The sequence below is a fragment of the Rhodococcus sp. 4CII genome (assembly GCF_014256275.1).
In the GTDB taxonomy this organism is placed as follows: domain Bacteria; phylum Actinomycetota; class Actinomycetes; order Mycobacteriales; family Mycobacteriaceae; genus Rhodococcus_F; species Rhodococcus_F wratislaviensis_A.
In genome coordinates this window covers 1-115,343 of record NZ_JACCFE010000002.1, presented here as the reverse complement: position 1 = coordinate 115,343, position 115,343 = coordinate 1, and the positions used below count along the sequence as shown (strand labels likewise).

98 protein-coding genes and 12 pseudogenes (1 of these 110 running past the window's edge) are annotated in these 115,343 nt (G+C 64.3%); 60 read left to right on the top strand and 50 right to left on the bottom strand.

From position 1 onward, the window contains the following. Nucleotides 1-410 carry the 3' portion of a helix-turn-helix domain-containing protein gene (locus H0B43_RS01380; RefSeq protein ID WP_252189881.1) on the top strand. 61 nt of this gene lie to the left of the window's left edge, so the window shows 410 of its 471 coding nt (coding positions 62-471); its start codon lies off the left edge, out of view; its stop codon occupies nt 408-410. Between the two features lie 1,144 nt (nt 411-1,554). Here H0B43_RS01380 and H0B43_RS01375 read toward each other — a convergent pair. From H0B43_RS01375 to H0B43_RS01350, 6 genes and pseudogenes are all read right to left on the bottom strand, one after another. After that, nucleotides 1,555-2,541, bottom strand: a complete 987-nt coding sequence (locus H0B43_RS01375) for an MDR family oxidoreductase (protein ID WP_312033980.1) — start codon at nt 2,539-2,541, stop codon at nt 1,555-1,557. A gap of 55 nt (nt 2,542-2,596) precedes the next feature. After that, a complete protein-coding gene (locus H0B43_RS01370; RefSeq protein WP_185729630.1) occupies nt 2,597-3,430 on the bottom strand; it encodes a mycofactocin-coupled SDR family oxidoreductase in 834 nt (277 codons plus the stop codon). A 10-nt stretch (nt 3,431-3,440) separates the two neighbouring features. Next, on the bottom strand, nt 3,441-4,256 hold the full coding sequence (locus tag H0B43_RS01365; RefSeq protein WP_185729631.1) for a mycofactocin-coupled SDR family oxidoreductase: 816 nt from the start codon (nt 4,254-4,256) through the stop codon (nt 3,441-3,443). Nucleotides 4,257-4,372: 116 nt separating this feature from the next. After that, nucleotides 4,373-6,271, bottom strand: a complete 1,899-nt coding sequence (locus tag H0B43_RS01360) for an AMP-binding protein (protein WP_185729632.1) — start codon at nt 6,269-6,271, stop codon at nt 4,373-4,375. Then, nucleotides 6,268-7,161: an alpha/beta fold hydrolase gene (locus H0B43_RS01355; protein WP_185729633.1), complete on the bottom strand. Its 894-nt coding sequence runs from the start codon at nt 7,159-7,161 to the stop codon at nt 6,268-6,270. Before H0B43_RS01355 ends, H0B43_RS01360 begins: the two co-directional genes overlap by 4 nt. Nucleotides 7,162-7,696: 535 nt before the next feature. Then, nucleotides 7,697-8,655: pseudogene (locus H0B43_RS01350) on the bottom strand (AMP-binding protein); the annotation flags it as partial. A 45-nt stretch (nt 8,656-8,700) separates the two neighbouring features. Between H0B43_RS01350 and H0B43_RS01345 the strand changes: the two are divergent. Then, nucleotides 8,701-9,138 (top strand): IS6 family transposase, encoded by a 438-nt coding sequence (locus H0B43_RS01345; protein WP_185729634.1) that lies wholly within the window; start codon nt 8,701-8,703, stop codon nt 9,136-9,138. A 464-nt stretch (nt 9,139-9,602) separates the two neighbouring features. Here H0B43_RS01345 and H0B43_RS41220 read toward each other — a convergent pair whose 3' ends face one another. The 4 genes from H0B43_RS41220 to H0B43_RS01325 all read right to left on the bottom strand — a co-directional run bounded on the left by H0B43_RS41220 (nt 9,603) and on the right by H0B43_RS01325 (nt 15,039). Continuing rightward, nucleotides 9,603-9,902 carry a phosphoadenosine phosphosulfate reductase family protein gene (locus H0B43_RS41220; protein WP_252189882.1) on the bottom strand — a complete coding sequence of 100 codons (300 nt, stop codon included), beginning with the start codon at nt 9,900-9,902 and terminating at the stop codon, nt 9,603-9,605. Nucleotides 9,903-10,189: 287 nt separating this feature from the next. Further along, complete coding sequence (locus H0B43_RS01335; protein ID WP_185729635.1) at nt 10,190-11,776, bottom strand: AMP-binding protein; 1,587 nt, start codon at nt 11,774-11,776, stop codon at nt 10,190-10,192. A 134-nt stretch (nt 11,777-11,910) separates the two neighbouring features. Further along, the gene (locus tag H0B43_RS01330; RefSeq protein ID WP_252189883.1) at nt 11,911-12,795 is read right to left on the bottom strand and encodes a class II aldolase/adducin family protein; all 885 of its coding nucleotides are present in this window, start codon (nt 12,793-12,795) and stop codon (nt 11,911-11,913) included. A 1,398-nt stretch (nt 12,796-14,193) separates the two neighbouring features. Next, nucleotides 14,194-15,039, bottom strand: a complete 846-nt coding sequence (locus H0B43_RS01325; protein ID WP_185729636.1) for an alpha/beta fold hydrolase — start codon at nt 15,037-15,039, stop codon at nt 14,194-14,196. Nucleotides 15,040-15,175: 136 nt separating this feature from the next. On the opposite strand from H0B43_RS01325, the gene H0B43_RS01320 reads away from it, so the two are divergent. The 3 genes and pseudogenes from H0B43_RS01320 (at nt 15,176) to H0B43_RS01310 (ending at nt 18,163) form a co-directional block, all read left to right on the top strand. Further along, complete coding sequence (locus tag H0B43_RS01320) at nt 15,176-15,733, top strand: TetR/AcrR family transcriptional regulator (RefSeq protein ID WP_185729637.1); 558 nt, start codon at nt 15,176-15,178, stop codon at nt 15,731-15,733. A 261-nt stretch (nt 15,734-15,994) separates the two neighbouring features. Further along, nucleotides 15,995-17,121: pseudogene (locus H0B43_RS01315) on the top strand (IS630 family transposase). A 217-nt stretch (nt 17,122-17,338) separates the two neighbouring features. Then, a complete protein-coding gene (locus H0B43_RS01310; protein ID WP_185723612.1) occupies nt 17,339-18,163 on the top strand; it encodes a mycofactocin-coupled SDR family oxidoreductase in 825 nt (274 codons plus the stop codon). 1,452 nt (nt 18,164-19,615) lie between these two features. Here H0B43_RS01310 and H0B43_RS01305 read toward each other — a convergent pair. Next, a complete protein-coding gene (locus H0B43_RS01305) occupies nt 19,616-20,410 on the bottom strand; it encodes a TetR/AcrR family transcriptional regulator (RefSeq protein ID WP_185723611.1) in 795 nt (264 codons plus the stop codon). A gap of 190 nt (nt 20,411-20,600) precedes the next feature. Here H0B43_RS01305 and H0B43_RS01300 point away from each other — a divergent pair. The 12 genes and pseudogenes from H0B43_RS01300 to H0B43_RS01240 all read left to right on the top strand — a co-directional run. Then, a pseudogene (locus H0B43_RS01300) lies at nt 20,601-21,447 on the top strand (SDR family NAD(P)-dependent oxidoreductase). 234 nt (nt 21,448-21,681) lie between these two features. After that, nucleotides 21,682-23,781 carry a hydantoinase/oxoprolinase family protein gene (locus tag H0B43_RS01295; RefSeq protein ID WP_185723610.1) on the top strand — a complete coding sequence of 700 codons (2,100 nt, stop codon included), beginning with the start codon at nt 21,682-21,684 and terminating at the stop codon, nt 23,779-23,781. 9 nt (nt 23,782-23,790) lie between these two features. After that, on the top strand, nt 23,791-26,109 hold the full coding sequence (locus H0B43_RS01290) for a hydantoinase B/oxoprolinase family protein (RefSeq protein WP_185723609.1): 2,319 nt from the start codon (nt 23,791-23,793) through the stop codon (nt 26,107-26,109). Between the two features lie 227 nt (nt 26,110-26,336). Continuing rightward, entirely contained in the window at nt 26,337-27,896 is a 1,560-nt protein-coding gene (locus tag H0B43_RS01285; protein ID WP_185723608.1) for an FAD-dependent monooxygenase, read from the top strand. Between the two features lie 2 nt (nt 27,897-27,898). Continuing rightward, the gene (locus H0B43_RS01280) at nt 27,899-29,596 is read left to right on the top strand and encodes a (2,3-dihydroxybenzoyl)adenylate synthase (RefSeq protein WP_185723607.1); all 1,698 of its coding nucleotides are present in this window, start codon (nt 27,899-27,901) and stop codon (nt 29,594-29,596) included. Between the two features lie 45 nt (nt 29,597-29,641). Then, complete coding sequence (locus H0B43_RS01275; RefSeq protein WP_185723606.1) at nt 29,642-30,253, top strand: VOC family protein; 612 nt, start codon at nt 29,642-29,644, stop codon at nt 30,251-30,253. Beyond that, a complete protein-coding gene (locus H0B43_RS01270) occupies nt 30,250-30,519 on the top strand; it encodes a hypothetical protein (protein ID WP_185723605.1) in 270 nt (89 codons plus the stop codon). The genes H0B43_RS01275 and H0B43_RS01270 overlap by 4 nt, the downstream gene beginning before the upstream one ends. After that, a complete protein-coding gene (locus H0B43_RS01265) occupies nt 30,516-31,754 on the top strand; it encodes a S9 family peptidase (protein ID WP_185723604.1) in 1,239 nt (412 codons plus the stop codon). The genes H0B43_RS01270 and H0B43_RS01265 overlap by 4 nt, the downstream gene beginning before the upstream one ends. 1 nt (nt 31,755) lies before the next feature. Next, on the top strand, nt 31,756-32,220 hold the full coding sequence (locus H0B43_RS01260; RefSeq protein ID WP_185723603.1) for a MaoC/PaaZ C-terminal domain-containing protein: 465 nt from the start codon (nt 31,756-31,758) through the stop codon (nt 32,218-32,220). Between the two features lie 80 nt (nt 32,221-32,300). Further along, nucleotides 32,301-33,008 (top strand): TetR/AcrR family transcriptional regulator, encoded by a 708-nt coding sequence (locus H0B43_RS01255; protein ID WP_185723602.1) that lies wholly within the window; start codon nt 32,301-32,303, stop codon nt 33,006-33,008. 168 nt (nt 33,009-33,176) lie between these two features. Beyond that, nucleotides 33,177-34,608 (top strand): annotated as a pseudogene (locus H0B43_RS01245) (MFS transporter). Nucleotides 34,609-34,663: 55 nt separating this feature from the next. Next, a pseudogene (locus H0B43_RS01240) lies at nt 34,664-35,223 on the top strand (acetyl-CoA C-acyltransferase); the annotation flags it as partial. Between the two features lie 100 nt (nt 35,224-35,323). Here the strand turns inward: H0B43_RS01240 and H0B43_RS01235 are convergent. Further along, a complete protein-coding gene (locus tag H0B43_RS01235) occupies nt 35,324-37,012 on the bottom strand; it encodes an IS1634 family transposase (RefSeq protein WP_185723599.1) in 1,689 nt (562 codons plus the stop codon). Nucleotides 37,013-37,101: 89 nt separating this feature from the next. Here H0B43_RS01235 and H0B43_RS01230 point away from each other — a divergent pair. Then, nucleotides 37,102-37,734, top strand: a pseudogene (locus H0B43_RS01230) (acetyl-CoA C-acyltransferase); the annotation flags it as partial. Between the two features lie 364 nt (nt 37,735-38,098). Here the strand turns inward: H0B43_RS01230 and H0B43_RS01225 are convergent. Further along, nucleotides 38,099-39,304 (bottom strand): IS4 family transposase, encoded by a 1,206-nt coding sequence (locus tag H0B43_RS01225; protein ID WP_185723598.1) that lies wholly within the window; start codon nt 39,302-39,304, stop codon nt 38,099-38,101. A 639-nt stretch (nt 39,305-39,943) separates the two neighbouring features. Here H0B43_RS01225 and H0B43_RS01220 point away from each other — a divergent pair. From H0B43_RS01220 to H0B43_RS42760, 3 genes are all read left to right on the top strand, one after another. Then, nucleotides 39,944-40,729, top strand: a complete 786-nt coding sequence (locus H0B43_RS01220) for a reverse transcriptase domain-containing protein (RefSeq protein ID WP_185729641.1) — start codon at nt 39,944-39,946, stop codon at nt 40,727-40,729. Next, complete coding sequence (locus H0B43_RS01215; protein WP_252189618.1) at nt 40,726-41,685, top strand: tyrosine-type recombinase/integrase; 960 nt, start codon at nt 40,726-40,728, stop codon at nt 41,683-41,685. Before H0B43_RS01220 ends, H0B43_RS01215 begins: the two co-directional genes overlap by 4 nt. Before the next feature lie 154 nt (nt 41,686-41,839). Then, nucleotides 41,840-42,379: a group II intron maturase-specific domain-containing protein gene (locus H0B43_RS42760; protein ID WP_213015025.1), complete on the top strand. Its 540-nt coding sequence runs from the start codon at nt 41,840-41,842 to the stop codon at nt 42,377-42,379. Nucleotides 42,380-42,503: 124 nt separating this feature from the next. Here H0B43_RS42760 and H0B43_RS41205 read toward each other — a convergent pair whose 3' ends face one another. The 3 genes from H0B43_RS41205 to H0B43_RS41195 all read right to left on the bottom strand — a co-directional run bounded on the left by H0B43_RS41205 (nt 42,504) and on the right by H0B43_RS41195 (nt 43,380). After that, a complete protein-coding gene (locus tag H0B43_RS41205) occupies nt 42,504-42,662 on the bottom strand; it encodes a hypothetical protein (RefSeq protein WP_252189617.1) in 159 nt (52 codons plus the stop codon). A gap of 164 nt (nt 42,663-42,826) precedes the next feature. Next, a complete protein-coding gene (locus H0B43_RS41200; RefSeq protein ID WP_252189616.1) occupies nt 42,827-43,030 on the bottom strand; it encodes a hypothetical protein in 204 nt (67 codons plus the stop codon). Continuing rightward, on the bottom strand, nt 43,012-43,380 hold the full coding sequence (locus H0B43_RS41195) for a helix-turn-helix domain-containing protein (RefSeq protein WP_252189887.1): 369 nt from the start codon (nt 43,378-43,380) through the stop codon (nt 43,012-43,014). Before H0B43_RS41195 ends, H0B43_RS41200 begins: the two co-directional genes overlap by 19 nt. Before the next feature lie 109 nt (nt 43,381-43,489). Here H0B43_RS41195 and H0B43_RS01200 point away from each other — a divergent pair, with 109 nt between their 5' ends. Together H0B43_RS01200 and H0B43_RS40860 are read left to right on the top strand one after the other, a co-directional pair. Then, entirely contained in the window at nt 43,490-43,837 is a 348-nt protein-coding gene (locus H0B43_RS01200) for a hypothetical protein (RefSeq protein WP_312033604.1), read from the top strand. 896 nt (nt 43,838-44,733) lie between these two features. Then, the gene (locus H0B43_RS40860; protein ID WP_185723596.1) at nt 44,734-45,234 is read left to right on the top strand and encodes a DDE-type integrase/transposase/recombinase; all 501 of its coding nucleotides are present in this window, start codon (nt 44,734-44,736) and stop codon (nt 45,232-45,234) included. On the opposite strand, the gene H0B43_RS40855 is transcribed toward H0B43_RS40860, so the two are convergent. From H0B43_RS40855 to H0B43_RS40840, 9 genes and pseudogenes are all read right to left on the bottom strand, one after another. Next, nucleotides 45,219-45,401 (bottom strand): hypothetical protein, encoded by a 183-nt coding sequence (locus tag H0B43_RS40855; protein ID WP_213015024.1) that lies wholly within the window; start codon nt 45,399-45,401, stop codon nt 45,219-45,221. The two genes, H0B43_RS40860 and H0B43_RS40855, sit on opposite strands and share 16 nt — an antisense overlap. A 283-nt stretch (nt 45,402-45,684) precedes the next feature. Next, nucleotides 45,685-45,921, bottom strand: a pseudogene (locus H0B43_RS43055) (SDR family NAD(P)-dependent oxidoreductase); the annotation flags it as partial. Between the two features lie 210 nt (nt 45,922-46,131). Further along, nucleotides 46,132-46,383 (bottom strand): hypothetical protein, encoded by a 252-nt coding sequence (locus H0B43_RS40845; RefSeq protein WP_213015022.1) that lies wholly within the window; start codon nt 46,381-46,383, stop codon nt 46,132-46,134. 133 nt (nt 46,384-46,516) lie between these two features. Next, nucleotides 46,517-47,044, bottom strand: a complete 528-nt coding sequence (locus tag H0B43_RS01180) for a winged helix-turn-helix domain-containing protein (protein ID WP_185723595.1) — start codon at nt 47,042-47,044, stop codon at nt 46,517-46,519. Nucleotides 47,045-47,558: 514 nt separating this feature from the next. Next, nucleotides 47,559-49,172: an NAD(P)/FAD-dependent oxidoreductase gene (locus tag H0B43_RS01175; RefSeq protein WP_185723594.1), complete on the bottom strand. Its 1,614-nt coding sequence runs from the start codon at nt 49,170-49,172 to the stop codon at nt 47,559-47,561. A gap of 56 nt (nt 49,173-49,228) precedes the next feature. Then, the gene (locus tag H0B43_RS01170) at nt 49,229-50,146 is read right to left on the bottom strand and encodes an alpha/beta hydrolase (protein ID WP_185729639.1); all 918 of its coding nucleotides are present in this window, start codon (nt 50,144-50,146) and stop codon (nt 49,229-49,231) included. Between the two features lie 290 nt (nt 50,147-50,436). Beyond that, the gene (locus H0B43_RS01165) at nt 50,437-51,873 is read right to left on the bottom strand and encodes an aldehyde dehydrogenase family protein (RefSeq protein WP_185723593.1); all 1,437 of its coding nucleotides are present in this window, start codon (nt 51,871-51,873) and stop codon (nt 50,437-50,439) included. 73 nt (nt 51,874-51,946) lie between these two features. Further along, complete coding sequence (locus H0B43_RS01160; protein WP_185729638.1) at nt 51,947-53,065, bottom strand: NDMA-dependent alcohol dehydrogenase; 1,119 nt, start codon at nt 53,063-53,065, stop codon at nt 51,947-51,949. A gap of 745 nt (nt 53,066-53,810) precedes the next feature. After that, nucleotides 53,811-54,050 (bottom strand): hypothetical protein, encoded by a 240-nt coding sequence (locus H0B43_RS40840; RefSeq protein WP_213015021.1) that lies wholly within the window; start codon nt 54,048-54,050, stop codon nt 53,811-53,813. A 390-nt stretch (nt 54,051-54,440) separates the two neighbouring features. Between H0B43_RS40840 and H0B43_RS01155 the strand changes: the two genes are divergently transcribed. The 10 genes from H0B43_RS01155 to H0B43_RS01110 all read left to right on the top strand — a co-directional run bounded on the left by H0B43_RS01155 (nt 54,441) and on the right by H0B43_RS01110 (nt 66,582). Next, nucleotides 54,441-55,391: a LysR family transcriptional regulator gene (locus H0B43_RS01155; RefSeq protein WP_185723592.1), complete on the top strand. Its 951-nt coding sequence runs from the start codon at nt 54,441-54,443 to the stop codon at nt 55,389-55,391. Nucleotides 55,392-55,594: 203 nt separating this feature from the next. Next, entirely contained in the window at nt 55,595-56,974 is a 1,380-nt protein-coding gene (locus tag H0B43_RS01150) for an MFS transporter (protein WP_185723591.1), read from the top strand. Between the two features lie 266 nt (nt 56,975-57,240). Beyond that, a complete protein-coding gene (locus H0B43_RS01145; protein WP_185723590.1) occupies nt 57,241-59,082 on the top strand; it encodes an NAD(P)/FAD-dependent oxidoreductase in 1,842 nt (613 codons plus the stop codon). After that, nucleotides 59,082-60,008, top strand: a complete 927-nt coding sequence (locus H0B43_RS01140; protein ID WP_185723589.1) for a CoA-binding protein — start codon at nt 59,082-59,084, stop codon at nt 60,006-60,008. The genes H0B43_RS01145 and H0B43_RS01140 overlap by 1 nt, the downstream gene beginning before the upstream one ends. After that, nucleotides 60,005-61,141 (top strand): acetate--CoA ligase family protein, encoded by a 1,137-nt coding sequence (locus H0B43_RS01135; RefSeq protein ID WP_185723588.1) that lies wholly within the window; start codon nt 60,005-60,007, stop codon nt 61,139-61,141. The genes H0B43_RS01140 and H0B43_RS01135 overlap by 4 nt, the downstream gene beginning before the upstream one ends. Nucleotides 61,142-61,191: 50 nt before the next feature. Next, the gene (locus H0B43_RS41190; protein ID WP_185723587.1) at nt 61,192-61,575 is read left to right on the top strand and encodes a carboxymuconolactone decarboxylase family protein; all 384 of its coding nucleotides are present in this window, start codon (nt 61,192-61,194) and stop codon (nt 61,573-61,575) included. A gap of 33 nt (nt 61,576-61,608) precedes the next feature. Then, nucleotides 61,609-62,445: an enoyl-CoA hydratase/isomerase family protein gene (locus H0B43_RS01125; RefSeq protein ID WP_185723586.1), complete on the top strand. Its 837-nt coding sequence runs from the start codon at nt 61,609-61,611 to the stop codon at nt 62,443-62,445. Nucleotides 62,446-63,156: 711 nt separating this feature from the next. Beyond that, the gene (locus H0B43_RS01120) at nt 63,157-64,737 is read left to right on the top strand and encodes an acyl--CoA ligase family protein (RefSeq protein WP_185723585.1); all 1,581 of its coding nucleotides are present in this window, start codon (nt 63,157-63,159) and stop codon (nt 64,735-64,737) included. Between the two features lie 172 nt (nt 64,738-64,909). Beyond that, nucleotides 64,910-65,842 carry a cyclase family protein gene (locus H0B43_RS01115; RefSeq protein ID WP_185723584.1) on the top strand — a complete coding sequence of 311 codons (933 nt, stop codon included), beginning with the start codon at nt 64,910-64,912 and terminating at the stop codon, nt 65,840-65,842. 215 nt (nt 65,843-66,057) lie between these two features. Further along, nucleotides 66,058-66,582 (top strand): nuclear transport factor 2 family protein, encoded by a 525-nt coding sequence (locus H0B43_RS01110; protein ID WP_185723583.1) that lies wholly within the window; start codon nt 66,058-66,060, stop codon nt 66,580-66,582. A gap of 291 nt (nt 66,583-66,873) precedes the next feature. On the opposite strand, the gene H0B43_RS01105 is transcribed toward H0B43_RS01110, so the two are convergent. Further along, nucleotides 66,874-67,634 (bottom strand): IS5 family transposase gene (locus H0B43_RS01105; RefSeq protein WP_252189884.1). Its coding sequence is split into 2 segments (ribosomal slippage): nt 66,874-67,332 and nt 67,335-67,634, totalling 759 coding nucleotides; the frame shifts between segments, so codons are not numbered across the junction. A gap of 1,210 nt (nt 67,635-68,844) precedes the next feature. On the opposite strand from H0B43_RS01105, the gene H0B43_RS01100 reads away from it, so the two are divergent. The 3 genes and pseudogenes from H0B43_RS01100 to H0B43_RS01090 form a co-directional block, all read left to right on the top strand. Then, complete coding sequence (locus H0B43_RS01100; RefSeq protein ID WP_185723581.1) at nt 68,845-69,978, top strand: IS701 family transposase; 1,134 nt, start codon at nt 68,845-68,847, stop codon at nt 69,976-69,978. Further along, nucleotides 69,975-70,136 (top strand): hypothetical protein, encoded by a 162-nt coding sequence (locus tag H0B43_RS01095; RefSeq protein WP_185723580.1) that lies wholly within the window; start codon nt 69,975-69,977, stop codon nt 70,134-70,136. The genes H0B43_RS01100 and H0B43_RS01095 overlap by 4 nt, the downstream gene beginning before the upstream one ends. Nucleotides 70,137-70,199: 63 nt before the next feature. Then, nucleotides 70,200-70,546, top strand: a pseudogene (locus H0B43_RS01090) (transposase); the annotation flags it as partial. A 19-nt stretch (nt 70,547-70,565) separates the two neighbouring features. Here the strand turns inward: H0B43_RS01090 and H0B43_RS40835 are convergent. Continuing rightward, a complete protein-coding gene (locus tag H0B43_RS40835; protein WP_213015020.1) occupies nt 70,566-70,949 on the bottom strand; it encodes a transposase in 384 nt (127 codons plus the stop codon). Between the two features lie 63 nt (nt 70,950-71,012). After that, nucleotides 71,013-71,291 (bottom strand): transposase, encoded by a 279-nt coding sequence (locus H0B43_RS40830; protein ID WP_213015019.1) that lies wholly within the window; start codon nt 71,289-71,291, stop codon nt 71,013-71,015. Between the two features lie 38 nt (nt 71,292-71,329). Here H0B43_RS40830 and H0B43_RS01080 point away from each other — a divergent pair. Further along, nucleotides 71,330-71,464: pseudogene (locus tag H0B43_RS01080) on the top strand (IS5/IS1182 family transposase); the annotation flags it as partial. 337 nt (nt 71,465-71,801) lie between these two features. Here H0B43_RS01080 and H0B43_RS01075 read toward each other — a convergent pair. Together H0B43_RS01075 and H0B43_RS01070 are read right to left on the bottom strand one after the other, a co-directional pair. After that, complete coding sequence (locus tag H0B43_RS01075; protein ID WP_185723579.1) at nt 71,802-72,689, bottom strand: SDR family NAD(P)-dependent oxidoreductase; 888 nt, start codon at nt 72,687-72,689, stop codon at nt 71,802-71,804. A 111-nt stretch (nt 72,690-72,800) separates the two neighbouring features. Further along, nucleotides 72,801-73,205: a putative quinol monooxygenase gene (locus tag H0B43_RS01070; protein ID WP_185950054.1), complete on the bottom strand. Its 405-nt coding sequence runs from the start codon at nt 73,203-73,205 to the stop codon at nt 72,801-72,803. Between the two features lie 358 nt (nt 73,206-73,563). Between H0B43_RS01070 and H0B43_RS40825 the strand changes: the two genes are divergently transcribed. The 3 genes from H0B43_RS40825 to H0B43_RS40815 are packed head-to-tail and all read left to right on the top strand — an operon-like array spanning nt 73,564 to nt 74,704. Continuing rightward, nucleotides 73,564-74,034, top strand: a complete 471-nt coding sequence (locus tag H0B43_RS40825) for a helix-turn-helix domain-containing protein (protein ID WP_213015018.1) — start codon at nt 73,564-73,566, stop codon at nt 74,032-74,034. Beyond that, a complete protein-coding gene (locus H0B43_RS40820) occupies nt 73,923-74,543 on the top strand; it encodes an IS630 family transposase (protein WP_213015017.1) in 621 nt (206 codons plus the stop codon). Before H0B43_RS40825 ends, H0B43_RS40820 begins: the two co-directional genes overlap by 112 nt. Next, nucleotides 74,507-74,704: a hypothetical protein gene (locus H0B43_RS40815; RefSeq protein ID WP_213015016.1), complete on the top strand. Its 198-nt coding sequence runs from the start codon at nt 74,507-74,509 to the stop codon at nt 74,702-74,704. The genes H0B43_RS40820 and H0B43_RS40815 overlap by 37 nt, the downstream gene beginning before the upstream one ends. A 254-nt stretch (nt 74,705-74,958) precedes the next feature. Here H0B43_RS40815 and H0B43_RS01060 read toward each other — a convergent pair whose 3' ends face one another. Beyond that, entirely contained in the window at nt 74,959-75,555 is a 597-nt protein-coding gene (locus H0B43_RS01060) for a TetR/AcrR family transcriptional regulator (RefSeq protein WP_185730451.1), read from the bottom strand. Between the two features lie 37 nt (nt 75,556-75,592). Between H0B43_RS01060 and H0B43_RS01055 the strand changes: the two genes are divergently transcribed. The 6 genes from H0B43_RS01055 to H0B43_RS01030 are packed head-to-tail and all read left to right on the top strand — an operon-like array spanning nt 75,593 to nt 80,789. Continuing rightward, nucleotides 75,593-76,951, top strand: coding sequence for a CoA transferase (locus H0B43_RS01055; protein ID WP_312037610.1), 1,359 nt, complete (start codon nt 75,593-75,595; stop codon nt 76,949-76,951). Continuing rightward, nucleotides 76,948-78,180, top strand: coding sequence for a CaiB/BaiF CoA-transferase family protein (locus tag H0B43_RS01050; protein WP_185730453.1), 1,233 nt, complete (start codon nt 76,948-76,950; stop codon nt 78,178-78,180). The genes H0B43_RS01055 and H0B43_RS01050 overlap by 4 nt, the downstream gene beginning before the upstream one ends. After that, nucleotides 78,177-78,785, top strand: a complete 609-nt coding sequence (locus tag H0B43_RS01045; protein WP_185730454.1) for a MaoC family dehydratase N-terminal domain-containing protein — start codon at nt 78,177-78,179, stop codon at nt 78,783-78,785. The genes H0B43_RS01050 and H0B43_RS01045 overlap by 4 nt, the downstream gene beginning before the upstream one ends. After that, a complete protein-coding gene (locus H0B43_RS01040; RefSeq protein WP_312034128.1) occupies nt 78,782-79,216 on the top strand; it encodes an acyl dehydratase in 435 nt (144 codons plus the stop codon). Before H0B43_RS01045 ends, H0B43_RS01040 begins: the two co-directional genes overlap by 4 nt. Then, complete coding sequence (locus tag H0B43_RS01035; RefSeq protein ID WP_185730455.1) at nt 79,213-80,376, top strand: thiolase family protein; 1,164 nt, start codon at nt 79,213-79,215, stop codon at nt 80,374-80,376. Before H0B43_RS01040 ends, H0B43_RS01035 begins: the two co-directional genes overlap by 4 nt. Nucleotides 80,377-80,387: 11 nt before the next feature. Next, entirely contained in the window at nt 80,388-80,789 is a 402-nt protein-coding gene (locus tag H0B43_RS01030) for a Zn-ribbon domain-containing OB-fold protein (RefSeq protein WP_185730456.1), read from the top strand. Nucleotides 80,790-82,461: 1,672 nt separating this feature from the next. Here H0B43_RS01030 and H0B43_RS01025 read toward each other — a convergent pair. The 4 genes from H0B43_RS01025 to H0B43_RS01010 all read right to left on the bottom strand — a co-directional run bounded on the left by H0B43_RS01025 (nt 82,462) and on the right by H0B43_RS01010 (nt 87,743). After that, nucleotides 82,462-84,129 carry a CocE/NonD family hydrolase gene (locus H0B43_RS01025; RefSeq protein ID WP_185730457.1) on the bottom strand — a complete coding sequence of 556 codons (1,668 nt, stop codon included), beginning with the start codon at nt 84,127-84,129 and terminating at the stop codon, nt 82,462-82,464. A gap of 424 nt (nt 84,130-84,553) precedes the next feature. Beyond that, nucleotides 84,554-85,312 (bottom strand): SDR family NAD(P)-dependent oxidoreductase, encoded by a 759-nt coding sequence (locus tag H0B43_RS01020; RefSeq protein ID WP_185730458.1) that lies wholly within the window; start codon nt 85,310-85,312, stop codon nt 84,554-84,556. Next, nucleotides 85,309-86,121 carry an enoyl-CoA hydratase/isomerase family protein gene (locus H0B43_RS01015; protein ID WP_185730459.1) on the bottom strand — a complete coding sequence of 271 codons (813 nt, stop codon included), beginning with the start codon at nt 86,119-86,121 and terminating at the stop codon, nt 85,309-85,311. Before H0B43_RS01015 ends, H0B43_RS01020 begins: the two co-directional genes overlap by 4 nt. Continuing rightward, nucleotides 86,118-87,743, bottom strand: coding sequence for an AMP-binding protein (locus H0B43_RS01010; protein WP_185730460.1), 1,626 nt, complete (start codon nt 87,741-87,743; stop codon nt 86,118-86,120). The genes H0B43_RS01015 and H0B43_RS01010 overlap by 4 nt, the downstream gene beginning before the upstream one ends. Before the next feature lie 118 nt (nt 87,744-87,861). Here H0B43_RS01010 and H0B43_RS01005 point away from each other — a divergent pair, with 118 nt between their 5' ends. Continuing rightward, entirely contained in the window at nt 87,862-88,488 is a 627-nt protein-coding gene (locus H0B43_RS01005) for a TetR/AcrR family transcriptional regulator (RefSeq protein WP_185730461.1), read from the top strand. 99 nt (nt 88,489-88,587) lie between these two features. Here the strand turns inward: H0B43_RS01005 and H0B43_RS01000 are convergent, their stop codons facing one another. The 6 genes and pseudogenes from H0B43_RS01000 to H0B43_RS00975 form a co-directional block, all read right to left on the bottom strand. Then, nucleotides 88,588-88,866: an AMP-binding enzyme gene (locus tag H0B43_RS01000; RefSeq protein WP_185730462.1), complete on the bottom strand. Its 279-nt coding sequence runs from the start codon at nt 88,864-88,866 to the stop codon at nt 88,588-88,590. A gap of 261 nt (nt 88,867-89,127) precedes the next feature. After that, a pseudogene (locus H0B43_RS42755) lies at nt 89,128-89,683 on the bottom strand (ANTAR domain-containing protein); the annotation flags it as partial. A gap of 245 nt (nt 89,684-89,928) precedes the next feature. Further along, nucleotides 89,929-90,747 (bottom strand): SDR family oxidoreductase, encoded by an 819-nt coding sequence (locus tag H0B43_RS00990; protein WP_185730463.1) that lies wholly within the window; start codon nt 90,745-90,747, stop codon nt 89,929-89,931. 43 nt (nt 90,748-90,790) lie between these two features. After that, nucleotides 90,791-91,003 (bottom strand): annotated as a pseudogene (locus H0B43_RS00985) (alpha/beta fold hydrolase); the annotation flags it as partial. A 71-nt stretch (nt 91,004-91,074) separates the two neighbouring features. Beyond that, a complete protein-coding gene (locus H0B43_RS00980; protein ID WP_185730464.1) occupies nt 91,075-92,076 on the bottom strand; it encodes an NADP-dependent oxidoreductase in 1,002 nt (333 codons plus the stop codon). Next, nucleotides 92,073-92,987, bottom strand: coding sequence for an alpha/beta fold hydrolase (locus H0B43_RS00975; RefSeq protein WP_185730465.1), 915 nt, complete (start codon nt 92,985-92,987; stop codon nt 92,073-92,075). The genes H0B43_RS00980 and H0B43_RS00975 overlap by 4 nt, the downstream gene beginning before the upstream one ends. 134 nt (nt 92,988-93,121) lie before the next feature. Here H0B43_RS00975 and H0B43_RS00970 point away from each other — a divergent pair, with 134 nt between their 5' ends. Continuing rightward, entirely contained in the window at nt 93,122-93,697 is a 576-nt protein-coding gene (locus H0B43_RS00970; RefSeq protein WP_185730466.1) for a TetR/AcrR family transcriptional regulator, read from the top strand. 26 nt (nt 93,698-93,723) lie between these two features. After that, nucleotides 93,724-94,140 carry a DUF4345 family protein gene (locus H0B43_RS00965; RefSeq protein ID WP_252190381.1) on the top strand — a complete coding sequence of 139 codons (417 nt, stop codon included), beginning with the start codon at nt 93,724-93,726 and terminating at the stop codon, nt 94,138-94,140. Between the two features lie 682 nt (nt 94,141-94,822). On the opposite strand, the gene H0B43_RS00960 is transcribed toward H0B43_RS00965, so the two are convergent. The 7 genes and pseudogenes from H0B43_RS00960 to H0B43_RS00935 form a co-directional block, all read right to left on the bottom strand. Then, on the bottom strand, nt 94,823-96,007 hold the full coding sequence (locus H0B43_RS00960) for a thiolase family protein (RefSeq protein ID WP_185730467.1): 1,185 nt from the start codon (nt 96,005-96,007) through the stop codon (nt 94,823-94,825). 102 nt (nt 96,008-96,109) lie between these two features. Then, nucleotides 96,110-96,367 carry a DUF3263 domain-containing protein gene (locus H0B43_RS00955; RefSeq protein WP_397517532.1) on the bottom strand — a complete coding sequence of 86 codons (258 nt, stop codon included), beginning with the start codon at nt 96,365-96,367 and terminating at the stop codon, nt 96,110-96,112. Beyond that, nucleotides 96,364-96,543 carry a hypothetical protein gene (locus H0B43_RS00950; protein ID WP_185730469.1) on the bottom strand — a complete coding sequence of 60 codons (180 nt, stop codon included), beginning with the start codon at nt 96,541-96,543 and terminating at the stop codon, nt 96,364-96,366. Before H0B43_RS00950 ends, H0B43_RS00955 begins: the two co-directional genes overlap by 4 nt. 27 nt (nt 96,544-96,570) lie before the next feature. After that, nucleotides 96,571-97,365 carry an enoyl-CoA hydratase/isomerase family protein gene (locus H0B43_RS00945; protein ID WP_185730470.1) on the bottom strand — a complete coding sequence of 265 codons (795 nt, stop codon included), beginning with the start codon at nt 97,363-97,365 and terminating at the stop codon, nt 96,571-96,573. Further along, nucleotides 97,365-99,350, bottom strand: a complete 1,986-nt coding sequence (locus H0B43_RS00940) for an acetoacetate--CoA ligase (protein WP_312034155.1) — start codon at nt 99,348-99,350, stop codon at nt 97,365-97,367. Before H0B43_RS00940 ends, H0B43_RS00945 begins: the two co-directional genes overlap by 1 nt. A 72-nt stretch (nt 99,351-99,422) precedes the next feature. Beyond that, nucleotides 99,423-100,136 (bottom strand): annotated as a pseudogene (locus H0B43_RS41175) (HpcH/HpaI aldolase/citrate lyase family protein); the annotation flags it as partial. Further along, the gene (locus H0B43_RS00935; RefSeq protein WP_185730472.1) at nt 100,133-101,032 is read right to left on the bottom strand and encodes a hypothetical protein; all 900 of its coding nucleotides are present in this window, start codon (nt 101,030-101,032) and stop codon (nt 100,133-100,135) included. The pseudogene H0B43_RS41175 and the gene H0B43_RS00935, both read right to left, overlap by 4 nt. 160 nt (nt 101,033-101,192) lie before the next feature. Between H0B43_RS00935 and H0B43_RS00930 the strand changes: the two genes are divergently transcribed. The 4 genes from H0B43_RS00930 to H0B43_RS00915 all read left to right on the top strand — a co-directional run bounded on the left by H0B43_RS00930 (nt 101,193) and on the right by H0B43_RS00915 (nt 104,244). Then, nucleotides 101,193-102,113, top strand: coding sequence for a VOC family protein (locus H0B43_RS00930; RefSeq protein WP_185730473.1), 921 nt, complete (start codon nt 101,193-101,195; stop codon nt 102,111-102,113). A gap of 33 nt (nt 102,114-102,146) precedes the next feature. Beyond that, nucleotides 102,147-102,620, top strand: a complete 474-nt coding sequence (locus H0B43_RS00925) for a nuclear transport factor 2 family protein (RefSeq protein WP_185730474.1) — start codon at nt 102,147-102,149, stop codon at nt 102,618-102,620. After that, entirely contained in the window at nt 102,621-103,373 is a 753-nt protein-coding gene (locus H0B43_RS00920) for an alpha/beta fold hydrolase (RefSeq protein ID WP_185730475.1), read from the top strand. It abuts the gene before it with no gap. A gap of 136 nt (nt 103,374-103,509) precedes the next feature. Then, a complete protein-coding gene (locus H0B43_RS00915) occupies nt 103,510-104,244 on the top strand; it encodes a GntR family transcriptional regulator (protein WP_185730476.1) in 735 nt (244 codons plus the stop codon). Between the two features lie 68 nt (nt 104,245-104,312). Here the strand turns inward: H0B43_RS00915 and folD are convergent, their stop codons facing one another. Both folD and purU read right to left on the bottom strand, forming a co-directional pair. Beyond that, a complete protein-coding gene (gene folD, locus H0B43_RS00910) occupies nt 104,313-105,242 on the bottom strand; it encodes a bifunctional methylenetetrahydrofolate dehydrogenase/methenyltetrahydrofolate cyclohydrolase FolD (RefSeq protein WP_185730477.1) in 930 nt (309 codons plus the stop codon). Further along, entirely contained in the window at nt 105,242-106,195 is a 954-nt protein-coding gene (gene purU, locus H0B43_RS00905) for a formyltetrahydrofolate deformylase (RefSeq protein ID WP_133987540.1), read from the bottom strand. The genes folD and purU overlap by 1 nt, the downstream gene beginning before the upstream one ends. Before the next feature lie 417 nt (nt 106,196-106,612). On the opposite strand from purU, the gene folP reads away from it, so the two are divergent. From folP to H0B43_RS00870, 7 genes are all read left to right on the top strand, one after another. Further along, nucleotides 106,613-107,413: a dihydropteroate synthase gene (gene folP / locus H0B43_RS00900; protein WP_213015348.1), complete on the top strand. Its 801-nt coding sequence runs from the start codon at nt 106,613-106,615 to the stop codon at nt 107,411-107,413. Nucleotides 107,414-107,437: 24 nt separating this feature from the next. After that, nucleotides 107,438-108,733, top strand: a complete 1,296-nt coding sequence (locus tag H0B43_RS00895) for an aminodeoxychorismate synthase component I (protein WP_213015347.1) — start codon at nt 107,438-107,440, stop codon at nt 108,731-108,733. Between the two features lie 228 nt (nt 108,734-108,961). Then, complete coding sequence (locus tag H0B43_RS00890) at nt 108,962-110,299, top strand: aminomethyl transferase family protein (RefSeq protein WP_185730480.1); 1,338 nt, start codon at nt 108,962-108,964, stop codon at nt 110,297-110,299. 284 nt (nt 110,300-110,583) lie between these two features. Continuing rightward, nucleotides 110,584-111,633 (top strand): porin PorA family protein, encoded by a 1,050-nt coding sequence (locus tag H0B43_RS00885; RefSeq protein ID WP_185730481.1) that lies wholly within the window; start codon nt 110,584-110,586, stop codon nt 111,631-111,633. Between the two features lie 10 nt (nt 111,634-111,643). Beyond that, complete coding sequence (locus H0B43_RS00880) at nt 111,644-114,652, top strand: AAA family ATPase (RefSeq protein WP_185730482.1); 3,009 nt, start codon at nt 111,644-111,646, stop codon at nt 114,650-114,652. 80 nt (nt 114,653-114,732) lie between these two features. After that, nucleotides 114,733-114,897, top strand: a complete 165-nt coding sequence (locus H0B43_RS00875) for a hypothetical protein (RefSeq protein ID WP_185730483.1) — start codon at nt 114,733-114,735, stop codon at nt 114,895-114,897. A gap of 75 nt (nt 114,898-114,972) precedes the next feature. Beyond that, nucleotides 114,973-115,227 carry a DUF3263 domain-containing protein gene (locus tag H0B43_RS00870; protein ID WP_312034135.1) on the top strand — a complete coding sequence of 85 codons (255 nt, stop codon included), beginning with the start codon at nt 114,973-114,975 and terminating at the stop codon, nt 115,225-115,227. Nucleotides 115,228-115,343 lie beyond the last annotated feature (116 nt).

Sequence of the window (115,343 nt, the reverse complement as noted above, 5' to 3'; positions counted from 1 at the left end):
TGCGCGACGCCACGCACGGCATCACCCGTTTCGATCAGTTCCAGAAAAGCCTCGGGATTTCGACCAACTCCCTGTCTCGTCGGCTCGGGGTCCTCGTCGAGGCGGGCCTGCTCGAGCGTCGTCGCTACAGCGAACGCCCTCCGAGACACGAGTACGTCCTGACCGAGTCCGGACGAACGTTCCGACCCGTGCTGATAGCACTCTATGCCTGGGGCAACGAGAACTTCCCGCCCGAAGCGCCCAACGTCCGTCTGGTGCACAAAGAGTCGGGTGCCGACGTTGAACCGCTGCTGATTGACCGATCCACGGGCGATCCGCTCGATGACGAGCACACGAGCTTTCAGCCCGGCCCCTCCGCCGATGATCGGTTGCGGGCCGTGCTCGCTCGACGCAACGAGGTCACGGCCTGAACGCGCCACGCGTGACGTCGCTGTTGCGGTAGCCCGTTCGGGGTTGCCTCTGCCGCGGCACGTTGAGGATGGTCCCGGATGGCCATGGACGACGGACGGGCGTTCGGAGCGCGTATAGCCAGAGTCTGCCGACAGAGCCCAGGGAGCCTGCCGACGCAACATCGGGCAGGGAGTGGCGACAGATCTGGCTGGTGCGCCGCGGGACAAGCAATTTGACAGTCGAGTTGTCAACGAGCAACGAGCAGACCCAGTCAGGTCCGATGACAGGCTCTTACGGAGATCTGGAACGCTGAAATGGCGGACGGCCCATAGATGCGCTCGGGTGAGGTGATCCCTTGCTGCAGTCGGGTCAACTGGGATCTCGCACCACCTCCGAGCCTGTGGTTGTACTCCCGTATATCGATTGCGAAGGCGGCCGCAACATTTTCCGGAGCAGGTCCCCCAATCGGCTCCCAGAGAAGCGCAAAGTCGAGAATGTCATTGTCGTTATGTCTGTTCCACATCCTTCCTTGCTCCGACCTATCCGCAAGGTCTTTGGACATGTCGAGCCGTCAGTTGCCTGGGCCGCGTACGTGACGGATCGCCGACGGACTCACGGATCGGGTGAGTAGTCTCTCGTTCGCACGGTTGCGCGGATATGCGCTCGATAAGCTTCGTATCTCGTCTTGGCGACAGTTCGATTCGGGGACGACCTGCCACAATCGTTCGATGAAACGGCGAGTGGTCATTCCGAAGTGCACAAGGATTTCCCCCTCGGTAGCGCCCCCGTAGGGTGCCCACATACTGGCGAACACGATGAGACGCTCCGTCTCGGCGTCAAGATGTTTGCGCGCACGGGTGGCATCGGTCCACGCGGCGCGACGCTGTCCTTGGCGATACCTATGGGGATTCACGGGATTTCACACTTCTGTTCGGGACTGAGGAGGATTGCGGAACTATCCGCGTTCTCGCCACAGTGAGGGCTACGAAAGCCGGCCGTTCTTGCGCTGCCCGTCAAGACGCTTATCCCACGCCTGGAATAGGGGCCCTCGACGGTGGAAACACGCTGTCGGAGGGGAGCATCGGTGGCGGAACTGTTGAACGGGACGGCGAGTGGAACGTACCCCGAGACCACTCGCCGTCCCGTTGGATATTTCGGACAGGTTTAGGCGTTGACGTCCACCACGGTTCGTCCGCGGATGGTTCCGGAGAGCACCTGTTGTGCCACCGCCGCGGCCTGGTCGAGCGGGATCGTGGTGGTCATCTTCTCGAGCTGCGCGTCGTCGAGATGCTTGTCCAGCAGAGTCCATGCTTCGTCTCGGCTGCCTGCGGGGGCGTTGACGGAGTCGATCCCGACGAGCGTGACGGATCGCAGGATGAACGGCGCGACCGAGCCGGGGAGGTCGAGTCCCTGGGCGAGTCCGCAGTTCGCCACCGTGCCGCCGTAGTGGATCTGCGCCAGGACATTCACCAGCGTGTGGCTGCCGACGGTGTCGACCGCCGCTGCCCACCGCTCGGCGCCGAGTGCGGCCTCGGAAGGTTCGCTCAATTCGGATCGGGCGAGGATCTCCTGGGCTCCCAGGTTACGTAGGTAGGCCTCTTCATTCGGTCGCCCGGTCGAGGCGTGCACCTCGTGCCCGAGTGCGGCCAGCAGGGCGATGGCCACCGAGCCGACACCGCCGGCGGCGCCGGTCACCAGGACCGGTCCTTGACTCGGGGTGACTCCGCGGCGCTGGAGCGCGGCGACACTGAGGGCCGCTGTGTACCCGGCTGTCCCGATCGCCATGGCCTGCCAAGTGGTGAACCGGGCGGGGATCCTGGTCAGCCAGGCCGACGGCACTCGTGCACGCGTGGCGAACCCGCCGTTGTGGTCGACCGCGAGACCCCAGCCGTTCACCGCGACGGCGTCGCCCGGCGCGAAGCCCGACCCGGTGGGGGCTTCCACGACGGTGCCGGCCAGGTCGATGCCGGCGACGATGGGGAACCGCTGGACGACCGGAACGATACCCGTCACGCCGAGGCCGTCTTTGAAGTTCACCGCCGAGTAGTCGACCGCGATGGTTACGTCGCCCTCGCCGATGTCGTCGTCGGCGATCTCGGTCAGTTCTGCGCGTTGTCCGGATTCGTCTTTCACGATCTGTACTGCTCGCACCACAGATTTCCTTTCACATACTGGTCATACATTGATGGGATGGTGTCGCCCGGAGTCAGGCCAGGCAGAATCCGGCGTCGATTTTCATCTCGAGCCCGGTCACGTACCGTGCCTCGTCCGATGCGAGGAACAGCACCGCGTTCGCGACGTCCTCGGCATCGACCCAGGGCGTCGGCATCGGGTTGAGGGTGGCGAACGCCTCCGCGGCCTGCTCGCGGGTCGGATCTTCGACGTCGGGGACGAAGAGCCGATGTACGGCGCTGTTCTGCACCATGAGCGTGTCCGCGATGCTGGGGTTGACGGTGTTGACGCGGATCCACTCGGCGGCGAGCTCGAGCGACATGGCCCGCATCAGCCCGATCACGCCGGCCTTCGCGGCAACGTAGTGCGGGAGATTGGGCATGGCCCGGATGCCCACGGCGGAGCTGGTGAGGATGATCGCCCCACCTCCGCCGCCCGCTCGGATGTGCGGGATCGCGGCCTTGGCTGCGTGGTAGACCCCGGTGAGATTCACATCGATCATGTCCTGCCAGCTTTTCTCCGCCAGAGCCTCGGTGGACGCCGCCGACAGGATGCCGGCGTTAGCCACCGCGATGTCGAGGCGCCCGAACTCGGCGACGCCGGCGGCGACCACCGCCTCGAGTGCGGCGAGGTCGCGCACATCGGCACGGGTTGCGAGAATCCGTCGGCCGAGGCTCTCGACCAGGCGCACCGTCTCCTTGAGGTCGGTGTCGGTGGCCAGCGGGTAGGGCACCGAATCGATGTCCCCGCACAGGTCTACGGCGATGATGTCGGCGCCTTCCGACGCCAGCCGCGCGGCGTGCGCGCGGCCCTGTCCACGAGCGGCGCCGGTGATGAAGGCAACCTTGCCCTCGACACGTCCGGTCATATTTATCTCCTCAGTTCTTGTTGTTGAAGCCCGCGTCGACGGACAAGGTCGTGCCGGTGATGTAGCGGCCGTCGTCCGAGACCAGGTAGAGGACGGCGTTGCTGACGTCCTGGCAGGGGAGCAACTCGACTGGCATGGGGTTGGTTATGTCGGCTGCGAGGTGCTGGTTCGCTTCGACGAAGCCGATCATCGAGGCGGCGGTGATCATCGGCGTCTCCACACCGGACGGGTTCACCGTGTTCACACGAATCGAATGTGCGGCAAGGTTATTGGCGTACGAGCGCATCAACCCGACCAGGCCGTGCTTGGAGGCGACATAGCCGAGCGCGGCCCGGGACGGACCGAGAATGCCGCGCAGGCCGGCGGTGGAGCTGGTCAGCACGATGGCTCCGCCCCGACCCCGCGCGATCATGGAGGGCACCACAGCCTCCAACGTGTTGAAGATGCCTGTGAGGTTGATGTCGATCGTGTCTTGCCAGGCCTCGTGCGCCTCGTCGACGGCGAAGAGGGCGACGCCGGCGTTCGCGATCACGATGTCGATCGGGCCGAGCTCCGCTACGCCCTCGCGGATTGCTTCCGCGAGTTGGTCCTCGTCACGCACGTCGGCCTCGACGCTGATGCAACGCCGGCCGAGGGCCTCGACCGATTTGCGGGTATCGGCGAGGTCGTTCGGCGACGCCAGTTCGTAGCGAGCCGACGCGAGCGGTTTGCACATGTCCAACGCGATGATGTCGGCGCCCTGCTCGGCGAGCAGCAGGGCGTGGCTGCGGCCCTGACCGCGGGCTGCGCCGGTGATGAAGGCGACTTTCCCGTCGACTCGTCCCATTTTGCAGTCTCCTTATGGTTGGGACGACACGGCACGGTGACGTTGACAAAGATCCGTGGGTTCGTCCGGGGTGAGCGGACCCGGGGCTCGGGGCCGTCTTGGGGGGTTGTCAGGCGTTAGCGGACCGACGCGGGCCGGGATGCCGGGAAGGTGTCGCGGAGCCGATCCAGCACACTCGCGTCCTCGATCGTCGGCGGCACCTGAACGGGTTCGCCATTCGCCAGGTTGCGCAGCGTCCGGCGCAGGATTTTCCCGGACCGCGTCTTGGGAAGTTGGTCGACCACCACTGCGGTGCGGAAGGCGGCCACAGCCCCGATCTGGCTGCGGACCATGTCGACCAGCTCGCTGACGACGGTCTCCGGATCGCGACTCACCCCGGTCTTGAGCACGACCAGGCCCACCGGCGACTCCCCTTTGAGCGGGTCGGAGACACCGATCACCGCGCATTCGGCCACATCGGGATGCGCGGCGAGAACCTCTTCCATCGCGCCGGTCGAAAGCCGATGCCCCGCAACGTTGATGATGTCGTCGGTGCGGCCCAGGACCCACACGTCCCCGTCCGTGTCGAGATGTCCGGCGTCGCCGGTGCGGTACCAACCGGGAAAGTCGTCCAGGTACGACGCGCGGTACCCGTCGTCGTCGCCCCACAGGGTCGGGGCGCACCCGGGGGGCAGCGGTAGCCGCAGTGCGAGGTTGCCGGTCTCACCAGCCGACAGCGGTACGCCGTCGTCGTCGAGCGCCCGGATCTCGAAACCCGGACTCGGTCGGCCTCCCGAGCCGGGCTTGAACGGCGTCAGTTCGCCCCCGCGGAAGCGCGCGGTGATCGGCCAGCCTGTTTCGGTCTGCCACCAGTTGTCGATGACGGGCCGGTCGATCCGGGTCTGCAGCCATGTCGCGGTCGGTGGGTCGCACCGCTCGCCGGCCAGGAAGACCGCACGGAGAGAGGAGATGTCGTACCGGTCCATCAGCTCGAGCTCCGGGTCCTGCCGCCTGATCGCGCGAATCGCCGTCGGCGCGGTGAACAGGACATTCACTTGGTGCCGGGCGATCACGTTCCAGAACGCGCCGGCGTCCGGGGTGCCGATCGGTTTGCCCTCGTACATGACCGTCGTCAGACCCGCCAGCAGAGGCGCATAGACGATATACGAGTGACCGACCACCCAGCCGACATCCGATGCCGCCCACAAGACGTCGCCGGCCTGCAACCCGAAGATCGTCGGGATTGACGCCGCGAGCGCCACGGCGTGCCCGCCGTTGTCCCGCACGACGCCCTTCGGACGTCCTGTCGTGCCCGACGTGTGCAGGATGTACAGCGGGTCCGTGGCCGCGACCGGCACCGGTGGGTGTGGGCGGGCCGCTGCCGCTGCGGCCAGCAGATCGTGGTCGCGGCCCGGGTGGAGCTCGGCGATCGCCTGCGGGCGCTGCAGCACGAAACAGGCCTCGGGGCGGTGTCGCGCCTGGAGCAATGCGGCATCGAGTACCGGCTTGTAGGCGACCACTCGGCCCGGCTCCAAACCGCATGACGCGGCGATGATCACGCGTGGCTCGGTGGCATCGATCCGCGCGGCGAGTTCGGACGCGGCGAAGCCGCCGAACACAACCGAATGGACTGCCCCCAGCCTGGCGCACGCCAGCATGGCAATCGCCGCGTCGGGCACCATCGGCATATAGATCACGACGCGATCGCCGCGGACGACGCCCACGGCCGCCAGCGCACCAGCCACTTTCGCGACACGGTCACGCATTTCACGGTAGGTGTAACTTGCGCTCTCGCCGGTCATCGCACTGTCCCAGACGAGGGCGAGCCGGTCGCCGGCGCCCGCCTCGACGTGACGATCGAGACAGTTGTAGCTCGTGTTCAACCGGCCGCCGGGGAACCACCGGCCGTACGGACCGGTGTCCCCGTCGAATACCGCGGTCCACGGGGTGTCCCAGTCGATACTTGCCGCCTGCTTGCCCCAGAAACCCAGCGGATCCGCACGCCAACTCTCGTACAGGCTGCTGTAGCTCGTCATCGAGATGCTGCCGTGTCCCGCACGTGCAGGAACCGTGTGACTTGCGCCGCGACGGCATCGGGGTGCTGCTGGTGTGGTGCGTGTCCGGCCTGGGGGTAGACCGCCAGCTGAGCGTCGGGCAGCTCCCGGTAGAGCAGCCACTGGTTCTTGACGGGGAAGAAGTGGTCGTCGTCCCCGGAGACGATGAGCGTCGGTTGGTGCAGCGTGCCGAGTCGGGCGTAATGGTCGGTCTTGCCGCCCATGAAGTCCATGATCAGCCCGGCCATCGCCTGGATGGTCGCCGGTGCGACGAGCGGTTCGCGGTCGGTCCGCAGGGCGTGGCGGTCGATGTAGGCCTGGGTTTCGGTATCGCGACCGTCGGCGAAGAACAGGTAGCGGATGTCTTCGAAGGAGTATTCGGGTTTGAGGGCGATGTCGAAGACAATGTCGGTGTGCGGGTCGGTCTCGGCGTTGCCGCCCGGACCGGTGCCGACGAGGACGACGCTGCGGACCAGTGTGGGTTCGCGCATCGCGAAAGCCTGCGCCACGAAGCCGCCCATGGAGAATCCGAGCACGTCCACGACGTCATGCCCGAGCGCCCGAACGAAAGACGCAGCGTTCGCGGCCTTCTCGTCCACGCTGGTGGCCGCAGACCCGGTGGACGAACCCACCGCGGCATCACTGAACAGAATGACGTGCCGGTGCTCGGCCACGGCGTCGACGAACGCCGGATCCCAGTCGTCGAGCGTTCCCCGGAAGCGGTGCAGGAAAACCAACGGCGCCGTGTCCCGGTGCTGGTCCTGTCCCACCTCCCGATAGGCGTAGCGGACGCCGTCGACCTCGACGTACTGGGTCGGTATCTGGACCGAAAGGTACTGCTGGACAGCTCGATCGCTCACGGAAGAACTCATGTTGCACCTCATCGATTGACAGCGAGTAGTCGGCCGCCCTGATGGCGGCCGTCGGCGCCCTGTCCGCCGGCGGTCAGGGCGATCCGCGCGGTGATCCTCGCCTGCGGTTCGGAAGTCAAATGTAACCCTAGTCACTTCCATCATGCAAGTGACTTCTCGGGAATTTGGCAGCCGACACCATCTATCCCAGCTAAATGCGCATGAGGGCAAGGGTTTCCGCGGTGTCGTGAAGATCTACGGTGGCGGTCATCGCGCTGCATCCGTGTCTCGATGCTGGAGAGCATGGAAAGGTAAAGGCATAGCGCTCACCCGTCCCGCAGCGGGTGGCCGTGTTTGGCTGGCGGTTTCCGTCGGGTCTGCGGTACACGGCCGCAGCGCTGGCCGGGCGGGACGGTGACACGCGTACGCCGGTGCTCCTGCACCGCAGTGGGTCCGCGTCGACCTCGACGCGACAGGTGTCACCGCAATGGCCGTGACCGCGTCACGGTGCGCGTCGCACAACCGGCCCGGCCCTGCTGACCCGTCGGGAAGTGGACTATTCGGAAACGCTATCGGGGAAGGCCGTCTGCGTGTATCCGCCGCGCAGGGTGCCCTCGATGTAGCTCGCCTTGCACGCGCGGCGGGCGATCTTGCCGCTCGACGTACGAGGAATCGAGCCCGCGGGCACCAGCAGGATGTCGCGCGCGGTGACCCCGTGCCTGGTCGACAACGCGGCCCGCACGGTGTCGGCGACGGGCTGCGGGTCGGCCTTGCCCGCACCCGGTGCGCGCTCGGCCACGATCACGAGTTGCTCGGCCGAATCGTCCGCGTCGTAGTTCAGACCCGACTGCGTGTTCTCGAACACGACGGCGGGCAGCTGGTTGGCCGGGACCGCGAACGCGGCGACGAAGCCGGACGCAGCGCGGTGCTGGCCTCCTGCGCCGAGAACTCGAGGTCCTGCGGGTAGTGGTTGCGGCCGTCGACGATCACGAGGTCCTTGACGCGGCCCGTGATGAACAGCTCGCCGTCGATGTACACGCCGTAGTCGCCGGTGCGCATCCAGTTGGCGTCCTCGGGCGTGCCCTCCGCGTGGCTGCCCTCGGCGAGCCGGTTGGTGAGCTTGTTGTGGAACGTCTCGGCGGTCTCGTCGGTACGACCCCAGTACCCGATGCCGATGTTCTCGCCGTGCAACCAGATCTCCCCGACCCGGTCGTCGGGCTGCTCGATGCGCGACTCCGGGTCGACGATGGCAGCCCACTGGCTGCGCGCGACGTACCCGCAGGACACCTGCGGAATGGCGTTCTCGGCGTCCTGGTCCACCTTCACGACGCGGCCGGCGTTGAGCTCGTCACGATCGACGTAGATGACGCGGGCCTCGTCCGAGTGCCGGGTGGAGGACACGAACAGGGTGGCCTCGGCCATGCCGTACGACGGCTTGATCGCCGTCTTCGGCAGCCCGTACGGTGCGAACGCCTCGTTGAACTTGCGCATCGACGACGTGGTGACCGGCTCGCTCGTACAAAGCGTCACCACTTCCCGGTCGACATTATCCAGCGCTGCGTGTGGTTGTACTTACGCTTCAGCCTCAGCTTCCGCGATGTGGAGGAGATGATGCTCGAACACGGTGTCCTACGAAATGATCTGGCGCTGGTGCGCGAAAGTCGGGCAGGACTGGGCGTGCCCGGCTGCGGCACCGCCGGGCACGACCCGGCGACAAGTGGCACGTCGACGAGGTCCTTTTTGACGATCGACGGCGAGCAACGCTACTTGTGGTGCGCGGTCGACCAGCACGGCAACGTGCTCGACGTGCTGGTGCATGCCCAGGCGCAATGCCAACTGCCAGGCGATCTTCCGGGAACCGCTCAAGGCCCTGCCATACGTGCCGCGGGTGCGTCACCGATAAGGCCGGCCAGCTACACCTCGCGCATCGCGACGTGCTCGGCTCGGTCGATCGTCGACGATCCAAGAACTGAACAATCGAGCGAGAACTCGCATTAGCCGAAACGGCAGCGCGAGCGTGCTATGAAACGCTTCAAGCGAGTCGACTGCGTCATCGACGAGCGCATCCATGGTCGGCGGGAGCACCCCGAGACCGGGCCGGGTCAAGGAACATTGCCACCGGCGTCGTACGCGTCGGGACCGGCACCGCGGCGCTGCGCAACGTCTTCAACCGGCCCCGGGTCAGCTCTACCACTGCCTGCACACCTGGCCAGACCTGCGACGCGCCGAAGGCGTCTCCCCGCGATGCCGGCACACCCGAACCGGTCGCGGCTTGACTCTTACGCTGATCTGAGGTGTAAGCGGTCCGTCGACGCCACCACATCCGGCGACTCGGTGTCCAGTTCCAGATTGGCCCGTACAAATCCGTGCCGTCGGCGCGGGTGATGATGCCATCGCGGCGGCCGCCGAGGGTGTGAAGATGCCGGCGGGCGGCGGATTCGTCGGCGCGCACACGCCAAAGCTCACCAGGGCCCAGCCATGAGTGGGCTCGTCGGCGGGTTCGGCGATGAACACTCATGCAGAACTACTATCGCCGCAGTCGTCGCGTCGCTGGTCGCCTCGTGATCCCACAGCCCGAACCTGGGAGGGGACCTGCAGTAGTGGGGGTCTGTGGGGATGCGGTGCAGGTCCAGCCGCCAGGTGTGGGTCGTTTTGCTGAGATAGTCGTAGGTTTCGCCATAGTCGAGACCCGATTCGAAGAACACAACCGGCACCTCCGGTTCGACGCGGCGGGCGAGGTCGAGGACGGCGAGGGAGTCCATTCGGCCGGGTATTGGCGGGCGGAACCTGGATGCCCAGAGCGTACCCGCGGTCAATCTTCATGGCGCCAGTTCGAGTCCGGCGAGGGTCCGCTTCTGGCCGACGGTGACGACCGAGCGTTGGGTTACCCGGCAATGGTCGGTGGCAAGAGGGATCAGGTGCATATGGTCCTCATCCCCGGGTTAAGGATGGTCGACATCGACGAACTCCGACTCTCTACCATCCTGACCGATAACGAATAGCTATTGTCCAATACTTCCCATGACCACCGAACCGCCGCCGAGCCGATCTAGCCGCTTTCGATGGCGCGCAGATCCTTGCGAAGAATTTTGCCAGCAGCGGACTTCGGGACGATGTCGATGAACTCGACCGTTCGAACCTTCTTGTGCGGGGACACACGCTCGGCGACGAACGCGATGACACCGTCCTCGTCGATCGTGGCGTCGGCCTGCCGTACGACGAACGCCTTGGGCACTTCTTCGCCCTCGGAGTCCAGAACGCCGATGACGGCGGCGTCGGCGATCTCGGGATGGGTGAGAAGTAGGGCTTCGAGTTCGGCGGGCGGAACCTGGTAGCCCTTGTACTTGATGAGTTCCTTGAGCCTGTCGACAATGTAGACGACGCCCTCGGGATCGGCGACGGCGATGTCACCGGTGTGCAGGTACCCGTCGGAGTCGAGGGTCTCCGCCGTTGCAGTCGGGTTGTTGAGGTAGCCTGCCATGACGTTCGGCCCCTTGACCCACAGCTCGCCCGGCTCGCTCAATCCCTCTACAGGAAGGTTGATTTCATTGCCGCTGCTTGGGTCAACCAGTTTGTTCTCGGTGTTGGCCAGCGGCTGTCCTACAGAGCTGAGTGGCATGTCGTCGCGGTCGAACGGGATGATGTGGCTGACCGGGCTGAGCTCGCTCATTCCGTAGCCCTGACGCACCCGCGTGTTCAAGCGTTGGGCGACCGTCTTGCCAAGTTCCTCGTCCAACGGTGCCGCGCCCGAGAAGATGGTGTGAACACTCGAGAGGTCGTACTCATCGATTAACGGGTTCTTGGCGAGCGCCACAGCCACTGGCGGGGCGATGAAGAGGTACGTCAGCTTGTGTTCGGAGATGATGCGCAGAAATTCGACGAGGTCGAACTTCGGCATGGTTACCAAATGTGCGCGCAGCTTGAGGGCGATATTCAGCAACACTGTCAGGCCATAAATGTGAAAGAACGGCAGTACCGCCAGGATCGCGTCGTTGCTGTCGATGCCCACTCGCGGTTCCATCTGCGCGATGTTGGCCACGAGGTTGCGATGGGTGAGGATAACGCCTTTCGGCACACCTGTCGTTCCCGAGGAATAAGGGAGCACGGCGACGTGAGTTGCTGGATCGAACGAGACCTCGGGGACAGGTGCGCCCTCGGCGAGCAAATCCCGTAAGCTTTCGTGGCCCTCAGCGCCGTCGAGCACGATCACATGATCAGCATCGATGCCGACGTGCTCGGCGGCGGCCATCGCCTGCGTGTAGAGCGTTGACACGGTGAACAGGAACTTCGCGCCCGAATCGGTGAGCTGCTTCGCGATATCCTCAGCCGTGTACAGCGCGTTGATCGTCGTCGCGGTTCCGCCGGCGCGCAGGATACCGTGCAATACCGAGGCGAACGCGGGCACGTTCGGTGAGTGGAGCCCGACAACGCCACCGACTTCGAGTCCACGTGCAGCCAGAGCACCCGCAATGGCATCGATCTGACCGATCAGCGTCTTGTAGGTGCTCACAGCGCCGGACGTGCCGTCGATTAGTGCGGGCCTATCGAGATCGGACCCGGCGATGGATCCGAACAGGTAGTCATAGACGTTCAGTTCGGGAATCTCGACATCGGGAAAGGGGCTGTTGAAACTCACGGTTCTCCTTGATGGAAAGAGCGTCGAGGTGGCCAAAAGATCGGTACACGAACGAAGTTTCGGTGTACAACGAGCAATCGAAGTCATCCCGGAACCTCGGTCGGGTCCATTCATAAACAATCATTCGGGCGATGTCAGTCCAGGAGGTCGGGATCAGTTCGGAGAATCTCATCCCAAAGCGGCTGGAATGAGAACCACCCAGCGTATGGGCTTCCGGTCTGCTCTCTGGTGAACATTGCGTTCTCGTGATCGATCAGAACTGGTGTGCCGGCCGCCTCGGCCAGCAACTGCGCTTGGCAATTACGTTCGGAGCTGATGAACCACCATGCTGCCTCAGCGACCGACTCGCCGACCGTGAAAATTCCGTGGTTGCGGTGCAGTGCCATACGCTGGCCGATCAAGCTTTTGCCCAAGTTCCGACCGACCTCCCGATCGAGCACTACAGCGCCCGCCCCTTCGTTGACCACGACGTGATTTCCGTAGAGTGCGCAGGCGTCTTGTGTGATCGGATCGAGCAGGCGCCCCAACGAGGCCCATGCCTTGCCGTGTACAGCATGCGCATGGCAGGCTGCCACTACGCCGGGATTGGCTTCGTGAATCGCTGAGTGGATCGTGAATCCAGCTGCATTGACGGGACGATTCCCCTGCCGAACGGACCCCTCATGATCGACGAGTATTAGGTCGGAGACGCGAATGTGCCGGAAGGACATTCCGAATGGGTTCACCCAAAACATGCTTGGATACTCCGGGTCACGCACTGTTATGTGACCGGTCACGCCCTCCCCGAAACCGAGTCGCCCAAAGATTCGGAAGGCACCAGCGAGCTGCTGCTTGCGGTGTCGACGCTCGTCCTCGCTGCTCGCGAACGTGGGCGGTCGGGGTAACGAGATCCCGGACTGCTTGGGTTCCAACATGGGCAGTGGGGAAGCGTCCTCGGACGCGGTGACGAAAGTACGGTTCGGCGTTTTCATAGCAAACTCTGATCCCTTCGAAGGGTGGCTTTCAAGAATCAACAGCATTGAGCAGTAACATTTGTGGAGACAATCGCCACACGAAGCTGCGGTTCTGCAAGGTGCGAGTGTCGAGTGGTTACGAGATCAACTAATATTTTTGACAACCCGCCGCATCGGATACCCACAGCGCAGTTCGGTTACTCTAGTGCAGCGTGGGGGTAAGTATTTTGATAGTCGACCTGTCACCGGTGACCACCACAAGATTGGGTGATGTCCTACGACGCACACTTTCGGGGCTCATGTGCGAGCGCTGTAAGTGCCGCCAGCCCATAAATGTGATTGGGAGAGGTGGTGCCTTGCTCGAGTCGGGCCAACTGAAACCTTGCGGCACCCCGAAGCCTATAGTTGTACTCGCTCATTTCGATTGAGAAGGCGGTCGCAACGCTTTCCGGGGCTGGCACTCCAAGCGGATCCCAGAGAAGCGCAAAATCGAGGATGTCATTGTCGTTAAGGCTGTTCCACATTTCATCCTCCTTGGGGTGCTTGCACTGATTTCGTCCGCAAGTTCTCTAGATCGTCAGCTGAATGGCCAATTCACGTAACAAATCGTTGCGGGTTTACGGGATGGGTGAGGAACCGCGCCGGCGGTGCGGGTATGCGTTCACCAAACTGTGTATCTCGGCTTCGGAACAGGTCGACTCAGGGATGACCTGCCACAATCGCTCGAGGAACCGGCGCCGCGTCATCCCGAACTGCATAAGGATCTCCTCCTCGGAAGCGCCTCCGTACGGCGCCCACATGGTGGCGAACCTAATCAGGCGCTCCGCCTCGATGTCAGGATGGGTGCGCTTGCGGTTGGCTTCAATCCAACCGGCACGGCGCCGTTGACGCCACTGGGGAGAGTTCACGGAATTTCACCTCTAGTCGTACTGGGGAAGTCCTCGGAAGTATGGGGGAACGCCAGGCGTCCTCATCCTGACCGTTCAGTTACTTATTGCACGCCGCACTAGCGCTATCTCGTCACAGGAGAGCGCACCCGCTTTCACGCAGGCCAACATCTGTTCAGCGTATTACGGCGGTCCGCCGGCACCCGGAACGAAACACCTTGCCTGGCGGACCGCCATGAACAGGAGCGCTCGGGCAGGCGCGTCGCCGGTCCCGGCAGGCTGGATATCCTCATCGTCGGCAGCATGCGTCGCCTGCCATGCGCCGCAGTGTGGCACTACGACAGTTGTCCTGGAGCGACTCGTACAGGTAGATAGGACCAGCGTGTCGGAACAGAAGCGCTGCGCGGGCTCGAAGCAGCTCCGCTAAGAACTGTTCCCACCTTCAAAGCCCGCCAGCAGCCTCGCAACAGGCACGGAGCGGGCAACAGTAGCCACACATGTGCTTTGGGTATGTGGATTACCTGAGCGCAGCAATGCTTCGGCCCAACATTGCACACACGACGCGACCTGACCGGGGTTATTCCGCCAAGAACTGGCGGGCGTGTGAGAGGAAGCGCTCGGGGTATTGGAATTGAGCCCCGTGGCCGGCGTCTGGGTAGATCAAGAGCTGTGCGTTGGGAATGTTCTGAGACAGATGCCAGGAGTTGATCGTTGGAATCATCACATCGTCAACCCCATTGAGCACGAGAGTCGGCTGGGTAATCGCCTGCAGGTAAGCAAACGGGTTGTCGCCGGGTAACGGCGGCAGATAGGCCGCCGAAGCTTCCGCCTGCGCCTGCGCGACTTCAGGCGAGCTGGGCGGATCCTGGTCGACGCGCAGATGTCGCCGATCCCAGAACGCCAATCCTGCCCGCTTGGCCGCTTCCGAGCGCCCGAAGAACAAGTACAAGAAATCTTCCGCAGTAGGTACGGGGTTAGGCGCAACCTCCAGCGCCTTCGGTTCCATCTTGGGATCGCCCCCGCGCAAGCCGGTTCCGAGGAGCAAAAGCTTGCGCACCAAGCGGGGATGGCGGAGCGCCACCTCCTGCACCACAAACCCTCCGATAGAGAACCCGAGAAGGTCGACCTGAGGAAGGTCGAGCGCTTCGATGACCGCGGCGACATCGTCAGCCATGTCCTCGATGCGGTTCCGGGGGACACCTGTCGACGAGGCGATGCCTCGACCATTGAACAAAATGACTTCTCGATCCTCGGCCAACCCGTCTGTCAAGATTGGATCCCAATGATCCAGTCCGGCACGAAAGTGCGGCACCAAGAAGATCGGCACGCCAACGCCCGCCGCTTTACCCCAGCGCCGGTAGGCGAATTTCTCACCATCGACTTCGACGAAGCGGGTCGGTGCGGTTACGTGTGTATCGGTCATGGCTGAACGTCCTTTCAATCGGTATTTGTCTAATCATGATGGCCGTAATCTAACGTGTCAAGACTTTTGATGATGGTCGACATCCATGTATGATCGCTGGACCCAAACGTCACTGGACGGCGAGAGGTCGAACCGTATGAGGGTCACCAAGGAGCAAGCCCGAGCCAATCGGGAGCGTGTCGTCGCCACAGCCTCGACGTTGTTTCGCGAACACGGTTACGACGGAATCGGCGTCGCAGACCTCATGGCGTCCGCCGGACTCACGCACGGCGGGTTCTACAAGAACTTCCGCTCCAAAGCGGCCCTGATGTGCGAATCCGCGGCGAGTGGATTTGAGCAGCTCTTGACCAAAGTGGCCGACCTGGATATTCCTCATTTCGTCGACTACTACGTTTCGCGGACGCATCGGGACTCCCGCGCCGATGGGTGCACCTTGGCCGCCCTGGGCGGAGATGCGGCCCGTCAACCCGATGAGGTCAAAACAGCGTTCGAAGCCGGGATCGAGACCATGGTGGCGATTCTGCAGCGCGCAGCGGGCGATGAAAACGACCCTGCGTCACGTGCACGAGCGATCAGCCTCCTAGCCGAAGGCGTCGGCGCAATCGTACTGTCGAGGGCCTGTGCAGACTCGTCGGAGATGTCCGACGAGATACTCGACGTGTGCCACTCTGCTATGCAATTCCGCGGTGCATAGCCTTCCTGAAGGTCGTCAGCAACACTACGCAATCGCCGATATGGCTGGGTGACAACGTTACACGTGAATTCCCGCTATCCCGTAGTACGCGCAGCCAGGCCGCCGGATGCAAGACACGGCGGCCTGGCTGCCGTGTTATTGAGGGTGCAGTTCATGGTGGTTGTTGGACGAAAAATGCTGCGGCGCAGACCTTTACAATTAGGCCGTCGATCCCTAGTGTCGTACGCCATAAATTCGTGCTTTAACTTGATATCCTGAGGCATGCCTCGAACCGGACGCCCGAAGGCTGAGTTGATGTTGACCGATGACGAACGCGAACAACTCGTTCGATGGTCGCGGCGAGCGAAAACCCCACAATCGTTGGCACTGAGGTCGCGGATCGTGTTGGCCTGCGCGGAGCCGGGGATGACCAACAAGCAAGTCGCGGCAGACCTGGGGATATCCGCTAACACGGTCAACAAATGGCGCGGGCGCTTCGTCGACCGACGCCTCGACGGCTTGGTCGACGAACCTCGACCGGGTCGTCCGCCCTCGATCTTGCTGGACCGGGTCGAAGACGTGGTCACCGCGACACTGGAAACCGCCCCGGCCAATGCGACGCACTGGTCGCGTACCTCGATGGCCAAGCGCACCGGCCTGTCACCGTCGACGATCGGCCGGATCTGGCGCAAGTTCGAACTCAAACCGCATCTGACCGACGGGTTCAAGCTTTCCACGGATCCGCAGTTCGTGGACAAGGTCGTCGATGTTGTTGGCCTTTACCATAATCCGCCCGAGCATGCCGTTATCCTCTGTGTGGACGAGAAGAGCCAGATGCAGGCCTTGAACCGTTCCCAGCCGGTGCTGCCGATGATGCCCGGCATGCCGGAACGGCGCAGTCATGACTACGCCCGCAGCGGCGTCACCAGCCTGGGGGTACCTCCCTGGACGTAGTCCTTGGGGGAGTCGCGGCGTTCAACATCGCCGACGGCACGGTGATCTCCGAGCTTCATCGACGTCACCGGGCCGTGGAGTTCAAGAAGTTCCTCACCGCGATCGACAAGGCCGTCCCCGACGAGTTGGACGTGCATCTCGTCTGCGACAACCTGGCCACCCACAAGACGCCGGCAGTGGGCGACTGGTTGGCCAAGCACCCACGTTTTCACGTCCACTTCACCCCGACCGGGTCCTCGTGGATCAATCAGGTCGAGCGATGGTTCGCATTCCTGACCGATCAGCTGCTCCGCCGTGGTGTACACAAAAGCGTTGCAGCACTGGAGAAAGACGTTCGCAACTGGATCAAGACCTGGAACGACGACCCGAAGCCGTTCGTCTGGCACAAGACCGCCGAGGAGATCCTCGATTCCCTCGCCAAATATATCTCACGAATTTCTGACGCGGGACACTAGTGTGATCAGTGTCATAGCCTGGAGCTCAACGGGAGCCCTCTTCCGGCAATTCTGACGTCGCGTTCTCTACGCCCGGTTGTTCGTCCTGATCTAGTCGGACCGGGATGGGGGATGGACATGTCAGCGGTAACAGCTTCGGTGTTCGAACGACGGTCACACAACTTGCCGGCTTTCCCGGTGAGCATTCGAGAATCATTTCGAATCGAAGGAGAAATCAATGGAACGTCTTGCTGGAAAGGTCGCCTTCGTCAGCGGAGCGGCCCGTGGACAAGGCCGTAGTCATGCGGTCCGGCTCGCCGAGGAGGGAGCCGACATCATCGCTGTCGATTCGTGCGCTGACGTGCATTCCGCCGCTTACCCGATGGCCACCCGGGATGAATTCGATGAGACGGTCGCACTCGTGGAGAAGCTGGACAGGCGAATCGTGTTCCGAATCGCCGACGTTCGCGACAACGAGGCGGTCGCGGCGGCGCTGAGCGACGGTGTCGCAGAACTCGGTCGTCTCGACATAGTGGTCGCGAACGCTGGAATCGTCAGCAACGCCCCCATTGCCGATCTGGGACCTGGCATGTGGGGCGACGTAGTCGACATCAACTTGACCGGCGTGTACAACACTGCCCGCAACGCCGTGCCCTACCTGATTGAGGCTGGGTCGGGTGCAATGGTTTTCACCGGCTCGGCGCTGGGCACGCGTCCTATGCAAAACTCCGCTCACTACGTCGCCGCCAAGGCCGGTGTTGTGGGCCTGATGCGAGCATTGGCGCTCGAATTGGCACCGCACCTGATTCGCGTCAATACTGTCAGCCCGAGCATGGTAAACACGAAGATGATTCACAACGAGGCCATGTACCGTTTGTTCCTGCCTGACATCGAAACTCCCACACCGAAACAAGCGGAAGAGGCCTTCTCGATCAGCCCCATGCCTTTTCCATGGGTGGAAGCGAACGACGTGTCCAATGCGGTGGCGTTCCTAGTCAGTGAGGAGGCACGCTACGTGACAGGCCAGGATCTCAAGATTGATTGTGGCTTCAGCCTCGGCTGATCACAGCACACTACGGTCGACCCAGAGCAAGCGACCGTAGTGTGCTGTGCTGTGGCGGTGCTTGTAGAGCCGCACGATCCTCGACACCATACCGCCACCGAGCCGGCAGTGATAATTTTTGAACCCTTCTAACCATGCCGGTCGCTGTTGACCGTGAATCTATGTGCGTTGATGGCCTGTCGACTGTCAGGCGGCCCTGAACCACCATCGATCGGTGGGGATGTTCGATGTCCCCACCGCATCAGGCACCAGCGGCGGAGCGCCCTCTCGCAGGGCAGGTATGTCCAAGCTGTGATTCACCCACACTCGGGGTGGCGGTGCTCGCGGACGCTGACGCGTTTGGCGAGATCAAGGCGGTCGTTGAACTGCTGATGCAGACACGTCCCGTGTTCCCAGTCCAGTTGGTGCCACTGCCGGGTGTTCGGGTCTGTTGAAGTACGCGCGCCGGACGTCGTGGGAGTCCACGAAGATCGGCCAATCACCCGCGGTAGTGGGCGGCGAATCGGCCGACGTGATTGAAAACGGTGTGCCACCGCGGTCACCGTGCGTTCGACCGCAGCGGCCCCCTGCGGTCCAGGCCCGGGCCGACCATCAGCTCGCGGATGGACCAATCAGTGCCCTCGACGAGCAGTTCGTATCTGCACAGTGGGTTAGGGGGCGGTCGCACTCCATGCTCTGGGTTCCTCGGACCGGTCGACAATGGGGGCTCATGTCGTCCGCTGGCCCAAGGGGCGCTCCAGAGCCTGACGAGGAAGCGCCCGGCTCCGTCCGGGTCGGAGCAGCCCCGGCGGGGACCCGGACGTGCGCTGTACCGAGCAGTGCGGCGACCGCTTCGACGTACTTGCGGTCGGCTCGTGGTAGGCGAACAGCAGGTTTGCGATCCTGTGCCGCGTCTCGGCAATCCCAACGCTCATCCCCGAGACCTCGGCATGGGCGGCCTGCCGATGGCGAGCCAGTGCTCGACCGCAGTCGTTGCCGTGTGGGTGCTTAGCACCGTGTGGACCTGGAAGCGCATAGGGGTGGCGTAGTCGAGAGACTCCGCAGTGGTGGTCGAGCCCGGCGACGATCACTGGAGACTGGATGCGGTAATAGAAGAGGTCCTTGGCTTGTGGACTCCGATCCAGGAGAGCCGAGTCTGGTCCAGGTGTGCCTCGACCTCGCGCGTGGCGTGCGCGCGCGGGTCCGCGGAAGGGCAGGACGAACTGCTCGACGATGGCGGGGACGTGCTGGCCGGCGTCGTCGAGGACCGCGTCGATCGGGCGGGTTTGGCGGTCGGTCCAACCGGGCCTCCTCTCGCCCGGCTATTGGTATCTCTGCATATCAGTTCTCAACGTAGTACTTCGACATTTCGCAGCTGGCACTCGGCCCCACAAGCCAAACCCGACATAGGAACGAATTATCGGCGCATACGGTGTGGCTTTAGTGAAGCAGTACGCACCGTCTTATTATTGGCTACGTTGACCTGCCAGCCCCGGCAATTAGGCGTTCGAGGTAGTCGACGTCTTCACGGAGTCTGGCAATTGCGCGGGCGGGGCCGTCCTCCGCTACTGGCCCGTCGCTTCCGTGGCCGCGCTCCAGGGAGCGTCCGGCCATGTCGCCGAGTTGTTTAGCGACAGTTTCGTCGTTGCGCGCGTTCCCTGGTTGGTGCCACCATGCTATCCAATTGAGCATGCCGATAATGCCCAGGGCTGCCGATCTGGAATCAATGGGTCTTAATTCGCCGGCGCTGATGCCGTCTTCGATAACGCGAATGAATTCCTTTAGTACCTGACGTCGACCCTGCTCGAATGTTCTGGCGAGGTACGGGGGCAGTTCGGCTTCGGATCGAACGATAAGCTGGAATTGATTGGGATTCCGCGCTTGATGAAGGGCGATCGTGGTGGCCATACTGCGAAGCCTTTCCGAGGGGCGGAGATCGAGGCGGTCGTTGATCTTTCGGAGGTGATCGGCCGGAGTTTGCGTGGTTTCGGACACTAGGCGCGCGAGTAGTTCATCCTTGTTGGCAACGTAGTGGTACAGCGCGGGGCGCGTGAGACCTGTGGCGTCGGCTATGTCTTGCAATGTGGTTCTGGCGAATCCGCGTTCGGCGAACAAGCGCGTGGCCTGAGCGAAGATCTGCTTTTCGACAAGTTCGCGGCGTGGGCCAGTGTGGGCCTCGCCACGCGCATCGACGCGGGTCGATTGCGTCGCGACGTAATCGACCCCGCGGCGGGATCTGCGTTCAACCGCTTTGTCCTCGCGCGTCATATGTGAACCCTGTCCTCATGGTCGTTCGTTGTCGGAGTGGCGTAGTCGACCAGCCCGCTGCCGACAAATTGCGCTGTCAGCAGGCCCTCGATGTCCGATAATATCATCCGCGGTGACGAAAGTCTGTCACTTATGTCAATAATTTGCTCGGCTCCGGCGGTAGCGAGTCGACTCGAAGCAGGGAGTGCTGATGACCATCGATTTTAACGGGCAGGTCGCGATCGTGACCGGAGCAGGCGGGGGACTGGGCCGGGCACACGCTCACGCCCTGGCCGCGCGCGGGGCACGCGTCGTCGCCGAATTACCGCGTTAGGAGGGTCGGCTGTGGCCGACCACAGTGATGTGACGGACTATGACCAGATCGTCGCGATGACCGATCGGACGGTTGGAGAGTGGGGAGGGTCGACATCGTGATCAACAACGCTGGGATCCTGCGGGATTCGACATTCCGTAAAGCGAACCTCGATGACTTCCGCCGTGTCCTCGACGTTCACCTGATGGGAGCGGTGCACACCTGCAAAGCCGCGTGGGAGCACCTGATCTCGCAGGGCTACGGCCGAATCCTGATGACCACTTCAGCCTCGGGCATATACGGCAACTTCGGCCAGGCGAACTACGGGGCCGCCAAGTCCGCCCTGGTGGGGCTCATGAACGTCCTCGCGATCGAAGGCAAGCCGAAAGGGATTCGGGTCAATGCCCTCGCACCTCTCGCCGCAACGGGGATGACCGAGGACATCTTCGACGCCGAAACGGCCAGCCTGCTCACGCCGGAGTCCATCACGGCGGGCGCGCTGTTTCTCGTCTCCGACGACGCGCCGACGAAAACGATTCTCGGTGCGGGCGGCGGGACCTTCGCGGTCAGCGCCATGGTCGAAGCGCAGGGAGCGTTTCTGCCCGTCGATGCGAGGGCGCCAGAAGACGTCGCTCGGCAATGGGATTCGATCAGCGACAAGAGTCTCGCCTCGGGTACCGACAGCATGACCGATCAGGTTCGACACATCGTCGAGGCTGCAACTCGCGGCTCGACCCACCTCTGAAGCCCATCGCTCCCGCGGCAAACTCCACTCTTGGAAGCGGAGGTCGCCCGGCGCAATCCCGCCTGGCGACCTCGGCATTGCTGGGGTGTCCGTGGTGTCACGGCGGCATGCGTGTCGAAAGTTTTCCTGTCAGTTGTGTTGACAATTAGTCACCGCTGACGACAAGATGATGTGCATCACACCCCCGACGCCCACTTCTCTCGGACCGTCACATTGAAGCCTCAGGAGCCCTACATGTCGTATGTCATCGGAATTGATGTGGGAGGTACCTTCACGGACGCCGTCCTCGACGACGGTGCCGGAACTCTCGTCGCCGCGAAGGCCCCGTCGACGCCGCCTGACTACTCGGTGGGTGTCCTCGAGACCCTCGAGCAGCTCTCGGCCCAGCTGGAGATCTCCACCGAAGAGATGCTGGCCGACACGCACCACATCGCGCACGGAACGACGTCCTCGCTCAATGCGCTGGTGATGGGCAATGTCCCGGACGTGGGCTTCATCGCCACCAAGGGCCACCGCGACTCGATTTTCATCATGAACGTCGAAGGCCGCTTCCTCGGCCGCGGCTCGTACGAGTTGCAGAACCCGATCATGCAGGACAAGAACCACAAGCTGCTGGCCAAGCACCTGGCCAAAGAGGTGACCGAACGAATCGATCGCGACGGTAACATCGTCGTCGCCCTCGACGAGGACGAGTGCCGCGACCGCATCCGCACACTCATCGGCCACGGCGTGCGTGCGATCGCAGTGTCGCTGCTCTGGTCGTTTCGGAATCCGCAGCACGAACTGCGGATAAAGGACCTGATCCACGAGATCGATCCCGACGTGTTCGTGGCGCTCTCCAGCGAAGTCAGCCCGCGAATCCGTGAATTCGCGAGGCACTCGACTACCATCATGAGCACCCAGGTCGGCCCGGGGCTGCGCAGCTACCTCGACCACCTGCAGGGCGAGCTCGACGCACGCGGGCTGACCGGACCCCTGCTGGTGATGCAGAGCAGCGGCGGCGCCGTTACGGCAGCCGAGGCACCCGACCAGGCCATCTCAACGGTCGGTTCGGTTCTGACCGGCGGTGTCATCGGATCGATGGCGCTGGCCAAGCAGCTCGGGCACTCCAATGTTATCGCCACCGACGTCGGCGGTACCACCTTCCTCACCGGCCTGATCGTCGGCGGGGAGCCGGTTCGCGACTCGGTGACGGTCATCAACCACCATCCCATCAACGTTCCGACGCTTAAAGTCGACGCCATCGGTTCCGGCGGCGGTGCCATCGCCTGGGTCGACGAAGGCCGTAACCTGCGGATCGGACCGAAGAGCGCGCAGGCCGTACCCGGCCCTGCCTGCTACGACCAGGGCGGCACCGAGCCGACCAACACCGACGCAAACCTCGTACTCGGCATCCTGCCCGAGACCGGTTTGCTGGGCGGGAAGAAAGCGCTGAACAAGGAGCGCTCGCGTGAGGCGATCCGGACCCGGATCGCCGAACCTCTCGGCCTGTCGATCGAGGACGCCGCAGCAGCGATCTACGCCGCCCAGACCGCGCAGACGGGCGATCTGCTCCGCAAGACCGTCGTCGAGGCCGGCAAGGATCCCCGCGATTTCGTGCTCTACGCCTTCGGCGGATCGGGGCCGGCGTTCTGCGCCGCTTACGCAGCCGCACTCAATGTCAGAGAGGTGGTCATCCCCCTGGGTGCCGTCGCCTCTGCGTTCTCGGCATTCGGGCTGGCCTCTTCCAACGTCGTTCTCACCCGCGAGATGTCCGACCCTGCATTCGCGCCGTTCGACCCCGAGTCGGTGGACAAGGTTTTCAAGGACCTCGAAGAGCAGGTACTCGCGGGAATCGACCGCCAGGACGTGAAGTTCGACCACGTCGACCTCACTCGCGAGATCGACATGCGCTACGCGATGCAGCTGGCCGAGGTCCCCGTCGAGGTCCCGGACCACGACGATTTCCCGAAGGCGCTCGAAGAGGTGGTCACGCTTTTCGAGCGTCGCTACGCCGAATTATACGGCGAGGGAACAGGTTTCCGTGAGGCAGGTATTCAGTCGATCACCTATCGCGTTCGTGGCACCGGCGTTCTCGGCACCGCGCCCCAGCTGCCGCCGCTCGCCGCCGCACCCAGCAGTGATTCTTCCAGTGCGATCAAGGAGGCCCGCCCGGTTTCGCTCGATCTCGAAATCGGATTCGTCGATACTCCCGTCTACGACTATTCGAAGTTGGGTGCCGGTCACGTCATCCACGGGCCCGCGATCATCGAGGTGCCGACCACCACAGTCGTCATTCCGCACAAGCGCACAGGCACGGTCGACAGCCTCGGCAACCTGATAATTACCAACTAGGAGCTCGCCATGCCAATGCCAGTCCTCGGATCCGACAAGTTCATCAGCCGCCCAGTCGACCCGGGCGAACTGAATGATTCCCTCAAATCGCTCATCCCGGTGCACACCGTCACCGATGAGCAGGTCCGCAACATCGACCCCCTGACGTACGAAGTGGTACGACATCGCCTGTGGTCGGTCACCAACGAGATGGGCGAAGCTCTCATGCGTATGAGCGGCTCCCCGATCGTGACCGATGCCAACGACTTCGACTTCGCCCTGAGCGACGAACTCGGACAAGAAGTTCAGGTGGGCCTGTACAACACCATGCTCGTCGGCGCTGTCGACCTGGCCATCTACTGGACTCTGCAGAATCGCGTTGTCAACCCGGGCATCGAAGAGGGCGATATGTTCCTCTGCAACGACCCTTGGGTGGGCGGCGGACTGCACCAGAACGACGCGATGGTCTACCAGCCGATCTTCCACGAAGGCAAGCTCTTCGCCTGGACGAGCGCAGTCGCTCACCAGGCCGACCTGGGCGGTGTCGGTCTCGGGTCGTTCTCTCCGGCAGCAGAAGACGTATTCTCCGAGGCACTGCCGACCCCGCCGGTAAAGGTCGTGCGTGGCAACGTCGTGCAGGAAGACATCGCCGACATGTGGGTACGCCGCTCGCGCGTACCGATGATGGTCGGACTCGATCTGCGCGCGAAGGTCGGCGCCAACACCGTCGGCCGCAACCAGCTGTTGCAGATCATCGACCACTACGGTGCCGACACGGTCAAGGCCGTGATGAAGCGGATGATGAACGACGCCGAGTCCCGTCTGCGGAGCAAGCTGACCAGCGTGCCGGACGGCAAATGGAGCGCAACCGGATACCAGGATCAGTCCCACGAGGGCGACCGCGGCGTACATGGCATCACCGTCACCATGACCAAGGCCGCCGATCACCTGACATTCGATTTCACCGGCACCGACCCGAGCTCGGGGGTGATCAACTGCACCTACGCCGGACTGCGAGGCGGCATCATGCTGGCAGTGCTCCCCCACTTATCGGGTGATATTCCCTGGTCCACCGGCGGAATCATGCGCTGCTTCGACATCATCACCGAAGAGGGAACGATCAACAACGCAACGTTCCCCGCTGCGGTGAGCCGCGCACCGATCGGTCCTGCTTGGCTGACCGGCAACCTTGTCGCAGAGTGCCTGTCGAACATGCTCGAGACAGCGGATGTGACCAACGGGCACGTTCAGGCCACGTGTTGCGGTACGTGGGACACCGCCGTCATCGCCGGCTTGGACGAGCGCAACGGTGCCTCGGTTCCGTTTCTGTCGATCATGATGGAACCGATGGCCGGTGGTTTCGGCGCCCAGCCCCACGCCGACGGAATGGACACCGGCGGACTCCTCGGCATCCCGATGGGCCGGGTGCCCGACGTCGAGATGACCGAACTGATGTACCCGGTGCTCGCCCTCTGGCGGCGTGAAGAGATCGACTCCGGCGGCCCCGGCCGTCACCGCGGCGGCGTCAGCGCCTCGCTTGCACTCGTTCCGCACGGCACCAGTACGCCGATGGGTCTGGTGCTTGCCTCGGCAGGTAAGGCAGTGAGTCAGAACAGCGGTCTCTCCGGCGGCTATCCCGGCAACTCCGGCCGCGAGACGATCATCCGCTACGGTGGTCTGCAGGAGATGCTGGCTAACGGGCAGATCCCCTCGACCATCGACCAGCTCGACGGCACGACCGAGCTCTGCCCCTGCTATGGGCGCACCTACCTCGCGCCCGGGGATGTGTTCGAGATGCATTGGCAGGGCGGCGGCGGATACGGCGATCCACTCTTCCGCGAACCCGATGCCGTCGCCAAGGATGTTCGCGACGGCTACGTCAGCACGGACGCAGCTCGCGAACTCTATGGCGTCGTCCTCGACGACGCGCTCGCGGTGGACACAAACGCGACGAACGCGCGGCGAACGGACATCCTGTCCACGCGTAAGTCCCGCTCGCCACAGGTCTCGTCGTACGGCCCGGCTTCGCCGGATTCGGTGACGCGGACTCGTCGTCTCGACGACAACCTGGCACTGGCCGAGACCGCCGATGGTCCTGGTGTGATCTGCGTCCACTGCTCGGCGGTGCTCGGAGCGGATCACGAGCAGCCGCTGTCGGTGCTCACGTACGACGGCAAGCCCAGTGAAGCCGGACCGCGAATCGTTGAGGACACCTCCCTTTACGTCGACGACGACGTGGTGTTCCGTCAGCTGTCCTGCCCGAGCTGCTCGGCGGCGTTCGCCTCCTCGGTCGTACCGACCCGTCACACGGATGACATTCGCTGGCTGAGCCGCGCACTCGCCGAGTGAGCTGATCGATCGCCCGCGAACGACTGCGAGTGATCGCGGAACCCATGGGTCGCGGTCGGAGGAGTGCCTCCGGCCGCGCCCCCAGGTGGCCGCCACACTGTGCGCAACTCGATACGCAACTGTGCTGACCAGGCTTGACGGGAGTCTGACAATTATGACAATCTTTTGTCATTAATGACAATCACGGAGGTTCACGCCATGTCCATCAACAACCCGGAATCGGGACGATGAGCCCGCGGACCGTGGCCGTCCTCGGTGGAGGCCCCGGCGGTGCCTACGTAGCGCTCCTACTTCAAATGAAGAACCCGGAGATGACCGTCACTCTCTACGAGGAGTGGCCGGCGCAGGCGACCTTCGGCTTCGGAGTCGGGCTGAGCACGAGTACGCAGCAAAGCCTCGGCCACAGTGACCCGAAGACATTCGAGATGATCGCCAACTCGTCCTACCAGGGCCACGGCGCCCATCTGTTCGCCTCCACCGGATCGGTCCGTTTCGGCGGCAACAGCCAGACTGCTATCGCCCGCGCGGATCTGCTTGAGATTCTCTACACCAGAGCGAACGAAGCCGGAGTCGATCTCCGATTCGGCGAACGTGTGTCGATCGACGACCTCGACGCCGAGGTGATCATCGCAGCCGACGGAGTCGGCAGCCGTACCCGAACGGAACGCAGCGAAGAATTCGGTGCGAACGTCGAACTCGGCCGCCAGATGTACCTGTGGTGCGGAACCGACTTCCCGCTCCCCGACGCCTTGTTCGCGCCCGCAGAGACCGAGCACGGACTGTTCACCACGCACGCATACCCTTACCGCGAGGACCGGAGCACGTTCCTCGTCGAAACCGACCCCGCAACGTGGCGCGCCGCCGGCTTCGACGCCACCGCCGAAACGATCGCACGTGGCGAGTCCGACCAGGTGGCCATCGACTACCTCGAAAAGACATTCGAGGAACAGTTGCAGGGGCATCCGTTGTTGGGCAATAACACCCGATGGACGCAGTTCCGCAACGTCAAGTGCAAGACCTGGCACCACGGGCGAATCGCGCTGCTCGGCGACGCCGCGCACACCGCGCACTACTCGGTTGGATCCGGCACGAAGCTGGCCATGGAAGATGCGATCTCCCTCTCCACGGCCCTCACCGAAGAGGCGAGCGTCGAAGATGCGTTCGTGCGGTACGAGACAGAACGCCGACCCTCCGTCGAGCGACTGCAGTACCTCGCCGAACGCAGCCAGTTCTGGTGGGAGTCCTACACCCGCCGACTGGACTTCACACCAGCACAGATGATGCTCTCGTTCCTCACCCGGGCCGGCAACACCTCCCTCGAGGCATTCCAGTCACGCGAACCCGACGTCTTCCGCGACGCGATGTCGGTACACGCCCAACGCGACTTCGACGGAATTGACGCCGGAACGACCATCGCCCAATGGGTCATTGAACAACCGTTCTCCCACGGCACGGTGCGCACCGTCTCCAGGCTGACCGACATGGACAACTCCGACTGGCAGGCCGGCACCGTCGAGGTCGACATCGTAGATCCCTGGGGCGCGGCCGCAGATGCCCTGGTTGAAACCGTGAAGTCCCGCTCGGCCGACGGGGCGCCCCTGATCACCCTTACCGGCCCGCCGACCCGCCCCGCCCTGCTCGAGCGACTCGACATCGCCGAGCGGATCCGCCTCGAGCTGGGCATCCCCGTTCGTGTCGCAGCGCCGCAGGCGCTCACCGACGACCTGGCCGCCGGCCTTGCCTCGTTCCGTACGGACCTGATTTGTTTCGACACGAGAAGGATTTGAAGATGTCAGAGCTGAAACTCCTCGACGAGAAGGTCGTCCAGTTTCCGGAAGCGGACAAAGAGCGTTACCGAAGCGCCGGCCTGTGGGGGACTGCGACGCTCTCGCAAGAGTTCACCGCCACCGCCCAGCGATTCCCCGAGCGCGTCGCCCTCATCGTGGGGGAGGAGTCGTTGACCTACGCCGAGCTGGACGACCGCTCGACCGTTCTCGCCGCCGGCCTGAACCGAGTGGGTCTGCGCCCCGGCGAAACGGTCCTCCTCCAGGTCAACAACACGCTGTCCTCGGTGGTGTCCTGGTACGGCCTGCTCAAGGCAGGATTGATCCCGATCTGCACCCTCGCGTTGCACCGCCGTCACGAGATCTCCGCCATCGCCCGGCAGACGCAGCCTGCGCTGCATCTGGTCGACGCAAAGAACCCCAACTTCGATCTCGTGACCTTCGCACTCGAGATGCGGAAGGAACTGCCATCCGTTCGCCACGTCCTCGCGATCGAAGGTGCGGGTTCGTCCGCGCAGGATATCGATTCGCTCGCCGAGGGTGTCGATCTCGATCAGGCCCGCGCAGTGGTGGCGTCCATTCAAGCCGAGGTCGACCCCGATTCGGTATCGGTACTGCAACTCTCCGGCGGCACCACCGGAGTGCCCAAGGTGATTCCGCGCCTGCACGCCGAGTACTGGTACAACGCCCGCGCCTACGCCGAAAGACTCGGCTGGGACGAAAAGGCCCGGGTGGCCTACATCGGGCCGGTCTCGCACAACGCCGGAATCATCTGCGGAATCCACGGGCCGCACGCAGTGGGCGCGGCAGCGATTCTCGGACCTCCCGCCCTGCCTCCGGTCATTCCGATGATGGCCAAGCATGAAGTGTCCGACATCGTGCTCGGCCCCTTCGCCTACGCCGTCGCCATCGATCCGGAACTGACGGCGGCCAAGCATCTGCGCCGCGTGGTCTTCAGCGGCAAGAAGGTACCTGCGGAGCACTTTGCGGCGCTGACGAACCTGAACATCTGGGCAGGTCAGCTCTTCGGGATGGGTGAAGGCCTGTGCGCGGTGACCAAGCTCGACGACTCGGCGGCAGTTCGGTCGGTGTCCATCGGCTCGCCGATCTCCCCGTACGACGAGGTGCGCATTCTGCAGCCCGGCTACGAGGACGAGGTTCCCGCGGGTGAGGTCGGGGAACTGTGCGCTCGCGGGCCTTACACGATCCGCGGATACTTCGACTCGCCCGAGTACAACGAACGCGCCTTCACCAGTGACGGCTTCTACCGCTCGGGTGATCTGGCGTCGGTTCAAATTATCGACGGTGAACCGAATTTGGTCGTCGAGGGCCGCATCAAGGACCTCATCAACCGCGGCGGCGAGAAGATCAACGCCGAAGAAGTCGAATTTCTGCTCGTCTCGCACCCGTCTATCGACGAGGCGGCGCTCGTGGCTATGCCCGACGACCGACTGGGGGAGCGGGCCTGCGCATTCGTGTACTCGGCCAAGGGTGAGCGGCCGACCATTCACGACATTCGCGAATACCTCGACTCGCTCGGCGTGGCGAAGTACAAGTGGCCCGAACGCATCGAGTGGGTCGACGAAATGCCGCGCGCCAGCCAGGTCGGCAAGCTCGACAAGAAGCGTCTGAGCGCGATCGCGCAGCACTTGACCCCGGAACCCGTCAAGGAATCTGCGACTATGACTAATAATAGACAGTAGTGACAGAATTAGCTATCGTGGAGTCATTCCGCGCAGGAGGTTGCAATGACTGAGCTAGACCACGTCGTCCGCGGCGTCGACCACGCAGCATTTCCCACGTTCGATCCGGCAGCCACGATCGCGTTCTATAGGGACGTGCTCGGGTTCCCGGTCGTGCACGCCACGTGTGCGCTGGGCTGGGGCCCGTCCGCGCATCCGGACTTCGTGCACTTCTTCTTCGACATCGGCAGCGGAGACCGCTTGGCGTTCTTCTACTACTTCGGGCTCGAAAAGCCCGAAGCGGTCGAGCCCGTCGACGCAGCGAAGGCTGATCTGCTGGCTCGCGCCCGGCATCTAGCCATCCACGTTGATACCGAGGACCACCTCCGGGAGTACCGCAGCAGGCTCGACGCGAGCGACTACAAGTGCGAGCTGCAGGTCCGGCACGAGACGGTCGAATCGATCTACGTCACTGACCCCAACGGCTACTTGATCGAGATCACCAGGCCCCTGCGCGCCCTCACCCCCGAAGACGATGTCGACGCTCGCATCAGTGCCGAAGCGCTTCTGCAGGTCTCCCAGGAGGACTCACCGTCACTGCAGAAGTTCTACGCGCGCAAGGCGGTTCTCATTGCCGAGCAGTTTGCGGACGATGCTCCCGAGGTGACGTTCGCATGACCACACTGTTCGTCCTCGACGTAGAGGACTTCACCCCGCTCGCCGAAGTCGCCGCCAAGAATCCCGATGTGACCATCACTCGGCGCGGACCGTACCTGCTGGTCAGCGCCGAAGACAAAATCATCATCGATCGAAACGCCACCGGTTGCCGCAACGCGGTGTGGTTCAGCTCGGTAGCCGCACTGTCCGGCGCCCGCATCACCACCTGGGACAAGACCGAAATGATTATCGAGCCGACCGCGACCGCGACGGACGGTACGTCATGAGTTCCGATACCGCCGTCGACAGGCTCGGCGCCGGCCGGGATGTCGCTACCGTCGAGATGCCCAGCGACGTTGTGACGACCGTGCATGAGCTGGGGGCCTTCGACGGCGCCAAACTGCACGGCGTGCTCCACCGCATCAGCGGCTCCACGGCAGTGGTCACCCTGATGCACCCGCGGCAGTCACTGACCCACCACCCTATGGTCGCGTGGCTGCTGCGGGCTGGGGTGTCGGTGTGGACGCAGGACAGCCGGTCGGTCAACAACGATATCAATCTCGTCCACGAACAGGCCATCCTCGACGTGGCTGCAGGTATGACGTTCCTGCGCGAGGCCGGTTTCGACAAGATCGTCACACTCGGCCACTCGGGTGGAGGCACCCTGTACGCCTTCTACATCGAACAGGCAGCGCTCGAACCGGAATTCCGGATAGACAGCACACCAGCCGGCCGCCGGGTGGCGCTATCCGGGGCGCAGATGCCGGTGCCAGACGGCGCGATCTTCATGGCGCCGCACCCGGGTCAAGGCAAGGTTCTGCTCAGCCTCATCGACCCGTCGGTCGCCGACGAAGACGATCCGATGTCGCGGATCCCCGAGCTGGACATGTTCGACCCCGCCAACGGGTTCGCACCACCGCCGCAGTCGTCGACCTACTCTGCCGAATGGCTCGACCACTACCGGCAAGCGCAGTACACCCGCGTCGAGCGCATCGACGCACGCGCACGAGAGATGGCCAAAGAAGTCCTCGACCACCGGGCCTCGTTCTCGGTCACAGGAGCGGTCGAGGACCGGCGTCGATCGCTCGCCCCACGCATCATCACCACCTACCGCACAAACGCCGACCCACGCTGCATCGACCTTTCGTTGGACCCCAACGATCGGCCCTACGGTTCGTTGTTCGGTGCCCGCCCTGACCTGATCAACTACGGCCTGGTCGGCTTCGGCAGGCTCACCACACCCGACGCCTGGCTCTCGACCTGGTCCGCCATCAGCAGCAACGCCGACTTCGTCCGCTGCGCCGCAGGCGTCCACGTGCCCACCCTGTATGTCGACTTCAGCGGTGACCAGGCGGCGTTCCCATCGGACGTCAGTCGCATGTTCGATGCGCTGGCAGCGAAGGACAAACGGTACGAGTCGGTACCCGGTCAGCATTTCGGTCAGCCTCTGACCAAAGGCGATCCGACCGGATATGAACTCGCGGCGCGCGTCATTGAGCCGTGGTTGAAAGATAAGTTCTGAGATGCGATCCGACAGCGCAGCAAGTACTGCCACCCTCGCCGCGGACGATCTCGAGATCGGCCAGAGATACGATCTCGGGTTGTTTGCGGTGACGGAGTCCGACATCATCGACTTCTCCAACCACTGGGATCCGCAACCTTTCCACTGCGATCCCGAGGTAGCTCGCGAGGGGTACTTCGGTGGAATCATCGCCAGCGGAGTACACACATTCGCCATCTTCCAGCGGTTGGCCGCGAGCGCGATCTACTCCTCGTGGGCCGTCATCGCTGGCCGGCGCATCTCCGACATCGAACTGCCCCGCCCAGTCCGCGGCGGCATGGAACTGCACGGCTCGGTGACAGTGGTCGACATTCGCCACGACAAGCCAGGTCGATCCCTCGTCTGCATCGCAGGGCAGCTCACCGCGGGCGAGGAGACGGTATTCAGTTTGCGGTGCGAGATGTACGTCAGGAACACGGCGTCATGACGACCCGCCGCGCGGAACGCGCGAACCGCGACGGTAGACCTGCCGACTCCAGTACCAATCCGGTCGATAGGATTGGCGATGTGACTGCTGACGAACACACCGGACAATCGCGCCGTTCTGCACGGCGCGATCTGGTGGAGAGCGAGATCCTCGCGCACGCCTCGGCCTTGTTCGCAGAGAAGGGTTACGCCGGAACCACGCCGCAAGAGATCGCCGACTCGGTCGGAATGAGCCGACAATCGCTGTACTACTACATGTCCAGCAAAGAAGACATCCTCGCCAAGCTCGTCGCACATATGACGACGAACTTGGTCGAGCAAATGCGGTTCATCGAAATGGATGAAGACGCGACCGCGACAGATAAACTGTCGAGGGTCGTGACAGTAATCGTTACCGACCGAGCAAAGAAACCACGCGAATTCCGTCTACTCGACCGATCGTCATCGTCGCTGCCCGATGAACTGACAGAAGAATACTTGCACGGCAGGCGCGAAGCGCTGGCCATCGTACGATCGGTCATCGCGCAAGGAATCGCCGAGGGAGAGTTCAAACCCGTCGATGAACGCGTGGCAGCGCTGTCGGTCCTCGGCATGTGTAATTGGGTCGCGTGGTGGTTCGAGCCAGCGGACAACCATCCGATTTCACCTATCGCCGAACAAATTTCGGACAGCGCGGTATCCATGCTGCGCCGTACCGATGGCCCGGCGGCAGGTCCTGAAACACCCTTGGATCTGGTCGCCCGACTCGAGAACGATATCGCACAATTGCGGCGCTCCCTGTCCGACTGAATCCACGTTCCTATCGAATACGAGCGATCGCGCAGTAACAGGGTAACGAGTCAATAAGCTTATCGGCCGCATAAACACAATCTCGACCCATCGGTAGACAGCATTCTGCACGGCTGACCGAATTCAGCTATCTGGGCCCTCCGCGTCAACGAATTACAGGCGCACGCGGTGTGTGCCCCATCGTTTCAACAGCAGCAGCCGCAGCCACACGTGTTCGACGCGCTACGACCTAAGGACCCCTCGTGGATCAGACCCCAGTTACCCCCGCCGAAGTTCCCAGAACCTCGCCACTGCTACTTGCATTGGCCTTCACTGTCCTCTGCCTGGAGGGCTACGACCTTGTCATGTAAGGCACCATCGTGCCCGTCGCTATTGACGTACGAACCATGGGGACTCGACCCCACCGCAGTCGGCTTCCTCGGCTCTGCCGCCGTGTTCGGCATGGGAGCAGGAGCGCTGCTCGCAGCCTCGATGGGGGACCGGTGGGGCCGACGTCGAACCATCATCTGCAGCGTCGTCCTCTTCTCCGTGGCGATGGGCCTGTGCGCGTTCGCCACCTCACCCGAAATATTCGGCATCGGCCGGTTCGTAGTCGGCCTCGGCGCCGGAGCCCTGATGCCCACTGCAATGGCCATCCTGCTGGAGTTCTCCCCGCCCAACAGGCGTGCCAGGTCGGCGGCCATCAGCTTCGTCGGCGTCGGTTTCGGCGGCATGGCCAGCGGATTGCTCCCCCTGGCTGGTCCCGAGCTATGGATTCCGCGGAATGTTCGTCGCCGGATTCCCTCCCGTGCTCGTCGTCGTCCCCATCCTGATCAAGAAACTCCCTGAATCGCCGGCGTTCCTCCGCACCAGAGGACGCCACGACGAAGCGGCGACAATCGAACGGCGTTTCCGCGTCGAACCGGTATCGACCCCCGGCGACGGAGCCAAGGCAACCGAATCCAAAGCGGTCGCCCTGTTCGGCCGGTCCACATGGCGAGCAACCATTCTTTTCTGGACCGCCACCTTCTGCTCTCTGATGGTGTTCTTCGGTGTCTCGTCCTGGCTTCCGGAGTTGTTGCATACCGCCGGCTACCCGTTGACCTCTGCGTTGAGCTTCGTCCTCGTCCTCAACGCCGGTGCCGTGATCGGCTCACTGGGCGCATCGATTCTCGCCGACAGATTCGGGCTCAAGTCCATGAGCATGGTGGCGATGGGGTCCGCGGCGCTCTCGCTCGTGACACTGAGCCTGGCACCGCCGACAATTGTGGTGTACCTGCTCGTCGCCCTGGCCGGGTTCGGAACACAAGGATCGCAGATACTCCTCGCTTACGTCGGTAGCTACTATCCGACTTACTGCCGCGCAACAGGTTTGGGACTTGCGCTGGCAGTCGGCAGGGTCGGCGGTGTGCTCGGCCCACTCTACGACGGCGTGTACATTGCATCCGGTGCACCACTGAACCTGCAGTTCCTCGCCTTCGCACTCCCGGCCATCATCGGTGTCGCAGCCGTGACGCTCGTTCCCCGCGCTGTCTCCTCACGCCAGACGCACCAGAGCCCCGCAGCCGGTGGCCCGGCAGTAGGCGCCCACAACGTCGACACCCGGAACTCAATCGCGTAACGCAACACCTGAATTTGACCCACGCACCGAACGAAAGTCTCTACATGCCAGAGCAGTGATCGTCAGTACCGCCCGCTCACCGATCGGCCGCGCGATGAAGGGTCGCTCGAGGACATCCGTCCGAACGACCTGACCGTGCAGATGCTGGCAGCGGCGTTGGCGAAAGTGCCCGAGATCGTCGAACCCCTCGACATCGACGATCAGCTCTCGGCTGCGGTCAGCCCGACGGTATGCAGGGCGACAACCTCGCCCGCATCGTCGCTGTTCTCCTCGGCTACTCGTCTCCCTGTACCACCATCGCCCGTTACTGTTCCTCGTCGCCGCAGACAACCCGCATGGCTCTGCACGCGATCAAGGCGAGCGAGGGTGACGCCTTAATCTCCGCCGGAGTCGAGAGCGTTTCGAGCTTTGTGCACGGCAACTCCGATTGGCTGCCGCAGAGCCACAATCCGCTCTTCGCCGACGCGAAGGTCCGCACCAAAAAGGCGCAGGAAGAGGGCCGACACGTGGACCGATCCTCGTGAGATCGGCGAGCGTCTCGACGTGTACATCGCGATGGGCCAGACCGCCGAGAACGTGGCGCTTCTGTCCGGCATCGGCCGCGAGGAGCAGGACCACTAGCCGGAGTTTCCCCGCTAGCTCGGGGTTGTGTGGTATTTGCGCTGGCCAGTGGGCATTTTGGGGTGGTGTGGGTGTATTACCTAACTGGCTGCGCTCATCGGGTGGGGGCGTAGCGGTCGAGGGTGAACAGATCGTAGAGGCGGTGCTGGGTGTCGGTCATGTCGGTGAGCATGCGGCGGGCGCGGGGGCGTCCCTTGCCGCCGTGGTGGTAGAGCAGCACGGTTTCCTCGATGTCGGCGAGTTCGGCGAGCAGGGCGCGCACGGACAGGTGCAGGCCGGCGTGTGCGGCCTGGCGGCGCATCAGGTGTGCGACGGCCAGGGCCAGGACGCAGTAGAAGACGTGGACGCGGATCTTCGAGTCGGTCCAGTGATGCATCGGGGAGAACGAGACGACGTGGGTGTCCTTGAGTTGCCGGAAGCCGGACTCGACCTCGGACTGGGACCGGTAGGCGGCCACCACCTCCGCGGTACTCCAGTGGTCTCGGTTGGTGAACAGGATCCGTTTGCCGAAGATCCGCTGTTCCAGTCGCTTCCGGGCCTTGGTGTCGGTTCGCCAGGACAGGCGCAGCATCGCCGGAGTCTCCCCGGTCAGGGTGGTGGTGAGCACCTCACGCACCCAGCGGGGTCGGCAGATCCGGTCGATCTCGGCCTGCACGGCTGCCTTGTCGCGGCGGGTGCGCCCGCCCGCGAGGGTGGCCTGCAGTTCGGCGAGTTGTCGGCGGGTCTTGGCCAGGGTCTGGTCGAATCCACGGGACTGTTTGGCGTGCAGGTTCGGCGAGTGTGTCAACACCGCCCGGCGGGTCACCCCCAGCGCACTGACCTCGGTGTCGACACATCGCAGGCCGGGATACCGGTCCTCGTCGACGCTGGTGTAGCGGGACCTGCCGATCGCCAGCAGGGTGGGATGATCGCTCGGGGGCAGGGAGCCGACGAACCCGATCCCCGACTCCTCGACGTGGGCGTGGTTGGCGGCGGAGTTCTGGCCGGCGTCGTAGACCACGGTCAGCGACTCGATAGAGCTGGTCAGGTCCCGGTAGCGCGCCACCAGGGCGTCGAGGACGTCGGGGAACTGGGTGACGTCGGGTCGGTCCCCGGGGTAGGGGTGCGCCACGATCGGGATGCCGCCGTCGCGGGTGATCACCAACGCCAGCCCGACCAGCCGCAGGTCAACCCGTTTCTGTTTCGCCTTGCCGCGTTGCGCGATCGGCGCCGCCTCGTTGGCCGAGTCGATGAAGGTGGCGAAGTTCGTCATGTCCAATGCCAGCCCGGACAGGTCCAGCCCGAACTCGGTGACCATCCGCCGACCCAGTTCGGTCTCGACCCGGCGGAGCTCGTCCTCGCCGAGTCGGTCCATCGCCTTCCAGAACCGGCGGTGATCGAGCGCGGCGGCCGGAGCCTTGACCCACCGGGACCCCGCGGTGCCCGCCCACCACTGCGCGAACGCGGCCTTCGACCGTGGTGCCACCACCCGGTTGACGGTGGCCAACGTCATGTAGGTGCCCACCGACACCGCCGCATCCGACCGACGCGGCACGACCGCGTCGATGACCTCAGCGACACCGAGGCGTTCGAGGATCGACCACACCGCCGCCACATCCCCGAAGCTCTTGTGCGCACTGCGGACCGGCTGCCCCGACTCGGCCCCCGCCAGCTTCGCCGTCACCTCGTCCGCGCTCCCCAAATACTGCTGCGAGACGATCCGCGGCTTACCGTCCACCCGTGCGGATTCGACCAGGTAGTAGTACGTCTTGCCGCCCTGACGTTTCCCCACGATCGACGACATATTTAGGTAATATATTCCCCGGGACTAAAAGGCAAGCACCACAGGAAAAGACACGCCGACCGAGCAGATAGCGGGGAAACTCAAGCTAGGGCGTCCGCAGCCAGAACCGCGTCGAGGAAGCACTCGAGTCCGGCTTCTTCGAGCGCGAGATCACTCGTGACGCTTCCCGACGGCACCGTGGTGTCCACCGACGACGGTCCGCGCGCCGGCACCACGTACGAGAAGATCAGCCAGCTCGAGCCGGTGTTCCGTCCCAACGGAACCGTCACCGCCGGCAACGCGTGCCCGCTCAACGACGGCGCTGCAGCACTGGTGATCATGAGCGAAACCAAGGCCAAGGCACTCGGTCTCGCCCTGTTGGCGCGGGCCGTCTCCCGGCGTCACCGGAACTTTGCCCGAGATCATCGGCCTGGGACCGATCGAAGCCACCCGCAAGGCGCTGTCCATCGCGGCATGTCGATCTCCGACATCGACCTGTTCGAGATCAACGAGGCGTTCGCCGTGCAGGTTCTCGGTTCGGCTGGGGACCTCGGTATCGACCACGACAAGCTCAATGTCTCCGGTGGCGCCATCGCCGCGGCCACCCGCTCGGTATGACGGGTGCCCAGATTACGACGACGTTGCTGAACAACCTGAAGGCGCACGACAAGTCGTTCGGTGTCGAGACCATATGTGTCGGCGGCGGCATGGGTATGGCCATGGTGCTAGAACGCCTCAGCTGAGCACTCGTCATGGTGTCGAACTTCATACCCGAGTGCTGGCGGGTCGTGACGCGCACGTGGACTCATCTGGTGGCCCGCGGTCGTATCAGGGATCGCACGGGCGGTGCAGTGGTCACGACAGCGACATTCGCCGGCTAACAACCATTACGCTCTAAGTGCAATACCGTTCAGTTAGTGAACGAGGATGGTGCATTTCGGCGGTTGGGTGGGTTGTGGATGGTGTTGGTGGTGTGCGCGTTTGGCTGCCCATTTGAGGATTTTGCGTTTGACGACGCGGGGGTTTGATCGGGGGCGGCGGGCTGGGTTTATGCGGCGCAGGAGTTTGACGATGCCCTGATTCCACAATCGGGTGGCGGCGTGGTGGTTATGAGGGGGAAAAAGAGCTGTGGGACAGGGATCTTCGGGTGATCCGCAGGCGGTGACGAAGGAGATCCGGTCTTCGGTCGTGACTGCCGGCGGTCGCGGCGTCGCGCATCAGGGTGCGGATGGCGTAGTGGCAGCACAGGTGCCCCCAGATTTCCTGCTGGACCAGCGGTGGGGATTTCGACCGTAGGACTGCTCGTGGTCCGCGTTGGTGGGTTTTGAGTTCGTCGAAGGTGTTCTCGATCTCCCAGCGTTGGGCGTAGGCGAGGGCGAGTTCTTCCGCGGATGCGTCGGCGGGGTCGAGGATGGTGGTCAGCAGCCGGTACTGCTCGGGGTTGTCCCGCCCGTCGTCGAGGGTGTAGTCGATCACGCGCACCGTCAGTGGTGTTCGCTGCCGCCGATTCTTCCCGGAGGTGGGGACGATGTGCGCCAGCCAGGATCCGTCGTCGAGGGTTTCGAGGTGCCGGGGTGAGAGGGCCGATGTGACTCTCCACAGCAGGTCGGCGCCGGTGGCGGCGGCCCGGGTCCACATGTCGAATCCGTACAGGCCGCGGTCGGCGAGCAGCAGCATTTCCGGTTCTAGTGTGTCGAACAGGTCGTGCGCGAGCTCCCGCTCGGAGGTGCGGCAAGGCCCGATCGCGGCGTCGAAGACCGCGTGGGTGCCGCATTCGGCGAGGGCCACCAATCGTGCCTGCGGGAACGCGGCCTTCTCGCCGTGACTCGATCCGGGCCGCCCGAAATGCTCGGCGTTGACCGGGGTGTCGGGCAGGTCGAGGCAGGTCCCGTCGAGGGCCACCAGCCGGCGCCCGGCGAGCCAGGATCCGGGTGTATCCGCGTCGGCGAGCGGTCGTGCGACACGGCGGAACAGCTCCCGCACCGGTTCGTGCCCCAGCCGTGAACGGGCCTGGAAGATGGCCGATTTCGTCGGCGGCGACCAGGACTGCGACCATCCCGACGACCATGACAAACCGTCGGTGAGCTGCTCGAAGACCTCCTCGTAGGAGCCTTCCGAATTCAATGCCATCCCGATCGCGAAATACGCCGTCACCCGAGCGGTCAACGACCTACTGCGCTGCTCGGTCCGACCGCATTCCGCGATCACCTCATCAACCAGGGACGCGGGGAACACCCTGGTCAACAACCCCACCGACACCACATCCGACAACCGCCGATCCGAGACCGGCTTCACCCATCCACTCCGAGGCACGCCTCATCATAAACTATGCAACCGCTAACTGAACGGTATTGTTGCGCCACGGCGCGGAAAGGAGTCGTCATGTAGGAGGCGGCTGGCTTGGAAGTGCTTGCTGCACAGGAGATGAAGGTTTGTGGCCCTTCGGCGTCGTCCTGCGGGGGAAGGCGTCAAACCACCTCGAGCTGCGTTAGTTGAAGACTGTCGTGGTGAGCGTCGAGGAAAAGGCGGCGAGAGAGTCGTCAGGTGGGGACCGGGAAGACGAACGCGAGTGAACCACTGCTGAAGCGTCGAGATTTAGGAAATGACATCGAAACCGGGGTCTCAATGCAATCTCGGGATGAGTCTGGCGGGTGCCCGTTTATTGGCCAGGCGGTGTCCGGCGTGCAGGTGGCGTGAGTCCGGTCTGCGGCTGCTGTGCGGAACGTGGGAAGGCGCGTGTCGACACTGTCGGCCATCCCGGTGGGGTGGTGGGCGAGAGGGAGCACACCGAACGGCTGAAACCGGAGGTGCTGAGTACCGTCGCGGCGCGCGCCGGCGGACCGGCTCGTAGTAGCGGTGAAACCCCTGTAATGGGGGTGGAGCGAAGGGGCCGGCTCATCTGGATGTGGTTGTTCGAGCAACCGGGCGAGGCCCGGGAGGAGACGAGTGAACATGTCAGGTCCGAGCGGGAAACCGTTCGATATCTCCAAGCGTCTGGTGTGGAAAGCGTGGAAGCAGGTCAAGGCGAACAAGGGTGCTGCCGGGGTGGATGGAGTGTCGATCGAGGAGTTCGAGGCCGATTTGGAGAACAATCTCTTCAAGATCTGGAATCGGATGTCGTCGGGGACGTTTTTCCCACCTCCGGTGCGGGCGGTGGAAATACCGAAAGCCGCTGGTGGGACGCGAATTTTAGGTGTGCCTACTATCGGTGATCGGGTGGCGCAGACGGTGGCGGCGTTGACGCTCGAGCCCCGCACGGAGTCGATCTTTCACGATGACTCCTACGGGTATCGGCCGGGGCGTGGCGCGCTGGATGCGGTGGCCAGGTGCCGGGAAAGGTGCTGGTCGAAGTCCTGGGTCATCGATCTTGATGTCCGTAAGTTCTTCGACAGTGTCGCCTGGGACCTGATGGTCAAGGCGGTGGAAGCCAACGTCACCCACGAGCAGCGCTGGATTGTGCTGTATGTGCGGCGGTGGCTGGCTGCCCCGATCCGAACGCCTGAGGGCAGGGTCGTCGAGCGTGATCGCGGGACCCCGCAGGGGTCGGCAATCTCGCCAGTTTTGGCGAACCTGTTCATGCACTATGCGTTCGACTCCTGGTTGGAACGAGAGTTCCCGACCGTTGAGTTCGAACGCTACGCGGACTTATGTCGGAATAACTGGTATCTTCACGCCGTCCCGGAATTGCTGGCGTTGGCGGCATCCCGGCTCGAGAATGCGTTCGGGGTGCCGGTATGAGCCCGCTGGCCCCGATCCTGCAGGGATTCTTCACCGACAAACTGCTCCGGCAGCGCCAGGCCGGCCCGAACACGATTGCCGCCTACCGCGACACATGCCGCCTGCTGCTGACGTTCGCGTACGAGAAGACGGGGCATCCCCCGAGCGGCCTCGATATCGCCGAGGTGAACGCGGAATTGGTCACGGCCTTTCTGACCCATATCGAGTCCGGGCGCACCAACACGGTCTCAACCCGCAACGCGCGCTTGGCCGCGATCCGTTCCCTGTTCCGATACGCCGCGTTGCACGCACCCGAGCACGCCGAGCAAATCAGCAAGGTGCTGGCCATCCCACCCAAACGTTGCGATCGCCCCGTGGTCTGCTTCCTGACCGCCGACGAGATCGACGCCCTGCTGGCCGCGCCTGACCGCAACACCGGGCTCGGGCGCCGCGACCACGCGCTGCTGCTGCTCGCCTGCCAAACCGGGCTCCGCCTGAGTGAGCTGACGGGCCTCACAATCGGCGATGTCGAACTCGGAACCGGGGCGCACGTCCGCTGCCACGGCAAGGGCCGCAAGGACCGAGCCACACCCCTGACCAAACAAACCGTTGCCACACTGCGGGTTTGGCTCACCGAGTGCGGCGGTGGGCCGGGTGACCCATTGTTCGCGACCCGAGTCGGCGGGCGGCTCTCATCGGACGCAGTCCAGAAGCTGGTCACCAAACACGCCTCCCGAGCCGTGAAGAACTGTCCAACCCTCACCGGCAAGAACATCACACCGCATACGCTGCGGCACTCGGCGGCAATGGCTTTGCTGCACGCAGGGGTGGACACCTCGGTGATCGCGCTCTGGCTCGGCCACGAAGACCCTGGATCCACCCAGGCCTACCTTACACGCCGACATGACCATCAAGGAGCAAGCCCTCGCACGCGTCCAGCCCCACAACACAAGTCCCGGTCGATACCGAGCACCTGACGCTACTCGCATTCCTCGACGGACTTTGACCCCGAAACCGACCACCGGATTATGCCGACCACACCGCCGACTCAGCCCCGCTGACCAGCACCGTCACGCCACGGTCGGCATAATCCGGTGGTCGGCATAAGCTAATGACGGGGTGGTGCATTGCGTGACCGAGCGGCAGGCGCGAAAAGTGCTGGCCGCGTTGGAAACGCGGATGGAGCAGGTCGGGCTGCAACTGCATCCGACCAAAACGAAGATAGTGTACTGCAAGGACCGTAAGAGGCGCCTCGATTATGAGAACACCTCGTTCACGTTCCTCGGGTACACGTTCCGAGCCAGGAAGGCCCCGACGCGGGACCAGGCGAGCATGTTCTCGGCGTTCCTGCCCGCGGCCAGCATCGATGCCCGCAAGAATATGGGCGCGGTGGTTAGGTCCTGGCGGCTGCATCTACGCACCACGACCGACTTGGAAGAGTTGGCGCGGTGGATCAACCCGGTCGTTCGCGGCTGGATGAACTACTACGGCCGGTTCTACCGGACCGAGATCCACGCCATCCTGCGACGCATCAACACCTATCTGGTGCGATGGGCGCGACGGAGATTCAAACGGCTCAGATCGTTCAAGAAAGCCCAGCGATGGTGGAAGGGCCTGCTGCAACGCCAGCCGGGCCTGTTCGCCCACTGGAAGTGGATGACCGAGTTCTGACGGACTGGATGAGAAGAGCGGAGTGACGGGAGACTGTCACGCTCCGTTCTGTGGGAGCCCCGGGGCGAGATTCCCCGGGGCCACCCGGCGCTCTAAGTGGTCGGATCCGTTAGTTCGTCGGGGGTCATGCCGCTTGTAGGATTCGGTCGTGGTGGTCGAGTCGTTCGAGGTGTCGGTGTAGGTCGGTGGCGGTGTAACGCCACCTGAACGGCGAAGCGGTGGCGTCGTAGCGGTCCTCGAAGGCGAGCAGACGTTGCTCGACGGCATCGAGGTCTGCTCGCATCGGCCGAACACCTTCGCTTGATGCACATCGTAGGCCGCCAGATACGCGAGGGGCCCCACCGCGGCGGTAATCGTGATTGACGCGCATCGGCCGTCCTGCGCCCGCCGGCTGCGTTCGATGGCAGCGCCGGCGGGCCTGGATGGACGGTTTCTCATCCGCAGAGATCACGTACTCATCCGCCTCCACGCGACTCCATCGAACCTTCGGGCGTAGAGATCGAGGACGACGGCGGCCTTCGCTTCGAACTGCGGGTCCCGGACAAAGATCCACGACTGGTACTGCCAGGGCTTGAGGGCGTCCTGCGCGAGCCAGCGGCGGACCGTCGTAACCGACGCGCTGATGCCGTCGATCACCAACTGCCGAGCCAACTCCGGGGCGCTCCACCGAGACAGAGGCAGCTCGTACTCGGCGGGAAGCTGACACGCCCACGCCTTGACCTGCGCGACCTCGGTGGGCGTGATACCGGCGGACGCCCCGACCGGGAGGCATCCACCAATCCCTTGATGCCCTTGGCGCAGAACCGAGCGCGCCACTTGCGGGCGGCATCGACGCAGATGCCGAGCTCGTCGGCGATAGCCGCGTTAGACGCGCCGTCGGAAGCCATCAACACGATCAACGCCCGCAGCGCCGCCTTCTGCGGGGTGTTGCCGGCCCGCACCCGCCGCTCGAGCTCGCTGCGTTCCCGCTCGTCCAACACGATCCGGTACGGGCTGACCATCACCACGACGGCACCACTAGTTCACAGTCGTCACACATGCCTCCACACTCACGCGCGAGGTCCGCGTGCCAGATGACCGACACGGGTGTCGTCGGGCACGATGAAACCCGTGCCCACACCACCGGAATCGACGAAGAACTCCCTGCGTCTTCGCTTGTTCGATCACGCCCGCGCCCGCTGGCCGCAGCTGCGAGACGTCGACGCCCGGTTCCGTGGCTCGTTCGCCTACGTCGACGCCACCCTCCCCGACGGGACCATCATCCCGTTGATGCGGCTGCGTTACGGCGGATCGGCCCGCTCGTGGGGATTCGCGATCCACCTCGCCCTCAGCGGCAAATACCAGGATTCGATCCTGCCCAACGGCGACTTCGCCGGCACACCGGAAGATGCTCTCGACACCGCATGCGGGCTCTACCTCGCCGACCCCACAGGCTTCCAACAACCCCCGACGAATTAACGGATCAGACCACTAAGAACACGAATCAGATTGTGCAGCATGTGGTCCAGCCGCGGGCATGCGAAGGCATCTGTGGTTTCGGCCGCGGTGATCAGCTCCGCGCGGAGCAGCGATTTCTGCAATCTCGGCGTTGGTGATGTTCTCGGTAGCCTCTGCACCACAGAGCCCTTCGATGGCGATACATATCTCGGTGGTCTCCGCCTCGGCCGGAGAGGCGGCTCTCACCTGTGCGCCGCGGTTCTGGATTGCCGACGGACAGGTCAGAATTGGGCGGACACGGTTTCTCGGGATCGGTGGACACGAGGATTCCGGGTCGGTGGTCACGACGCGCTGATTGACACGCTGGCGTAAATACCGGGCGGGGTTCCTTCGTCCGAGTTGGCCTGGTTTGCCGCGCAAACCAACCGACCGAAGGAACCCCATGACCAAGTGTGCCAGGGAAGTGATGGAAATCTTGGAAGCCTATGACCTGACCCGGTGTGCGCATTCGGCGGCGCAGCTGGTCGGGTGTGACGAGAAGACGGTGGCCCGGTATGTCGAGCTCCGCGACGCCGGCCGTGACCCGGCCGGCCGCGCGCGTCGTGCGCGGTCGATCGACCCGTTCCTCGGGAAGGTCGAGGAGCTGGTGGATGCCTCACAGGGCCGGATCAGGGCGGATGTGGTGCACGAACGGCTCACCGCGATGGGCTTCGACGGCACCGACCGCACCGACCGCACCACCCGTCGCGCGGTCGCCGAGCTCAAGGCGACCTACCGGGCCGGGCACCGCCGAAAGTATCGGCCCTGGATCCGGAGCCGGGAATGTGGTTGCAGTTCGATTGGGGTGAGGGCCCGACGGGTCGGTGGCCGGCGGACTCAACTGTTCTGCGCATGGTTGTCGTGGTCGAGGTTCGAAGGTGGTGGTGCCGGCGTGGGACCAGCAGCTCCCGACGTTGATCGCCTGCCTGGACACCATGCTGCGCCGGATCGGTGGGGCACCGACGTATCTGCTGACCGACAATCCCCGAACCGTCACGATGGACCGGATCGCCGGAGTTCCCGTTCGCCACCCCGACATCGTCTCCCTAGGAAGGCATTACGGCTGCGTCGTGCACACGTGTGATCCGTTCGACCCGGAATCGAAGGGCGGCGCCGAGCACACGGTCAAGATCGCGAAGGCCGATCTGGTGCCGACCGATGCGAACCTGCTGGGCGACTACCCGAGTTTCGCCGAGCTCGCCGACGCGTGCGATCGGTGGTGCGAGAAGGTCAACGCCCGCCCGCACCGCGCGGTCGGAGCGGCCCCGGCCACACGGTTGGCCACCGAACTCGGCCACCTGCACGTGTTGCCGGATGATCCGCATCTGCTTGCCCTCGGCGGCGAGCGTCTCGTCGGCTTCGATCAGACCATCATCTGAGGCAACGTGCGGTACTCGACGCCGGACGGGCACCAAGGGGCGAAGGTGTGGTGCCGGGTCATCGGCGATGAATTGGTGATCGTCGCCCGCACCGGAGGCGGTGTCGTGGAGATCGCCCGCCACCGGGCGATCCGATCACCACCGACCGCGATGGCCTGCCCGGTCACATGCAACTGATGCCTTCGACGCCAGGTACACCACTAGCGGGGAGACATCGTCCGGTGTGCCGAGTCCAACACGGCGTGCATTCTTCGGAATCGACTCGCCCGCTACTGCCTTCTCTACGAGTTCGCCGAGACCGGGGATGGTGGCGACCATGCGAGTCAGGGCGGTGGGAATAGTGGGATGGCGGCGCCGACACACGGAGCGATTCGTGAGATCGACCATCGATCACATCGAGATGCCTACATTGTATCGTTCACAGGTACACTATAGATCTTCACTGTGCCTTTAGTCCAACACGGGGCATTCTTCGGAATCGGGTTTTCTGTGACGTATCGTTGCGGACCCGGGATGGTCGACCATGGCGGTGGGAATGATCGCGTTGACGGTCACGTCGAGCTTCCTGCATTCGGCAGCCGAAGTACGCATCATCGCCACGATGGCCCCCTTGGACGCCGAGTACGCGGTTTGGCCGAAGCTGGCCCGCTGGCCGGCAGACGAACCGACGAGGATCAACCTCGCCCACCCTCGCCCTGCTGCCGGAACTGATCAACGGCAGCCCGCCCACAGTAAACGTGCCGCGAAGGTGGCTACCCACGACAAGTTCGAAACCCTCGTCAGTGGTGTTGCGCAGCGTCTTGTCTCGGATCGCCCCGGCGTTGGTGACCACGACGTCGAGTCGCTCGAATTCGGATACTGCCCGCTGAGCCAACGCGTCCGCCACATCGGATGTGCCTACCGGGCAACCTCGGCGACGGCGCGCCCGCCCCTCGACACAATGCTCTCGACGGTGTCCTTGGCGACGTCCCCATCGAGGTCGTTGACGACGACCGCAGCACCGGCCGGGGCGAGCCCGTGGACATACGCCCGGCCGAGTCGGCCTCCGGATCCGGTGACAATCAGCTTGTCGGTGTTGTACGAGCCAGTCATGGAGAACACGAACGCGCTTTCGCTGCGGTCGGGCCGATAGGCCAGGACTCCGGCCATGGACATTCGCTTCCGAGAGAATCGGTGATGTAGAACGGGTGTCACGCCTTTGGCGCCCAGGTTGTGCGGACCACCGGGAGCAGCGACACACCACTTTCGTCCTGGAAGCAGATCCACGCACCTCGGCGCCGCGCTATTTTTTTATCCGCGGCCACTCGTTCTCGCGCCAAGCGACGATAGCGTCCTCGTCGCGTTCGACCGCCCGCCGTGCGGGCCGCTGCCGACTCCAGCCCAGTCGGGTCCGCAGGATCGTCCACGTCTGAGTGGGTCCGTAGGTCACGCCGGTGAGCCGCTCGATCACGATCGCAACCCGACCCAGGGTCCACACCCCGGTCGTGAAGCCATTCGCTTGGGGTCCTTTGAGCAGCTCCTCTCGGATCACCTCGATCTGGCCGTCATCGAAGCGGGGTCGGAGTTCAGCGCGACCGGCACCTTCCAACGCCTCGTTGCCCCCTTCGGTCCACTGTCGATACCAGCGTGACGCAGTCTGCGGGGACACCTCCAACTCGGCCGCGACATCGACCTGCCGCCGTCCCGCAGCGAACATCTCCGCCGCCCGCGTCCGCCGGTCACGCAACGCCTCGAGATCCCGACGACCGCCGCGCCGCTTGACTTTCCGGGCCTCCGAGCCCTCGCCCGAACCGGATTCCTTACCTGCCATTCATCAATGATCCAGCAGCGCATTGTGAATCCCGTGCAACAACAGACCCTATTGCCCGAAACGTCTTTAGGTTGCTGGCAACAGGGCTTTGTGAGAATCTTGGTCACGACGTTGTGTAACTGACATGGTCGACGAGAACAGTTCCGCGTTTCCGTGTCGGCTTCCAGATCCATGTCGGTGGTGCGTCTGGTGACCAAACTCCGTGTCAGTAGGGATTCCTAATCAGATACATTTCCGCAGTTTCTTGTGCGTGCATTCGCGCAGCTTCGGGGTGCGACGCACCCGCGTTGCCGGCGGGGTTGGCGCCAACGCGGGCAGGAAGCTCGACGAGGCACTCTGGCGCGAGCTGATCTCGAGATGGCTTCCCGAGATCAGGGACCGGGCAGCGTGGGCGGTGACGCGGCCGGCGATCGCCGCGCCACCACGATTGGATCGACGCACAGTCGAAGCGTCGGTGGGGAGTCCCCGGAGGATTCAGGGCAGCGCGGCTCGCAAAACACCGCTGGGGAGACGTTTACACCCGGGCGGCTTTCGTTGTGAATCCTGTGTAATCCCGGCGGGCAACGTCGTCGCAAATCTTCCGGTATTCCCCAACTCCGCCGACGTAGGCCATCAATATGCGGGGCTTCCCGGGGACGTTGGCTCCGACATACCAAGAGTCGGCAACCGGGTAAAGGGTTGAGTTACCAACCATCTCGACGTGTTGGATCCAGTCGGACTCGGCGGATTCGGTTGCGTCGATGGCGTCGGCGCCCTTTTCGCGGATCCATTGTACGCACTCGGTTATCCAGTCGACGTGTTGCTCGATGGATACGACCATGTTCGACAGCACCGATGGGCTTGACGGGCCCGTCACTGTAAACAGATTGGGGAACCCGGCGACGGCCAGGCCGAGGTAGGATCGTGGACCTTCGGACCATTTGTCGGCCAGCGACATCCCGCCCTCACCGCGAATATTGATTCTGGCCAACGCGCCCGTCATTGCATCGAACCCTGTGGCGAAGACGATCGCATCGAACGCGTACTCCTGGCGCGAGGTGCGGATGCCCGTCTCTGTTATCTCGATCAGCGGTGTACTTCGCAGGTCGATTATGTCGACGTTGTCCTTGTTGAAGGTCTGGTAGTAGCCCGAGTCCAGGCACGGTCGTTTGCTGCCGAACGGGTAGTTGTGTGAGGACAGCAGCGCAGCGACCTCCGGTTCGTCGACGATGTCTCGGATCTTCGAGCGGACGAACTCAGCTGCCGTGTCGTTAGCCGCCTTGTCCACCAAGAGATCCGTGTAGGCACCGAGCAGCCCCGTGAGACGGCCGCTGTCCCAAGCAGCCTGGTACGTGGACAATCGATCGGCCTCGCAAACTTCGAGCGCGGACTGCGTGGGGGGCGCGACCGGGACGCCGAAGGACGATTCCTTCTGCCGGCGCCGGTAGTCGGGGTACTCAGCCTTGCGCGCGTTGATCTCGACGTCCGTGAGCGGTCGGTTGCCGGCAGGCATGCTGAAGGTGGGAGTCCGCTGGAACACAGTTGTGTGGGCTGCCTGCTCGGCGAGGATCGGGATCGACTGGATACCCGAGGAGCCCGTACCGATCACCGCGATCCGTTTCCCGGCGAAGTCCATCCCTTCGTGAGGCCAGTCCCCGGTGTGGTAGATCGGCCCGGTGAAGCGATCGGCACCGGGGATTTCCGGTGCCTTGGAGACCGACAGGCACCCGGTCGCCATCACTACCCAGCGCGCCTCGACCGTCTCACCGTTGCTCGCGCTGATCGTCCAGCGGCAGCGATCGGAATCGTAGATGGCGCTCTCGACCCTGGTGCCGAACGTGATGTGCCGTTCGAGGTCGAGCCGCTCGGCGACGTGTTCAAGGTAGCGGAGAATCTCCGGCTGGGTCGCGTACTTCTCAGACCAGGTCCAGTCTTGATCGAGGTCGGCCGAGAACCCGTAGGAATAGTCCATGCTTTCGACATCGCACCGTGCACCGGGATAGCGGTTCCACCACCATGTTCCCCCAACCCCTGAGGCGGCTTCGAATCCCCTGACCGAAAGTCCACATTCACGGAACCGGTAAATTTGGTAGAGCCCCGCGAATCCGGCTCCGACAACGACTGCGTCGACCGACTGATGTGTGCTCATTCGTGTTGCTCTCTCCTGCAGTGTTCTTACATATCGAGGAAGCGGACAAGCCGGGCCTAACCGCCGGCAATGACACGCTCAATGTTTTCGACCACATAGTCGAGACCGTCCTGATGGCCGGGAAGGACGTTGACCATGGTGAAGAAACCGTGCATCTGACCCCTGAACCGGCGCGACTCGACTGTTACACCTGCGGCGCGGAGTTTCTGCGCGTAGGCCTCTCCCTCGTCCAATAGCGGGTCGTGCTCGGCGGTGACGACGACAGCGGGAGGCAAACCGGACAGATCCGCGGCACGTATCGGCGAGGCATCGGGGTTGGTGCGGTCGTTCGGATCCGCGTAGTGCGCCCAAAACCAGATCATCGAGGCGCGACTCACCATCAGTTGATTCGCGGGGTCGGCGTAGGACGAATTGTCCAGATCGCAATCCGTAACTGGGTACACGAGAACCTGCATCGCAATCTGGGGCCCTCCTTCGATTTTCGCGCGTTGCGCGGTGACCGCCGCAAGGTTGCCGCCCGCCGAGTCTCCGGCCACGATCAGCGGCCCCTCGCCGAGCCGCTGATCGGCGACCCAGCGCAACGCAGTCCAGGCGTCCTCCGCGGCGGTGGGGTAGCGGTACTCGGGCGCGAGTCGGTAGTCGACCATTGCGACCGTGCAACCGGTCCGGGTCGCCAGATGACGGCAGAGGGTGTCGAACTCATCGAGAGTCCCCATCACCCACCCCCCGCCGTGGTAGTAGACGATGGCGCCGCGGGGAGCCTCGACTGCGAGAACGCGAACGCCGATATTCCCCCCGTCCGGGGTGGCAACTTGATAGTCGGTGCTACTGGCGACGGCAGGGCCGGGGCCGTACATGTCCCGTAACACCTTCCCGAGCGCGCGGGCCTCCTGCGGGGTCATATCTTCTATTGGCTTGGTGCCTGATTCAGCCATCGTGGCGAGAAACTGCGTTGTTGCCTCATCCAGTGCCATCTGCACTCCTTCGCGCTTGTCGATGATCTGCGGCGAAATGTTGACTTGCAGCTGTTCTAGTGCATCACGCAAAACGGCTGCACGGAACTCATTCGGCGATCGACCCGGCGACCGAATACGCCTGAGGTTGTCGACCATCAGCGGGTCGACCGCAATCGTGCTGATCTTGTTCGCGGAGGCGCAAGCCGCGACGAGATTCTTCGATAGCTGTTCGAATTAATTCCCGTGCCCGGGGAGTTACCCGGCAGCGCCCGTCGGTGCGTCCGAACTTGGCTGCAGAAGCGCTGTGCTCAGCTCAACATGACGGACTTGATACGGAGGAACTCCGCGATTCCTTCGGGCCCGTTCTCGCGGCCGAAGCCGGAGTTTCGACGGCCGCCGAAGGGGGCGAACAACGACGGACGTGCTGTGTTGACAGCGACGGCGCCGGACTCGAGCCTGCTTGCCACCGCGAGTGCCGTCTCGTCATCGTCCGCGTAGACCGATCCGGCCAACCCGTACTCGGTGCCGTTCGCGATAGCAAGCGCGTCATCGAGGTCTCGGTAGGTCATGACGCTGAGCACGGGACCGAAGATCTCCTCCCGAGCAATCGTCATCTCCGGTGTCACGTCGGCGAAGACCGTGGGCGCCAGGTAGAAACCGGGTGATCGCGGACGCTCCAGCCCACCGAGGACCAACGTTGCTCCCTCATCTATCCCCTTTTGGATGTAGCCGCGAACGCGTTCGAACTGGTGGGCCGATGCCAGTGGGCCGATCACGGTGCCGGCTTCGGTGGGGTCGCCGATCTGCAGGCCCGCAAGCTGCTCGACCAGCGCATCGACGATTTCGTCCCGACGGTGCTCGGGCACCAGAACACGGGTGAGGGCAGCGCAGATCTGGCCCTGGTAGGCGATGAAACCCGGAATCAGCGAGGGCAGAACGCGTTCCAACGGGACGTCGCCGATCAGGATCGCCGGAGACTTGCCGCCCAACTCCAGGGTCAGGTCGGTCAAGTTGGATGCACACGCCGCCATCACGCTTCGACCAGCCGGAATTGAGCCGGTCAGACTCACATGATCTACCCGTGGATCAGCAACGAGGTACTCGCTGATCGGAGTCGGTGCCGCCAGGACACTGAGCACTCCCTCCGGGAACCCAGCCTCGTCCGCGCACTCCGCGAGGATCCGACTGGTGAGCTGTGACTGCACCGCCGACTTGACCACAACGGTGCAGCCTGCCAGCAGGGCAGGAACCACCTTCATCGCAAAATAGAGGGCGGGGCCGTTCCAGGTGGTGACGACCACCGCCACCCCAGCCGGCTCGCGGCGGATCAGGACCTCGCCGTCCGGCAGTGCCCGGCGCTCCTGTAACGGTATTGCGCGAGCGTGCGCGACCTGGTCCTGCCACATGGCGACAACCGCACCGCTGAGCAGGTCAGCGTGCTCGAGTGTCGGGCCAGACTCGATGACCCATGCGCTGTCGAAATCGCTCCTACGCCTCTCGAACGCTGCGCAAAACGCCGCCACCTTGTCGGCACGCTCGTCGATGCTGAGCCGCGACCAGCGTCCGTCGTCGAACGCCTCACGGGCCAAAGTCAATGCGGTGTCGGCGTCGGCCTGGGTCGGGAGCACCGCACGGGCAACTACTTCCTCGTTGGCCGGGGAGATGATATCGAAGCCTTCGCCGGTCGTCGGCCGCCAATGTCCGCCGACGAAGACCTCCGCGACGTCGGTAACGGATGTGGTCATGCTTCCTCCTGAGTGATGATGGGTGGGCAACGGTCTCCAGACGTCCCAGAGGAGTCGCTGCCGAGCTTTCCGATCAACGGAACGACACCATCCCGCGGATGATCGTTCCGGCGTGCATGTCCTCATAGCCTTGAGCGACCTCGTCGAGCGTGTACTCCTTGGTAACCATCTCGTCGAGCTTGAGGCGGCCCGCCTTGTAAAGACTTGCCAGCCTGGGAATTGCTTCGCGAGGACTCGACATCCCGAAGAGCGCTCCGACGATGCGTTTTTGGGACATCGTGAGGTCGATCAGGTTGATGGGGACGTCGGAGACCTTCACCGGGCCGGCGCCGGTGACGACGACTGTGCCCGCCTTGCGGATCGCGTTCATCGCCTGGCCGACGTGCTCGCCGGTGGTGACGCCGACCGATACCACGACCGAGTCGGCGCCCTGGCCGTTGGTCATGGACCTCGCCAAATCTGTCGCTTCCTCGATCGTCTCGACCGCGTGAGTGGCCCCCAGCTCCAGCGCAGCTGTGCGCTTGAACGCGACCGGGTCCACGGCGATGATGTCGCGGGCTCCCACATGCGCCGCGCCCTGCAGTGCACTGGCGCCGATGCCTCCGATTCCCATCACGACGACTGTGTGGTTAGGGCGGGCTCCGGCGGCGTGGACCGAGGATCCCCAGCCTGTGGCCACACCACACCCCACGAGCGACAACATGGCGAGCGGAATCTCCTTGTCCACCTTGACCGCCGAATCGACGCTGACAGTGGTGTACTGGCTGAAACTTCCGACACCACAGACCTGTCCGACCGGTGCGCCGTTAAGAGCCATACGGAAGCTCGTCGGATCGTCGAATCGCGCCCCGATCAACATGTTGGCGGCGATATCGCAGAGATTCTGCTTGCCCTCGGCGCACCAACGGCACTTGCCGCAGGAGGGAACGAAGGAAAACACGACATGATCACCGACTTGCCAACCCGGGGTATGCGGGCCGACGTCGACCACGACGCCTGAACCCTCGTGCCCGCCGCACAGCGGGTAGTTGCCTGCGAGGATGTCGCCGGTCGAGTAGTGGTCGTCGGAGTGGCACAGACCAGACGCGACCAGTTCGACCGTGATCTCGTTCTGACGGGGCGCATCGAGGTCTACCTCTGTGGTTTCGTACTTACCGGGCGCCGTGGTGAGGATGGCGGCTCGCGTTCTCATAGGTTCTCTTCCTTCGAAGTTCTGGCAGGTAGCGCGCTCACCGGGCTCGGACCTGTCAGTCGGGGAGCCGATCGGTCCGCGGGGGAGGATTGGGCGCGACAGCATGGAGGGTGAACATGCGAACGACCGCATGCCTTGGCACCGTGGCGCATTGCGACGCGAATGGGAAAGTCGAAACTTCCAGTAATTCACGCGGGTCTGCGGTGAGGTCGACTGTAGAGCATTGTGAACTAGCGCACAATAGCCCTGCCCTCCGCGGACGCATTGCGCAACAATCCGGCCCTTCCGGCTCGAAAGCCGGCTGGATGTGACGTAACTCCTCGGGGTCGATTGCGAATACATATATTGCTCAATTGGCCGTCGGCAACTGTGGTCGCCGATGTGATCGACAGGTCGGTTCTCGTCTGATGGGGACGAAAGCACTCCATGGTGGAGTGTCTGGGCAGCCTGCCTCGGAGAATATCGCTCCGGTCCAGTAGGTCGAGGCGAGCTAGTAGTACCGGCGCCGCTGCCGCGCCACTGCTCGATCCCCGACCGCGACGACGAACGCTCGACGGCCCTGCGGCGCTTGCGCTTGCGCTTATCGAGTTGACCGAACGTAAACGCTGCCCTTGCGGTGGCAACTCCGTTCCAAGCCACGGCGCCATCCGTTCGCATACGCGTACTTCGGTAGCGCAGCATAAGGATTGGTGTGGATGTGGAATCAGCACCGCTGCCCTTGGGTGCCGGGACCCTCCGGCGGTGTTCATCGATCCTCATCGCCGGCTCTCGGGCCGGTATCGGCGCTGGTCTTGATCAGAATGCCCATCCGTTGCCGATCATCGTCCGGCAAATGAGCGCTCTCCCCAGTGCGCACGGTGGTGACCATTTGCTCGGCCAACTGGGTGCCGTCGACGACGAACCCTCTGACCCCCCACGAGTCATAAACGATCCGAGGAATCTCATGAGGCGCCCGAGCGCGCTCGCGGCGCGAGAAGCTGGGCACGCCAGTAAACCCGGGTCCCGCGGAACGGCGGCCCGTCTGCCCGGCCAATGCTGCAGGTGAAGTAGCTGCTCGAACTGGAAGCCTTCAAACGGTCCGGCGGTGTCCGTCGATGTTCGGGACGGACCCTGCTGACCGGCTAGGACTGTGTGGATCACGCTGCCAACCTCAAGGCCGAGCAGGTGATCGGGCGGGGTGCAACCGGAGTCGCAAGGAGGGGCTGTCCACGCATTTTTGCATAAGTTGCGGGTCATTGGCGCGACTATTGCCGTGGAGGAGATAGTCGACTAGTGTGATAGGCAACATACTTCAAAGTTGATGACCCTTGAAGGCGTCAACAGATGCTCGCGCGGCCCAGGCTTGCAGCGCGATCGAGACCATGGAGGAGTCGCGGTGGTCACTCGTTGGGACGGCATCGAAGAATTCCTCGCTGTTGTCGACCAGGGGAGCTTTACCCGAGCTGCCCGACATCTCGAAGTCTCGGTCGCGATCGTGAGCCGGCGGATCGCTCAGCTCGAGCAGAGGCTCGGTTTCAAGCTGCTCAATCGCACCACGCGTAGCGTCGGGCTGACGAGGGCGGGAGAGGAATATCTCAATGGATGCCGGCAGGCCGTCGCGAGTCTTCAGCTGGCGCATGCTGCGGGTCAGGGAGAAAAAGCAGTCCCGCAAGGACACATCAAGGTTGCGGCCATAAAGGGCTTCGCGTCGGATGTCGCGGCGTACCTCATTCCGCAGTACCTAGCGCAGCATCCAGAGGTCAGCGTCGATCTGTCAGTTTTCGTGCGCGACATTGACATTCGATCGCAAGGTGTCGACCTCGCGTTGCTCAGCGGAGGGGGTCCGGAGAAGTCGCTGCACTCGGAATTGCTGCACACCCGATCCTTCTGCATGGCAGCCACACCCAATTACCTCGCCCGGCACGGCACCCCGCGTACGCCCGAGGACCTCAAACAGCACGACTGCGTGATGGCCGACGCACCGTTCTGGATGATCCGGGACGGCGACGAGGAGCGGCCGATTCTCGTCTCGGGTCGCTCTCGAGTGCACGGCCACATACCCGGCCTGCTGCACGCGGCATTGAATGACCTCGGAATCGTGTATTTCACCGAGCACTACATCCGCCCGCACATCGAGGCCGGTCGCCTGATACCGGTCCTGCAGAAGTACTGGATAACCGAGATGGGCACCTGGCTCGTTCACGACTACGAGGGCTGGCCGCCGCTGCACATCGGTGCGTTGATCGACCATCTCCGCGAGGGCATGGCTGCGCCCGGGTTTGATAGCCACATCCGTGCGCTGATCTGTCCGCAGAGCCTCGAGGAGAAGTTCTCCGAGGTGCTCTAGATACACAGCGCTCGCCCCGTTCTGAGGATCAATCTGATCAATGATCTCTCCTGTCGGAAGGGTGGGCTCGGGGTGCCGTGCGGCGAACGCATGTCACAACGACGGCACCTTCTCCCGGTCCGGACCTGCCCGGATCGCCGCCCATCCGCGGAACGGGATGGTCGTCAGCCCGGATCCAAAACGCTTATGAGAAAGAGGATTTCATGAAACCTCCCCTACGCGTCGACGTCGAGGCCGTAGTCGATGGTGCACCGTTCTCTCGCTTGCAGAAACGTACGCTCGCAATCTGCATCGCGATCGCAATCCTGGACGGCTTCGACGTTCAGTCGATCGGCTTCGCCGCACCGGCCATCGCCAAGGATTGGGGGCTCCCGGTCTCGGCGTTCGGCCTGGTTTTCTCCGCGGGACTCGTCGGCATGATGTTGGGAGGAATGGCTTTCGGTCCGATCGCCGATCGGATCGGGCGTCGCAAGGTCATTCTGCTGTGTACTGTGGGGGTCGCGGTCTTCACCTTACTTCAGACCATCGCCCCCAATGTCGAGACCCTCCTAGCGCTCCGCTTTGTGTGTGGCATCGGCCTCGGCGGACTCACACCGAACCTGATCGCACTGGCGTCCGAGTACGCCCCAGCTCGTCGTCGCTCCACCGTCGTCACCGTTGTGGTGTCGTCGATGTCCCTCGGTGGCATGGTGGGCGGCTTTCTGGCGGCCTACCTGATACCCCATTACGGTTGGCGCACTGTATTTGCCGCCGGTGGAGTCCTGACCTTGATCATCTTGTTAATTGCCTGGCGAGCGCTTCCGGAGTCGATCCGCTTCCTCGCGGTGACCGGACAGAATGAGCGAGCAGCCAAGATTCTCGGGAGGCTTGCCCCGGCGGTTCAGGCAGACGCGACGAAGAGCGCGTTCGTCCTGCCGGAAAAGGCTATTCGTCGCTCCCCGGTGCGGACGTTGTTCACCGAACATCGGTCGGTGGTGACGATTCTGCTCTGGATTGTCTTCGGCATGAACCTGTTCGTCGCATACTTCCTGCTGAACTGGATGCCGTCGCTCTTCACCGCGGCCGGCCTCAGCGCGTCCCTTGCCCTAGTGGCGACATCGCTGTACAACTTTGGTGGGGTTGTGGGTGGCGTTACTATAGGTCTGATTGCGGACTACCGACGATCTGCCACCGGCATCCTTGCCGCCAGCTACCTCATCGCTGCGGTGTCCATCGCCGCCACCGCGACGGCGATCGGCAACACCGCCCTCATGCTGATTGCGCTGTTCGTTGTCGGCTTCGGCATATCCGGTGGACAGACCGGGATCAGCGCGGTCGGCGCCGACGTCTACCCGACGGTTGCCCGTTCCACCGGCCTCGGCTGGGCCTACGGCGTCGGCCGAGTCGGATCGATCATCGGCCCGCTCGTTGGCGGGTTCCTCATCGCCGCCGGTTTGGCCTCCACCACGATCTTCAGCCTGACGATCATTCCGACAATCCTCGCTGCTGTCGGCATCGTCTTACTCGCCGTGCGTCGCAGGAACATGCGTATCACAGGGCAGAGTATTGAGCCACCCTCGGTCGATCGGCAACTCCAGTCATGATCGCGATATCCGATGCGATCCACGCGGCCACCGCCTTGTGGCTGTTCACCCTAGCTGGAAGGAACGCGGTCGACGTCTCGGGTCTCGGAGGGATGTTTCCTGGCCCCTATCGAGCAGCTGCTCGACACATCGCCAGAACAGGGACTCAGAAAGAGCGAAACATCCTGGTGTCAGGCCCCGTCGATCGACGGAGATCGCACAACTTTGCCACTGGCGTCGCGACGGCCCTGGCTCATCACTGATTTCGAAACCAAAGGTAAAAGAGAATGTCAACCCCTTTCAGCATATCCGAAGCAGAATTGGACGAACTTCGGGCCCGCTACCGTCACGAGCGCGACGTCCGCATGACGAAACGGCGGGCGAAGGCACGCAAAAGTACGGCAACGTTGGCCGATGTCGGCCTCAGCGAGGCTGATCCACACATGCCTCCGATCCACCGTGAACCGCTGACCGACGAGGTGGACGTGCTCGTGATCGGCGGTGGGCTTTCCGGAATCCTGAGCGGCGCGCACCTCCGTATGCGCGGCGTGCAGTCGATCCGAGTTCTCGACAAGGCTGGCGACTTCGGCGGTGTCTGGTACTGGAACCGCTATCCCGGCGCCCAGTGCGATGTCGAGTCATACATTTACCTGCCGCTACTGGAGGAAACGGGCTACATCCCGACCGAAAAGTACACCCGTCAACCGGAAATTCTGGACTACTGCCGGAAGGCCGCACGCCACTTCGACCTATACCGCGACACGTGCTTCCAGACACAGGTGACGGGGTTGGAGTGGGATGAAAGGAGGCGACGCTGGACGGTACACACCGATCGTGGTGACGCGATGCGCGCGCGATTCGTGCTGATGGCGAACGGTCCGATGGACAAGCCGCGGCCGCCGGCGATCCCTGGGATCGAGACCTTTCGTGGCCATGCCTTTCACAGTAGCCGGTGGGACTACGAGTACACGAAGGGTAGCGCCGAGGGTGACTTGAGCGGGTTGGCGGACAAGTCGGTCGGAATCATCGGCACAGGCGCTACTGCGGTGCAGATCGTGCCTCATCTCGGTCGGTCGGCGAAGCAGGTGTACGTGTTCCAGCGGACACCGTCCACCGTGGCCCCTCGCAACAACCGGCCAACGGACCCGTCGTGGGTGGCGTCGTTGGAACCCGGCTGGCAGCAGCGTCGTATCCACAACTTCACCGCGCTCATCTCGGGTGTTGCAGGGCTGGAAGATCTCGTCGACGACGGTTGGACGTACGCCTTCAAAAAGCTGATGTGCAATCCGGACTTTGTCGGCCTTTCTCCCGCGGAGCGGGCGGCGCGCACCGAGGTCGCGGACCTGGAACTGGGCGAGGAAGTTCGCGCCCGGATCGACTCGATCGTGAGTGATCCGGCCACGGCCGAAAGCCTGAAGGGCTATTACTACTACTTTTGCAAGCGGCCCGGCTTTCATGACGAGTACCTCCAGACGTTTGAACGCCCGAACGTCTCGCTGGTGGATACGAAAGGCGCTGAAATCGAGCGAATCACGCCGGACGGACTTGTCGTCAATGGCGCCGAATACCCGCTTGACTGCCTGATCTTCGCCACCGGCTTCGATATCAACTCGGCCCGCACTCGCCGTGCTGGATTCGACGTCGTCGGCCGAGATGGGGTCAGTTTGACCGTGAAGTGGGCGGACGGCATGTCGTCGCTGCACGGCATGATGACCAGTGGTTTCCCGAACCTGGCGTTCAGTCCCGGGGTCAATTCCCAGTTCGCCCCGTTGACGATCAACTTCCCCACCGCACTGGGCGAATTCGCCCGGCATGTCGCCTTTGTCATTGCGCACTGCATCGACAACGAAGTAGAGGTATTCGACGTCGAGTCCGACGCGGAGGCAGGCTGGGTGCAGACGATAAAGACGCGCTCGGCACGTAACGACCCGTACTCCCGGCAACGCCTCGAGCTCCTACAGGCATGTATTCCGGGCTTCTTCAACAACGAGGGTCGACCGGAGGACCTGCCGGAGACCGACGCGAACTTCGGCGGATCGGCGCTCGAGTTCTACGACATGTTGGAGAACTGGCGGGCCGAGGGCAGGTTCGCGGGTCTGTCACTCGAGCCCCGGAGGGCGGAACGTTGATGGCTGCCGATCCACTTACCGCATTGCTGCGGCCGTCCGCGGTCGCCGTCGTAGGTGCTTCCTCCGATCCCGCAAGCTATGCGTCGCGGCCCCTCCGATATCTGCTCGACGCCGGGTTCACGGGTCGGCTCGCGGCGGTCAACCCACGCAGGACCGAGACGATGGGAGTGCCGACTTACCCGACGATCACCGACATTCCGTTCGTGCCGGACGTGGCGCTAATCCTTGTCAATGCGGCCCTGGTGCCGGCCACTTTATTGGAGTGCGCCAAGGCCGGGGTGCCGTTTGCGATCAGCGTCGCGAGCGGGTTCGGAGAGGCTGGCAATTCGGTGCTCGACGACGAGGTCCGCAGGATCTGCACGGGGTCGGGGCTACGACTGCTGGGGCCGAACTGCATCGGTGCGCTGAACAATATCGACAATGTTCCGCTGACCTTTTCGACGGTGATCGGACAGATGCCGCTGTCGCCGGGGCCGTTGGCGGTGGTGGCGCAGAGCGGGGCCCTGACCAACGTCGTGCTGCAGACCTGCGCGTGCCGCGGGCTCGGCATCGGCTACGCGGTCACCTCAGGTAACGAACTCGACCTGGAGTGGGGCGAACTCGCACTCGCTGTGCTCGAGCAATCAGAGACCCGGGTGCTACTCGGCTACGTCGAGGCCTTCAAGAACCCCGAGACCGCACGCGAAGTCGGGCGCCGTGCACGTGAACTCGACAAAACCGTGATCGTCACGAAGTCTGGACGATCGGCTGCCGGGGCAGCAGCCTCCCGTTCCCACACGGGGAAGATCGCCGGCGACGGCCAGATGTGGGAGGCGGTGGCGAATGAATTTGGTTTGCTACCAGCAGCATCGCTCGACGAGCTTGTTGACATCGCGGAGGTTCGGCTCGCCGAACTTGCCGCCGTCGCCGGGAGGGACGGACGATGAGAACTGTGGTCATGACCGCCAGCGGCGGGATGGGTGCACTGGTCGCCGACATGGCGGCCGGCACATCCCTGGAACTCGTGCCGGTCACCGTGAAATTGTCGGGGCTTCCGGAGCTCTCGGGCAATCCTGTCGATATCGGACCCATCGCCCAGCAGCCCGACACGACCAAGTTGGCCTACCTGACGTCGGTCGTTGAATCGGCGGCACGGCCAGACGTGTTGCTGCTGATACTGACCCCACTGGCCAACGATTTCCCGGACATCGGCGAAGAGATTCTGCGTGTGCTACCGACGTGGACCGCGCAGGGCGTCACCGTCGTCATCGCCTACATGGCGTCGGAAATCCGTCTGCCCGACGAGCTCGAGACCCGCCTTCGCCGGGCGGGCGCGGCAGTCATCGCGCAGCCACCACGAGCCGTCGCTGCACTGGCAGCCCTCGCCGCACGGCGTGCGTCGTCGACGCTGAGCACCGGCAAGCCGATCGCAGCACGCCAGCCGGAGCAGAAGCTCCCTGAAGATGCGTTCGATTTGCTCGCTCTGCACGGCATGGTCCTCCCACAACAGGCCGCTGCGCACTCGGCGGAGGCGGCAGTCGCGATCGGTGACCGGATCGGATACCCGGTCGTCGCGAAAATTGAGTCCGACGCGGTTGCGCACCGTACCCAGCTCGGCGGCGTGATCGTCGGAATCCGCAACGCCGTCGAACTGCAGGCCGCTTACGCCACCCTCGACACAAGGTTTTCCGAGCACATCCGGGGCGGTACCGGGTACGTACTCGTCCAGCAACAGAACGTGGGCGAGGAGTTCCTCATCGGTATCGTCACCGATCCGGAGTTCGGGCCGGTGCTGACGATCGGGTCGGGTGGGGTCACGGCGGAGCTGGACAAGGACATGGTTTTCCTCCCCCTTCCGTGCGCGCCGGGGGAGATCGAGGCAGCGGTCCGCACATTGCGGCGGTATCCACTTTTCACCGGATACCGCAACCTGCCGCCGTTGAACCTCCGCGCGCTGCTGTCGGCCGTCGACGCACTGGTCGCTGCATACGACGCCGAGCCGGGGATCACCGAGATCGAGGTGAACCCTCTCATGATCGACGGCGCTCGGGCCTGTGCCGTGGATGTCCTGATCGGATGAGTAGGACGCGGTGAGCAGCAACATCAATTATTTCATCTGGAAGGACTGACGTGGACGCCGTAACAGAAAAGCAGCTGGATAAGCACTGGAACACATTTCTGGGCAAGGTACCGCCGATCATCGACTCCGTGAAGCAGCTCAGCCCAAGCTACTTCCAGCACTACACGCAGGCACGCGACGATGTGCTGCAGGACAATCCCGACGGCCTCAGCCTCGCCATGAAAGAACTGATCTTCGTCATCATCGACATCTGGCGGGAGAACCCCAGCGGCGGCAAGAACCACATCGAGGCCGCGCTGCGTGCGGGCGTAACGCTCCAACAGATCCGCGAAGCCATGGTGATGATCCTGCTGTGCAACGGCATGGTCACCTACGGCCGGATCGGGGACGAACTGTTCCAACATGCACTGAAAATCCAAGGCGAATCCGAATAGCGCAATTGAACGCGCGACGAAAGGCAACAACACATGGAGTACACAGCACTGGCCGTCGAGGTCCGTGAAGGAATCGCCTGGGTGACCATGAATCGCCCCGAAAAACGAAACGCGATTTCCGCGCAGATGATGCGCGAGATGCGGCACTTCCTGGAGGAGACCAAGTACGACGCCGATGTCCACGCGGTCGTGATCAGCGGCGCAGGCCCACACTTCTGCTCCGGACACGATCTATTGGCGCACAAGGAACTCGGCAGCGGACCCCGGCCCTGGAGTGAGGACCAGTCGCGCGCCTACCTGGACTTCATCTTCGATCACTGGTATTGGCCGCTCAAGGACTACCCCAAGCCGCTGATCGCGGCGGTACACGGCACAGCAGCGGCCGGTGGTGCCGAGCTCGCCCTGCTGTGCGACATCACGCTGGCCACGCCGGATGCAGTTTTCGACTACAGCGTGCTGCGCGCAACCGGCGTATTCATGTCGCAGATGCTGGTGTATACGGCCGGCTGGAAGGCCGCCCACGAGATCTACCTGACAGGCGGGACAGTCCACGCCGCCGAAGCGCTCCGGCTGCGAATGATCAACCGTATCGTCTCACAGGAGAACCTGCTCAACGAGGCAGAGCGGCTGGGTACGATCATATCGCGGATGCCGATGGAGTCGCTGAAGCTCGGCAAAATCGCGACCAGGCACGCCTACGATCTCGCCGGTTTGCGCGAGGCTTGGTTCTACGGCAAGGAGGCGGATATCCTCGCCCATCTCGTCGCAGGTGACGAAGTCGAATCCAACATCCGACACGAGCAGGGTGTCACCGCCGCGATCCAGTGGCGGAAGGAACGATTCGTCGGTCTGGACGTGCCGTTCGAGTGACGACGCGGAGCCTGTTCCCTTCTTCCCGGGTGCGGGTTGCCCGCGGGCGGTAACTGGGTCGTGGCAGCGCTGCGCTGCTGAATGGCCAGAGAGGAACCGACACACCATGTCCGGCTGACCGCAACACAGCGAGCTCGAGACGATCGACAACGGCAGTCGTTCGGCGGGAGGGGCGGCGCCGACGACGATCTCGGGACCACTTTTGTCGCCCGATGCCGTCACCTCCGCAGTCCGCGAGATCCGGACTGGTGAGCGAGCAATTTCGCCCTGCCCTCTCGATATCGGCACTGCCGTTTCCCCGGTTCAGCCTGGCCGTCACACAATCTTCCCGCACATCGCGAACCCATTACTGCTCGACGACGGCCGATACATCTGCTTCGTCACCTCGGATGGGACGACTACCGTGGGATGGCCATCGAGTGGCACGGCCGAGTGGGTGGTCGCCGGGGCGCCCTGGTCGTCGCCGGCGACGCCCTTTGCGGTTACGTGGCCTGCGGTGCCCGCCGGGGAGGTTGCACGGAGGCAGCGATGTGACCACTTCATCGGACTGCTCGGAGTCGACGACGTCGTCGTCGAGGAGGTCCTGGTTATTCCCCCGAGCAGCCGTTCATGATCGCCAATTACGTTGCGGCCACGGAAGTCGAGTGTTCGAGGTGTGCCCAGCTGTCACTGCGCGCGGGTTCATTCCGTATGGACGAAAAGGAGAAGCACATGCCGAACGGACAGAGCGCCAACGGCTCGGTTTCATTCGAGCCGTTGACCCCGACGGCGTATCTGGACCGGGCGGCCGCCGCACATGGCGACCGGGTCGGTGTGGTGGACGGTCACTCCCGATGGACCTACACGGAGCTGAGGGAACGATGCATGCGGCTGGCCGGGGCATTGGCCCCGTTGGCGCACCGCAGGCCGGTCGCGGTGCTCGCTCCGAACACACATGTACTTCTGGAGGCGAATTTCGGAGTGCCATGGGCAGGAGTACCGCTCGTCTCGATCAACACTCGGCTCTCCGCGGGAGAGGTCGCTTACATTCTGCAGCACTCGAACGCTGGAGTGCTCGTGCACGACCCGATGTTCGACGACCTCGTCGGCGCCGTGTTTGCCGAGCTGTCGGAACCGCCCGTGCGGATCCGAGCCGGGCAGGAGTATGAAGACCTGCTCGCCGGGGCACAATCAGAGCACCGTACCCCGTCGGATGAACGCTCACTGCTGTCGATCAACTACACGTCCGGCACCACAGGACGGCCCAAGGGCGTGATGTACCACCACAGGGGCGCATCGCTGCAGTCGTTGGCAATGGTGGGCCATACCGGGTTGTCACCCTCCTCGATGTACCTGTGGACGCTGCCGATGTTCCACTGCAACGGCTGGTGCTTCCCATGGGCGGTGACCGCGGCGGCCGCAACGCATATCTGCCTGCCCAAGGTTGACCCGACCGAAATATGGCGTCTAGTCCGCGAGGAGGGCGTGACACACCTGAGCGGAGCACCGACGGTCCTGGCGATGATCGCGCACGCGAAGGACGCAACGCCACTACCGAAGGGACGCCCTGTACGGATCACGACAGGAGGAGCGCCGCCGTCACCGGCCATCTTGCGGCGAATGGCGAAACTCGGATTCGAGGTGACCCATCTGTACGGGCTCACCGAGACCTATGGACCGGCCATGTTGTGCGACTGGCGCCCAGAGTGGGACGATCTCGACCTGGACGCCCAATCCCGGCTCAAGGCCCGCCAGGGCGTCGGGAACATGATCTCCTGTACCGTGCGGGTAATCGCCGAGGACGGCTCCGACGTACCAGCCGACGGCACCACGACGGGGCAAATCGCCCTGCGCGGCAACAACCTCATGCTGGGCTACTTGCACGATCCGGAGGCCACGCTGAACGCGGTGCCGGATGGGTGGTTTCGGACCGGTGACCTCGGCGTCGTGCATCGCGATGGGTACATCGAGCTACGAGACCGGGCCAAGGACGTGATCATCTCAGGCGGAGAGAACATCGCGTCAGTCGAGGTCGAGCAGGCAATTCTAGACCACCCGGCGGTGCTGGAGGCTGCGGTGATCGCAATGCCGGACGAGCGATGGGGCGAGGTCCCGGCCGCGTACATCACGCTACAAGAGGGCGCCTCGACGACCGCGGAAGAGATCGTCGAGCACGTGCGAAGTCGACTCGCCCGGTTCAAGGCACCCAAGATGGTGAGTTTCGGCGAGCTTCCCAAAACCTCCACCGGTAAGATCCAGAAACACCTACTTCGCGAGAAGGCATGGGCTGGCATCGCACGCCAAATCCAATGACGCGGGGTGAATCACTGGGTTGTGAACCGATAGCACGCACCCGTGGCAAGCGAACCGACCTGTTCGAGGATGCTTTCGGGCCATCCGACCACGCGGTTCGGCGTCGGATCCGCGACGGGGCACAGCTACCGTGGCGGTCCCGCATTGTGAGTAACGAGGAAGGAGTCAGAAAATGACGATGTACCCGAAGTATAGGGAGCTCGAAAGGATCGAGAACGGTCGACGTTCGGCGTGGGGGGTATTCGGCTCCGAGGACGACCTCGGCACCGCCAACTTCCTCTCTCCTGTCGCGGTCAGGGCCGCGACCCGCGAGATTCAGACCGGCGAACGGGTCAACTTGTCACTGCCCCTCGACCTTCCAACCCCGCCGTACTTCGGACGGAACCCGATGCAGCACCGAATCTTTCGTCATAGCGAGCTGGTGCTCGACGATGTCATGGACAATTTTTTCCCACAGGCCTCGAGCCAATGGGATGGCTTGCGGCACCGAAAGGACCCCGATGTCGGCTTCTACAACGGTGTCTCCGAGGAGGAGGCCGGTGCCGGCGGCTCCCGGTTGGGCGTGGAAGCGTGGGCCCAACAGGGGATCGTCGGACGCGGAGTTCTCCTCGATATCCCACGATTTGGCGGCATCGAAGACTACGATCCTTTTGTACCGCACCGTATCGATGTCAAGATGATCAAGAAAGTCCTGGACGCCGAGCGAGTTGTCCTGTCCGACGGCGACATCCTTCTGGTGCGCACGGGATACATGGGGGCGTACCTAGCCGCACCTGTGACAGACCGGGGCGCACTTCGGGACAAAGTCACCAGTGCCGGCCTAGCCGCCGCCGAGGAGATGGCCGAGTTCCTCTGGGACAACAGGATCACAGCTGCGGCCGGAGATAACCCCGGCCTCGAAGCATTGCCGCGCAATCTCGAGGTACCCGACCTCCACAGTCGGCTCATCCCGATGCTCGGCTTCCTCATCGGTGAGTTCTGGGCACTTGACGCGCTCGCCGAGGCGTCGGCACGCGATGGGCGCTACACGTGCTTCCTGGCCTCGGTGCCACTGAACCTGCCCGGTGGCGTAGGCACACCTGCCAATGCCATCGCGCTGCGGTGAGGCCCCCTGTCGTGTGGGTGTCTGACGCCTCGAGTAAGACGAAAGGTAAACCATCCGATTGTGGCGACCCCTACAGAACGCAATGATCACCGCCACCGTGGCCCACGGCGGGGTGAGGTTGGACAGCTCGGTTTCCTAGAGTCCCGATACCTGCTGCGGCGGCATACCTTCCCTGGGAGACAGGGCAGAAGACTAACAGCGAGAGGATTAACGATATGGAATCACAGCTGCAGCGGATCATCGACGAGGCCGCAATCCGCGAGGTCCACCTCCGGTATTGCCGCGGAATCGATCGCATGGACTGGGAACTTGTGCGGTCTTGCTACCACCCGGGTGCCGTCGACGACCACGGGCCCTTTCGGGGGACCATCGACGAGTTCATCGCTTGGGCCGCCAAATTACTGCCTACTTTCGTCTCGACAACACACTTCATCGGTAACCAACTCGTCGAAGTCAACGGCGACTCAGCTTGGATGGAGTCCTACTCCCGGGCTTACCACCGAAAGGCACCTGCCGGCGCGCTGCCTGCAACGGACTGGGTCCTCAACTTGCGCTATATCGATCGACTCGAACGCAGAGACGGTCATTGGCGCATCGTTGAGCGCGTGGCGACATGTGATACCGAACGAACCGACCCGGTAGGCGGTGAGCACGCAATCCTCGGCCCTGGGTTCCACAGAGGGACACGTGACAAGACAGACCCTTCCTATTCCCGGGGGCTCGTTCACGACAATGCGTAAACCTTTCAGGACTACTTAAAACCAACCCCTGCAGCAGAAGAAGAAGCTATGACGGGCTGCTGTAGGTTTCATTGGCTCGTTGGTTTGGGCCGCCAGCATGTTCGCTGGAGTCATGATCATCTAGTACTCGATAGGGTGGGTTTGCGCAGGGCGTGTTCTCGTCGAACGCGTCGAACGTGTCGAACGATCCCGTGGGTGTATCACGACCAAACCGTTGCTGCCGATCGCCGGCCGCGGGATATGACGGGTCGGACCGCAACTTCCGCCGCCTCGTTGCCTTAAGAGTGTGTCTCATGTGGGGAGTTTCTTGAAGCAGGTGAGTGCGGCGGCGAGGTGGAGGAAGCCGGCGAAGTGTTCGCCGTAGCGTTCGTAGCGGATGGTCGTGCGCCGGTAGCCGGTGAGCCAGGCGATGGTGCGTTCGATCTTCCACCGGTACCGGCCGAGGCGATCGTTTCGCTCGATGCCGCGGCGGGCGATCCTCGGGACGATGCCTCGTTCGCGCAGCCACCGTCGGTGAATGTCGTAGTCGTAGCCCTTGTCGCCGCGAAGCTTTCCCGGTTTGCGCCGGCGTGGTCCGCGCCTGGACTTCGTTGCCGGAATCCGTGCCACCAATGGTTGCAGCATCGTGCTGTCGTGGGTGTTCGCCCCGGTCACACCCACGACCAGTGGGATTCCATTCGTTTCGGACAGGACGTGGATCTTCGATCCCTTCTTGCCGTGGTCGACCGGGCTGGGGCCGGTCAGCGATCCCCCCTTTTTGCCCGGACGCTTGCCGCATCCAGGATCGCTGCCGTCCAGTCGAGTTCGCCCGCGCTCCCGAGCCGGTCGAGCACCTCGCGATGGAGTTTCTCGAACACCCCATCCCGTACCCAGGCGCTGAATCGTCGATGCGCGGTCGGCACCGTCACCCCGAAGGAGGGCGGCAGATGCCGCCACGGACATCCGCTGGTGAGCACGTACACGATCGCGGTGAACACCGCCCGGTCATCGGCCGGCGCACTGCCGCCTCCCTGCGGCCGGGCGACAAAACGCGGAATCAACGGTTCGACCATCTCCCACAACGCATCCGGAACCAGCCTCAGTGACAACTCATCTACCACGCGTCACATTATGTCCCACACATCACTTCATCCACATGAGACACGCTCTAAACAAAAGATCAGTGGGCAAGAGGAATCGGCGAGGAAGACGTCCGGCGGTGTGGGCACCGGGGTGACTATCTGGTGATCGAACGGGCCACCGTTGGAGATGGGCATCCGTTCTGCGCAGTGCTGGCATTCTCGCACTCGCGGTTTGTTGCTTTTGCGACCAACGGAATCACTGTCCTGGAGGGCATGTTTAGTTGACCGGGTCACGGTCCACGGCTGTCGACCGACCTCGCCTACTCCCACTACGAGGAGCTCGCGAATCTCGGCGTCGAAGCTCCCCGGGGAAACACCCGGGCGCTGACATAGACTTAGTGGTGGCGAGGCCGCCTCGATGCGATCAACAAATGGAGGTGAGCTCAAGGGCTTCACCCACCGGTTTATCGTCGACGGTCTCTGCGCCGACGACGCTGGAAGACAATCTGGGCCCAAACGTCCGCACCGCGTTAAATCATTCACATGCTGAGGAACATTCGGTCTGTTGTGCTCCTCGTCGAGCACTTCGAGGGCATGACGAGACGCGGGTGAAAGAAAACGGGGTCGTGGTGTACTCGAAGTGCTCGGCCGATCCATCCCTTACGTACCGAATCCGGCTGCTCCAGAATGAGGTCAGGTTTGTCACCGAGGGTGTCCAGCGCCGGTCGAGGCGCGAGGTAGGGTGGCGGGTGTAACGGTCAGCGTGATCGGAATGCTCGATCGACAGGTCCGTTTCTGCTGCGATGGTTTCGATGGGGACCCCGCCAGACCGGTTGAAGAGTGTCCATCTCGGCACGAGGAGGCCGTTCGTGGATCGGTCCGAATGATGTGTCTGGTCGCAATTGTTCCGGTCGCCCCAAGTTGCGAGCCGCGTCCCAGGTAACCTGTGTGAAATCGTGAACCGCGGTGGGCTGATCCCTCAGCGAAATGCGTTTGGAGAACACCGGCAACCATTGACTGTACTGTCGTGCTTGGTCGAGGACGGAGCCCTCGACATCGAGTCACAGCTCGACTGATTCAGTGTGGCCGTTTGTGGCGCGCGGACCGTGTAGTGGAGTATTTGCATTCGCTCGTCCAACCGTTGCCTCAGTTCCTTAGTACTGCAACGGCACTTGCTTGACAGGTGGGCGATACTGGTTGCGTGGTCCTCGATATGGTTGCTGCCGAGTTGGAAGCGTTGCACGAGCGGATCTCCGGTCGGTTCACCCGGTCGGAGCCGCGGTCCCGGGTCCGTGAGTATGTGGCGGGTTTGGTTGCGGGTCTGGAACGCAAGAATGGGTGGACTCTCGCCGAGCGGGCCGGTGAGGTGAGCCCGGACGGGATGCAACGGTTGCTGCGGCGGGCGGACTGGGACGTCGACGGGGTCCGTGACGATGTGCGTGATTACGTGGTCGAACGCCTCGGCGATACGGACGGGGTGTTGGTCGTCGACGACACCGGATTCTTGAAGAAGGGCACCCGCTCGGCAGGGGTGCAGCGCCAGTACTCGGGCACCGCCGGTCGGGTGGAGAATTGTCAGATCGGAGTGTTCCTCGCCTACTCGAGTGCGGCCGGGCACGCACTCATCGATCGGGAGCTGTACCTGCCCGAATCGTGGACCACCGACCGGGACCGGTGCCGCGCCGCCGGCATCGGCGACGAGGTCGAGTTCGCGACCAAGCCGGTTCTGGCGCAGCACATGATCGAACGCGCCCTCGACGCGAAGGTGCCCTTCTCCTGGCTCACCGCGGACGAGGCCTACGGGCAGGTGAAGTACCTGCGCGTGTGGCTCGAAGAGCGCGATGTGTCGTACGTGCTGGCCACCCGCCGCAACGACGACGTCTTCACTCCCGACGGGCGCGCCGGCCGTGCCGACGAGATGATCGCCGCGGTCCCACCGAAGCAGTGGCGCCGGATCTCCGTCGGCGACGGCGCCCACGGGCCACGGGAGTATTCGTGGGTGCGGGTGCCGATCCGGATAGCGTGGGCTCCCGGGCGCGGGCACTGGCTCCTCGCCCGCCGATCCCTCTCCGATCCGACCGAGATCGCGTACTACATCTGCGCCGGACCCCGCCGGTCCACGCTCACCGAGCTCGCCACCGTCGCCGGATCGCGGTGGCGGGTCGAGGAATGCTTCCAGCAGGCCAAGAACGAGGCCGGCCTCGACCAGTATCAGGTACGCACCTACCGGGCCTGGTACGCGCACATCACCTTGTCGATGCTGGCCCTCGCCTGGCTCGCCGGGACGAAAACCCAAGCGATAAAGGGGGAATCGGGATTGAAGATCAGGGCATGATCGCGTACACGGTACCCGAGATCCGGCGACTGCTCGTGCATCTGATCCTGCGACACGCCCACCCCGACGAGCACATCTGGTCCTGGTCACACTGGCGACGACGCCGGCAACACCAGGCCCGCACCTCCCACTACCGACGCCGTGGCCACGTTCCGTAAGTGCCGTTGCAGTATTAGAGCGTGTCTCATGTGGATGAAGTGATGTGGGACATAATGTGACGCGTGGTAGATGAGTTGTCACTGAGGTTGGTTCCGGATGCGTTGTGGGAGATAGTCGAACCGTTGATTCCCCGTTTTGTCATCCGGCCGCAGGGAGGTGGCAGTGCGCCGGCCGATGGCCGGGCGGTGTCACCGCGATCGTGTACGTGCTCACCAGCGGATGTGCGTGGCGGCACCTGCCGCCCTCCTTCGGGGTGACTGTGCCGACCGCGCATCGACGGTTCAGTGCCTGGGTGCGGGATGGGGTGTTCGAGAAACTCCATCGTGAGGTGCTCGACCGGCTCGGGAACGCGGGCGAACTCGACTGGACGGCAGCGATCCTGGATGCGGCAAGCGTCCGGGCAAAAAGACATCCCAGGAGCTTGGGTGTCAAGCGGCAGCCCTCTCGACGTGATGTGCCCAGGCCGTCGTTTCGTCGTAGCAGGTGTGGGTCTTGAGGCATCCGTGGAGGATGCCGACGAGCCGGTTGGCGAGCTGCCGCAGGGCGGAACCGGGGTCGAGACCGCGGGCGCGTTGTTTGTCGTAGTAGGCGCGGGCACCGGGTGACGCCTGCAGGGCCGAGAACGCCTGCGAGTTCAGCGCATCGACGAGCCGATCGTTGTGGACGAACCGGGCCGCGATGACCTTCTTTTTGCCGGAGGCGCGGGTGATCGGACTGTTGGCGGCGTAGTTCTTGCGAGCCTTCGCGGTGGCATACCGTTCCGGGTCGTCGCCGAACTCACCGAATACCCGGGGGCCGAGCAGCGGTCCCATCCCGGGCTGGGACAGGATGATCTCAGCATCCGGGTGTCGGCCAAAATGGGCATCGACCTGCCGTTACAACATCTTGATCTCGTGATTGAGAGTGCTCAACACGGCGACGGCGGAGCGGGTGGTGGCCGCGTAGGCGGTGGTGATCACGGCCGCCCGGCCCAGGTGTTCGCCGCGCAGGGCTGCCTGGATCCGATCGGTCTTGGTCTCGATGTCGCGGCGGCGGGCTTTTCGCAGCGCCGCCGTGATCTGTCCCCGTGTCAGTCGTGTCGCCGCGGCCGGGTCCGGTGCCTTCCCGAGCAGCTCGAGGGCATCGACGGCGTCGAGGTCGTCGAATGCCTCCAATGCGGCAGGGAAGTACTCGCGCAGTGCGTGTCGCAGTCGCTGGGAAGGGCTACGACTACGACATTCACCGACGGTGGCTGCGCGAACGAGGCATCGTCCCGCGGATCGCCCGCCGCGGCATCGAGCGAAACGATCGCCTCGGCCGGTACCGGTGGAAGATCGAACGCACTATCGCCTGGCTCACCGGCTACCGGCGCTTGACCATCCGCTACGAACGCTACGGCGAACATTTCGCCGGCTTCCTCCACCGCGCCGCCACTCACCTGCTTCAAGAAGCTACCCACATGAGACACCCTCTTAGACGGGCTGCGGCGGCGCACGAGATGACGATGGCCGAGCTCATTGTTCGTATACAAATCCGGACCGGCATGCTGCGAAGCTGCGGTCTCCGATTTTCATTATTCTACTTGGTCGCTAACCCAGATACCGGAGACCTCGCTCATTGAGCGGCAGCGACTCACCTCAATGTGATCGAACCCCACAACTTAAGCAGTTTTGGAAGATGGTCTACTAGCTGTCGGTGTCCGGGATGGTGTGAATCCGAGGGACATGAAATCCTTCCAGCGCGAGCAGTCTGTCCAACCTCATGAAGACGTCGTCGAGATTCTCGCTCGAGTCGACTCCTGCCGCTTCGGCCGTGAAGTAATTGGTCCACTTCCCCATGCCACCGCTGAGCACCAAACCAGTAATGCTGCAGTCGTGATGGGAAAGGTAAAGCGCCAACGGTGAGACTGATTCGGTTCGCAGCAGTGCACGATCGACCGTCGGGTTAGCCTCCATCCACGTCTGCGACATCGGCGTTGCGGCAAGCGGACAGAGCGCGTTGACCCGAATGTCCACGTCCATGTTGTCCTCAGCTGCCCCCTTCGTCATACCGACTATCGCGGCCTTCGCAACGACGTACGGGAAGGCCCCAGCCGCGCCGAAGACTCCGGCAGCCGAGGATGTATTGACGATTCGTCCATACCGACGTCGCCTCATGTGGGGGAGGGCCTCGTTCATGGTCCAGAAACTGCCCATGAGGTGAATGTTCAGAAGTTTCTGCAGGTCGTGCGTCGTTGTGTCTTGAGCTGTTCCAAAACCCGCGATACCTGCGTTGTTGATCAGCACGTCGACTTGCCCATATCGATCGACGGTGCGCGAAATAAGACCACGCGCGTACGCCTCGTTTGCGATGTCTCCCTCGTCAACAAAGGCAAGATAGCCCTCGTCGCTGAGGGTCTCGGCCGCAGTGCGAGCGCCTGTCCCATCCCCTGTCGGTTCGGGCCGGTCGCCGAGGTCGTTCAGTATTACAGTCGCACCGAGACGCGCAAGTGCAAGCGCATGACTTCGTCCCAGGCCGCTGCCGGCGCCGGTCACGATGGCGACCTTCCCCTCGAATGTGTGGGCCTGGGACATGCAAACTCCTTAGATCGTTCAGCCGTATCAGCCGTATCAGGCTGTATCAGGGGGACTCTCGTCACGAGGTGGTCAACCTCTCTAGAGTGTCAAATGGGAAGACCGTTGGTTTTAGCGGGCCCCGATCCAAGTAACGGGGCCTCCACTGGCTTCTCGCTTGTACCCCATGGATGCTGAGCCGACGACGAGCAGATCGAGGGTTGCAATCTTCGGGATGATCTCTTTCACTTCAGGGCTCTCGATGTCGTTGTAGATCCAGTAACGAAAATCTTCCTTGGTGCCGTCGAGAGCATCGCGCAGACCTGCCGCTGACGCCTTCAGGTGGTCGATGAATGCGGCTTCGTCCTCGTAGTACTGATCAACTTGGCATCGCTTTCCGTCGCTGCTGATGTACGCGACGTAAGAATGCGTCCGAGTCTCGGCTTCCGCCATTTTGGCCATCTGAGCGCGCAAGGCGTCTTTGAATTCCTCGAGTTTTCCCTCAGGGATGGTGACCTCGGAATTGATATGGAACATGCGGAAATCCCTTCATGAATTGTTGATTGGACCGCCATCGGCATCGGCGATGTCAGGAAGCTCACACTAACGAGACGGGTACCGTTCGTCAAGTATGGTGCAGCTGAACCTCGGCACGGATCTACCCTCCGCTCAACCAAATTCAGCAGTCACTCATCGACCTTAGCGCCGCAGGAACCCGAGCACCCGCCCCACCGCGAGGGCAGCGGGCCGGGGACCCTTCCTCGCTGAGCGATCATTTGGCAATGCCAGTTCGGAGGTCTGCACTAGTAGCGTGTCGCTGCTTAGTTCTGGCCTTTTTCGTTAAGGTAAGGGGCGGCAGAGTTCCCCGTCCCCTCTGCCGGTCAGGACTGTTGTCATGCCTTCGCAGAAGAAGCGTCCGGTGACGTTGAGCTCGGCTGATCGTGAGTTCTTGGAACGATTGACCACCACCGGGGTACATCCGGCCTCGATGATCCGACGGGCCCGGGTGTTGCTGGCGCTGGACACCTCGATCGGGGTGGTGGATGAGAAGAAGGTGATCGCAGCACGGTTGGGAGTCTCGGGTGAGACAGTGCGACTGGTCGCCAAGCGGTTCGCCGAAACCGGTCAGGACGTGGAAGCCACGATCGGACGCAAACAGCGTGACCTCCCACCGGTGCCGTCGCAGATCACCGGCGAGATCGAGGCCAGATTGATTGCGTTGGCGTGCACACAGCCCCCAGAAGGTCATGCCCGGTGGTCGCTGCGACTGCTGGAGAAGCACGTCGCCCTGGTCGACGACATCCCCGACCTGGACCACTCGACCATCGGCCGGATCTTAAAAAAACGAAACTTCGTCCTCACCTGAAGAAGTGCTGGACCATCCCACCAAAAGCGAACGCGGAGTTCGCAGCCCGGATGGAAGATGTCCTGTCGGTCTACGCCCGCCCCCACGACCCCGCTCACCCGGTGGTGTGCATGGACGAAAAGCCCTACCAACTCCTCGCGCACGTGCGCGACCCGATCCCTGCAGGCCCGGGACACGATCTGAAGGAGGACTCCGAGTACGTGCGGCACGGAACCTGCTCGATCTTCTGCTGGGTCGAGCCCCTGGCCGGCTGGCGGCGTGTCAATGCCCAGCCCCGGCGCACCAAGGTCGACTGGGCCCGACAGGTCAAAAAGCTACTGTGCGTAGACTACCCGGACGCAGAGACGGTGGTGCTGGTGATGGACAATCTCAACACACACGGCATCGGATCGCTCTACGAGGCCTTCGAGCCGGCCGAGGCGTTCGCGCTCGCGCAGCGGCTCGAGATCCACCACACCCCCAAACACGGCTCGTGGCTCAACATCGCCGAGTCGAGCTCTCGGCGCTGACCCGGCAGTGCCTCGACCGGCGCATCGAGGACCTCGAGATGCTCAACTCCGAACTCGCTGCCTGGCAACGACAGACCAATGCAGACCAACGCCAGGTCCAGTGGCATTTCACCACCGACGACGCCCGTATCAAGCTCCGCCACCTATATCCCAAGACTTAGCGGCGACGGTCTACTAGCTAGTACTGGTAGACCATGCCCAGGCTTTCGCGCTGGTCTGGCAGCTCGGACAGTGTTGTTGGAAACTGTTAGTTGCGGCGTTTCGTGACGAAGGTCGTCACCTGGCGCCCGCGCAGTCTCAGGTTGCCCTTCTCGGGCATCCATGGATGTCTTCAAAGGTTCGCACGTCCCGACCGACTGCAACGAACCCCTTCGAAGCGACGCGTCGATGCGAAAGCTGTTGGAGCTGGAGTGATTCAGCTGCGCAGCAGGAACGTGACCAGCTCCTGGGCGAACTCTTCGTCAGACTTCAGCGGCTTATCGCCGCGATAGAGAGCGGAGGCAATCGCTCGATTGGTCACGGCGCCAGACAGGCAGTCCATGAATAGCGAGGGCGTCACATCGACGGGGAGTTCACCGGTCTCGATCCCGAGTTTCACGAGCTGCCGCGAGGACGCAATTGCGTCGCGCGTTCCGCAATCAGCGATCGCACGTAACTCTTCGGGCAGATCTTGCTCGGTGCGCAATCGAAGATGAGCGGCCCCTGCGGGGCTCACGGACCTGCGGATCATTTGCAGTGTGAGGTCGTAGAGGGCTGCGCGCACACGCCCGATCTCGGGCAGGTCGAATCGAAGCTCGTTCGCCCGAAAGGCGTCCACCAGGACGTCCTGTTTGCTACTCCAGCGCCGATAAATCGATGACTTCCCCGCCTGCGCGCGGCGGGCTACGCCCTCGATGGAGAACGAGCGCCATCCCTCTGCCGCGAATTCTTCGAGCGCTGCATCCATGATGCGGCGATCCACGTCGGGATCACGTGGACGCCCTTGCGGGGTCGGAATAGGGGAGAGCGTCATGCCTGAATCGTAACTTGCCGATCTTCGCGACACCCAGGTGGAGAACACAACCTCCCTTCGAAAATCCATTGCGGAACGGATGGCGTATCGGTATGGTCGGGGCCAGCGCGTCGACCGTGACGCGCGGAAGGGCAGGTCCCACATGGCATTCATTTCCGGAACGCGCGTGCTCGACTTGACCGACGAGCGCGGGCTGATGACGGGGCGTATCCTCGCCGACCTCGGTGCGGACGTCGTGCACGTCGAGGCGCCTAACGGGTCTCCCGCACGATCGGCTCAGCCAACCGCCGCTGGTCGCGAGGCGTCATTCCTCTGGGAGGCATACGCGGCGAACAAACGTAGCGTCGCGCTCGATCTCGCCGTGCCCGGCGATGCCGCACGCATGCGGGCGCTGATCGAAGCTGCCGACATCCTCATCGAGAGCAGCGGGCCCGTCGCGATGCGTCGCGAGGGGCTCGACTGGAGCGATGTGCGGCAAATCAATCCCCGTCTTATTTATGTTTCGATGACCGGCTTCGGCCGGACCGGACCGAAGGCCGGGTATGCCGAGTCTGATCTCATCCTGTGGGCGGCGGGAGGACCGCTGGAGCCGCACCGCGACGGCTCGCGTCCACCTGTCCGTCCCTCGATCCCGCAGGCGCACCGATTGGCCGCCGCGGACGCCGCCGCCGGCGCCCTGCTGGCATTGATTGCCCGTCGAACTACTGGCCGCGGTCAGCTTGTCGACGTCGCCGTGCAAGCCGCGCTGGGGTCGGCGACGCTCGCGACGGTGCTCGCCGCGGCCGTGGGGGACGTGCCGCGCGCCATAGGCGCTGGCCAGGAACTGACACATCGGGTCGATCGATCTGGGAGCGGCTCGGGAACGCCCGCCGCTTCCAAGAAGTGGGAATGCGTCGACGGAATGATCGAGTTCCACGTCGGTATCGGACCGGCGGCCGGGGCCTTCACTGGGAATTTCTTCCAATGGATGCTCGCCGAGGGCGAACCGGTCCAGAAGTACACCGAACTCGACTGGCGCACAGTCGACAAGCTCATCGAGTCGGGCGAATTTCCAGACGCAGAAATCGACCGCGTGCGGGCAACCGTACGTGACTTCCTGGCGACGAAGACGAAAGACCAGGTCCTGCGAGCGGCAGTGCAGTACAAGCTCCTCTGCGTCCCGATCTTCACTACAGCCGACCTAGCCGCCACCGAACAGCTGGAGGCGCGTCATACCTTCGTCCCAGTAGGAGACGGTGAACGAACACTTCGTCTCGTAGGTATGCCGGCCGCGGTGAACGTCGACGCTTTCACGCTTACGCGTCGCGCGCCGAAAATCGGTGAGCACACCGACAGTGCCATTCGTGATTGGTCGACCGCACCGTCCGGTGCTCAGGAAGAAGCGGTGCTCGCATGACCCGCCCCCTGCGAGGACTGAAAGTCCTCGACCTCACCTGGGTTGTCGCCGGTCCCGTCATGACACGGGCGCTGGCCGACTTCGGCGCCACCGTAGTGCGTCTGGAATCATCGAGAAGGGTCGAGACCGCCCGCTACATGCAGCCGTTCCATGGAGGAGAGGTCTCCACTGAAGGGTCGGCGCTTTACGGCACGTGGAATGCCGGCAAGCTCGGCGTCACGGTCAATCTCCGGGATGAGGAAGGACAGCAGATCGTCCGCGACCTCACCGCCTGGGCGGATGTGGTGCTTGAAGCGTTTTCACCGGGAACGCTGTCGAAGTGGGGTCTTGATTACACCTCCCTCAGCGCCGACCATCCCGACCTCATCATGGTCAGCAGCTCTATCAGCGGTCAGACCGGGCCTTTATCACGGCTCGCTGGCTTCGGTAACGTCGGCGCGGCCCTCTCGGGATTTCAGGAGGTCAGCGGTTGGCCCGAAGACGTCCCGATTGGACCTTTCGGCCCCTACACCGACTTCGTCGGGCCCCGGATGGGGCTCGCCGTGCTCCTAGCTGCGCTGGAACACCGAGCCGAGACCGGCGAGGGCTGCTACATCGACCTCTCGCAGGTCGAGTCCGGGGTGTACTTCCAGGCGCCCGAGCTCGTTGAGTACGAGCTCACTGGGGCGGTGGCGCAACGAATGGGTAACCGAGACCGGGCATTCGCGCCGCACGGCGTCTTTCGCACCGCAGACGAGACGATCGACGGGGAGGACAAGGCTCGCTTCGTGGCGATCGCAGTGACCACCGATGAGCAGTGGACGCAGCTGGCCGCCTGGCTGGGCGACGATACCTTGACCGCCGACGCGTCGCTCGTCACGGCCTCCGGACGTCTCGCCGCACAGGATTTACTCGAAGCCGCAATAGAGCGCGTGAGCTGTAACCGGGTCGCCCAAGAAATCGAGATCGAGCTGCAAGCACGAGGGGTGCCTGCCCACGTCGTCGCCGCCTCCCGGGACTTCATCGACGACCCGCAAATCGCGGCCCGAGGTCATTTGATCGCGCTCGACCATCCACTGTTCGGCACGACTGTCGTCGAAGGTCCGCGCTATCTGCTTTCGGACACACCGGCGAAGGTTGAGAACGCCGCGCCGACGTTTGGACGCGATAACGAGCTGGTGCTGCGCGACATCCTCGGATACGACGAAGACCGCGTGCGCGACCTGATCGAGAGCGGAGTGATGAAGTGATCGACGATTCTTGGAGGGCAAAGTGGCAGGCCGCGCAAGATGCCGTCGGCCAGGACCTTTCCGATGGTGCCACGCGATGGGGAGCCGATCGAATCGAAGCAGCAGTAGTCCGCCGTTACGTCGAGCCACTCGAGATCGGCACCCTGATCCACACGGAGAAGGAGGCTGCGGTCGCCGCCGGCTACCCGGGTTTGGTCGCGCCGGCAACGGGCGCCCTGGCGTTCTCATTGCCTGCCATGTGGTCGCCGGGCGAGGAGACTCTTTGGAAAAGTAGCGAACGGAACGCCCAGCCCGCGCGCACACCGATCAACAACGAAGACCCGGGGCCGATTCCGCGTACCGAGGGGTTCTTCGCGACCGACATCGAGGCCGACTTCCTGCGGCCGGTCGAGATCGGCGAAAGGGTCGGTACGAAGGGACGGCACCTGCTGTCGTGCGTGTTGAAGGAAACGTCGGTCGGTCGGGGCGCGTTCATGACCGTCGAATCGCAGATCGTGTCCGACCGAGGCGACACAGTTGCTCGTCTGCGAACCACGCTCTTCGCGTTCGATCCAATTCCGGAGGAGCGCATGTCCGAACACGTTGAGGCGGGAGCGAACGGGTGACACTCGCCAATCAGAACCGATCTCTGTCCGATGTGCGCGTCGGGGAGAACCTGCCGCCGGTGATCTTTCCGCTCAGCGTATACCGCCTCGTGATGTGGGCTGGCGCCGGGCGCGACTTCAACTCCATCCACCACAACACCGAATGGGCGCAGCAGACCGGCGCGCCCGAGATGTACGCGAACACCCTCATGCTCATGGGTGGATGGGAACGTCTCGTCCGTGAGTGGGCCGGACCGGGTGCCACGATCACCAGCATCCGTGGCTTTCGGATGCGGCGGTTCAACGTCGTCGGCGAGACGATCAGGATCACCGGCACGGTGTCAACCGTCGACGATGACATCGTCACGGTGGCAGCGGCCACCTCGGACAGCACCGGAGTCACGGTCGGACCCGGCTCCGTGCTGGTGCGCCTGCCCGGAGCCGTTTCATGAGCGTCGTGGAGCCCGCGATCGCTGGTCTTGGAATCACTGAACTCGGTAAGGTCTACGGCAAGAGCGCTTTGCAGTTCGCCGCGGACGCCGTCCGCCTGGCAGCCGCGGACGCCGGTCTCGACTTGCAGGACGTGGATGGGCTGATCATGTCGGGCGGTCTCACCGACCAGGTCAGCCTCAACTTGCAGGGCGAGCTCGGCCTGCAGAACCTCAAGTTACTGACCGCTATGCAGGCATACGGGTCGACCGCGGCCCAGATGGTGCAGTACGCCTCGATGGCGGTGCAGTCGGGTACCGCCGACACCATTGCCATCGTCTGGGCCGACAATCCGCTCAAGGAGCGGCAAGGTTCGTCCGCGTCGTACGCGGCGGCTAGTTCCGCCGCGTCCGGCTGGCGGGCGATCACCGCTTCGAACGGGATCTCCTCCGCGAACACGATGTATGCGCTAGCGGCGAGGCGCCACATGCAGGCATACGGCACGACCAACGACCAGCTCGGCCACATCGCAGTCGCCCAACGCGAATGGGCACAACGAAATCCTCTCGCGCAGTTCCACGACACTCCCCTCACGCTCGAGGAGTACCACGCCTCGAGGTGGATCGCCGAGCCATTCCACTTGTTCGACTGCTGTCTGGTATCCAATGGCGCCATCGCCCTTATCGTCACGAGTCTGGATCGCGCGCGGGCCCTGCGTCAGCCGCCGGTGCGGGTCCTCGGGTGGGCGCAGGCGCACCCGGGAAACACCGGCGTGCGCAACGACGACTTCGGGCTTGTGTCGGGCGCTGCGCGCTCCGGCCCGGCCGCTCTGCGGATGGCAGACACGACGCTAGACGAGATCGACGTCGTACAGGTGTACGACTGCTACACCTATACGGCCCTCATCACCCTCGAGGACTACGGGTTCTGTGCCAAGGGAGAAGGGGGCCCGATGGTTGCCCAACCCGGCATGCTGGGGCCGAACGGCCGGCTTAAAGTGAACACCGGCGGCGGAGAGCTGTCGGCGTACTACCTCTGGGGCATGACGCCGCTGTCCGAAGGGGTCATCCAAGCCCGGGGCCACGGCGGCGCCCGCCAGGTCGAAAAGCATCACCGCGTCCTCGTCTCCGGAAACGGCGGCGTCTTGGATTATCACGCGACACTCGTGCTGGGCACGGACTGATCGGAGAACACATGCCCGCTTTCCCCATCCATCGTGACGCTGCGACTGCTGCCTTTCTCGACGGCGCCGCAGCCGGGCGCTTCCTCATCGTGCGAGATCAGTCGACCGGCGCCCATCATGCGCCCCAATTCGACGTTTCTATCGATCCCGAACGGTACGCACTCGTCCCCGCTGCGGGAACAGGCGAAATCGTGTCATGGTCGGTCGTACACCGCCGGTCACCGGATGGTCCTGCGCGCACCGTGGTCGGAATCGTCCAATTGGACGAAGGCCCGTGGTGGTGGACCGAGATCAGCGGCGTCGATCCCAGTTCCGATCTGATCGGGACTCGGGTACGGGTCGCCTTTGCCCGCCCTGACGGCGAGACCGATGCGGAGGCCGAGACGATCCCGTACTTCACCGTCAAGACCTAAATCTAAGGAATAGGGACGGACCTGACGAACGCTGCCCCAGTTCTTATTTCATTGGCTCATTCTCTGCGTACGTGCCTCGTCGACCGACGACGGGGCCGTATGGTCCATTCGCTCAGAGAAGACCCTGCGAACGAGCATTGGTGATGGGGCGGTGTGTCGTAAGTATGGATCCATTCGTCGTCGACTGCCGCTTGAGCTGCTTGGATCGTGGCGAACGCGCCGACCTCGTCGAGATGTTCGTATCGCAGCGTCCGATGGAAACGCTAGATCTCGCCGCTTAGGCTCGTTTACATTTCGGTTCTTGCGAATTGACGAGCCCGTTGCACGCAAGTACTTGGATCGTCGAGGCTGACGCGGCACGATCACAGATTTCCTGGTGCAGGTCGTAGCCCGATGTGCCGCGCTCCCCACTGTCGGTAGCGACTGCCTATCTCGCTGATCAGGGCCTCGATGTCGGGCGAGATAGGTATCGGGCTCGAATGGGATCGGCTCGAGATCTCGGACAGTCCTCCGAAGGCGTGCGATTCCGTACCGTTTGCGCCATGTGGTGACCGTTTGCGGGGGGACCCCGAACCGTTCGGTTACCTCGACGATGGGCGCGTCATCACGCACCTCGGTGACGGCTCGCAGTCAATCTCTACGGACACACGGGCAGCAACGGCGGAGTCGGAATCGAGCGGCGATGTTGAAGGAGCGCTTCACAATTTTTTGGTCGTCACTCTGTCCGGCATGTCCTGATGACGGGGTCTACCATGTCTCGAACCTATGCAGGTCGATTGCTCGAAGGATGTGATCAAGGACCACCAGTGCTGGGCGGTGAAGTTCAGGTACCCGGCAGGTTGCGAGTTGCGGATGGCGTAGCGAGGTAACGAATCGAGGTTCACGAGGCTGCCAGAAACCCATACCTCGGCGCGGGTGAGGACCGCGGGCGTTCCTGCTCGGAGGCGAGCACGGTAAGACGTTCGCTGTCGCTGCGCCGGTAGCGCGAGGTGACGGTGGAGGAACTTCGTTTCTCAGCATCGCCGGGGACGGCGACGATCGCGGTGGCCAATGTGCGAGAAATCGCTTGGAGGCGGGCCACGCTGATGCCCATCACGAGTGCGTCGTCGGCTCCGTACCGTGGTCGGGATTCCGGTGGGCGGCGGAAATAGCATGTTCGGAACAGAAGGATCTAGGGGACCCGGTGAGTGGCTGGCTCAAGGAATTGCGCGGTCTACCTGGGCCAGTGCGTCTGCGCGTGAACGACCGTAGGACGACTCTTCTTGCGCGCCCGCTGCCATGGTTATCCATCGCGCATTGGCTTGTACGAGGGCGATGTTCGTCAGGATTCGTCGGATCGATTCTGTGGCGTGTCGGGGGGTTAACAGACTGACACCTGCAATGACAGCTTGAATGATGAGCATGGGCATGTGGATGGCGACTCCTAGGTTGCGGCGCGATGCCGAGTCGGGACGCTGGATACCGTGAGTAACTTGTGCGAAGAGAATCCGATCAGCTAGAAACCGTCAGAAGACTCCCTGCACAACGACTAGCTATCGTATGTTCGGCGTTATCGCGCCAGAACTTCGTGGATCGGCGCTATCAGACAGAGGGAAAAGGGACGGCCGGGCAGGCGCACGCTTGTTTGTGAGCGCGTGGCTGCCCGGCCGTCATTTTTCGTGGTGAGCGTTTTTCAGCGGGGGATGACCGGGAGTACGAGGTGCGAGGGGTGGAGTGCGTTGTGGTGAATGGTTTGTTGTGCGACGCGGAATTTGCTGGCGTCGTCCACTTCGGTGTCGGTGTTGGGGTTGCGGTCCCAGCGGGGGAAGTTGCTGGAGGTGACGTGCACTCGGAGCCGGTGGCCGGCCTTGATGACGATGCTGGTCGACCATAGATCGATCTCGGTCTTGTCGATGCTCTCGGGCTCGGTGTTCACGCGGGTGATTCCGTCGACGATGTTGTAGGAGACGCCGTTTTCGTCAACGTCACAGAGTCTGACTACCCAGTCGGTCGTCGGTCCGTCGGTGGCGGCGAAGAGTTCGGCCGTTATCTTGCCGGTGATTTCGAGGTCTTCTGTCAGCACGGGCGTCGAGAACATCAACACATCGGCACGATCTTCGACGGTGGCCTGGTCTTTCGGTCCGGCCGGGAACTGGGTAGACATGACGAGGTTGCCGCCGCACGTCGGCACCGGATCGGCGGGGTCATAGGTGAAGTCGCTGTGTGATTGCTCGGCGGTGGGCTGGTCGAAGGACGCACTGCCGTCTCCGTGAAGGTACAGCGGCGTGGCGACCGCACGCTGGAGCGGCCATTCTTCCTCGTCGCGCCATTGGTTGATTCCCATGACGAACAGTTGCACTGGTGCACTCGAATCGGTGGTGTCCGACCCGTCACGAAGGTAGTTCTCGAACCAATCGAGCTGATAGTCGGTCATGGTCTTGGCTCCGGGGGCGACCTCCGAGAGTAGCCCGAAGTTGACGTCGCCGATCTGGCCGAAGTTGAAGCCTTTCACATGCGGCCATGGGCCCGCCACGAGACGGGTCGGCACCCCGCGTTCGCGCATCGCGATGTAGTTGTCGAGTGTTCCCTGCTGAAAGACGTCGTACCAACCAGCGATGTTCAGGCTAGGCACAGTTACCTGGTCGTGGTGGCCGGCAACCCGGCATTCCTCGGTGGTGTCGGGGTTCTGCAGACCGCGTTGAACACCGATGTCGGGCAGGCCGGCCCGGCTCAGGGCGGGCAGCGGCACCGCCGGGAGCTCCCAGTAGCTCTTCGTGGCCAGCGAGTCGTAATCTGCAATCGTGGTTGCCATCGCACCCAGCAACTCGTCGGGATCTTCGACGACCTTAGGCAACTGCGCCAAGGACTGGGCGAGCGTCCACCACGCGTTGAGACCGAGTTCGACTGCGCCGCCGCGGAACATGAGACCATCGGCCGGGTCACTCCAGGTGACCTGCGGGGCTATCGCCGCCAGACCTGGCGGTGCAGCGAGAGCTGCGGCCCATTGAGTCTGACCGGTATAGCTTCCGCCGAACATGCCGACCTTGCCGTTGCTGCCGGGAAGGTGGCTCGCCCAGACGACGGTGTCGTACCCGTCCTGCTGCTCGTAGGCCCAGGGCAGCCACTCTCCGTCGGAATCGAATCTGCCACGGGTGTCCTGCTGCACGACGATGTAGCCACGCTTCACCGCGATCAGGGTGTCGAACAAGAGGACATTCAACGATGCCGTCTTGTCGTACGGGGTGCGCTGGATCAGCACCGGATAGGCCCCCGCCGCCGCCGGCCGATAGACATCGGCCCTCAGAATCGTGCCGTCGCGCATCGGCACCTCCACGTTGAGATCGATGCTTATCTGACTCATTTCAGACTTCCTGCCTTCGTTCGAACACCAACTCGGTGCACACCCGGCGGTTGAGGGGGGCCCGCCGACGTATTCGTAAGCACCGGGTGTAGATCCTGTGATTGCGGACACCTTCTAGGGTACAAGAATGGGTACGAGTAGGCAAGTGAACGTACCCGCCAGATGGGTCGTCGCTCGAACCCACGTGATGTCGTCCCCAACAACGAGCGTTCAGGATAGTCGCTGTCCTGCAATTCATCTCGTAGATCACGAAGCTGGTTTGAGAATGAGGTTGTTGCGAGCCTGATTGATCCAGAGCAGTGGAATACCCCTTTAGGGCGCGCCTGCTGCCGCGGATCGCCTCGCGCGGACGTGACGTGAGCGACGGACGTGATCTGCCGGAATTGTGTCTGCGGGCGCATGTTGGAGGATTCAGTTTTTGGGGCTACCGGATGGAGGATCCGATGCCGAGGCCGCCGTCGACGTCGAGGACGATGCCGCTGACGTAGCCGGCGGCGGGGGAGCAGAGGTAGGCGGCGGCTTCGGCGATGTCGGTGGGGTCACCGGTCCGTTTTTGGGGGACTTTGGAGACGAGTTTGTCGCGGGCGGGTCCGTTCATGGAGGCGAGCATGGGGGTTTCGATGAGTCCGGGGGCGATGGCGTTGGCGGTGATGCCGTCGCGGGCGGATTCGAGGGCGATGGTGCGGGTGAGCCCAACGATGCCGGCCTTGGCTGCGACGTAATTGGCTTGACCGAAGTTCCCGCGCCAGCTCATGGAGCTGAACGACACGATTCGGCCGTAGGCGCGGGCGCGCATGTGCGGTAGGACGGCTTGGGTGCACAGGAACGATCCGGTCAGGGACACCTCGAGCACAGCGTGCCAGTCGTCGATGCTCATCTTTTCGATGCGGTTGTCGCGGATGATGCCGGCGTTGTTGACCAGGACATCGATGCGGCCGTGGGTGTCGGCGATCGTGTCGATCCAGTCCTGGACCTGGGGGGCGGAGGCGACGTCGACGGGGTGGCTGGTGGCCGGGTGTCCGTAGCGGTCGGTCAGCTCGGCGGCAAGTGCTTGTCCTGCGGCTTCGTTGATTTCGGCGATGGCGACGGTGGCGCCTTCGGCGGCGAAGCGGTGGGCCATGGCGGCGCCGAGGCCTTGGCCGGCGCCGGTGACGAGGACGATCTGGTCGGTGTAGCGGTTCATCGTGTTCCTGTCGGGGCGGGGTGGGAGTTGGTGGTGGTGGTCCTGCCGTGGAGGAAGTCGTTCAGGGCGGCGGGGACGTCGCTGGTCTGCCAGTGGGCATCGAAGGCGTCGAGTTCGTGAGCGAGGCCACGTTTTTCGTCGAGGCCGGTGAGGTCGGCGAGCAGCGTTTTGTAGGCGTGTTGGGCGGGGCCGGCGTGCTCGGCGAGTTCGGTGGCGGCGGCCAGGGCGGTGGTGTGCAGGTGTTCGTGGTCGACGACCGCGTGTAGCCATCCGGTGTGCGAAAGTTCGGTCGCCGGAAGCAAGGCGCCGGTCAGGGCGAGCCAGCGGGCCATGGAGTCGCCGACCTTGCGGGGCAGGCGCACGCTGGCGCCGCCGGCGGGGAGGAGGTTGTTCCGGACGTGGCCGTCCCCGATGCGTGCGGTGGGGGTGGCGATGACGACGTCGCAGGCGAGGGCGAGTTCGAGTCCGCCGGCGACGGCGTGCCCGTGGATCGCTGCGACAACAGGCAACCGGCTGGCCTCGAGTCGGGTGGCGAGGGCCGAAACCTTGCGCAGGAAGCCGAGTGGGGTCTGGCCGCGGGCGTGCAGGTGCAGGAAGTACTGGAGGTCGGCGCCGGCGCAGAAGCTCTTGCCGGCGCCACGCAGGACGACGGCTCGGGTGTCACGGTCGGTCTCGGCGTCGGATAGCGCGCCGCCCAGTGCCTCGACCAGGGTGTCGTTCAGGGCGTTTCGCCGGTGGGGGCGGTTGAGGGTGAGGATGCGGGTGGGGCCGTGCTGTGTCACGACCAGTGGTGAGCGGTTGTCGGTCATGAGTGTGCGTCCTGTCGGGCCAGTTCGGCGCGGCGCTGCTGGCGGAGCTGGGCGCGCTGGATCTTTCCGCTCGGGGTCTTGGGGAGGGTGTCGACGAAATGCACCCGGCGCGGGTAGGCGTGGGCGGCGTACTTGGTCTTGACCCACTGCTGCAGCTCGGCGACCAGATCCTCTTCGGCGACGGTGGTATCGGGTTTCCGGATGACGAAGGCCTCGATCACTTCGCCGCGCACCTCGTCGGGCGCGGCGACCACGGCGCACTCGCGCACGGCAGGGTGTTGTGCGAGAACGGATTCGACGTCGAAGGGGCCGATTCGGTAACCGGCCATGATGATGACGTCGTCGTCGCGGGAGGAGAAATGCAGGATTCCGTCGGCGTCGATGCTGGCGGTGTCGCCGGTGAGGAAGTAGTTCTTGTCGGTGGTGAATCGGCCGGCGTCGCCGCGTCCGGCCGCGTATTCGGTGAAGGTCATCAGCGGGCTGTCGGCGACCACCACCGCGAGCCGCCCGACCGTGCCGGCGGGTGCGGGCTCGTCGCGGTCGTTGCCGAGGACGGTCAGCTTCCACCCGGGCAGCGCGACCCCCATGGCTCCCGCGACCACCGGGACCGCGAGGTCAGGGTGATGCGGAAATCCGGCAGGCATCCCGAGTTCGGTCTGTCCGTAGTGGTCGTGGACGAGCAGGCCGAGTTCCTTCTCGGCCCACAGGTTCACCTCGGGGGTGAGCGGTTCACCCGCGCTCGAGAGGCTGCGCAACGCGAGTGTGTCGGCCCGGTAGTGGTGTTCGGCGCGCATGCCCCGGTACACGGTCGGCGCTGCCGCGTAGTCGGTGACCTGCAACTGGGAGAGCACATCCCAGGTGGAGGCGGCGGAGAAGCCGCCGCGGGTCAGGATGGTCGGAACTCCGGCGGCCAACGGCGCGATGACCGCGGTGTAGAGCCCGTACGCCCATCCCGGGTCTGCCGCACACCAGAACACGCCGTCCTCGCCCACGGCGAGTGCGTATTCGAGGTAGCTTTGCCAACCGGCGATGTAGCGGACGGGATGGACGACGCCCTTGGGCGTGCCGGTGGTACCCGAGGTGAACATGTGCACCAGCGGTCCGTCTCCACCGACCGAAACGGACGCCCGGGCCTCGGTGCTTGCCGAGGCCATGGCCGCGGTCAGACCATTCTCGGCGCCGCCGGCCACCAGCACGTCCCAATCACCACTGGTAGCGACCTTGGACCGATACTGTGCGTCGACGACAACCAGCTTGGTCTCCGAGTTCGTCAGGCGGGAGGTCACGGCGTCCTCGGCGAACGCCGTGAACAGTGGGACGTAGACGGCGCCGACCCGCCAGATGCCGAGCAGGACGGACACCAGGTCGGTGCCCTTGCCCATCAGAGTGGCAACGCGATCGCCTCGGCCGATCCCTCGATCGGTGAGCACCTGCGCGAATCGGCGTGATGAGTCGGCGAGGTCACCATAGGTCAGTCGTGTGGTGGACAGATCCTCGTTCACGACCGTCAGTGCCAGGGATTCGGGTGGGTGCCGATCGCACAGTAGCCACGCCACGTTCGTGCCGTCACCGGCGTAGGACGACAGGATCTTGCGTACTCGCGCGTCGATATCGACAGACACGACAACTCCTAGCGGGTAATCTATTGGGTAATTGGGTACCTATCAATGTACCCAACGCGTGTCTGGAAGGGAAGCCCTGGGGATTCGAGAGGCCCGCGATTGTGAAACACTCGACCACATGGCACGTGCAGGAGCGACGCCGAACCGCGCGACGATGAACACCCCGCGGCGTCGACGCGTCGACACCGCCCGCCGCGACGAACTGCTCGCGCGGATCGAGGAAATTTTCCTGACGGAGGGGTTCACGTCGGTCACCGTCGACGACCTGACCCAGCGTTTGCGGTGCTCCAAGGCCACCCTCTACAGCGTGGCGTCGACAAAAGAGCAACTCGTCATCGCCGCCACCAAACACTTCTTCGGCGCCGCCGCGGACGAGATCGAAGCCGCCGTTGCCGACGAGTCCGATCCGCGTAAGCGGATCACGACGTATCTCGGTGGTGTCGCATCGGCGATGCGCCGCAACTCGCGGGCGTTCTACGACGACATGGTGTCGTACGCACCGACAGCGGAGATTTACGGCCGCAATACCGCGCAGGCCGCGCAGCGGGTGCACGAATTGATCGACGAGGGCGTCGAGTCCGGGCACTTCCGGGCCACCGACGCCGCATTCGCCGCCCAGTTGGTGGCATTGGCGATCGACGCCGTCCAGTCCGGCGTGCTCCTCGAGCGCACCGGACTGTCCGCCGCCGATGCCTTCGGAGAACTCGGCGACCTCCTGCTCCACGGCTTGCTGCGCACCGACTAACCACGCGAAAGACCGCCCACCACACCGCAGTCGCCGCCGATCACAACGGACATCATTTGTCGACAATCCGTCGGTACGACGAGAAGGGACCACTTGAACCTAATGCGAGTGCCGAGTGCATGGTGATCCTTCGCGAACGCAATGATTCGACTCAGGATTCGAAGGCATTGATAAGTTTGCGGCGCAGAATCTTCCGATCGATGTCTTCGGAAGGTTGATGACGAATCGGACCATCCGTGGCCGCTTGTATGCGGCGAGATGCTGTGCCGAGAAATCGATGGATTCGTCCTCTGTCAACTCCGAGCCGGTTGCACGGACGACGTAGGTGCACGTGAGTTCATCCTTGACGGAGTGGGGGACGGCACCCACGCTCACCATGGTGATATCCGGGTGCGCGCTCAGGACCCGCTCGATCTCTGTCGGATAGATGGGCCGCCGCCGAAGAGCATTTCGTAGAACCGTATTCCACTTCGTCGATGGTCAACATGACGTTGATCGGGTTGATGACTGGGCCGGCTTCCAGGCGCCTTGATAGGTGACGAGCCACTCCCAGTGGTTCTGTGTGTACAGCGACTCGGTTTACCCCGGCTCGCACTCGTCCGGGTCCCGCCATGTGTTTCCACCGTGCGGGGTCGCCTGTCAGTCCCGTTTTTCCTGCGGTGTGTCGTGGTGCTCGTGTGCGGTGAGGAGGAGGTGGTCGAACCGTGGCCGGAAACGACTCGGGCAGGGTCGCCTCGGCGGTGAGGGTGTCGACGAAGTCGCTCGGCGAGGGTGTGGAGTTTGGTGTTGGTCTGCTGTGAGCGCCAGGTGAGGATTCCGAAGGCGCGTTCGGTGGAGACGCCGTAGACGAGCATGACGGCACCCTTGGCCTGCTCGTCACCGCCCGGGATGTTCGAGTTCGGCGACGGCCTCGGTGTGTGCCGCGTTGAAGACGCGGAGGTCTGTTTCCGACGTTTCGGTGACGTCGATGTAGTACCCGGAGGTGCCGATGACCTGATCGTCCTCGTCGAGCATTCGATGCCGACCACGATCTCGTGGTGGATGCGATGGTCGGTCTCCATGATACGGTGTCTGCTGCTGAACGGCTCGTCGGCGTGGATCACCTCGTCGAAGAGGCGGCGACCTGTGCGTGGTCGTCTGGGTGCTTGTGGGAGAGCAGAAGTTCGGTGGTGGGAGTGATCTCGCCCGGCTGGTAAGTTGGCCCGGTGCATCACCGCCGTTCGGCGGGAGGGTGAAGAGCGGAAAGCCGGTCGCGTACAGGAAACTAATTTCTGACGGCGCGACCGCGGTGGTCCGTTTGCGCCTCCAGGGGTATGCACCGAACCCGAACCGTGTGCTGAAACGTGGTGCATGATTCGCGGACGATCAAGTCAATGTGTCACCGGGCTCAAAATATCGAATGGGGTACTGCGTCGACGACCCGATCTGTCTGAGGTGAGGTCACGTCGTCACTGCGGCGAGCAGTTTGTCGGTGACCGGTGTGGGCGTTACTGCTACGGCCAGTTTTTGGACGCGACTTGTGGTGTCGAGGATGTAGCGCCGTTTGGGGCGCGGCGACGTCAGGGCATGGTGGACGGCTTTGGTGACGCGCTTCGGTGGAGCAGCGATCTTTTGCATTCGCCCCAGGAGCTTGCGGCTACCGGAGAGGTGCGCTGCATAAAGTGCCTTATTCTCTTGGCTCAGTTTCGCGGTCATGGCGTCGTAGTCGTCGAGCATTCCCTCCCACATGTCGGTACGGATGGGTCCGGGTTCGATCAGTGAGACGGGGATCTTCCACGGACGCAGTTCGATTCTCAGTGCGTCACCGAGGGATTCGATCGCGTATTTCGATGCGCTGTACGCGCCGGTGCCGGGGGTGGTGATCAGCCCGCTGACCGAGGACATGAACACGATGCGGCCGTGTGCTGCTCGGATCGCGGGCAGGACGGCTTGGGTGACGGCGATCTGCGAGACTACGTTGACGTCGAGCTGACGCGAGAGGTCCTCGATCGCGAGGCCTTCGACCGGTCCGCTGACGATGATGCCGGCATTGTTGACCACGGCGTCCAGCCGTGCTGGAAGGTGTCGTGATAGTGCCGCGATCGCCGGTCGATCGGTGATGTCGAGTGGGACCGCGTGGACGTGGTGCAGCTGGTCGAGGCGGGCAAGGGCCGACTCCGAGCGGGCGGTTGCGTAGACGGTCCACCCGGCTTCGCTCATGCGGTGGGTGATGGCCAGACCGATGCCTCGGCCGGCTCCTGTGACGAGTACTGAGGGCATGTGTTCTTCTCCGATCCAAGAGGGCGTGTGTACCGAGAGGTGTTCAGTGACCGAGGAACTCGACGGCGACCGGAGCGAACCTGTCGTGGTATTGGAAGATTCCGCCGTGGCCGGAGTCGGGGTAGATGATCAGTTCGGAGCCGGGGATGCGGCGTCGTAGATCTTCGGACAGTGGGGTGGGGACCATGCGGTCGTGGTCGCCGTTGGCGATGAGGGTGTCGGCGGTGATGCGTGATAGATCCGACGGGGTGGTCTTTGTCGGCGCTGACGCGTAGGCGGCGGCGTGGTTGTTCGAGGTACTCATGGGGTGGTCTCCGGGCTGCGAGGTCAGGCGGTGGGCAGGGTGATGACGGCTTTGCCGCGGAGGCCACCCGAGGCGAGGGCCGTGAGTGCTTCCGGTGTTTGATGGAAGGGGTACGTTCGTCCGACCATCGGACGGATCGCGCCGTGGTCGACGAGTTCCGCAATGCGGCGTAGTTGCGCACCGCTGGCACGCATGAAAAGGAATTCGTAGCTCACGCCCGCTTTCGCGGCTTGTCTGCGTATTTTGCGGCTCAGGGCGGTGATCGCGAGACGAACGATCGGATTGACGCCGGCGGTCCGGGCGAACGTAGGGTCGGGTGGGCCGGCGATACCGATTGCCTTGCCGCCCGGCCGGAGCACGCGCAGTGATCTTTCGAGGTTGTCCCCACCCAGGCTGTCGACGACCACGTCGTACCCGTCGAGAACGTCTGCAAAATCTTCGGTGCGGTAGTCGACGACGACGTCGGCGCCGAGCTCTCGGACGAAGTCGGTGTTTCGTCCGCTGGCAGTGGTGGCGACGCTCGCCCCGAGATGCTTGGCGAGCTGGATCGCGATCGACCCGACTCCGCCCGCACCGGCGTGGATCAGAACTTTCTGCCCGGGTTGCACATTCGCTCTGTCGACGAGAGCTTGCCAGGCGGTGAGCGCGACGAGGGGGAGTGAGGCGGCGTCGACCACGCTGATCGACGTCGGTCGTAGCGCCAGGTCGTCCTCGTGGACGGCGATGCGTTCGGCGAAGGTGCCGATTCGGCCGTCGCGGGGGCGCGCGTAGACCTCGTCGCCGACGGAGAACTGTCGAACGCGGGCGCCGACTCCGATGACGGTACCGGCCAGATCGTGTCCGAGAGTCAACGGCGTCGGATAGTGGAGCAGTTGTTTGAACTCGCCGATGCGGATCTTCTCGTCGAGCTGGTTGAGGCCGGCTGCCTGAATTTCGACGAGTACGTCATGGTCGCCCACGATCGGTTCCGGCACGGTCGTTTCCTGCAGCGGCCGCTTGTACGCAGCGAAGGCGAAGGCTTTCACGACTGATCGCCAGTGTTGGTCGCGGAGGACGCGGCGGCGGTGTGCGGCTCATCGCCGAGGAATGCGAGCACTTCCGGGACGAATTCGCGGTGGTATTGGAATATGCCGCCGTGTCCCGAGCTCGGGTAGATCGTCAACTGCGAATTGGGAAGACGCCGCGCGAGGTCGGCGGAGTGCTCACTGGCGACCATGAGGTCGTGGTCGCCGTTCGCGACGAACACCGGCGCGGTGATCTGTGACAGGTCGTCGGGTGCTGCCTGCCCGCCGCCCATGATTGCTTTCAACTGTGCGAGGCGGGCCTGCATCGAAATGCGTGTGTCCCGGTCGACGACACGTTCGGCGAGCCGGGCGAAATAGGCGTCGGCGGCGCGTTTGCCTTCGGTCGTGCGTGGGAAGAACAGGAAGTGTCGGGCATCTTTGCGGGCAAGGGCGGCTTTGAGGTAGGCAAGGCCGACGATCCTGCCCATGTGGTCGATACCGCCGCCGCCGCGTGGGCCGGTTCCTGCCAACACCATTCGCCGAACCAGTGTCGGATTCTGCAGGGCGACCATCTGGGCTACCCCACCGCCCAGAGAAAACCCGAGAAGGTCGACGCTGTCGTGACCGAGCGCTCGAATGAACGTAACCGCATCACGTCCCATCTGCTCGAGATCGGCGGGGACCTTCGAGTCGGTCGCGCCGACGCCGCGGTTGTCGAACGTGATGACGTGGTGATGCGCGGCGATGCCGTCGATGATGCGGGGGTCCCAGTCGTCCAGGACGGCGGCGAAGTGGTGCAGGAACACCACCGGCACGCCTCCCGTGGGGCCGAGCTCGCGGTACGCGAAGTTCACGCCGCCTGCGAGGACGGATTTTGTCGGGACCGTGGTCCAGGTGCGGGTGTCGGCTGGTGCACCGTGGTTGGTTGCCATGTCTGTCCTCTATCCGAAGCAAGTGAGCCTGGCCTGTGAGAGCTCGATTGAAGTACGCTCATACTATTATGGGCGTAAGGTTATCGGATAGACTTCGGTAGGGCAAGGACGCGGCAGTGCGGAGGATCATCGACATGGCGAGATACGGCAGCGAGCACAAGGCGCAGACGCGCGCTCGAGTGGTGGAGGCGGCGGGTCGACGTCTGAAGCAGGATGGGATCGACGGGGCAGGGGTCAGTGCGTTGATGTCCGACGCCGGGCTGACCAACGGCGCCTTCTACGCGCACTTCGCGTCGAAGGACGAACTCGTCGCGGTGGTCTTGGCCGATCAGCTGACGAAGCAGCTGGATACTCTGCGGGCGCTACCCGACGACGGCCACTCGTTGCAGTCCTACATCGAGGGCTATCTGTCGGCGAGTCATCGTGACCAGCGTGAGAACGGATGTCCGTCCGCTGCCCTGCTCAGCGAGATCAGTCGGTCGAAACCGATTGTGCAGAAATCGTTCACGGACGGACTCGCGGCCATGATCGCCATCGTCTCAAGTCGTACTTACATCGACGATACGGCCGCGGCGCGCACGGTTGCGATAGGCCTGATGTCGAGCCTGATCGGGACCCTGCAGTTGTCGCGGGCGGTGTCGGACCCGAGGCTGTCCAACGAAATTCTCGCGGCCGGGCTCACGACCGCGTTTCGCCTACTCGATAAATGAAGCAACCGACTGGGAAAGAGACGTCAATGACAACGACCACGCGCGACCGCACCCGAACCCGCATGCAGTGGACCCTCGGGCTCATGGCGTTGGTCCCGACCATCAGCGGGGTGCAGCAGGTTCTGTTGGGTGCGGATGCAGTACCCGGGCACATACCCGAGGTTTCTGCGGTAATCGACGGAGAGCTCCGATACGCCAACGTGTTCAAGGCTGCTGTCGGTCCGATCATCCTCTCTCGATTGGGTGCGGTGGAGGATTCGCCTGCGGTCACCGCTGCTTTGGCGGCAGTGTTCGCGGGGGGATTGGCGCGGCTGTGGTCGTGGAAGCAGGCCGGACGTCCGCATCCCGTCGGGATGGTTGCCATTGGGCTCGAGGTCGGCGTCGTGCCGGCAATTCTGGCTTGGCGACGGCGTTTCGCAATTCAGGGCGCCGGTTCTCGATAATGAGCTGGTTTGGTGGTGGCGGGGAGTAAGTGCGTCTCGGGATTCCGTCTCAATTGGGACGGTGTTGGCCCCGTAGTGCTGCCTGTGTAGTCGCACCGACACATACTTGTCGTCGTCCCACTCGCGGCGCGCGCAGTTGGACGACACCTCGCCGCGGAGCATGAACGAGGCCGCCGGGTTAACGTCTTCCGCCTGTTACCGCATGCCTTCGCGGACCGGCACCCATGCTGGAGCGGGCGAGCAGGTCGGGAACCACCTCCCGCGGAAGACCGACACCACGGAGATCCCACCCACGGCGCGATGTCGTTGAGTGAGGGCGTATTGCGCCTGCACCGCCGCCCTCGCCCCGGCGCGCTTCCACCGAATGCGCAGGGTCGGCGGGGGTGGACGAACACATCTCGGACCGCGGACTGCATGTGCATCGCAGCGGGCGACATGCCGCGTCGGTGTGTGCAGCCCACCCCGACATCGCCTGAGACGCGACGGTGCCGGGGGTCTCGGTGACGCCGGCATGCGCCCGCCCATGTCGAGTGTCGAACCTGTGATAGTGGGGCGACCTGCTCTGTGCAACGGAGCTGGCGATCGCTACGCGTCCGTGCACGCTGTCCCCCGGTGTCGGCGACAGCGTGCACGGGATGCACGACACCTGCCTGTATGAACGGTGTCGTGGGGAGGGGTGGGTTCAGTGGACTCGGCGGAGCAGTGCGGCGAGGGCTTGGCCGCCGCCGATGCACATGGTGACGATGCCGAGTTCGAGGTCGCGTCGGACGAGATCCTTCGCGACTCGGAGGGTGAGGATGGCTCCGGTGGCGCCGACGGGGTGGCCGAGTGCGATGGCGCCGCCGTAGGGGTTGGTCTTGTCCGGGTCGAGTTTGGCGTCCCTAATGACGGCGACGGCCTGGGCGGCGAAGGCTTCGTTGAGTTCGATGGTGTCGATGTCGCTGGGGGTGGTTCCGGTCTGTTCGAACAGTTTCTTCAGGGCGAGGACCGGGGCGTAGCCCATCACGTCGGGTTCGAGAGCGGAGGTGGTGACGGCCTCGAGGGTGACCAGCCCGGTCAGGCCGCGCTCGTGTGCGGTCGATTCGCGGGCCAGGACGAGGGCGGCGCCGCCGTCGTTGATGCCGGAGGAATTTCCTGCGGTGACGGTGCCCCCCTTTTCGAAGGCGGCGCGCAGGGTGCCGAGGGTGTCGAGGGTGGTCTCGGGTTTGGGGTGCTCGTCGGTGGTGATGGTGGCCGGTCGGCGGCCGCCGACCTCGACGGGGGTGATTTCCTCGGCGAAGGCGGCTTTCGCGGCGTCGGTGGCGGCGCGGTGTTGCGATTGCAGGGCGAACTCGTCCTGTTCTTGGCGGCTGACGTTGTATTTGCGGGCGACGTTCTCGGCGGTGACGCCCATGTGGATTCCGTGGAAGGGGTCGGTGAGCATTCCGACGGTGCCGTCGACGAGTGCGCGGTCTCCGAGTTTGTAGCCGGCTCGGGCATTGAAGTCGTAGAACGGCATCCGGGACATGCTGTCGTCGCCGCCGGCCAGCGCGATGTCCAGTCCGCCCCAGCGGATCTGCATGGCTGCGGACCATACGGCTTGCAGGCCGGAGCCGCAGAGGCGGTTGACGGTGTACGCGGGGGTGGATTTCGGGAGTCCGGCGGCGAGGGCGACCCGTCGGGCGTTGTAGGCGTCGGGGCCGACCTGGCCGATGCAGCCCATCACGACCTCGCCGATGGCGTCGGGAGTGACACCGGCGCGGTCGAGGGCCGCCGTCGCGGCGGTCGCACCGAGTTCGTGGGCGGGTACGTCCTTGAGGACGCCGCCGAAGCTGCCGACGGGTGTGCGGGCGCCGTCGACGATCAGGATGCGGTCAGGGGAGGTCATGAAGATCCGATCTGTAGTGGATTGTGCGGCGGGGTAATTGAGTGTGTGCGCTGACCTGTGCGCGGTCGCGGTCGGCGTTATGTGCGAGACGACGACCGGCCGTCAGGTGTGGTTGTTCGCCAGTTGCAACACCTGTGAGCGTTCGGCGGGTGCGAGCAGGCAGGACGGGCAGTGGGTCGAGAGAATGCGCAGGAGGTCGCGGTAGAAGCGGGTCGGATCGACTCCGAACTCGACGAAGATCTCGCCGTCGGGTGGCTCCCCGAATGGTGCCCACGTTCGTGCGAACTCGAGCACGCGCCGCTCCTGCGGCGTCAGGGGATCGGGGACCGCCGTGGCAGTGCTCAGCGCTCGCCGTGTCATCGCTGTGCCCACGAGTCATCGGCAGACAGATATCCGACGCTGAACAGGGGAAACATTCGAACTTTCTCCGCCGGACGGGAGAGGCCGGTCATCGAGACCCGGACCGATTCGGGCAGGCACAGTCGGAGGGTGACCGCGGCGGCGGCGACGAGGGCGTCGAGCATCAGTGTGGGCATGGGTCGGTCCTGGTTCGAAAAGGGGTGTCAGGTGAATTGCGGGGTGCGTCGGGTGAGGAACGCGTCTATTCCCTCGTGCGCGGCGGGTTCGTCGACCAGAGTGGTGATCGCCGCGGCCTCTTGGTGGAGCTGGGTGGTGAAGTCGTGGGCGGCGGACGTTCGGAGTAGGTGTTTCGAGGTGGCGAAGGCCCGGGTGGGTCCTGCCGCCAACTGCTCGATGACGGATTCGGCCTCCTGCGGCAGGGTGTCCGGGGCCACGGCCCGGCTGATCAGCCCCCAGCTCTGTGCTTCGGCGGCGGTGAGGACGCGGTTGGTCAGGGTCAGATCGAGGGCACGAGCGAGCCCGAGATCGCGGGTCAGGCGCCAGGTGCTGCCGAAGTCGGGGCTCAGTCCCGCTGCGGTGTAGGCCATCTTGAACTTCGCGGTGTCGGCGGCGATGACGATGTCGCCGGTGAGCACGATGCCGATGCCCCCACCTGCGGCGGTTCCCTGGACGATCGTGACCACCGGTACCGGCGCCGTCGTCAGCAACTCGATCGCGCGGTGCGCCGTGGAGGTCACCTGGTCCATCAGGGCACTGCGGTCCTCGGCGGTGGCGAAGCTCTGCAGGTCGCCTCCGACGCAGAACATCGGTCCCTCGGCATCGAGGACCGCCACTCGCAGACCGGTTGTACATGCGTCGTGGACTCGTTCGGCGGCTTCGAGGAAGTCTTCGGCCATCGGGAGGTCGAAGGCATTGCCGTGCTGGGGGCGGTGAAGGGTGATGCGGGCGATCGCACCGTCGGATGCGAAGGCGATGCGCTCGTGGGTGAGATGTGCCATCAGTGCGTGTCCTCCGAGGTCCGGTTTCGCCTGGCGGCGAGGTCGATGTACCACTGCAGGGCGGTGGCGTCGTCGACGGCTTGGGGGTCGATGACGGCGTCGACGGGTGCGCCTTGGAACAGTCGTTTGATGGGGATTTCCAGCTTCTTGCCGGTGCGGGTGTGCGGAATCGCGGGCGCGGCGAGGATCTCGTCGGGCACGTGCCGGGGTGAGGCGTCGCGGCGGATGGTGTCGCAGATCGTGCGGGTCAGGTCGTCGTCGAGGACGGTGTCGTCGGCGAGTGTGACGAACAGCGGCATCCAGTAGGTCCCGTCGGGGTATTCGACTCCGATGACGAGTGATTCCCGGACCGCGGGGAGTTTCTCGGCGGCCTGATAGATGTCGGCACTGCCCATCCGGACGCCGTTGCGGTTGAGGGTGGAGTCGGAGCGTCCGTGGACCACGACGCTGCCGTGGTCGCTGATGGTGATCCAGTCGCCGTGCCGCCACACGCCGGGGTAGGTGTCGAAATACGCGTCGCGGTACCGCTTGCCGTCGGGATCGTTCCAGAAGTGCACCGGCATCGAGGGCATCGGTTTGGTCAGGACCATCTCACCGACGTCGCCGACGAGGGCGTTGCCGTCCTCGTCCCAGGCTTCCAGTGCCGCGCCCAGCGAGACGACGGGGATTTCCCCGGCCTGGACGGGCACGGTGGGGACGGCGGTGGCGAAGGCGCTGACGACGTCGGTGCCGCCGGTCATCGACGCGACCTGGACGTTGGATCCGACGTGTTCGGCGACCCAGTGGTAGGAGGCCGGGGGGAGCACGGAGCCGGTGACGCCGAGCGTTTCGAGCGTGGAGAGGTCGTGCTCGGCGGTGGGGGAGTGCTGTCCTTTTTCGCAGGCCTGCAGGTAGGCGGGGCTGGTGCCGAGGTGGGTGACGCGGTTGCGGTCGGCGAGCGCCCATAGGGTGTCGGTGGTGGGGAAGCCGGGGCTGCCGTCGTAGCAGACGATGGTGGCGCCCACCAGCAGGCCGGCGACCTGGAAGTTCCACATCATCCAGCTCGGCGAGGTGTACCAGAAGTAGGTATCGCCGGGGGAGATGTCGAGGTGCAAGGACATGGACTTGAGGTGTTCGAGCACCACGCCGCCGTGTCCGTGGACGATTCCCTTGGGGCGTCCGCTGGTGCCGGAGGAGAACAGCACCCACAGCGGATGGTCGAAGGCGACGGGGGTGGTCTCGAGTGCGGTGTCACCGGTGGTGGCCTCGGCCCAGGTGGTGATCGGTGCGAGTCCGGCGGTATCGAGTCCGATTCGAGGGATGACGATGGTGGCGTCGAGGGAGGGAATGTGGGATCGGAGGTAGTCGATGGCCTCACGCCGATCGTGGGCCCTGCCGCCGTAGTGGTAGCCGTCGGCGGCGATCAGGGCTTTCGGTTCGAGCTGACCGAGGCGGTCCACAGCGGCCGGGGCGGAGTAGTCCTGTCCGCAGGAGGCCCAGATCGCGCCGAGGCTGGCGGTGGCGAGGAACGCCACGACGGCTTCGGCGATGTTGGGTAGGTATCCGACGACGCGATCACCGTGTCCTACTCCGGACCGGCGCAGGGTGTCGGCGACGGCACCGACCTGCCGCTCGAGTTCCGCCCAGGACAGGGTGCGGCGACCGGCGCCGCCGGGTTCGCTTTCGTCGATGACGGCGACGGCATCACGGTGGCGGTGCGCGAAGGCCTGATCGACGTAGTTGAGGGTGGCTCCGGGGAACCACTGGGCGCCGGGCATGGTCTCGTCGACGAGCACCTGGTCGTAGGGGGAGTCGGCAGCGATGTCGAAGTACGCCCACAATGCGCCCCAGAACTGTGAGATGTCGGTCGCCGACCACCGCTGGAGTGCGGTGTAGTCGTCGAAGTCCAGACCCCGATTGGCCTTGAGCCAGCGGCGGAAGACCTCCACGTTGGCGTTCTCGGTGCGCTCACGGGTGGGGTACCAGGTCTGCGGCGACCCGTCGATACTCCCGCAGGCGCGGCGACCGACGGATACGGCCTGCCGTGCGGCGCTGCCGAGCAGGGTGGCGTCGTTGCTCAGCATGGTGAAGTCGTAGCCGGCGTCGACGGTGGCGCGCACCGCCTCCTCGGTGGCTGCCCCGGCGTTGCCGACCGGCACTCCCGCGGCCCGTACCGCGGCGATGGCCTTGGCGATCAATTCGACGATCGGGGCATCGGTTTCGGTGTGCCCTTCGCTGACGGCGAGGTCGGCTGCACCGATGAGGACGGCGTCGACACCGTCGACGGCGGCGATGTCACCCGCGACGAGTGCTGCTGCCGCGCTTTCGATCTGGGCGATGCACAGGACTTCCTCGTTACCGAACCGGAGGTATTCGTTCCGGTCGAGGGCGCCCCACTGCCCGGCGCGGCTGGTGTTCCCGACTCCGCGGGTTCCCTGTGGTGGGAACCGCATGGCTCGGACGGCGCTGCGGGCCTCGTCGGCGGAGTCGATGTGCGGGAACATCAGTCCGTCCGCGCCGCTGTCGAGCACCCGTTGGATGAGTCCGGTGTCGGTGGCGGGTATCCGGACGATCGGGGACAGGCCGGAGGTTTTGGCGATCCCGATGAGCGCGTACACCGTTCCGAGGTCGAGGGGGCTGTGTTCGAGATCGATCACCACGAAGTCGAATCCGGCGCCGGCGACGAGTTCGACGCTTTCGAGGGCGGGAAGCTTGATCCAGGTGCCGAGCGGAAGATGGTTGTCTCGTTCGAGGCCTGCACGGAAACCGCTGGTGGTGTGGGTCGTGATCATCGGGTCGGGTAGTCCTTTGCGTTGAGAACCCAACCGGCATCGGAGAAGTCCTGGCGAGGTGGGGAGAAGATGTCGATCAGCTGTTGGGCGGGGCCCACCCCTTGGCTGGTGTGCACGGTGGGCGGGGGAATGATCGCGACCGAGGGGGAACCGACCGGGGTGTGTTCGTCGGGTTTCCACTCGGTCGAGTCCGGTCCCCACGGGTAGCGGATGTGGTGGACGTAGTCACCGGTGACGGCGAGCGAGATCTGCTCGAAGTCGTCGTGGTGGTGGGGCGAGAGCTTGGCCGGTGGCCGGGGCGCGGATTCCTCGGCGAGGAAGTTCACCATGATGTTGGTGGTGCGGAAGATCCGCCCGAACCTGCCCTCGGCGATGGGCGTCTGGGCGAGCGGGTAGACCCGCAGCCGGAAGCCGTCGACGGGGTCGGGCCACGGCTGCCAGTCGGCGACCTGCGGGTCCCGTTCGGTGTAGGCGGCGGCGTTCTTCGCGGTGGCCGCGACGTCGTTCTGCGTGGTGATCAACCGGATGACCGGCCCGTCGGTCAGCGCTTCGATGGTGCTCGGACCGGGCGGAATCACCACCAGGGCGTCTTCGGTGACCTCGGCGCTGTCGTGGGCGGCGGCGACCCGGATCGGCGCGCTGCCGGAGTAGAGCACGGCGACGTACTCGTCGTCCTGCTCGCGCGAAAATGTGTCGCCGGCGACGGCGTCGGTGAACAGAACGGCCAGGTTCTGACTGCGAAAGACCCAGGTCTTGGAGCCTTTCGTGGTGATCTCGTCCGGTTCGGAATCCCGAAACTCGAGGTACTGCGCCGCTCGGATACCGGTAGCCGGCGGGCCCTGCGATTGCGGCTTGCCGCCCGCGAGCTTCGACCGCACGTCATCTGCCGCGTACATCTCTTACCTCCATTGTCGGTGCCGCGAAACCACGGAGGGCTCGCTGCGATCCGAGTTCGGATCGCTCCTTTACAGCCCTACCAAAGTGTGTATACGATTCGTGTGTTGAGTATAGGTGATCGTGCTCACAACGTGTCAACGAACTTCCGAGGAGTAACAAATGGCAATCAACCGGATCGACCACGCGGCCGTGCGGGTCAAGGACCTGGGTCAGGCGCTGGAGTGGTACGAGGGTGTCCTCGGGCTGACCGTGTTGGACCGCAACGCCGATCGCGCGTTGCTGGCGTGTTCGGGTACCGACGCCGATCTCACGCTCATCGACGGCGGGCAGAGCATCGACAGCTTCGCGTTCGGCGTCGACCACGCCGACGACCTGGACGAAATCATTTCGCGGCTGGACAAGAACGGGGTGGCGCACAAGCGGTACAAGGAAGCCGACCGCCCCGGCCACAGCGACATCCTCGGCTTCGATCTGCCCAGCGGCCACCGGATGGAATTCGTGGTCGGTGACGGCGACCGGCGGGCCGGGGTGACGAACTTCCAGTCGGACGGCTCGTTCATTCCTACCGACATCGACCACATCAACCTTCTCGGAGAAGGGGATCCGCAGGAGTTCTCCGAGTTCATGAAGATGGTCCTGGGCTTCAAGCAGTCCCTCGCACTGACCATCGCCGGCAAGTGGGCGGCGTCCTGGCTGCGCGCCTCCAAGCTCGACCACGACCTCGCCTACATGCAGGCGCAGCGCCCGGGGGACCGGCTGCACCACGTCGCGTTCGCCGTCCAGGACGGCAACCACTACTTCCGGCTCAGCGACCGGCTCACCGAAACGGGCAACCGGTGGGAGTTCGGGCCGGGCCGGCACATGGGCGGCATCCCGCAGGACACCCAGGGCTTCGGCACCAACAACTTCGCCTACGCCTTCGACCCGACCGGAAACCGCAACGAATTCAGCTGCGGCATGAACGAATTCGAGGACGACGACCCGGGCTACATCGGCGAGACCAGCCCCGAGAAGTTCCCCGAGATCATGAACGGGTGGGCGTACAACATGCCCGAGTCGTTCATGACGATCGGTTCCTGACCCCGTCCCCTCACCTTCCCTCAGGAGAAGTGCATGTCTTCGGACCCTCCGCACGACCCGGCGGCCGCCGAGTCGAATCGTCATACCGTGATCGCGCAGGCGGTGTACCGCAGTTGGTGGAACGTCGACCGGGCCGCCGGGATCGGTAGCGAGCTGCTGTACACCGAAGACGGGGCGTGTGTGATGCCGGCGGTGACGATGACCGGCCGGGACGAGATCGTACGCGGGTACGCGGCACGCCAGGCCCATGGGCCGCGCCTGTCGCGTCACCTCGTGTCCAATCTCGTCACCGACCACCACGACGACGCCCGGGTCACCGCCACGTACGCCCTGACCCTCTTCGCCCGGAACGGGATTGCGCCCCTGGAGCTGGGTTCGCCGTCGGCGATCTGCGACGTCGTCGACGACTTCGTCAGGACCGGCGGCAACTGGCTGATCCGCCGCCGCGTCCTGGAAGCGGTCTTCGTCGCGCAGGACAATGACTCGGTCCTTCTCGGCAGGAAGTGAATGAACGTGGCCTGTGACCACACGTGCACCCCACCCGTCGTCCTCGTACACGGGTGGGGCAGCACCTACGAACGCACCTGGGGTGGCTCCGACCTCGAACGAACCCTCGAGCAGGATGGCCGCCGGATCATTTCCGTGGACCTGCTCGGGCACGGGAGCGCCCGTGCCCCGCACGAGAGCGGCGAGTACGCGCACATGGCCGACGAACTCGCCGCGCACCTGCCGGCCGATACCGTCGTCGACGGGGTCGGGTTCTCGCTCGGCGGCAAACTCCTGCTCCAGCTCGCCGCCGAGCAGCCCCAGCGGTTCCGGCGACTGGTCATCGCCGGGGTCGGGGACAATCTGCTGCGCCCGGAAAACGGCGCCGCGGTGGCGCAGGCCCTGCACGCGGGAATCACCGACGACACCCCGGCCGCACTGCGCCCGGTGCTCGCCGAGGCGCTCGCATCCGGCAACGACCCCCGCGCCCTCGCGGCCGCCATCGAGCGCCCCCCGTCCCTGCTCACCGCAGACCAACTGCACGCAATCGGCGCCCAGGTCCTGCTGGTGGTCGGCGACCAGGACGTCATCGCCGGCGCGGCGGATCAGGTCAGCGCGGCGCTCCCGCACCTGACCGGCCTGGTCCTCGAAGGAGTCGATCACGTCTCGACACCCCACTCGCCGCGATTGCAGGCGCAGGCGGCGACGTTCCTGCACCACGGACGCGCCGCCCCGCCCGAGCTGCCCACCGCTGTGCGGGCGCACCCCGGATAGCGCACACCGCCGACAGGCCGGGCCACCATCAGGTGGCCCGGCCTCCGGCGTCGACGATCGACCTGCCGGGACAGCCCGGTAGGAACACGGCAGCACACGAAGGTTTCGTGTAATCCGGACCGATAGGATCCTGCTAATGGAAGACATTGATCGGGCCACGCATGACGGCTCCGGCTCCGGCCCGAGGTCCGTCGTGGACCAGGTCGCCGCGCATATTCTGAACATGATCCTCGCCAACGAGCTCAAACCTGGACAGCCGGTGGCCATCCAGGAACTCAGTGCGATCCTCGACGTCAGTAATGTCCCGATCCGCGAAGCCCTGCGCCGCCTCGAGGGCCGCGGACTGGTGCAGTTCCGGCGAGGCCGGCGACCGCAGATCGCCCCCATCAACACCGACGACTTCGACGACGTCTACCGGCTGCGCGGCCTGCTGGAAGGGCAGATCGCCGAACGGTCGGCGGAGCTCATGACACCCGAGCGGCTCACCCTGCTCGACGAGACCCTCGGCGAGCTCGAACGCATCATCACCCGGGGCAACGCCTTCGACGTCTACTCCGTGCACGCCAGATTCCACCTGCTGATGCTGCCCAGCGCCACCGACTGGGACCGCCGACTGCTCGACCAACTGTGGGTGGCATCCGAGCGCTACATCCAGCTGTACGTCGGGGCGCACCCGGACCCGGAGGTGGCGGACAGGATCATTGCCTCCCACCAGGTCCTGGTCGACGCAGCCCGCGGCGGCGATGCCAACACCGTCCGCGACGCCGTCGTCGAGCACGTCGTCTACAGCCACAAGATGATCGCCCCCATCGTTCAGGCGGCCAGCGGCCGCGCCCGCCCGGCCCCCGCAGAGGCCGCGCCCGGCGTCTGACCCCGCCCGGGAGTCAGACGCCGCAGCACTTCGTGGGCGCACGGGGGAGTTGAACATCGCCTGACTCGCTACGGTTGCACCGGCAGCGGGGTCCGTCCTGCCGTGACAGCCACGCCCTCGCGTGCCGGCCCGGACCCGTTGGTGCGGGTCTCCCGGTGCGAGCTGTTGTGCAGATTGGCCGCGGTCAACGTGTTGCGCAGCAACGTCGCGATGGTCATCGGGCCCACCCCACCGGGGACCGGGGTGATGTGCCCGGCGATACCGGCCACGGCATCGAAGTCGACGTCGCCGCACAGGCCGCCGTCGGTGCGGTGGATTCCGACGTCGATCACCGTCGCGCCCGGTTTGATGTGCTCGGCACCGATGAGTTTCGGGACCCCGGCCGCCGCGACGACGATGTCGGCGTCGCGCGTATGACTGGCCAGATCCCGTGTATGCCGGTGGCAGATGGTGACCGTCGCATCGCGGGCCAGCAGCAGCTGGGCCTGCGGACGCCCCACCAGATCGGAGCGTCCCACCACGACGGCGTGCGCTCCCTCGAGGTGGATGCCGGCGGAGTCGAGCAGCTGGATCACACCCGAGGGGGTGCACGGGCGCAGACCCGGCCTGTCCAGCGCCAGACGTCCGGCGTTGGTCTCGGTGAGTCCGTCGACGTCCTTGTCCGGATCGATCCGTTCGATCAGCGACGGGGCATCGAGATGTTTGGGCAGCGGTAGCTGCAGGAGGATGCCGTCGACTTCGGGATCGAGGTTGAGTTCGTCGATGACGTCCTCGACCTCTGCCTGCGACACCTGCGCGGGCAGGAGCCGGTGCCGATCCCGCATCCCGGCCTCCACACAGAGCTTGCGCTTGTTCGACACGTAGATCGCCGACGCCGGGTCCTCTCCGACGAGAATCGTCGCGAGCCCGGGGCGGCGGTCGAGGGCGGCGACCTCTTGGGCGACTCGGTGCCGCAACGTCTGGGCGACGGCCTTGCCGTCGATGATGGTGGCGCTCATCAGGCGAACACCACCGTGGTGTTGTCCTGACGCAGGACACGGTCCTCGCAGTGCCACAGCACGGCTCGGTGCAGCACCGAACGTTCGACGTCGGCGCCGCGTCGTTCGAGGGTCGCCACGTCGTCCCGGTGGCTGACCCGGACCACGTCCTGCTCGATGATCGGGCCCTCGTCGAGGTCCTCGGTGACGTAGTGCGCGGTGGCGCCCACGAGCTTGACCCCTCGGTCCTTGGCCTTCTGGTACGGGCCGGCGCCGATGAAGGCGGGCAGGAAGGAGTGATGGATGTTGATGATCGGGCACCCGACCTTCTCGAGGAAGTCGTTGGTGATGATCTGCATGTAGCGGGCGAGCACGACCAGATCGAAGTTGCCGCGCAGCAACTCGAGCTGCTTGGCCTCGGCCTCGGCCTTGGTATCGCGGGTCACCGGGATGTGCACGAAGGGCACACCGAAGGAGCGGACCTCCGCCGCGAGATCGGCGTGGTTGGAGATGACCAGGCCGATCTGGACGGGCAGCTCGCCGCGGCGGGCGCGCCAGAGCAGATCCAACAGACAGTGGTCGTACTTAGAGACCATCACCGCGACCCGTTTCGGTGCCGAGGCACTGGTTATCGACCAGTCCGTGACGTCGAACTGATCGGTGATCGAGGCCTCGAACGTCGCCTCCATCTGTTCGATGTGTGCCTGGAGGTCGCGTTTGTGGAACACCATCCGCAGGAAGAAGTGCCCGCCTTCCGGGTCGCTCGTCGACTGATCGGACTCGATGATGTTCGCGTCGTGGTCGGCGAGGAACCGAGAGATCGCGGCGACAATGCCGGGCTGATCGGCGCAGTGCAGGATCAGACGCCCCAGATCGGTCAGCTCGCCCCCGCCGGACTTGCCCTGAGCTCCAGCGGCGCGCGGTGGAGCGAAGTCCACTGTTGTGGGTGCCAACGTCGACGGTGTGGCAGTCATGATGCCCTCCTGAGCGGGATGAAAGCGGGGGTCGTGAGGTCCGAGGCGATGGGGACCGCAGATGGGGTCCGACTCGAGACAGCACTCAGCGTATGGGCGGGGCAGGGTCGATTTCGCCCGGTGATTCCCATGGGATTTGTGCCCCACCGGGGTGGGAATACCCCCGAGCCCTGCCGTGTCCGGCCTCTCGGTCACTAACGTTCACCGCAGATATCCGGTCCGCTCGGTGCGGGGGCAAGCGCTTCGCTGACGCCGCCCGCCAGGAGATGGGGACGGGCCGGCAGGAAGGCAGCAATGCACCACATCATGACCGAACACTCTCACCCGCCGCGCCCGACCGAACGCGACCGCATCACCGATGCGGTACCCCGATCCGGGGTCCGATTGTCGCGGCCCGCGCCGGCGCGGTGCCTGGTGATGGGCATCGTCAACGTCACTCCGGATTCGTTCTCCGACGGGGGGCTGTGCGCCGCCGCCGATTCCGCGATCACCCGAGGGCTGGCGTTGGTGGCCGAGGGCGCGGACATCGTCGACGTCGGCGGAGAGTCCACCCGGCCGCAGGCACAGCGGGTTCCGGTCGCAGAGGAGTTGCGGCGGGTGCTTCCGGTCGTCCGGGCGCTGAGCGCGGCCGGTGTCCTGGTCAGTGTGGACACCATGCGCGCGGAGGTCGCGGCCGCCGCGGTCGCGGCAGGGGCATCGATGGTCAACGACGTCAGCGGCGGGCTGGCCGACCCGGCGATGGCCGCGACCGTCGCGGGCCTGGGTGTGCCGTTCATCGCCATGCACTGGCGCGGACACAGCACCACGATGGCCGAGCGCGCCGTCTACGACGATGTCGTCACCGATGTCGTCACCGAACTCGCCGACCGCCTCGACGCACTGATCGGTGCCGGGATCCGCGAGGACCACATCGTTCTCGACCCGGGGCTCGGATTCGCCAAGACAGGCGCCCACAACTGGGCGCTGCTCGCTCACCTCGACCGGATCCGTGAGCTGGGCCGGCCGGTACTGGTCGGCGCCTCCCGCAAGTCCTTCCTCGGGGCGCTGATGACCGACGTCGAAGCCACCATCCCCCCGCCTGCCGACCGCGACGACCTCACCTGCGCGGTCTCCACGCTCGCCGCCGCAGCCGGCGCCTACTGTGTACGGGTCCATAACGTGAAATCCACGCGTCGGGCTGTGGCTGTGGTGGCGGCGTGGCAGGGTGCGACCCGATGATCGGCCGGCCTGCTGCTGTCGATGATGTGCTGGAACGGTTGCTCCCGTGAGGGATCCGGGTGTCCGACCGTGCGCCTGCAACGTCTAGGGCCCGGTGGCCGGCCCGCCGAGGTACTCCGGGCGCTGCACACCCGGGCCCGGCAGATGCTGCTGCCGGCCCCGGCCGCGCTGGTCGGCCAGTGGTTCGGCGCGGCCGCGGTGATCGCCCCGCACCTGCACACCCAGCCCGTCACGCCCCGGGCCGCGTTTCCCGGCGGGCACCCGGACCGCCCGCCCGCTCCCGGTGACCCACTGATCGGCGGCGGATGGATCGGCTACCTGGGATATCCGGACGGTGCGGGCCGGCTCCCCGCGGCCGCCGGCGGCTGGACCGACTCGGTACTGCGCCTCGATACCGGCGGATGCTGGTGGTACGAAACCCTCACCGACACCCCCTGCCCACCGGATCTGGCCGCCGCCGCCCTCGACCCACAGGCCGAACCGCGCACCTGGTCGATGCGGTGGACACCCCCCGACCGCGCCTCCCACCACCACAACGTCGAGGCCTGCAAGGACGCGATCCGCGCCGGCGAGGTGTACCAGGCCTGCATCTGCACCCAATTCACCGGGCAGATCACCGGCCGGCCGGCGGACTTCTTCGCCGACGGCATCGACCAGACCCATCCCACCCGGGCGGCGTACCTGCAGGGGGACTGGGGGGCGGTCGCTTCACTGTCCCCGGAGCTCTACCTGGCCCGCCACGGCACCACCGTCACCTCCAGCCCCATCAAGGGGACCCTGCCGCTCACCGCCGACCCCGCCGCCCTGCGGGTCTCGGCCAAGGACGTCGCCGAGAACGTGATGATCGTCGACCTGGTCCGCAACGATCTCGGCCGGCTCGCGGTCACCGGCACCGTCACCGTCACCGACCTGCTGCGCGTGCACCCGGCCCCCGGGGTGTGGCATCTGGTGTCCACCGTGCAAGCGCAGCTACCCCCGGCCACGACCTCGGCCGAGTTGTTCGAGGCGAGTTTCCCGCCGGCATCGGTGACCGGATGCCCGAAAACACGGGCCCGGCAACTGATCTCCGGGTGGGAACCGCAACCTCGGGGCGTGTACTGCGGCACCGTCGGGATGAGCAGCCCGCTGGCCGGCCTCGAACTCAACGTCGCCATCCGCACGGTCGAGTTCACCCCCACCGGCGGCGCCGTCCTCGGCGTCGGCGGCGGGATCACCATCGACTCCGACCCCGCCGCGGAATGGCAGGAATGCCTCGACAAGGCACGCAGCATCATCGAACTCAGCCCCACCCGGGTACCCGCACTCACCGAGCGGCCCTGACCCATCCCAACCCCCACCCCCCAGCACCGGAACCGTGCAGGAACCACACCCGCACGGCCCTTCCACCTGCCCAAACACGGCCGGGGGCCCTCCCCCGGGGGTGCTCGGGGGACCCCATGGGATCAAAACCCCCGGGGGTTCGGAGGGCCGAAACGGGGTGTGGTGCGACATACGCTGACGAAGGCCGCCCGATGTGGTCGCGGTCACAATCTTCAGGAGGAAACTCAAATGACGGACCCAGCACCCTTCCGCGCCTTCACGGGAATCGCGCCCGTCGGATATTTTCCGGTCATGGGGCCGCCCGAACACACGGGATGGATGGACGAGCAGCTGTCGTGGCACACCGATTGCTATGTCGGTGATTGGTCTTTCGTCCCGCAGATCCGCTTCAAGGGACCCGACGCGCTCAAGCTCTTCCGTGACCTGTCGGTCAACGATTTCGTCAACTTCCCGGTCGGTAAGGCCAAGCACGTCATCCAGTGCAACGACGACGGCAAGGTCATCGCCGAGGGCATCTTGCTCCGGCACGCCGAGGACGACTTCGAATATCAGGTCGGCACCCCGCAGTGGTCGCTGTACAACGCCCGCAAGGGCGGCTACGACGTCGAGGTCTCGTTCCCGCTCACCCACAAGTTCCAGGTCTCCGGGCCCAAGGCCCTGGCAGTGATCGAAAAGCTCACCGAGACCGGGCTTCGTGATGTGAAGTTCATGAACACCCGCCAGGGTGTCATCAACGACATCGATGTGACATTCCTTCGTCAGGGCATGGCCGGTGAGATCGGCTTCGAAATCCAGGGACCCATCGAAAACCACGGCAAGGTCCTCGAAGCCATCCTCGAGGCCGGCAAGGACTTCGGCATCCGCCGGCTCGGTACCCGCACGTTCATGATCAACCATCTCGAGGCCTGTTACCCGACCGGCGGAATGCACTTCTTCAACGCCCTCTCCGACGAGAGCAAGGCCGACTACCACAAGTTCATGGACGAGAACCTCCCCCCGGAATGGGTGGAGTCACCGTTCAACGGTCCACTGCGCCACAACTTTGCGACCTCCTTCGACGGCAGCTGGGACGGTGACGACCTCAAGGAGCTCTACCGCAGCCCGATCGAAATGGGTTGGGGCCGCAACATTGCGTTCGATCACGACTTCCCGGGCCGCGAAGCGCTCGAGAAGGAAGCCGCCCACCCGCGCCGCCAGGTCGTCACCCTCGAATTCAACAGCGAGGACGTCAAGCGCATCCACGCCTCGCTCTACGCCGACGGCCCTGTCTACCAGCAGTTCGACCTCCCCGAGGTGCAGTTGGTGTGCAACTGGGTCGACTGGATCCTCAAGGATGGCAAGAAGATCGGCCACGCAACGCACCCCGGCTACAGCCGGTGGTTCAGGAAGACCCTCGCACTGAGTTTCATCGATACCGAGTACGCCGAACCCGGCACCGAGGTCACCGTGTTGTGGGGCAAGCCCGGCACCCCGCAGACCGAAATTCGGGCCACGGTCGCACCGGCCCCCTACAAGAAGGACAGCCGCCGCCGCGATCTGTCCCAGGAACCGGCACTGGCCGTGTGAGACCGCAGCCGGCACGTGATCGTGCCACCCGAGCTCGACTGTCATAGGTATCTGTGACCGGCGCACAATGCGCCCGCCGGGACCGCGCAGGTGGGTCTGGATCAATCGGAGGATCCCACCTGCGTGCGCGCCCCACTCTCGCCCGCAGCGCAGCTCAACCAGCTTCTGTGTGCAGGCATCTGAAGGCCTGGCCACACCGAATCGCCTCTCGGCGCGCCTCGGTGTGGCCGGCCACCGGTGAGGCGAGGACCTCGCCCCAGCCCGAACTGGAGACCTTTGTGAAAATGCGACGCTCATCTGCCGTGTGGGGGGTGATCGGCCTCGTGCTGATTGCACTGGCCGCACTCACCCGCTTCGTGGTCACCCCGTACATGGCCCAGTTGCCGTCGGACACCGATGTCACCGTCACCTACACCGGCACCGCGACACTGCTCAACGCGGACGCCCTGCAGACCGGCGACGTCGCGAACGCCATCGCCAAGGACGTTCCGGTCACCATCGACCGACGGGTCCACGTCCTCGACACCAGTGGCAGCACCGCCGTCGTCGCCGACGAGGCGACCATCCAGGCAGGTCCGGCCGTTCTGCCCAGCACCCACACCTACGCCGTGGACCGCACCAGCCTCGGCGCCGTCAGCGGCCCCGACGGGGCACCCGCGGTGGAGCAGGCCTCCGGGCTGACCGTCGCCTTCCCCGTCCATCCGGCACCGGAGGACCGCTACACCTATTGGGACCCGCAGTCGCGTACCAGCGCACCCATCACCTATACCGGCCAGGACACCCGGCAGGGCCGAGACGTACGCGTCTACACGACCACCGTGTCCGGAAATCTGAAGGACGACGCAACCCTGGCCACCCTGCCACCGGCGCTGCCGAAGGACCTGCTGGCCAGTCTCGCACCGGCATTGCCCGCCGACGTGATGGCAGCCGTCGGACCCCTCGTCCCGACCTTGCCCGATCCGGTGCCGCTGGCCTACACCGCCGACACCACGCTGACCTTCTATGTCGACGACACCAGCGGCGTCGTCCTCGACGCTCGACTGCAGCAGCAGGTCACCGCGGGAGTCTCGGCGAACGGCAGCGTCACCGACGTCACCCCGGTGCTCGCCGTGGACGCCACCGTCACACCCGAGAGCCAGCAAGCAGCCGCCGACACGGCCGCGAGCATCAGCACCGCACTGACCGTGCTCGGTACCGTGGCCCCGATCGTGCTGCTCCTGCTCGGGGTGATCGCACTCGCAGTGGCGTTCGCGCGCCGGCACCCGCCGGCGCAGGCGGCCACCCCGACCCGTGAGACACACACCGGAGAAGAGCCTGTCGCGATCGATCGATAGACGGACAACAATGTTGTATACACAAGGTGAGACAACCGACCTGCCCGGTGTCTTGGAAGACGCCGCGCGGGAGGTCCAACCCGAGCAGGGAGCCGCATCGTTCGCGGAGAAGGTGGATATGCCAACCCCTGAGCAGTCGACCGACAACCCTGCCCCGCTCCTCGAACGCGGCAGAGAGGTCGAGGCGATCACCCGCGCAGTCCGCAGCGGAACGCGCGGTGACGGCCAGATGCTACTCATCGAAGGACCCAGCGGAATCGGCAAATCACGGTTGCTGGCCGCAGCGCAGGCAATCGGTGAGGACCTCGGCGCCGAAGTGTTGACCACCTGTGGGGGCGAGCTCGAGCAGGAATTCCCGCTCGGGCTCGCCCTGCGCCTGCTGGAAACCCGGATCGCCCGGGCCTCGCAGGTTGAACTCGAAGCGGTATTCCGCGGACACGCGGCCCTGGTGGAGCCGATGCTCCGACGACCCCTGCATGAGACCGCCACCGCCCTCACCGACGAGTTCGTGCTGCTGCACAGCCTCTACTGGCTCATCGCCAATCTCGCCGAGGAGCGGCCCCTCGTCCTGATCGCCGACGACCTGCAGTGGGGTGACGAGCTGTCGTTGCGATTCCTGCTCTACCTCGCCCAGCGACTCGGCGACCTTCCGGTCATCATCCTCGGTGCGGTTCGCACCGGAGATCCGGCCGCCGAGAACGAACTCGTCGCTCGCATCGCCCTGCAGGCGTCACACACCCTGCAACCTGCCGAACTGAGCCGCGACGCGGTCAAGGAATTGCTGCACACACTGCTTCCCGACGCCGACGACAACGACGCCCTGATCGACGAAAGCTGGGCCGCGACCCGCGGGAACCCCTTCCTGCTTCGCGAACTGGCCACAGCGATGGACTCCCGCTCGGCTGTCGGGGCCGCCAACCCCTACGGCGCCGTCCCGGACACCGCACCCGAATCCGTCACCCGCAGTGTCATGCTCCGCATCGCCCGACTCGGCGACGACGCGCTCGCCCTGGCACGCGCCGTAGCGGTCCTGGGTACCTCGACATCGCTGGCGACGGCGGCGGAGCTCAGTGGACTCGACTTCGCCGCTGCCACCGTCGCCGCCGAACGACTCGCCACCGCACAGATCTTCGCCAGCGCAGCAAACCTGTCGTTCTACCACCCCATGATTCGCGGCGCGGTCTACCGCAAATTTCCCTCCAACGACCGCGCCCGCTGCCACCTCGAAGCCGCGAAACTGCTCCGGGCGTCCGAAGCGGACATGGACGGAGTCGCCGTGCACCTGATGCGAGGAGCGCCCACCGACTCCGACTGGGCACGAACAGCCCTGCACTCGGCGGCGAAAAGCGCCGCACGCAAGGGCGCCCCGAGCGCCGCGGCCGGATACCTCCGTCGGGCCTTGACGATGCAGCACGAGGATCCGCGCCAGCACGCGAACCTGCTCATCGATCTCGGCATCATGGAAGCCGCTGCCGGAGAGACCAACTCCCTGATCCACCTCGAGTCCGCACTCGAACTGATCGACGAACCCGACGAGCAGGCCCGAGCAATGTACGCACTCGGCCAGACCCTGTTCCGATACGGGCGCCCCGCCGAAGCCCTGACCGTCTTCCGCAAGGGAGCCGACACCTTCACCCACACCGACCGCGACCTCGCGCTGCGATTCGAGGCCGGCTACATGGCGTCGGCGGCGTACCTGGTCGACCGCCCCCACGAGGCCCACCAACGGGTCAGCGCACTGGCCACGACCTTCCCGGCACAATCCGAACTCACCTCAGCCGAGCGACTCCTGATCCTGCACCTGGCAGTCTTCCGCGCCATGTCCGAACCCCGCTCCGCCGACCACGCGGAATTGGTTCTCCAGGCACTCGGCGACAGCGTGAAACTCTGGCGCGAAACCTCCGACGGCATGACCATCAGCCACGCCATCCTCGCCCTGACCTGGTGCGGCCGAGCCCACGACGCCGCCGAAGTCGCCGACAGCGTCCTCACCGACGCCCGGATGCGGGGTGACTCGCTGATCTTCGCCGAAATCTCCCTCGCCCGTTCCATGGCCATGTACTCCCTCGGCCGTGTCAGCGAGGCAATGGTCGACGCGCAGGCCGCGATCATCGGAATGAAACGCGGATGGAACTCGACAGTCCCCGCCCCGCAGGGAATTCTGGCCTACTGCCTGATCGACCGTGGCGAACTCGAACAGGCAGCCGAAGTCCTCCACGACGCCGAGGCGCAGCTGCGCAGCCGTGAAACACGCACACTCAACGTCTGGTTCTACATGGCGCGTGGCCGGTTACGCCTGCTTCAGAGCGACTTCCACGGCGCATCCGACGACTTCCTACGCGTCGGGAAGCTCCTCGAGAACAACCGCTTCCACAACCCCGGCTACATGCTCGCCCCCTGGCGCTCACTCGCCGGCCGAGCCCTGCACGCGGCCGGGAGAACCGAAGCCGCCATCGAACTGATCGACCGCGACATCGAGCTCGCACGCCAGTTCGGCCTCTGCTCCACCCTGGGCTCGGCCCTGCGTGAGCGAGCATTGGTGGCCTCACCCAACCCCGAGATCGCCCTTCTCGAAGAGTCGGTCACCGTACTCGAATCCGCCGAAAGCTCGCCGCTCGAGCTCGCCCGCACCCTCATCGAATTGGGATCCGCGCAACGCCGGCTCGGGAAGAAAGTTCGGTCCCGCGAGACGTTGCGCGAGGCACTTGATCTCGCCCACCGCTCCGGGGCGACGGCAGTCGAACGACAGGCCCATCAGGAACTGCTCGTCAGCGGCGCACGACCCCGCCGACAGGTCATCCACGGTCTCAATGCCCTCACCCCCAGCGAGCAACGTATCGCCGCACTGTTCGCGGACGGACTGACCACTCGGAGCATCGCCGAAACGCTCTACCTGACGATGAGCACTGTCGAATGGCACCGGCGCAACATCTACCGGAAACTCGACATCGACTCGCGGGACGCGCTGCGTGCGGCGCTCGACAGCGACGGCGAGCATCCCACCGGTACACCGGGCTGAACAACACCCCCGAACGCATCGATCGCAGGGACGTATCCGAGCCCCTGTGCGCGGCGCCCCACATAATGAGGAACCTCCGCGTGCTCCTACCCGCCATCCACGCCGTCATCGCCCTCGCTGGCCTGCTCGCGCCCAACCGGTCCGCGGCATTCATCCGGCACCTCGCCCGACACATCGCACTCGCCCGAATCCAGCGACGCTGGATCGCAATGAGCGGAACCGGCGTCTTCGACAACTCACACTGACCAGAGTCAACGCACGCGCACGCGAGCGACCCCTAACCAGAAGTGCCGTCGCTGAACATTCGAAAGGACAACGCCGTGGACAGCTTCGATGCCGCCATCCTCGAATTCGCCCGCCGGTGGTCGCCGTTCGGTGGGCCACGATCCGAAGACGTACTCGTCGAATTCGGCATGACGACCGACCGATACGACGAACACCTCACCCGGATCCACGACGAGGGCCCGCGCGATCTTCCCGCCGACGAACGAGCGGAACACCGCGACCAACAGTCGAACAACCCACCCGAGCAACGCCGACGAACACGACACCGCAAGAACCCAACCAGCCCTTGATAGTAGTTCGTCCCGCAGATCTCGAAGGAACACCATGCCCGTACCGAAGCACGACATCAACGAATCCGACGTGGTCGTCACGCACGAGAAAGCCTATGCGGCAGGTGTTCCTGCGG

What these genes read in the sequence shown, in the direction of transcription:
- H0B43_RS01365 (WP_185729631.1), bottom strand. Translation starts at nt 4,256, where the DNA reads ATGGGACGAGTCGACGGGAAAGTCGCCTTCATCACCGGCGCAGCCCGC.
- H0B43_RS01180 (WP_185723595.1), bottom strand. Translation starts at nt 47,044, where the DNA reads ATGGCAGGTAAGGAATCCGGTTCGGGCGAGGGCTCGGAGGCCCGGAAA.
- H0B43_RS01005 (WP_185730461.1), top strand. Translation starts at nt 87,862, where the DNA reads ATGGCACGTGCAGGAGCGACGCCGAACCGCGCGACGATGAACACCCCG.
- folD (WP_185730477.1), bottom strand. Translation starts at nt 105,242, where the DNA reads ATGAGCGCCACCATCATCGACGGCAAGGCCGTCGCCCAGACGTTGCGG.
- H0B43_RS01260 (WP_185723603.1), top strand. Translation starts at nt 31,756, where the DNA reads ATGCGATCCGACAGCGCAGCAAGTACTGCCACCCTCGCCGCGGACGAT.
- H0B43_RS01110 (WP_185723583.1), top strand. Translation starts at nt 66,058, where the DNA reads ATGGAATCACAGCTGCAGCGGATCATCGACGAGGCCGCAATCCGCGAG.
- H0B43_RS00955 (WP_397517532.1), bottom strand. Translation starts at nt 96,367, where the DNA reads ATGACACGGCGAGCGCTGAGCACTGCCACGGCGGTCCCCGATCCCCTG.
- H0B43_RS00960 (WP_185730467.1), bottom strand. Translation starts at nt 96,007, where the DNA reads ATGACCTCCCCTGACCGCATCCTGATCGTCGACGGCGCCCGCACACCC.
- H0B43_RS01295 (WP_185723610.1), top strand. Translation starts at nt 21,682, where the DNA reads ATGTCGTATGTCATCGGAATTGATGTGGGAGGTACCTTCACGGACGCC.
- H0B43_RS01145 (WP_185723590.1), top strand. Translation starts at nt 57,241, where the DNA reads ATGTCAACCCCTTTCAGCATATCCGAAGCAGAATTGGACGAACTTCGG.
- H0B43_RS01170 (WP_185729639.1), bottom strand. Translation starts at nt 50,146, where the DNA reads ATGGCACTGGATGAGGCAACAACGCAGTTTCTCGCCACGATGGCTGAA.
- folP (WP_213015348.1), top strand. Translation starts at nt 106,613, where the DNA reads ATGGGCATCGTCAACGTCACTCCGGATTCGTTCTCCGACGGGGGGCTG.
- H0B43_RS01060 (WP_185730451.1), bottom strand. Translation starts at nt 75,555, where the DNA reads ATGACGCTCTCCCCTATTCCGACCCCGCAAGGGCGTCCACGTGATCCC.
- H0B43_RS01320 (WP_185729637.1), top strand. Translation starts at nt 15,176, where the DNA reads ATGAGGGTCACCAAGGAGCAAGCCCGAGCCAATCGGGAGCGTGTCGTC.
- H0B43_RS00945 (WP_185730470.1), bottom strand. Translation starts at nt 97,365, where the DNA reads ATGGCACATCTCACCCACGAGCGCATCGCCTTCGCATCCGACGGTGCG.
- H0B43_RS01160 (WP_185729638.1), bottom strand. Translation starts at nt 53,065, where the DNA reads ATGAGAACGCGAGCCGCCATCCTCACCACGGCGCCCGGTAAGTACGAA.
- H0B43_RS01355 (WP_185729633.1), bottom strand. Translation starts at nt 7,161, where the DNA reads ATGAGTTCTTCCGTGAGCGATCGAGCTGTCCAGCAGTACCTTTCGGTC.
- H0B43_RS01325 (WP_185729636.1), bottom strand. Translation starts at nt 15,039, where the DNA reads ATGACCGATACACACGTAACCGCACCGACCCGCTTCGTCGAAGTCGAT.
- H0B43_RS00920 (WP_185730475.1), top strand. Translation starts at nt 102,621, where the DNA reads ATGAACGTGGCCTGTGACCACACGTGCACCCCACCCGTCGTCCTCGTA.
- purU (WP_133987540.1), bottom strand. Translation starts at nt 106,195, where the DNA reads ATGACTGCCACACCGTCGACGTTGGCACCCACAACAGTGGACTTCGCT.
- H0B43_RS01330 (WP_252189883.1), bottom strand. Translation starts at nt 12,795, where the DNA reads ATGCTGTTGATTCTTGAAAGCCACCCTTCGAAGGGATCAGAGTTTGCT.
- H0B43_RS01020 (WP_185730458.1), bottom strand. Translation starts at nt 85,312, where the DNA reads ATGAACCGCTACACCGACCAGATCGTCCTCGTCACCGGCGCCGGCCAA.
- H0B43_RS01285 (WP_185723608.1), top strand. Translation starts at nt 26,337, where the DNA reads ATGAGCCCGCGGACCGTGGCCGTCCTCGGTGGAGGCCCCGGCGGTGCC.
- H0B43_RS01275 (WP_185723606.1), top strand. Translation starts at nt 29,642, where the DNA reads ATGACTGAGCTAGACCACGTCGTCCGCGGCGTCGACCACGCAGCATTT.
- H0B43_RS01075 (WP_185723579.1), bottom strand. Translation starts at nt 72,689, where the DNA reads ATGTCCCAGGCCCACACATTCGAGGGGAAGGTCGCCATCGTGACCGGC.
- H0B43_RS00990 (WP_185730463.1), bottom strand. Translation starts at nt 90,747, where the DNA reads ATGCCCTCAGTACTCGTCACAGGAGCCGGCCGAGGCATCGGTCTGGCC.
- H0B43_RS01120 (WP_185723585.1), top strand. Translation starts at nt 63,157, where the DNA reads ATGCCGAACGGACAGAGCGCCAACGGCTCGGTTTCATTCGAGCCGTTG.
- H0B43_RS01290 (WP_185723609.1), top strand. Translation starts at nt 23,791, where the DNA reads ATGCCAATGCCAGTCCTCGGATCCGACAAGTTCATCAGCCGCCCAGTC.
- H0B43_RS01015 (WP_185730459.1), bottom strand. Translation starts at nt 86,121, where the DNA reads ATGACCGACAACCGCTCACCACTGGTCGTGACACAGCACGGCCCCACC.
- H0B43_RS01310 (WP_185723612.1), top strand. Translation starts at nt 17,339, where the DNA reads ATGGAACGTCTTGCTGGAAAGGTCGCCTTCGTCAGCGGAGCGGCCCGT.
- H0B43_RS01030 (WP_185730456.1), top strand. Translation starts at nt 80,388, where the DNA reads ATGCCCGCTTTCCCCATCCATCGTGACGCTGCGACTGCTGCCTTTCTC.
- H0B43_RS01095 (WP_185723580.1), top strand. Translation starts at nt 69,975, where the DNA reads ATGATCGCGTACACGGTACCCGAGATCCGGCGACTGCTCGTGCATCTG.
- H0B43_RS01220 (WP_185729641.1), top strand. Translation starts at nt 39,944, where the DNA reads ATGTCAGGTCCGAGCGGGAAACCGTTCGATATCTCCAAGCGTCTGGTG.
- H0B43_RS01070 (WP_185950054.1), bottom strand. Translation starts at nt 73,205, where the DNA reads ATGTTCCATATCAATTCCGAGGTCACCATCCCTGAGGGAAAACTCGAG.
- H0B43_RS01165 (WP_185723593.1), bottom strand. Translation starts at nt 51,873, where the DNA reads ATGACCACATCCGTTACCGACGTCGCGGAGGTCTTCGTCGGCGGACAT.
- H0B43_RS41205 (WP_252189617.1), bottom strand. Translation starts at nt 42,662, where the DNA reads ATGCGAGCAGACCTCGATGCCGTCGAGCAACGTCTGCTCGCCTTCGAG.
- H0B43_RS01370 (WP_185729630.1), bottom strand. Translation starts at nt 3,430, where the DNA reads ATGACCGGACGTGTCGAGGGCAAGGTTGCCTTCATCACCGGCGCCGCT.
- H0B43_RS00925 (WP_185730474.1), top strand. Translation starts at nt 102,147, where the DNA reads ATGTCTTCGGACCCTCCGCACGACCCGGCGGCCGCCGAGTCGAATCGT.
- H0B43_RS01140 (WP_185723589.1), top strand. Translation starts at nt 59,082, where the DNA reads ATGGCTGCCGATCCACTTACCGCATTGCTGCGGCCGTCCGCGGTCGCC.
- H0B43_RS01000 (WP_185730462.1), bottom strand. Translation starts at nt 88,866, where the DNA reads ATGGTGAGCGTGGGTGCCGTCCCCCACTCCGTCAAGGATGAACTCACG.
- H0B43_RS01135 (WP_185723588.1), top strand. Translation starts at nt 60,005, where the DNA reads ATGAGAACTGTGGTCATGACCGCCAGCGGCGGGATGGGTGCACTGGTC.
- H0B43_RS40825 (WP_213015018.1), top strand. Translation starts at nt 73,564, where the DNA reads ATGCCTTCGCAGAAGAAGCGTCCGGTGACGTTGAGCTCGGCTGATCGT.
- H0B43_RS00950 (WP_185730469.1), bottom strand. Translation starts at nt 96,543, where the DNA reads ATGCCCACACTGATGCTCGACGCCCTCGTCGCCGCCGCCGCGGTCACC.
- H0B43_RS41220 (WP_252189882.1), bottom strand. Translation starts at nt 9,902, where the DNA reads ATGGACTCCCTCGCCGTCCTCGACCTCGCCCGCCGCGTCGAACCGGAG.
- H0B43_RS01050 (WP_185730453.1), top strand. Translation starts at nt 76,948, where the DNA reads ATGACCCGCCCCCTGCGAGGACTGAAAGTCCTCGACCTCACCTGGGTT.
- H0B43_RS00890 (WP_185730480.1), top strand. Translation starts at nt 108,962, where the DNA reads ATGACGGACCCAGCACCCTTCCGCGCCTTCACGGGAATCGCGCCCGTC.
- H0B43_RS01025 (WP_185730457.1), bottom strand. Translation starts at nt 84,129, where the DNA reads ATGAGTCAGATAAGCATCGATCTCAACGTGGAGGTGCCGATGCGCGAC.
- H0B43_RS00895 (WP_213015347.1), top strand. Translation starts at nt 107,438, where the DNA reads ATGTGCTGGAACGGTTGCTCCCGTGAGGGATCCGGGTGTCCGACCGTG.
- H0B43_RS00975 (WP_185730465.1), bottom strand. Translation starts at nt 92,987, where the DNA reads ATGGCAACCAACCACGGTGCACCAGCCGACACCCGCACCTGGACCACG.
- H0B43_RS00885 (WP_185730481.1), top strand. Translation starts at nt 110,584, where the DNA reads ATGCGACGCTCATCTGCCGTGTGGGGGGTGATCGGCCTCGTGCTGATT.
- H0B43_RS00965 (WP_252190381.1), top strand. Translation starts at nt 93,724, where the DNA reads ATGACAACGACCACGCGCGACCGCACCCGAACCCGCATGCAGTGGACC.
- H0B43_RS00880 (WP_185730482.1), top strand. Translation starts at nt 111,644, where the DNA reads ATGTTGTATACACAAGGTGAGACAACCGACCTGCCCGGTGTCTTGGAA.
- H0B43_RS01215 (WP_252189618.1), top strand. Translation starts at nt 40,726, where the DNA reads ATGAGCCCGCTGGCCCCGATCCTGCAGGGATTCTTCACCGACAAACTG.
- H0B43_RS40835 (WP_213015020.1), bottom strand. Translation starts at nt 70,949, where the DNA reads ATGGGACCGCTGCTCGGCCCCCGGGTATTCGGTGAGTTCGGCGACGAC.
- H0B43_RS00915 (WP_185730476.1), top strand. Translation starts at nt 103,510, where the DNA reads ATGGAAGACATTGATCGGGCCACGCATGACGGCTCCGGCTCCGGCCCG.
- H0B43_RS01265 (WP_185723604.1), top strand. Translation starts at nt 30,516, where the DNA reads ATGAGTTCCGATACCGCCGTCGACAGGCTCGGCGCCGGCCGGGATGTC.
- H0B43_RS00935 (WP_185730472.1), bottom strand. Translation starts at nt 101,032, where the DNA reads ATGTACGCGGCAGATGACGTGCGGTCGAAGCTCGCGGGCGGCAAGCCG.
- H0B43_RS01115 (WP_185723584.1), top strand. Translation starts at nt 64,910, where the DNA reads ATGACGATGTACCCGAAGTATAGGGAGCTCGAAAGGATCGAGAACGGT.
- H0B43_RS01150 (WP_185723591.1), top strand. Translation starts at nt 55,595, where the DNA reads ATGAAACCTCCCCTACGCGTCGACGTCGAGGCCGTAGTCGATGGTGCA.
- H0B43_RS01270 (WP_185723605.1), top strand. Translation starts at nt 30,250, where the DNA reads ATGACCACACTGTTCGTCCTCGACGTAGAGGACTTCACCCCGCTCGCC.
- H0B43_RS01125 (WP_185723586.1), top strand. Translation starts at nt 61,609, where the DNA reads ATGGAGTACACAGCACTGGCCGTCGAGGTCCGTGAAGGAATCGCCTGG.
- H0B43_RS01360 (WP_185729632.1), bottom strand. Translation starts at nt 6,271, where the DNA reads ATGACGAGCTACAGCAGCCTGTACGAGAGTTGGCGTGCGGATCCGCTG.
- H0B43_RS41195 (WP_252189887.1), bottom strand. Translation starts at nt 43,380, where the DNA reads ATGGTCAGCCCGTACCGGATCGTGTTGGACGAGCGGGAACGCAGCGAG.
- H0B43_RS40845 (WP_213015022.1), bottom strand. Translation starts at nt 46,383, where the DNA reads ATGGCCGGAGTCCTGGCCTATCGGCCCGACCGCAGCGAAAGCGCGTTC.
- H0B43_RS01175 (WP_185723594.1), bottom strand. Translation starts at nt 49,172, where the DNA reads ATGAGCACACATCAGTCGGTCGACGCAGTCGTTGTCGGAGCCGGATTC.
- H0B43_RS00930 (WP_185730473.1), top strand. Translation starts at nt 101,193, where the DNA reads ATGGCAATCAACCGGATCGACCACGCGGCCGTGCGGGTCAAGGACCTG.
- H0B43_RS00970 (WP_185730466.1), top strand. Translation starts at nt 93,122, where the DNA reads ATGGCGAGATACGGCAGCGAGCACAAGGCGCAGACGCGCGCTCGAGTG.
- H0B43_RS01235 (WP_185723599.1), bottom strand. Translation starts at nt 37,012, where the DNA reads ATGTCGTCGATCGTGGGGAAACGTCAGGGCGGCAAGACGTACTACTAC.
- H0B43_RS01305 (WP_185723611.1), bottom strand. Translation starts at nt 20,410, where the DNA reads ATGACGCGCGAGGACAAAGCGGTTGAACGCAGATCCCGCCGCGGGGTC.
- H0B43_RS01280 (WP_185723607.1), top strand. Translation starts at nt 27,899, where the DNA reads ATGTCAGAGCTGAAACTCCTCGACGAGAAGGTCGTCCAGTTTCCGGAA.
- H0B43_RS01035 (WP_185730455.1), top strand. Translation starts at nt 79,213, where the DNA reads ATGAGCGTCGTGGAGCCCGCGATCGCTGGTCTTGGAATCACTGAACTC.